The 113319-nt window shown below is 58.7% G+C and carries 113 protein-coding genes; 57 read left to right on the plus strand and 56 right to left on the minus strand.

Annotated features, from left to right (window positions below):
* Positions 1-483: 483 nt before the first annotated feature.
* The 3 genes from C8N31_RS13340 (at position 484) to C8N31_RS13350 (ending at position 3679) form a co-directional block, all read left to right on the plus strand.
* Positions 484-1236 (plus strand): sugar transferase, encoded by a 753-nt coding sequence (locus C8N31_RS13340; protein WP_025050031.1) that lies wholly within the window; start codon positions 484-486, stop codon positions 1234-1236.
* Positions 1237-1304: 68 nt separating this feature from the next.
* Positions 1305-2246, plus strand: coding sequence for a CpsD/CapB family tyrosine-protein kinase (locus tag C8N31_RS13345; protein ID WP_156026926.1), 942 nt, complete (start codon positions 1305-1307; stop codon positions 2244-2246).
* 167 nt (positions 2247-2413) lie between these two features.
* Positions 2414-3679 carry a GumC domain-containing protein gene (locus C8N31_RS13350; protein WP_231476919.1) on the plus strand — a complete coding sequence of 422 codons (1266 nt, stop codon included), beginning with the start codon at positions 2414-2416 and terminating at the stop codon, positions 3677-3679.
* On the opposite strand, the gene C8N31_RS13355 is transcribed toward C8N31_RS13350, so the two are convergent.
* A complete protein-coding gene (locus tag C8N31_RS13355) occupies positions 3670-4983 on the minus strand; it encodes an oligosaccharide flippase family protein (protein WP_051544670.1) in 1314 nt (437 codons plus the stop codon). The genes C8N31_RS13350 and C8N31_RS13355 overlap by 10 nt on opposite strands.
* 151 nt (positions 4984-5134) lie before the next feature.
* Between C8N31_RS13355 and C8N31_RS13360 the strand changes: the two genes are divergently transcribed.
* On the plus strand, positions 5135-6322 hold the full coding sequence (locus C8N31_RS13360; RefSeq protein ID WP_037919126.1) for a glycosyltransferase: 1188 nt from the start codon (positions 5135-5137) through the stop codon (positions 6320-6322).
* A 3-nt stretch (positions 6323-6325) separates the two neighbouring features.
* Here the strand turns inward: C8N31_RS13360 and C8N31_RS13365 are convergent, their stop codons facing one another.
* The 8 genes from C8N31_RS13365 to C8N31_RS13400 all read right to left on the minus strand — a co-directional run bounded on the left by C8N31_RS13365 (position 6326) and on the right by C8N31_RS13400 (position 25100).
* Positions 6326-7159 carry a glycosyltransferase family 2 protein gene (locus C8N31_RS13365; protein ID WP_025050035.1) on the minus strand — a complete coding sequence of 278 codons (834 nt, stop codon included), beginning with the start codon at positions 7157-7159 and terminating at the stop codon, positions 6326-6328.
* On the minus strand, positions 7156-9669 hold the full coding sequence (locus C8N31_RS13370; RefSeq protein WP_025050036.1) for a hypothetical protein: 2514 nt from the start codon (positions 9667-9669) through the stop codon (positions 7156-7158). Before C8N31_RS13370 ends, C8N31_RS13365 begins: the two co-directional genes overlap by 4 nt.
* On the minus strand, positions 9666-10601 hold the full coding sequence (locus C8N31_RS13375) for a hypothetical protein (RefSeq protein ID WP_025050037.1): 936 nt from the start codon (positions 10599-10601) through the stop codon (positions 9666-9668). Before C8N31_RS13375 ends, C8N31_RS13370 begins: the two co-directional genes overlap by 4 nt.
* Before the next feature lie 23 nt (positions 10602-10624).
* On the minus strand, positions 10625-11311 hold the full coding sequence (locus C8N31_RS13380) for a 4'-phosphopantetheinyl transferase family protein (RefSeq protein ID WP_025050038.1): 687 nt from the start codon (positions 11309-11311) through the stop codon (positions 10625-10627).
* Positions 11308-15891: a MupA/Atu3671 family FMN-dependent luciferase-like monooxygenase gene (locus C8N31_RS13385; RefSeq protein WP_025050039.1), complete on the minus strand. Its 4584-nt coding sequence runs from the start codon at positions 15889-15891 to the stop codon at positions 11308-11310. Before C8N31_RS13385 ends, C8N31_RS13380 begins: the two co-directional genes overlap by 4 nt.
* Positions 15888-16886 carry a glycosyltransferase family 2 protein gene (locus tag C8N31_RS13390; RefSeq protein WP_025050040.1) on the minus strand — a complete coding sequence of 333 codons (999 nt, stop codon included), beginning with the start codon at positions 16884-16886 and terminating at the stop codon, positions 15888-15890. The genes C8N31_RS13385 and C8N31_RS13390 overlap by 4 nt, the downstream gene beginning before the upstream one ends.
* Positions 16887-16891: 5 nt before the next feature.
* Positions 16892-23374, minus strand: a complete 6483-nt coding sequence (locus C8N31_RS13395; protein WP_025050041.1) for a type I polyketide synthase — start codon at positions 23372-23374, stop codon at positions 16892-16894.
* A 268-nt stretch (positions 23375-23642) separates the two neighbouring features.
* On the minus strand, positions 23643-25100 hold the full coding sequence (locus C8N31_RS13400) for a membrane protein (RefSeq protein WP_025050042.1): 1458 nt from the start codon (positions 25098-25100) through the stop codon (positions 23643-23645).
* 191 nt (positions 25101-25291) lie between these two features.
* Between C8N31_RS13400 and C8N31_RS13405 the strand changes: the two genes are divergently transcribed.
* Positions 25292-26038 (plus strand): WecB/TagA/CpsF family glycosyltransferase, encoded by a 747-nt coding sequence (locus C8N31_RS13405; protein WP_107992381.1) that lies wholly within the window; start codon positions 25292-25294, stop codon positions 26036-26038.
* Positions 26039-26041: 3 nt separating this feature from the next.
* On the opposite strand, the gene C8N31_RS13410 is transcribed toward C8N31_RS13405, so the two are convergent.
* The 9 genes from C8N31_RS13410 to C8N31_RS13450 all read right to left on the minus strand — a co-directional run bounded on the left by C8N31_RS13410 (position 26042) and on the right by C8N31_RS13450 (position 34978).
* A complete protein-coding gene (locus tag C8N31_RS13410; RefSeq protein ID WP_037918162.1) occupies positions 26042-26986 on the minus strand; it encodes a glycosyltransferase family 2 protein in 945 nt (314 codons plus the stop codon).
* Complete coding sequence (locus C8N31_RS13415) at positions 26983-28026, minus strand: glycosyltransferase family 2 protein (RefSeq protein WP_025047618.1); 1044 nt, start codon at positions 28024-28026, stop codon at positions 26983-26985. Before C8N31_RS13415 ends, C8N31_RS13410 begins: the two co-directional genes overlap by 4 nt.
* A gap of 35 nt (positions 28027-28061) precedes the next feature.
* Complete coding sequence (locus C8N31_RS13420) at positions 28062-29402, minus strand: NAD(P)/FAD-dependent oxidoreductase (protein ID WP_025047619.1); 1341 nt, start codon at positions 29400-29402, stop codon at positions 28062-28064.
* Positions 29399-30151 (minus strand): NAD(P)-binding domain-containing protein, encoded by a 753-nt coding sequence (locus tag C8N31_RS13425; RefSeq protein WP_107992382.1) that lies wholly within the window; start codon positions 30149-30151, stop codon positions 29399-29401. The genes C8N31_RS13420 and C8N31_RS13425 overlap by 4 nt, the downstream gene beginning before the upstream one ends.
* On the minus strand, positions 30151-31650 hold the full coding sequence (locus C8N31_RS13430) for an aldehyde dehydrogenase (RefSeq protein ID WP_025047621.1): 1500 nt from the start codon (positions 31648-31650) through the stop codon (positions 30151-30153). The genes C8N31_RS13425 and C8N31_RS13430 overlap by 1 nt, the downstream gene beginning before the upstream one ends.
* A gap of 4 nt (positions 31651-31654) precedes the next feature.
* Positions 31655-32569: a dihydrodipicolinate synthase family protein gene (locus tag C8N31_RS13435; protein WP_025047622.1), complete on the minus strand. Its 915-nt coding sequence runs from the start codon at positions 32567-32569 to the stop codon at positions 31655-31657.
* Between the two features lie 6 nt (positions 32570-32575).
* Entirely contained in the window at positions 32576-33280 is a 705-nt protein-coding gene (locus tag C8N31_RS13440) for a GntR family transcriptional regulator (protein WP_231476747.1), read from the minus strand.
* A gap of 79 nt (positions 33281-33359) precedes the next feature.
* Positions 33360-34391, minus strand: coding sequence for a GGDEF domain-containing protein (locus C8N31_RS13445; protein WP_025047624.1), 1032 nt, complete (start codon positions 34389-34391; stop codon positions 33360-33362).
* A complete protein-coding gene (locus tag C8N31_RS13450; RefSeq protein WP_025047625.1) occupies positions 34391-34978 on the minus strand; it encodes a heme NO-binding domain-containing protein in 588 nt (195 codons plus the stop codon). Before C8N31_RS13450 ends, C8N31_RS13445 begins: the two co-directional genes overlap by 1 nt.
* A 182-nt stretch (positions 34979-35160) precedes the next feature.
* On the opposite strand from C8N31_RS13450, the gene C8N31_RS13455 reads away from it, so the two are divergent.
* Positions 35161-35676 (plus strand): hypothetical protein, encoded by a 516-nt coding sequence (locus tag C8N31_RS13455; RefSeq protein ID WP_025047626.1) that lies wholly within the window; start codon positions 35161-35163, stop codon positions 35674-35676.
* A 14-nt stretch (positions 35677-35690) separates the two neighbouring features.
* Complete coding sequence (locus tag C8N31_RS13460) at positions 35691-36296, plus strand: hypothetical protein (RefSeq protein WP_107992383.1); 606 nt, start codon at positions 35691-35693, stop codon at positions 36294-36296.
* 54 nt (positions 36297-36350) lie between these two features.
* Here the strand turns inward: C8N31_RS13460 and C8N31_RS13465 are convergent, their stop codons facing one another.
* The 3 genes from C8N31_RS13465 to C8N31_RS13475 form a co-directional block, all read right to left on the minus strand.
* Entirely contained in the window at positions 36351-37910 is a 1560-nt protein-coding gene (locus tag C8N31_RS13465) for a trimethylamine methyltransferase family protein (protein ID WP_025047628.1), read from the minus strand.
* Between the two features lie 106 nt (positions 37911-38016).
* Positions 38017-38712 carry an HAD family hydrolase gene (locus C8N31_RS13470; protein WP_025047629.1) on the minus strand — a complete coding sequence of 232 codons (696 nt, stop codon included), beginning with the start codon at positions 38710-38712 and terminating at the stop codon, positions 38017-38019.
* Positions 38709-38993, minus strand: a complete 285-nt coding sequence (locus C8N31_RS13475; protein WP_025047630.1) for a DUF3572 domain-containing protein — start codon at positions 38991-38993, stop codon at positions 38709-38711. The genes C8N31_RS13470 and C8N31_RS13475 overlap by 4 nt, the downstream gene beginning before the upstream one ends.
* Positions 38994-39090: 97 nt before the next feature.
* Between C8N31_RS13475 and C8N31_RS13480 the strand changes: the two genes are divergently transcribed.
* Both C8N31_RS13480 and C8N31_RS13485 read left to right on the plus strand, forming a co-directional pair.
* Positions 39091-40494 (plus strand): diguanylate cyclase domain-containing protein, encoded by a 1404-nt coding sequence (locus C8N31_RS13480; RefSeq protein ID WP_025047631.1) that lies wholly within the window; start codon positions 39091-39093, stop codon positions 40492-40494.
* A gap of 87 nt (positions 40495-40581) precedes the next feature.
* Entirely contained in the window at positions 40582-41508 is a 927-nt protein-coding gene (locus tag C8N31_RS13485) for a DMT family transporter (protein ID WP_025047632.1), read from the plus strand.
* Here C8N31_RS13485 and C8N31_RS13490 read toward each other — a convergent pair.
* Positions 41441-42133, minus strand: coding sequence for a thiamine diphosphokinase (locus tag C8N31_RS13490; RefSeq protein WP_025047633.1), 693 nt, complete (start codon positions 42131-42133; stop codon positions 41441-41443). The two genes, C8N31_RS13485 and C8N31_RS13490, sit on opposite strands and share 68 nt — an antisense overlap.
* A 141-nt stretch (positions 42134-42274) precedes the next feature.
* Between C8N31_RS13490 and C8N31_RS13495 the strand changes: the two genes are divergently transcribed.
* Positions 42275-44323: a hypothetical protein gene (locus tag C8N31_RS13495; RefSeq protein WP_338063684.1), complete on the plus strand. Its 2049-nt coding sequence runs from the start codon at positions 42275-42277 to the stop codon at positions 44321-44323.
* A gap of 70 nt (positions 44324-44393) precedes the next feature.
* On the opposite strand, the gene C8N31_RS13500 is transcribed toward C8N31_RS13495, so the two are convergent.
* Both C8N31_RS13500 and C8N31_RS13505 read right to left on the minus strand, forming a co-directional pair.
* Complete coding sequence (locus C8N31_RS13500) at positions 44394-44615, minus strand: DUF2842 domain-containing protein (protein ID WP_025047635.1); 222 nt, start codon at positions 44613-44615, stop codon at positions 44394-44396.
* Positions 44616-44640: 25 nt separating this feature from the next.
* Complete coding sequence (locus tag C8N31_RS13505) at positions 44641-45936, minus strand: adenylosuccinate synthase (RefSeq protein ID WP_025047636.1); 1296 nt, start codon at positions 45934-45936, stop codon at positions 44641-44643.
* Between the two features lie 176 nt (positions 45937-46112).
* Here C8N31_RS13505 and C8N31_RS13510 point away from each other — a divergent pair, with 176 nt between their 5' ends.
* Together C8N31_RS13510 and C8N31_RS13515 are read left to right on the plus strand one after the other, a co-directional pair.
* Positions 46113-46508 carry a DUF6524 family protein gene (locus tag C8N31_RS13510; protein WP_025047637.1) on the plus strand — a complete coding sequence of 132 codons (396 nt, stop codon included), beginning with the start codon at positions 46113-46115 and terminating at the stop codon, positions 46506-46508.
* An 11-nt stretch (positions 46509-46519) separates the two neighbouring features.
* Positions 46520-46732 (plus strand): hypothetical protein, encoded by a 213-nt coding sequence (locus C8N31_RS13515; RefSeq protein ID WP_025047638.1) that lies wholly within the window; start codon positions 46520-46522, stop codon positions 46730-46732.
* A gap of 18 nt (positions 46733-46750) precedes the next feature.
* Here C8N31_RS13515 and C8N31_RS13520 read toward each other — a convergent pair whose 3' ends face one another.
* Genes C8N31_RS13520 through nthA form a run of 3 tightly spaced genes read right to left on the minus strand, consistent with a single transcriptional unit; the run spans position 46751 to position 48350 of the window.
* Positions 46751-47065 carry a nitrile hydratase accessory protein gene (locus C8N31_RS13520; protein WP_025047639.1) on the minus strand — a complete coding sequence of 105 codons (315 nt, stop codon included), beginning with the start codon at positions 47063-47065 and terminating at the stop codon, positions 46751-46753.
* A complete protein-coding gene (nthB, locus tag C8N31_RS13525; protein ID WP_025047640.1) occupies positions 47062-47739 on the minus strand; it encodes a nitrile hydratase subunit beta in 678 nt (225 codons plus the stop codon). The genes C8N31_RS13520 and nthB overlap by 4 nt, the downstream gene beginning before the upstream one ends.
* Positions 47736-48350: a nitrile hydratase subunit alpha gene (gene nthA / locus C8N31_RS13530; protein ID WP_025047641.1), complete on the minus strand. Its 615-nt coding sequence runs from the start codon at positions 48348-48350 to the stop codon at positions 47736-47738. The genes nthB and nthA overlap by 4 nt, the downstream gene beginning before the upstream one ends.
* Positions 48351-48689: 339 nt before the next feature.
* On the opposite strand from nthA, the gene secG reads away from it, so the two are divergent.
* The 17 genes from secG (at position 48690) to C8N31_RS13615 (ending at position 64028) form a co-directional block, all read left to right on the plus strand.
* Positions 48690-49049 carry a preprotein translocase subunit SecG gene (gene secG, locus C8N31_RS13535; RefSeq protein WP_025047642.1) on the plus strand — a complete coding sequence of 120 codons (360 nt, stop codon included), beginning with the start codon at positions 48690-48692 and terminating at the stop codon, positions 49047-49049.
* 178 nt (positions 49050-49227) lie between these two features.
* Positions 49228-50874: a CTP synthase gene (locus C8N31_RS13540; protein WP_025047643.1), complete on the plus strand. Its 1647-nt coding sequence runs from the start codon at positions 49228-49230 to the stop codon at positions 50872-50874.
* Between the two features lie 34 nt (positions 50875-50908).
* Positions 50909-51346 (plus strand): hypothetical protein, encoded by a 438-nt coding sequence (locus C8N31_RS13545; RefSeq protein WP_025047644.1) that lies wholly within the window; start codon positions 50909-50911, stop codon positions 51344-51346.
* Positions 51343-52035, plus strand: a complete 693-nt coding sequence (locus tag C8N31_RS13550; RefSeq protein WP_025047645.1) for an HTTM domain-containing protein — start codon at positions 51343-51345, stop codon at positions 52033-52035. The genes C8N31_RS13545 and C8N31_RS13550 overlap by 4 nt, the downstream gene beginning before the upstream one ends.
* A 46-nt stretch (positions 52036-52081) precedes the next feature.
* Entirely contained in the window at positions 52082-52858 is a 777-nt protein-coding gene (gene rlmJ, locus C8N31_RS13555; protein WP_025047646.1) for a 23S rRNA (adenine(2030)-N(6))-methyltransferase RlmJ, read from the plus strand.
* Positions 52859-52913: 55 nt separating this feature from the next.
* Positions 52914-53564: a hypothetical protein gene (locus C8N31_RS13560; RefSeq protein ID WP_025047647.1), complete on the plus strand. Its 651-nt coding sequence runs from the start codon at positions 52914-52916 to the stop codon at positions 53562-53564.
* Positions 53565-53573: 9 nt separating this feature from the next.
* Positions 53574-54011: a tellurite resistance TerB family protein gene (locus C8N31_RS13565; protein WP_025047648.1), complete on the plus strand. Its 438-nt coding sequence runs from the start codon at positions 53574-53576 to the stop codon at positions 54009-54011.
* 36 nt (positions 54012-54047) lie between these two features.
* Complete coding sequence (locus C8N31_RS13570; RefSeq protein WP_025047649.1) at positions 54048-54491, plus strand: tellurite resistance TerB family protein; 444 nt, start codon at positions 54048-54050, stop codon at positions 54489-54491.
* A 117-nt stretch (positions 54492-54608) separates the two neighbouring features.
* Positions 54609-55385, plus strand: a complete 777-nt coding sequence (locus C8N31_RS13575) for an ABC transporter ATP-binding protein (protein WP_025047650.1) — start codon at positions 54609-54611, stop codon at positions 55383-55385.
* 28 nt (positions 55386-55413) lie between these two features.
* Positions 55414-56142 carry a transporter substrate-binding domain-containing protein gene (locus C8N31_RS13580; protein ID WP_025047651.1) on the plus strand — a complete coding sequence of 243 codons (729 nt, stop codon included), beginning with the start codon at positions 55414-55416 and terminating at the stop codon, positions 56140-56142.
* Positions 56143-56221: 79 nt separating this feature from the next.
* Positions 56222-57103, plus strand: coding sequence for an ABC transporter permease (locus tag C8N31_RS13585; RefSeq protein WP_081785662.1), 882 nt, complete (start codon positions 56222-56224; stop codon positions 57101-57103).
* Positions 57100-57906 carry an ABC transporter permease gene (locus tag C8N31_RS13590; RefSeq protein WP_025047653.1) on the plus strand — a complete coding sequence of 269 codons (807 nt, stop codon included), beginning with the start codon at positions 57100-57102 and terminating at the stop codon, positions 57904-57906. The genes C8N31_RS13585 and C8N31_RS13590 overlap by 4 nt, the downstream gene beginning before the upstream one ends.
* Positions 57907-58022: 116 nt before the next feature.
* Complete coding sequence (locus tag C8N31_RS13595; RefSeq protein WP_025047654.1) at positions 58023-59357, plus strand: glutamine synthetase family protein; 1335 nt, start codon at positions 58023-58025, stop codon at positions 59355-59357.
* 9 nt (positions 59358-59366) lie between these two features.
* Positions 59367-60056 carry a type 1 glutamine amidotransferase gene (locus C8N31_RS13600; protein ID WP_025047655.1) on the plus strand — a complete coding sequence of 230 codons (690 nt, stop codon included), beginning with the start codon at positions 59367-59369 and terminating at the stop codon, positions 60054-60056.
* Complete coding sequence (locus C8N31_RS13605; RefSeq protein ID WP_025047656.1) at positions 60056-61414, plus strand: glutamine synthetase family protein; 1359 nt, start codon at positions 60056-60058, stop codon at positions 61412-61414. The genes C8N31_RS13600 and C8N31_RS13605 overlap by 1 nt, the downstream gene beginning before the upstream one ends.
* A 27-nt stretch (positions 61415-61441) precedes the next feature.
* Entirely contained in the window at positions 61442-62746 is a 1305-nt protein-coding gene (locus C8N31_RS13610; RefSeq protein ID WP_025047657.1) for an NAD(P)/FAD-dependent oxidoreductase, read from the plus strand.
* Positions 62747-62849: 103 nt separating this feature from the next.
* Positions 62850-64028 carry a DegT/DnrJ/EryC1/StrS family aminotransferase gene (locus C8N31_RS13615; RefSeq protein WP_025047658.1) on the plus strand — a complete coding sequence of 393 codons (1179 nt, stop codon included), beginning with the start codon at positions 62850-62852 and terminating at the stop codon, positions 64026-64028.
* Positions 64029-64156: 128 nt separating this feature from the next.
* On the opposite strand, the gene phaR is transcribed toward C8N31_RS13615, so the two are convergent.
* The 3 genes from phaR to C8N31_RS13630 all read right to left on the minus strand — a co-directional run bounded on the left by phaR (position 64157) and on the right by C8N31_RS13630 (position 67247).
* Entirely contained in the window at positions 64157-64717 is a 561-nt protein-coding gene (gene phaR, locus C8N31_RS13620) for a polyhydroxyalkanoate synthesis repressor PhaR (protein ID WP_025047659.1), read from the minus strand.
* A gap of 131 nt (positions 64718-64848) precedes the next feature.
* Positions 64849-65292, minus strand: coding sequence for a phasin family protein (locus tag C8N31_RS13625; protein WP_025047660.1), 444 nt, complete (start codon positions 65290-65292; stop codon positions 64849-64851).
* Positions 65293-65441: 149 nt separating this feature from the next.
* Positions 65442-67247: a PHA/PHB synthase family protein gene (locus C8N31_RS13630; protein WP_025047661.1), complete on the minus strand. Its 1806-nt coding sequence runs from the start codon at positions 67245-67247 to the stop codon at positions 65442-65444.
* Positions 67248-67352: 105 nt separating this feature from the next.
* Here C8N31_RS13630 and phaZ point away from each other — a divergent pair, with 105 nt between their 5' ends.
* Both phaZ and C8N31_RS13640 read left to right on the plus strand, forming a co-directional pair.
* The gene (gene phaZ, locus C8N31_RS13635) at positions 67353-68624 is read left to right on the plus strand and encodes a polyhydroxyalkanoate depolymerase (protein WP_025047662.1); all 1272 of its coding nucleotides are present in this window, start codon (positions 67353-67355) and stop codon (positions 68622-68624) included.
* Positions 68625-68628: 4 nt separating this feature from the next.
* Positions 68629-69198: a DUF6151 family protein gene (locus C8N31_RS13640; RefSeq protein WP_025047663.1), complete on the plus strand. Its 570-nt coding sequence runs from the start codon at positions 68629-68631 to the stop codon at positions 69196-69198.
* A 7-nt stretch (positions 69199-69205) separates the two neighbouring features.
* On the opposite strand, the gene C8N31_RS13645 is transcribed toward C8N31_RS13640, so the two are convergent.
* The 7 genes from C8N31_RS13645 to C8N31_RS13675 form a co-directional block, all read right to left on the minus strand.
* Positions 69206-69916 carry an alpha/beta fold hydrolase gene (locus tag C8N31_RS13645; protein ID WP_025047664.1) on the minus strand — a complete coding sequence of 237 codons (711 nt, stop codon included), beginning with the start codon at positions 69914-69916 and terminating at the stop codon, positions 69206-69208.
* Between the two features lie 98 nt (positions 69917-70014).
* Entirely contained in the window at positions 70015-70632 is a 618-nt protein-coding gene (locus tag C8N31_RS13650; protein ID WP_025047665.1) for a hypothetical protein, read from the minus strand.
* Between the two features lie 17 nt (positions 70633-70649).
* Positions 70650-71078, minus strand: coding sequence for a VOC family protein (locus tag C8N31_RS13655; RefSeq protein WP_025047666.1), 429 nt, complete (start codon positions 71076-71078; stop codon positions 70650-70652).
* A gap of 15 nt (positions 71079-71093) precedes the next feature.
* A complete protein-coding gene (locus C8N31_RS13660) occupies positions 71094-71846 on the minus strand; it encodes an alpha/beta hydrolase (protein WP_025047667.1) in 753 nt (250 codons plus the stop codon).
* Between the two features lie 70 nt (positions 71847-71916).
* Complete coding sequence (locus C8N31_RS13665; RefSeq protein WP_025047668.1) at positions 71917-72162, minus strand: hypothetical protein; 246 nt, start codon at positions 72160-72162, stop codon at positions 71917-71919.
* A gap of 117 nt (positions 72163-72279) precedes the next feature.
* On the minus strand, positions 72280-73539 hold the full coding sequence (locus C8N31_RS13670; RefSeq protein WP_025047669.1) for an MFS transporter: 1260 nt from the start codon (positions 73537-73539) through the stop codon (positions 72280-72282).
* Between the two features lie 59 nt (positions 73540-73598).
* Complete coding sequence (locus C8N31_RS13675) at positions 73599-74420, minus strand: creatininase family protein (protein WP_025047670.1); 822 nt, start codon at positions 74418-74420, stop codon at positions 73599-73601.
* A 239-nt stretch (positions 74421-74659) separates the two neighbouring features.
* On the opposite strand from C8N31_RS13675, the gene thrS reads away from it, so the two are divergent.
* The 5 genes from thrS to C8N31_RS13700 all read left to right on the plus strand — a co-directional run bounded on the left by thrS (position 74660) and on the right by C8N31_RS13700 (position 79342).
* A complete protein-coding gene (gene thrS / locus C8N31_RS13680) occupies positions 74660-76606 on the plus strand; it encodes a threonine--tRNA ligase (protein WP_025047671.1) in 1947 nt (648 codons plus the stop codon).
* Positions 76607-76834: 228 nt separating this feature from the next.
* Positions 76835-77137, plus strand: coding sequence for a BufA1 family periplasmic bufferin-type metallophore (locus C8N31_RS13685; protein WP_025047672.1), 303 nt, complete (start codon positions 76835-76837; stop codon positions 77135-77137).
* Positions 77138-77201: 64 nt separating this feature from the next.
* Entirely contained in the window at positions 77202-78050 is an 849-nt protein-coding gene (bufB, locus tag C8N31_RS13690; protein ID WP_025047673.1) for an MNIO family bufferin maturase, read from the plus strand.
* Positions 78047-78790: an HvfC/BufC N-terminal domain-containing protein gene (locus tag C8N31_RS13695; RefSeq protein WP_025047674.1), complete on the plus strand. Its 744-nt coding sequence runs from the start codon at positions 78047-78049 to the stop codon at positions 78788-78790. The genes bufB and C8N31_RS13695 overlap by 4 nt, the downstream gene beginning before the upstream one ends.
* Positions 78791-78799: 9 nt before the next feature.
* Positions 78800-79342, plus strand: a complete 543-nt coding sequence (locus C8N31_RS13700; protein ID WP_025047675.1) for a DoxX family protein — start codon at positions 78800-78802, stop codon at positions 79340-79342.
* Positions 79343-79388: 46 nt separating this feature from the next.
* Here the strand turns inward: C8N31_RS13700 and C8N31_RS13705 are convergent, their stop codons facing one another.
* Positions 79389-79709: an ArsC/Spx/MgsR family protein gene (locus tag C8N31_RS13705; RefSeq protein WP_025047676.1), complete on the minus strand. Its 321-nt coding sequence runs from the start codon at positions 79707-79709 to the stop codon at positions 79389-79391.
* Positions 79710-79885: 176 nt separating this feature from the next.
* On the opposite strand from C8N31_RS13705, the gene C8N31_RS13710 reads away from it, so the two are divergent.
* Entirely contained in the window at positions 79886-80092 is a 207-nt protein-coding gene (locus C8N31_RS13710; RefSeq protein ID WP_025047677.1) for a cold-shock protein, read from the plus strand.
* A 71-nt stretch (positions 80093-80163) separates the two neighbouring features.
* Here C8N31_RS13710 and C8N31_RS13715 read toward each other — a convergent pair whose 3' ends face one another.
* The 3 genes from C8N31_RS13715 to thyX all read right to left on the minus strand — a co-directional run bounded on the left by C8N31_RS13715 (position 80164) and on the right by thyX (position 82850).
* The gene (locus tag C8N31_RS13715; protein ID WP_025047678.1) at positions 80164-81348 is read right to left on the minus strand and encodes a cytochrome P450; all 1185 of its coding nucleotides are present in this window, start codon (positions 81346-81348) and stop codon (positions 80164-80166) included.
* A 43-nt stretch (positions 81349-81391) separates the two neighbouring features.
* Positions 81392-81715: a TraR/DksA family transcriptional regulator gene (locus C8N31_RS13720; protein WP_025047679.1), complete on the minus strand. Its 324-nt coding sequence runs from the start codon at positions 81713-81715 to the stop codon at positions 81392-81394.
* A gap of 220 nt (positions 81716-81935) precedes the next feature.
* Positions 81936-82850 carry an FAD-dependent thymidylate synthase gene (gene thyX, locus C8N31_RS13725; RefSeq protein WP_025047680.1) on the minus strand — a complete coding sequence of 305 codons (915 nt, stop codon included), beginning with the start codon at positions 82848-82850 and terminating at the stop codon, positions 81936-81938.
* Positions 82851-83063: 213 nt separating this feature from the next.
* Between thyX and C8N31_RS13735 the strand changes: the two genes are divergently transcribed.
* The 5 genes from C8N31_RS13735 to C8N31_RS13755 all read left to right on the plus strand — a co-directional run bounded on the left by C8N31_RS13735 (position 83064) and on the right by C8N31_RS13755 (position 87462).
* Positions 83064-84101: a hypothetical protein gene (locus tag C8N31_RS13735; protein WP_025047682.1), complete on the plus strand. Its 1038-nt coding sequence runs from the start codon at positions 83064-83066 to the stop codon at positions 84099-84101.
* Positions 84102-85496 carry a surface lipoprotein assembly modifier gene (locus tag C8N31_RS13740; RefSeq protein ID WP_025047683.1) on the plus strand — a complete coding sequence of 465 codons (1395 nt, stop codon included), beginning with the start codon at positions 84102-84104 and terminating at the stop codon, positions 85494-85496.
* Positions 85497-85592: 96 nt separating this feature from the next.
* Entirely contained in the window at positions 85593-86027 is a 435-nt protein-coding gene (locus tag C8N31_RS13745) for a VOC family protein (protein WP_025047684.1), read from the plus strand.
* Positions 85994-86737: a DUF1194 domain-containing protein gene (locus C8N31_RS13750; protein WP_420834945.1), complete on the plus strand. Its 744-nt coding sequence runs from the start codon at positions 85994-85996 to the stop codon at positions 86735-86737. The genes C8N31_RS13745 and C8N31_RS13750 overlap by 34 nt, the downstream gene beginning before the upstream one ends.
* A complete protein-coding gene (locus tag C8N31_RS13755; RefSeq protein ID WP_025047686.1) occupies positions 86734-87462 on the plus strand; it encodes a DUF1194 domain-containing protein in 729 nt (242 codons plus the stop codon). Before C8N31_RS13750 ends, C8N31_RS13755 begins: the two co-directional genes overlap by 4 nt.
* On the opposite strand, the gene C8N31_RS13760 is transcribed toward C8N31_RS13755, so the two are convergent.
* The 3 genes from C8N31_RS13760 to C8N31_RS13770 all read right to left on the minus strand — a co-directional run bounded on the left by C8N31_RS13760 (position 87459) and on the right by C8N31_RS13770 (position 88751).
* A complete protein-coding gene (locus C8N31_RS13760) occupies positions 87459-87959 on the minus strand; it encodes a MarR family winged helix-turn-helix transcriptional regulator (protein ID WP_025047687.1) in 501 nt (166 codons plus the stop codon). The genes C8N31_RS13755 and C8N31_RS13760 overlap by 4 nt on opposite strands.
* A gap of 122 nt (positions 87960-88081) precedes the next feature.
* Positions 88082-88360, minus strand: a complete 279-nt coding sequence (locus C8N31_RS13765; RefSeq protein WP_025047688.1) for a succinate dehydrogenase assembly factor 2 — start codon at positions 88358-88360, stop codon at positions 88082-88084.
* Entirely contained in the window at positions 88353-88751 is a 399-nt protein-coding gene (locus C8N31_RS13770; protein WP_025047689.1) for a helix-turn-helix domain-containing protein, read from the minus strand. Before C8N31_RS13770 ends, C8N31_RS13765 begins: the two co-directional genes overlap by 8 nt.
* 123 nt (positions 88752-88874) lie before the next feature.
* On the opposite strand from C8N31_RS13770, the gene C8N31_RS13775 reads away from it, so the two are divergent.
* The gene (locus tag C8N31_RS13775; protein WP_025047690.1) at positions 88875-90077 is read left to right on the plus strand and encodes a pyridoxal phosphate-dependent aminotransferase; all 1203 of its coding nucleotides are present in this window, start codon (positions 88875-88877) and stop codon (positions 90075-90077) included.
* A gap of 10 nt (positions 90078-90087) precedes the next feature.
* Positions 90088-90492: a hypothetical protein gene (locus C8N31_RS13780; RefSeq protein ID WP_025047691.1), complete on the plus strand. Its 405-nt coding sequence runs from the start codon at positions 90088-90090 to the stop codon at positions 90490-90492.
* Here C8N31_RS13780 and C8N31_RS13785 read toward each other — a convergent pair.
* Positions 90489-91355, minus strand: a complete 867-nt coding sequence (locus tag C8N31_RS13785) for a DMT family transporter (RefSeq protein WP_025047692.1) — start codon at positions 91353-91355, stop codon at positions 90489-90491. The two genes, C8N31_RS13780 and C8N31_RS13785, sit on opposite strands and share 4 nt — an antisense overlap.
* Before the next feature lie 102 nt (positions 91356-91457).
* Between C8N31_RS13785 and C8N31_RS13790 the strand changes: the two genes are divergently transcribed.
* Positions 91458-92141 carry a helix-turn-helix transcriptional regulator gene (locus C8N31_RS13790; protein WP_025047693.1) on the plus strand — a complete coding sequence of 228 codons (684 nt, stop codon included), beginning with the start codon at positions 91458-91460 and terminating at the stop codon, positions 92139-92141.
* Between the two features lie 2 nt (positions 92142-92143).
* Here C8N31_RS13790 and C8N31_RS13795 read toward each other — a convergent pair whose 3' ends face one another.
* Positions 92144-93511 (minus strand): MATE family efflux transporter, encoded by a 1368-nt coding sequence (locus C8N31_RS13795; RefSeq protein ID WP_025047694.1) that lies wholly within the window; start codon positions 93509-93511, stop codon positions 92144-92146.
* A 42-nt stretch (positions 93512-93553) separates the two neighbouring features.
* Positions 93554-93943, minus strand: coding sequence for a DUF4260 domain-containing protein (locus C8N31_RS13800; RefSeq protein ID WP_025047695.1), 390 nt, complete (start codon positions 93941-93943; stop codon positions 93554-93556).
* A 92-nt stretch (positions 93944-94035) separates the two neighbouring features.
* Between C8N31_RS13800 and C8N31_RS13805 the strand changes: the two genes are divergently transcribed.
* Positions 94036-94902, plus strand: coding sequence for a LysR family transcriptional regulator (locus tag C8N31_RS13805; protein ID WP_025047696.1), 867 nt, complete (start codon positions 94036-94038; stop codon positions 94900-94902).
* A gap of 77 nt (positions 94903-94979) precedes the next feature.
* The gene (locus tag C8N31_RS13810) at positions 94980-95846 is read left to right on the plus strand and encodes an alpha/beta fold hydrolase (protein ID WP_025047697.1); all 867 of its coding nucleotides are present in this window, start codon (positions 94980-94982) and stop codon (positions 95844-95846) included.
* A 3-nt stretch (positions 95847-95849) separates the two neighbouring features.
* On the opposite strand, the gene C8N31_RS13815 is transcribed toward C8N31_RS13810, so the two are convergent.
* Positions 95850-96458 carry a carboxymuconolactone decarboxylase family protein gene (locus tag C8N31_RS13815; RefSeq protein ID WP_025047698.1) on the minus strand — a complete coding sequence of 203 codons (609 nt, stop codon included), beginning with the start codon at positions 96456-96458 and terminating at the stop codon, positions 95850-95852.
* A 113-nt stretch (positions 96459-96571) separates the two neighbouring features.
* Between C8N31_RS13815 and C8N31_RS13820 the strand changes: the two genes are divergently transcribed.
* The 4 genes from C8N31_RS13820 (at position 96572) to C8N31_RS13835 (ending at position 99776) form a co-directional block, all read left to right on the plus strand.
* Positions 96572-96820: a hypothetical protein gene (locus tag C8N31_RS13820; RefSeq protein WP_025047699.1), complete on the plus strand. Its 249-nt coding sequence runs from the start codon at positions 96572-96574 to the stop codon at positions 96818-96820.
* Positions 96817-97197 (plus strand): type II toxin-antitoxin system death-on-curing family toxin, encoded by a 381-nt coding sequence (locus C8N31_RS13825; RefSeq protein WP_025047700.1) that lies wholly within the window; start codon positions 96817-96819, stop codon positions 97195-97197. The genes C8N31_RS13820 and C8N31_RS13825 overlap by 4 nt, the downstream gene beginning before the upstream one ends.
* Before the next feature lie 71 nt (positions 97198-97268).
* Positions 97269-99227, plus strand: a complete 1959-nt coding sequence (gene parE, locus C8N31_RS13830; RefSeq protein WP_025047701.1) for a DNA topoisomerase IV subunit B — start codon at positions 97269-97271, stop codon at positions 99225-99227.
* 12 nt (positions 99228-99239) lie between these two features.
* Positions 99240-99776 carry a hypothetical protein gene (locus C8N31_RS13835; protein ID WP_025047702.1) on the plus strand — a complete coding sequence of 179 codons (537 nt, stop codon included), beginning with the start codon at positions 99240-99242 and terminating at the stop codon, positions 99774-99776.
* A 170-nt stretch (positions 99777-99946) separates the two neighbouring features.
* Here C8N31_RS13835 and C8N31_RS13840 read toward each other — a convergent pair whose 3' ends face one another.
* Positions 99947-100348, minus strand: a complete 402-nt coding sequence (locus tag C8N31_RS13840) for a c-type cytochrome (RefSeq protein ID WP_025047703.1) — start codon at positions 100346-100348, stop codon at positions 99947-99949.
* Between the two features lie 131 nt (positions 100349-100479).
* Here C8N31_RS13840 and C8N31_RS13845 point away from each other — a divergent pair, with 131 nt between their 5' ends.
* Positions 100480-100881: a PaaI family thioesterase gene (locus tag C8N31_RS13845; protein WP_025047704.1), complete on the plus strand. Its 402-nt coding sequence runs from the start codon at positions 100480-100482 to the stop codon at positions 100879-100881.
* Complete coding sequence (locus tag C8N31_RS13850) at positions 100878-101555, plus strand: hypothetical protein (protein WP_025047705.1); 678 nt, start codon at positions 100878-100880, stop codon at positions 101553-101555. The genes C8N31_RS13845 and C8N31_RS13850 overlap by 4 nt, the downstream gene beginning before the upstream one ends.
* Here the strand turns inward: C8N31_RS13850 and C8N31_RS13855 are convergent.
* Positions 101552-101962, minus strand: coding sequence for a c-type cytochrome (locus C8N31_RS13855; protein ID WP_231476752.1), 411 nt, complete (start codon positions 101960-101962; stop codon positions 101552-101554). The genes C8N31_RS13850 and C8N31_RS13855 overlap by 4 nt on opposite strands.
* A 100-nt stretch (positions 101963-102062) precedes the next feature.
* On the opposite strand from C8N31_RS13855, the gene C8N31_RS13860 reads away from it, so the two are divergent.
* A complete protein-coding gene (locus tag C8N31_RS13860) occupies positions 102063-102497 on the plus strand; it encodes a DMT family transporter (protein WP_025047707.1) in 435 nt (144 codons plus the stop codon).
* Between the two features lies 1 nt (position 102498).
* On the opposite strand, the gene C8N31_RS13865 is transcribed toward C8N31_RS13860, so the two are convergent.
* From C8N31_RS13865 to pepT, 6 genes are all read right to left on the minus strand, one after another.
* Positions 102499-103479: an Ldh family oxidoreductase gene (locus tag C8N31_RS13865; RefSeq protein ID WP_025047708.1), complete on the minus strand. Its 981-nt coding sequence runs from the start codon at positions 103477-103479 to the stop codon at positions 102499-102501.
* 175 nt (positions 103480-103654) lie between these two features.
* On the minus strand, positions 103655-104338 hold the full coding sequence (locus C8N31_RS13870; RefSeq protein ID WP_025047709.1) for an ABC transporter ATP-binding protein: 684 nt from the start codon (positions 104336-104338) through the stop codon (positions 103655-103657).
* Positions 104331-105578, minus strand: a complete 1248-nt coding sequence (locus tag C8N31_RS13875; RefSeq protein ID WP_197021506.1) for a lipoprotein-releasing ABC transporter permease subunit — start codon at positions 105576-105578, stop codon at positions 104331-104333. The genes C8N31_RS13870 and C8N31_RS13875 overlap by 8 nt, the downstream gene beginning before the upstream one ends.
* Before the next feature lie 99 nt (positions 105579-105677).
* Positions 105678-106187, minus strand: coding sequence for a DUF2937 family protein (locus C8N31_RS13880; protein ID WP_025047711.1), 510 nt, complete (start codon positions 106185-106187; stop codon positions 105678-105680).
* Positions 106188-106267: 80 nt separating this feature from the next.
* A complete protein-coding gene (gene proS, locus C8N31_RS13885) occupies positions 106268-107608 on the minus strand; it encodes a proline--tRNA ligase (protein ID WP_025047712.1) in 1341 nt (446 codons plus the stop codon).
* A gap of 162 nt (positions 107609-107770) precedes the next feature.
* Entirely contained in the window at positions 107771-109015 is a 1245-nt protein-coding gene (gene pepT, locus C8N31_RS13890; protein WP_025047713.1) for a peptidase T, read from the minus strand.
* Positions 109016-109248: 233 nt separating this feature from the next.
* Here pepT and C8N31_RS13895 point away from each other — a divergent pair, with 233 nt between their 5' ends.
* From C8N31_RS13895 to C8N31_RS13905, 3 genes are all read left to right on the plus strand, one after another.
* Positions 109249-110328: an AI-2E family transporter gene (locus C8N31_RS13895; RefSeq protein WP_025047714.1), complete on the plus strand. Its 1080-nt coding sequence runs from the start codon at positions 109249-109251 to the stop codon at positions 110326-110328.
* Between the two features lies 1 nt (position 110329).
* Positions 110330-111010: a P-loop NTPase family protein gene (locus tag C8N31_RS13900; protein WP_025047715.1), complete on the plus strand. Its 681-nt coding sequence runs from the start codon at positions 110330-110332 to the stop codon at positions 111008-111010.
* 76 nt (positions 111011-111086) lie between these two features.
* Complete coding sequence (locus tag C8N31_RS13905) at positions 111087-113261, plus strand: RNA degradosome polyphosphate kinase (RefSeq protein ID WP_025047716.1); 2175 nt, start codon at positions 111087-111089, stop codon at positions 113259-113261.
* Positions 113262-113319 lie beyond the last annotated feature (58 nt).

Raw genomic sequence — 113319 nt, forward strand, 5'->3', positions numbered from 1 at the left:
CTTTCTCATCGTCCACTCCTCGGTGGTTACGATGAGCAACAAACCCTCTCTTAGCAAATGACACTATTTGGACCCATAAGCGCTGACTTCAGACAATTGGCCTTATTGCGACTTCTTGCAGCCCCCTACGGGCTGCCACTTACCCCCTTCATAATAATCAACAATCTGACGTAACGGAAAAACCGTTTCCTCCGTTTGGGAAACAGTTTGTTTCGCAGATTTCGCATCAAATGTGTCTAAAAGATGCTATAGATGGGCCAAGAATACTGCGCCTGTTGTCCAACCTACCTTTTTGCTGACGCAAATGCGGCGAGAAAAAGCCGCCAAGGGCCGGATGGACAGAATTGCCGCCCAAGCGAACCGGTGATGCCTGCTGCCGCTGCATCCCGAACCGCCCAAGCGCCAAGGAAAGGCCAGCCCCGTTTGGCGGATGCTCCGTCACTTGGACCTGAATGATTTGCAAATAACCCTGGGGGGTTTGGCATGAAGAAGTTTAACGCGGATGGGCCTGAGTTTGGCCTGTTTGACATTTCAGCGCCGCGCCGCACCTCCGCACCTGTTGCGGTGCGTGCCGCAGCGCGCAGTCAGGTCTGGGACGCCGCTGTTGCGCGCAAGACCGGACCTTTCTACATGTACCGCGATTTCGCTAAGCGGTTGATCGATATCGCTTTTGTGGCAATCACTCTGCCATTTTCGCTGCCCATTATCATGCTGTGTGCCTTGGCGCTTTGGATTGAAGGCGGCTCGCCCTTCTATACGCAGGACCGTCTGGGCCGCAAAGGCGCACGGTTCTCAATCCTCAAGCTGCGCACCATGGTGCGCAACGCCGACGAGGTTCTTGAGACCTATCTGGCCTCAGATGCCGAGATGCGCCGCGAATGGGATGAGCTGCAAAAGCTGCGCAATGATCCGCGCGTGACCCGCGTGGGTCAGTTTCTGCGTGCAACATCGCTTGATGAATTGCCACAGCTGTTCAACGTTCTGACCGGCGAGATGAGCATTGTTGGCCCGCGCCCAATGCTGCCCGAACAATTGATTATGTACGGTGATGCCTCCGCCTATGAGGCGCTGCGTCCGGGAATCACCGGTCTGTGGCAAATCTCATCGCGCAACGACAACGGCTTTAGCCATCGCAAGTCCATTGATGCAAATTATGAGCGTGACCTGACGCTGATGCTGGACCTGAAAATCCTATTTAAAACGGTTGGCGTAGTATTGCGCCGGACGGGCTGTTAGAAACAACCCGATCCCGGCAACCTTATAAAACGAAGTGGCACATGGCCAAGAAACCCAAAGGCAAGACAATGAAAGATAGCTATTTTTCAGAAGACATGTCCGATTTTGACATGGATGATGCTTTGATTGATGCCCCGTCTGATATGGGGCACAGCCTGCGTCCGCGCCGGGGGCTGGCAGAACAGGCCAAGCGCCGTTTGCTGGATCAATCCCTTGCCGCGCCAAATCTTGAGTTTGATCTGACCGAAGCGCAGGCCGAAGCGCCAGCACCGATGATCCTCGAAGAAGCCGCGCCAAGCCCCGCATTGGGTTGGAACGACATTCCGATGATCACCGAAGGGCTGGGCAATGCCATGGCCCCCGCGCCAAGCACCCTGCCCGCCGAGCGTGACGACGCATCTGCCCGCGCCTTCGATCTGCTGCGCACCCGGCTGCGCCAGACCACGCTGGAAAACGGTTGGGTCAACATTGGCATCACCGGCCCAACCGCCGGATGTGGCAGCACATTCACCGCAACCAACCTTGCACAAAGCCTGTCACGCGTCGCAGGCTCGCGCTGTGTTCTGATGGATTTCAACCTGCGTGATCCCGGCGTGGCGCAGGCATTTGACCTGCCGTCCGGCGGCATGATGGAAGACTACCTGTCCGGCACGGTTGCCGATCAAGATCATCTGCTGCGGGTGTCCGACACTTTGGCGCTTGGCCTCAACCAATCGCCTTCACGTAATGCCGCCGAGGTTATGCAAGATCCCAAGACCCACGCGACACTGGCACGGATGCAGCAGGATCTGAACCCTGATCTGGTGATCTACGACCTGCCGCCGATGTTGGCCTATGACGATGTTTCGGCCTTCCTGCCGCAGCTTGACGCTGTTCTGGTGGTGTCTGATGGCACCCAGACAATCAGCCGTGATTTGCTGGAATGTGAACGGATGCTGGACGGTCAGGTGCCATTGTTGGGTGTCGTGCTGAACCGCGCCCGCAAATCAAGCATCCGCCGGTTCCGCTGATCCACGGTCACAGAACGCTAACCTTCTACATTAAATTGCCCTATTCTAGCCTGAATTTTCTGGTTAGAACGACAGGCCCCTGATCGGAACGGCGATATGGGGTGAGGTTATTGGAATAGAGTAGAGCACGCATGGGTCCGATCTATACGTTGGCTGATTTTTTGGACATGCTCCGCCGTCGCGCGGGGCTGATCCTGTTTGTGTTTCTGCTCGGCTGCGTGGCGTCGGTGTTCTTTGCGCTCTCGCAACAGCATGTCTACAGCTCCTCCGAAGTCATCCAGATCGAACAACCCATCGTAAAGGACGATCTGGCGCCTTCGACGGTTGATGGCTCGTCGGCGCGGCGATTGCAGTTGATCGAACAACAGGTCATGGCCCGCAACAGCCTGCTTGAGATTATCGACAAATTTGGCCTGTATGAAAATATGCCCGGTCTGATGCAGATCGAAAAAGTTGGCCGCTTGCGCGGCGCCATTTCGATCACCGGAATGGCCGCGGTGCGCGAAGGGTTTGCCGATGACGGCGCCATTTCGGTCATCACCATCACCGCCAATATGGACAGCCCCGAAAACGCACAGGCTGTCGCCCATGAAATCGCCGATCGCACCCGCCTTTTGGCCGCGGAACAGCGCGAGGTCAGCACCCGTGAAACGCTGGATTTCTTTGAGCAACAAGAAGACAAATTGATCGTTGAGCTGGCCGCGCTTGAGGCCGAGCTGACTGCTTTTCGCAAGGCGAACGATCTGTCCATCGAGGGCAGCTTGGAGTTTCGCCGCGATGAAATTGGCAACCTCAATGCATCCCTGTTGGAACTGGACCGCGAGATTATCTCGACCCAGCTGGCCCGCACCCGCATCGACCGCACTGCCCGCGCCGAAACAGTCGCCCGTCAGGAACGCGAGATCGAAGCGCAACTCAGCAGCCTGACCACACAGCGGCGGCTGTTGGATCAACGGCGTACAGCGCTGAGCAAAAGCTTGGAAACCTCACCCGAGGTGGAGCTGGAGTTGGCGCAATACACCCGCCGGATTGCCCAGATCCAAGGCCAGTTGGATGTCGTCAGCACCCGCCGCAGCGAGGCCGAGGTCGGCTTTTCGCTTGAGGCTGGCGCGCGCAGCGAACGCATGATCACCCTCGAAGAGGCACAGGTGCCCGAGGCCGCCATCACCCGCAGCCGCAAGACCCTTGCGATGGTCGGTGCCGTGGCCTCTGTCATGGTTGCGGTTGGCATCGCCTTCCTGCTGGAACTGTTGAACCCTGTCGTGCGTTCGGCCCGCCAGATGGAGCGGGAAACCGGGTTGCGGCCCGTGGTCTCTATCCCGATGGTCGATAAAGATGGCCGTGGTGGTTTGAAAGGCAGGTGGCAAAGCCGCCGCGAAGCCGGACAGCGCGGCCGCGCCGCGCGGCAAGCCCGCAAATTGCGTCAGGGCTGACCAGACGCGGCCCAAAGCGTGGCAATTGCCCCCCAATGCATCCAGCAGGCCGCCACAGCCGTGGCCAGACCAACCACAGCAAACAGTGCATCATGCCGTGCGTCCCAAACCCCATGCGCCCGCGCCAACCAGATCAGCACCCCATGTGACACCACCATCGCCAGCCCCATACCGATAATTGCACCGATCAATCCGGCATAAAGGGCACCGATAAACAGCATGCCCACCTGCAAGCTCGACCGGATCGCAGAATACACAAAAAACCGCCGCGAATCCCCCGCTGCCAAGGCCGCCTGATCATATGTCATGCCAATCACTTGCGGGATCAGGGCCACCGCCAGCAAAACAATGATCGCCCCCGACAGCGCGTAGCGGGCATCATACAGCAGATCGACCAGCCACGGGCCGGACAGTGCCATCACCACCAAAAGCCCGATCACCCCCACCGACAGGCCATACCGCAGCCGGGCAATCCGTGCTGGTTCCGTCTGCTCGCGGTAGACCGGGATCATCACCCTTGCGGTCACGTTATGCCCTAGCAACAGCGGGAAACTGGCGAGGAAATAACCAATGTTGTAAATGCCCAGGGTCTCAAGGGTCAGAAACTTGCCCAGCACCGCCTTGTCCCCCTGACTGGCAAAGAACCAAAACACCGTGGACAGAAAAATCCATTTGCCAAAGGTGATCAATTCTTTGGCCGCCGCCCCTTCCCATTGGAACCGGTTGCGATCTCCGGGCAGATAGAAATGGGTCAGCGCCAGTTTAGCCGCCGCGCCGATCACCCCGCCAATCACCAGTGCCAGCACCGATTGCAAGATCAACGCCAGCGCGATCATGCTGATCAACCCGATCACCTGCGACAGAAGATCCAGAACAGTCAGCCGCCCCATCAGCAAATGCCGGTGCGCCGTTTCGATCCGTGTCGGGTTAAACCCGCTCACCAGCAGCGACAGCGCCGCAAGCGGCAGATAACTGGCCAAAGCTGGCTGGTCGTAAAACACCGACAGCGGATAGGCCAAAAGACAGGCCGCAACCCAGAGCAATCCGCCCCGCACCACCTGAATGCTCCATGCGGTGTTCAGGAACGCCCGATCATCGCCACGTTTACTTTGGGCTATGGAGGGCGCGATGCCTACATCGGAAAACAGGGTCAAGCCGACCGTCACCACCGAAATCAGCGCCATCAGGCCAAACGCCTCGGGAAACAACAGCCGCGTCAGGATCAGGTTCGACAACAGCCGCAACCCCTGCGACGCGCCGTAGCCAAGAATGATCAAAGACGCTGAGCGGAACACCCGCGCCATCAGCCGGTTGTCCCCCAGTTTTTCCCAAATACGCGCAAACACTCGAAAAATTGCCTCACTTCTGCCGTTTGCGCAGACTAAGCCCTGCAAGACCCGTGTACCAGCGCCAAGATTTGACGTTAGGATGGCACAAACCCAAAGGACAGCCCACTTGAAGATCGCCTATATCCTCAACACCTATCCGCAGCCCTCGCACAGCTTTATCCGCCGCGAGATCCACGCGCTTGAGGCGCAGGGCCATGACATCTATCGGATCGCCATGCGCCCTTCTGCCGCTGCGTTGGTTGATCCGCTTGATCAGGCCGAGGACGCCAAGACCGAACATGTGCTGGCCCAAGGGGCTGGTCAATTGGGCCGTGCGCTGTTTCGGGTTTTGAGATCGGATGCCGCCGCGTTTTTTGCTGCGGCGAAAGTGGCGTTGGATTTGGGGGCCGCTTCCGAAAGCAGCCGCACACGCCATCTGATTTATTTGGCCGAAGCTTGTTATGTGCTGGAGCGGTGCAATGCCGAAGGCATCACCCATATGCACGCCCATTTTGGCACCAATGCCGCCGCTGTGGCGATGCTGGCGCATCTGCTGGGCGGGCCGGAATACTCCTTCACGGTGCATGGCCCCGAAGAATTTGACGCGCCCCGCGCATTGTCCCTTGGCACCAAGATGCATCACGCCGCCTTTACCGTCGCGATCAGCAACTTTGGCCGCAGCCAGCTGTGCCGCTGGGCCGCCGCCGAAGACTGGGACCGCATCAAGGTGGTGCATTGCGGCATTGAACCGGCCCGTTTTGGTGATCCCGCCCCCCTGCCCAAAGGGCCCCGGCGGGTGGTCTCCATCGGGCGGTTTGTCGAACAAAAAGGCCAGCTGTTGTTGATCGACGCCCTGGCCAAAACCGAAGACCCTGATTTGCATCTTACCCTTCTGGGCGATGGCGAAATGCGCGGTATGATTGAGGCGCGGATTGCACAGCATGGTCTGCAATCGCGCGTGTCCTTGCCCGGTTGGGTGGATGAGGCGCGGGTGCGCTCTGAATTGGCCGCCGCCCATGGCTTTGTCATGCCCAGCTTTGCCGAAGGTCTGCCGATGGTGATTATGGAGGCGATGGCCGCTGCCCGCCCGGTGATCGCGACCTATATCGCAGGCACACCGGAACTGGTGCAGGATGGCAAAACCGGCTGGATGGTGCCCGCGGGGGATGCAGATGCATTGGCCGGAGCGTTGGATGAACTGGCCAAGGCGACGCCGCAAAAACTGACCAAAATGGGTGACGCAGGCCGCGTGCGCACCTTGGCACGGCATGACGTGGCGATTGAGGCGGCGAAACTGGCCTCACACATCATTTAGGCTTTAACGGCCCCGCACCCAGCGGTTTGACGATCGCAGGATCGGCAGCTTGATGGCAATCCGCACCGCGGCAAATGCGGCAAAGGCCACGGGGTCGCGCAGGGCCCGTTTCCAGACCGGTACGACATTGTCCTTGGGATCGTCATTGACCAAAAGCTCGGGATAGCGTTCTTCGATCTCCGCCACACCAATGTCCTGACGCCTACGCACCTGAACCAGACGCGCGAACCCTTCGATCATCGGCCAATCATATTCTGCGCTCACAGAAAGCCTTTCCTCGGGGCGGAAATTGAGCCGGGCAAAGGTGTCGTCTGAAATGATATCGGGCCAGTGGCCCCAACGCCTGCGCCCGGCACGGTTCATCGCAAACACCCCAAAGCCGGGCACGCCGTGGGTCATAAACGGTGTGGTCAGCCAGAACCGCGTGTAATGCCGCGTCAGCGCATCATCCTGCACCGTCACATTGGGCCGCCCGCTGGCGTAGCGCGGGGCATCGCCTTGCAACGCCTTGGCAATCTGCCCCACCAGCGGCGGCGAGATATTCACATCCGCATCCAGATAGATCAGCACATCCCCTTCCGCGGCAGCCTCTCCGGCGTTCCATGCATTCAGCTTGCCCCCCTCGGACAGGTCCAACACCTTGAGCCGCCATCCCTTGAGAAGGGTTTGTTCCTCGAACCCCTGTGCAATCGCGGCGGTGTTGTCCGTGCATCCATTGGCGATCACAATCACCTCGACCGGGCCTTGGGCGGGATCAGAGGCCAGCACCGCCTGCAAACAGGCCGGCAGGTATCCCGCCTCATTATGCGCGGGTATCAGGATCGAGGTGCCGGTCATAGTTTGCCTGTCAATGCGTTCCAACGTGGGTTTTGATCATCCAGATGGCGCAAGCCCCCCCATGATCCCCATTTGGTCGGGCTATACACGTCCGAGTAGGCGTTGAACAGTTTGCCGCCCACCGACTGCCAACCGGCCAGCAGGGTGCGGTAAAGGTCACCCATCTCTTGGGTGTAATTGAAATGGTGGAAAAACGCGGTCAGCTCGGCGTCTTCAATCTGCGGGCCAAGGCCCACGATATGGCTGCCCCCCTCGTACATGATCAGCTCCAGCCCATGATCCGCAGCGACCTGTGCGTGATAAGGCCAAACCCGCCCGATGAGATCAGCCAAAGTATCCTCAGGATTGCCGCTGACGGCCCCATCATGCAACTCGCGCCCCGCAAAAGCGCTGGCCAGATCATAGCGATGCGCCGCGATATATGCGATGGCCTCCTGCCCGTTCAAACCCTGCGCAGATGCGTCCGCCCGCGCTTTGGCAAGGCTGTCTGCAAGCCAGCCTTTGACCATGTCCTCGCGATCCTCCAACCCCAGAACGCCGCCGAAATACCCCGTCACGGCATAGGCATCAAAGGCGGTTTTGGGCGCGGATAGCCCTTCGGCCTGTGCCAAGGGCGCGTTTAAGGCCGCATCTTCCAGCCCAAGCCAGCCGGTCTGGCTGCAGATCACATTGACCAATTGATCCTTGGTCTCTGCGGCAAAGGCAGTCGACCAGATCTGCGCAACCTCTGCCGCCCGCAACCCGTAATACTGCATCCAGGTATTGTCCTCGCCCAAACGGTTCCGCGCCTGTTCATCTGCCCAGCGGGCCTGATCAAACTGCCAGTTCCAAACCTCGTTGGAATATTCGACATAGACCTTTCGCCCCGGATCGAGCTGGTCACTGGCCATGGCGGCAAAGCGTTGCACAAAGTTGTCTGTGGCCTGATGCGGAACGTTGACCCAAATGTCTTTGCCTATTTCATTGCCCAGACGGATCATCACCTCAATCGGAACGCCGCCCATATAGGTGGCATTGCCCGGTAACGGGCGGTGTTCCCATGCGGCTAGGTCTGAATTGTTGGTCTCCATCCAATCCATAAACCGCAGCACCTCGAACGAGGCCAGCCGCGCCGTCCAGTCGGGGTTGAACAGCGCCCCCTGATCCAACAGCGCCGCGCGGTCCTCTCGTACCAATGTGATCTCACCCAATGGCGCGGCGGTCCCGATGCGTAGCAGCCGGATATCCACGCTGCCTGGACCGGGCGTATAGTCAAAACGTACCTCCCCCGTGTCATAACGGATGTTTCTGGCCCGCCCTGCGACTTCAATCACCACATCCCCGTCAAAACGCAGCACATACCGCCCCGCAAGTGATGTGGCGGCCTCCGGCATGTCGGTCAGAACCACGGTGCCGATACTGCTAAGATCATCCGGCATCCGGATCGGCCAGCCCAACGCATCCAGATAGCCGCCATCGCGCAGCACCTCATGATCCACGCCGCCCCATCGTTTGGGCAAGTGGCCAAACCACGGACGGGCGGTTTTCATCACATCAAGGAACGGCTGTTGGCTTGACCAATCGGTGACAGGCGCAAGCCCGATCGCCCCAGCACCGCGCAGCGGCAGATCCGCTGCAACCAGTTGGGCAGGTTCGGGCAATGGCGGGCCTGTGGGCATGTTCGGCGCTTTCTCAGCCGATGCGTTGGTTGCCGGTGCGTTACCCACAGCCTCGCCCAGATAGCCCGCAACCGTATCCCAAGCGATCTGTTGCAACGCAGTCGCCAACGCAGGATCAACCGTTTGAACATCGCCGCCCCAGCGCCCCCTACCCGGCCCCGGCAGCCCTTCGGGAGATTGCCCGGTCAGCGCGGCAAATTGAACCTGTGAGACAAAGTAATGCCCCAGATCATTGAGGTGAATGTCATCAGAAAACAGCGCAGTGATCGACGTCACACCCGCAACCTCGCCAGCGTTGACCGCATCGTACAGTTGCGCCATCGCCTGACCCGCGGGAATAAGACGCGCAGCAGGCACACCCCTTGGCAGGCCTGCGTTGATCTCGTCAACGATCCCCTCCCAGACCGGCAGGTCCGCATCAATCCGGCTGCGCCACGGCACGTCGGCACCCTCGTCGTGGTCAACCGCTTCGCCCGTTCCGCTTTTGAGGCTGTGCCATGTCTCCATGACAAAGACCTGCGCCGCCGGATTGGCCGCAATCGCCAGTTCTGCGTAGGATCGCGCAAAGAAGCTGCTGTCAGACCATGTCACATGGTTGGCCAGCGGCAGGGCTTCGGTCAGGATCAGATGAGTGATCTCTCCCTCGGGCAAAACCTGACGGGCATTGACGCCCTCGGCCTCCGAACCATGGTCCCAATTGTAGCGCAAAGGCGCACCGTTGATGATCTGCGCCTGTACCTGCGCGCCGCCGGTGCCTGCGATCAAAGCGTTCCTCAACATGTCTGGGCCGTCCTGACCAAAAAGGCTGTGCCCGACCATCAGAACAGAAAAGACTGCGTCGATCAGGCTCATCCCGCCACTCCGCTATCGGGCATCGATCGCACCACATCCCAGACAACCTGCTGCATCAGCGCCGCCGCCTCGGCGCTGGGCGCATCGGCAGTGCTGCCATCGGCCCGCTGCAACCGATAGGGCAGCCCAGACGGATCGCGATGATACAGCACCGCATAATGGGTCAGCGCCACCAGATAGGCACCCAGATCATTGACATGGATCGTGTCGCGGCTGCCGTCATCAGAGATCGCAAACAGATCATCTACCCCGTTGATGCCTTCCACACCGCCGCGCGTTTCCACTGCACGCACAAAGGCCGCCATGACCTGCCCCGCCGGGATCAGATGGATCGGCGCGCCGCTTTGGGCCAATGCCGGATAGACCAACCTTTCACGCCAAAGAGCATCGAGATCGTCCCGAATTCGGTTCTGCCAGCCCTCGGGATCATTGATGTGATGCCATGTCTCATAGAGATAGATCCGCGCAGAGGGCTTGGCGGCATGGGCCAGCTTGGCCCACTCCCCCAAATAGCGGGCACTGTCGTGGTATTTGATCGCATCGCGCAGCTCGACCATCTCGGTCAACACCACCGCATCATAGGTGCCTGACGTGATCGCTTCGGTCGCGGGGCGGAAACGCGGATGGGCGTTTTCCTGATCAAAGCCATTGATCGGCAGGTCCGGCTCCCAATGTTCCTTAAGCGATGTGCCCCAGCCCAGCTGGCTATCATAGTGATGCCCCGCACTCGCCAGTTGTGCCAGCATCGCAGGCATGTCACGCCCCACCAGCGAATGACCCAGATGATAGATCCGCAGCGCCCCCTTCGGCGCGGGCAAGGGCGCGGCATAAAGCGCCTCGGCCTCGGCTTTGCCCGACTGCCGCCGCATCATCCAGAACGCCCCGCCTGCCGCAACAAGCGCAAGCCCGGTCAGGGTCAAACGTCGGCTCATACTGGCCATCACAAAACGCCTCTTTACTCTTTCATCGGGTCAATGGTGACCGCCGTAACAATCTGCCCCCGCACCATGGCAAAGCGGCCCTGCAGAACATCGCCAGCCGCAAATTGACCGGCAGGTTGCACAAACCGTGCCTGAAACTGGCCGGTTTGAGGTGCCAAAACAACGTCAAGATGATCAAATCCGAACAGGGTCTCTGTCAAAGGATACTGCGCCTTGTAGGCTGCTTCCTTGGCGGAAAAGACCACCTTGGCGAGCATGCCCTGATCGGCGCCTGCAATCCGCGCCACTTCGGCAGGACTGCAAATTGTGGACAGTAAATCGGGGTTCAACGGCGTTGCGGCCTCAATATCCACCCCCAAATGCGCCGCCCCGCGCGTGACCGCCGCCAGACACCACCGATCATTGTGGGTGATGCTGCCATGCCAGCCTGCGGGCCAGCTTGGTGCGCGGTCCGCGCTTGCCGGAATGGCGATGTCTGGGCCGCCCAACATGCGCATGGCCGCCCGCGCCGCGCTGCGACCGGCGGCAAATTCGGCCCGCCGTTTGGGAACCGCCTGCGCCACAAATTGCGCCTCTTCCGGCCAGATCGCTGGCTGCACCAGATGTGGATCTGCAACTGCCACAGCAACGGCCCCGTCAAACAGGGCCGCAACTGCCGCTTGGATCAACGCAGCATCGTCATCGGCGCAGGCCTCGATCATGCGCCAGCCTTGGTCCGGCCTGCCCGCATCATCCGGCGTTTGGACATGGTTTCCGACTTGGCCGGATCAGGCGCCGCAACAGCAGGTTCTGCGGCAGGCTCTGCCGCTGTGCCGGGAGCCTTATCAAGATGCGCCGCCAACCCTTCCAACGTAGGAAAACGGAAGATGTCCGTGATTGACAATTGATCCGCGCCCAGCGCCGCCTTGATATCGCGGTGCGCTTGTACGGCCAGCAAGGAATGCCCGCCCAAACCAAAAAAATTGTCTTCGGCACGGATATTTCCAACACCCAACACCTTGGACCAAACCTCGGCAATGGCGGCCTGCGTCGCGCTGGCAGGCGCGGCTTTGGTGGCGGCATTACCCGGCCGCGCCGTTTTCCGGCGGTCCGGGCGTGGCAGCGCCTTGCGGTCGATCTTTTTGTTCGGGGTCAGGGGCATCGCGTCAAGTTGCGCAAAATACCCCGGCACCATGATCGCCGGCAGATCGCGCGACAGATGCGCCGTCAGCTCAGCATCGGCAATCGTCCGGCTGGCGGTGAAATAGCCCACCAGTTGCGGCCCGCCCGGCACGTCATCGCGCGGCACAACAACCGATTGCGTGACCCCGTCCATTGCCGCAAGGCAGGCTTCGATCTCGCCCAGTTCAATCCGATGCCCGCGAATTTTCACCTGTGCATCGGCGCGGCCCATAAAGTGCAGCACGCCGTCAGCATCCCAAGCCGCCAGATCGCCAGTGCGGTACAAACGGCCCGCACCAAACGGGCTTTTGACAAACCGCTCTGCGGTGAGGTCCGGCTGGTTCCAATAGCCATCCGTCACCCCACCGCCGCCAATCCAAAGCTCGCCCGCAGCGCCCGCAGGTTGCGGCGCCAAATCTGCATCCAGAACATAGACTTGCGTGTTGGCAATCGGTGTGCCGATGGGCGCGGTGGCCTCAGCCCCATTTGCGACCATAGTTGTGGTTGACCAAATGGTGGTCTCGGTCGGGCCATACATGTTTTGCACGCTGGCCCCGGTGCAGGATTTCAGCGCGGTGACCAATGATCCCGGCAAAGCTTCGCCGCCAACCATCAGATGTTTGACCCGCGACAGCGCCGCCTGTGCCTCGTGGTTGGTCACCAGCATCTGCGCCATTGACGGCGTGCATTGCAGATGCGTCACGCTGTGGCGCACAATCTGCGTGGCAAGCGAGAAATCATCTTCGCGCAGCACGGTTTCCTTGTTGGATTGCGCCAAAACATCGGCCAGCGGTTTGAGGCCTTCCATAACCTTGGGTGTCGAAATGCCATAATCGATCAGACATGCAATCTCATCCACGCCAATCCGCTTGAGCTGTTCTGTACGTGCCAGACCATCGGCCACGGTGCCAAACATGCCGCTGTCATTGAAATAACGCTGGAATGCAAATTCCAGAATGCCTTCCATTTCGTCGGGCGACAGATCCTCAAGATTGACCTCAAAGGGGTTGGTCACGCCTTTGGGCTTCTTGAACGCCGGGAATGCCCAGGCATATTGCTTGATCAGACCCGCGGCAGAGCGCAGGTAGTCTTTCATCGGTTCACGCGCGACCTCTTCGGCCTCGGCGCGGGTGGATGCCAAATAGGTGTGCAACATCACCGTGACCTTAAAGTCAACCGGATCATGCCCTGCTCCGCGCAAGGCGTCGTGGTAGATCTTGATCTTATCCGCGACCTCATCCACCGACTGGCCCAACAGGTGGGTCAACACATTTGCGCCAATCTCGCCCGCCTCGCGCCATGTGGCGGGGTTGCCCGCCGTGGTCACCCAAACGGGCAGTTCCTTGGACACTGGGCGCGGCTGCGTGACAACGGCATGAGGCGTGCCATCCTGTTTGGGAAACTCCACCGGTTCACCGCGCCACAGGCGGCGCAGCTGGTCAATGGTTTCGAACATCGCCGGTTTGTTGTTTGGCGGTGTGTTTTCCGGGCGCAGCACAAAGTCATCGGGCTGCCAGCCGCTGGCCACACCAATGCCCACGCGGCCATTGGTCAGGTTGTCGATCACCGCCCATTCTTCGGCAATACGGGCCGGATGGTGCAAAGGCGCCACGCAAGACCCCGCGCGGATTTCGAGGTTCTGGGTGACAGCCGCCGCCGCCGCGCCGGTGACAGACGGGTTCGGGTAAGGGCCGCCAAAGGCGTGAAAGTGCCGCTCTGGCGTCCAGATCGCGTTGAAGCCATGGGCATCGGCAAACTTTGCCCCTTCCAGCAGCAATTCGTATTTCTTGGGGCCGACGCCGCCGTCATTGCCCCAATAAAACAGGTTAAAGTCGATCTTGCGATCTGACAGACCAATGGGCCCGTCCGACACCTGTGTGCGGCTTTCATCGCCAGCCAACACCAGCTTGAACCCCCGCGACAGGGTCCAGAACAGCTCAAGCACCGAAATATCAAACGACAGGCTGGTCACGGCCAGCCAGACCGCGCCCGCCTCGTGGTCGATCCGGTCATCCATGCCGACAAAGAAGTTGGCGACATTGCCGTGGTTGACCATCACGCCCTTGGGCGTGCCGGTAGAGCCGGAGGTATAGATCAGATAGGCCAGATCTTGCGCGGTTGCCGCGCACGCCGGATCGGCGGCAGAGGCTGCTGCGATACGCGCATCGCTGTCCAATTGCACCACCTGTGCGTTATGCGCGGGCAGCTGCCCGGCCAGCGCCGATTGGGTCACGATAATTGGTGCGGCGCTGTCCGTGATGTAATGGGCAATCCGGTCGGCGGGATAAGCCGGATCAAGTGGCACATAAGCGCCACCAGATTTCAGGATGGCCAAAGCGCCCACGATCAAATCAACGCCCCGCGCGGCATAAAGACCGATGGGCGTTCCGGGGGCCGCGCCCATATCGCGCAGAACATGCGCCAGCTTGTTGGCCCGGTTGTTCAGATCGCCGTAGCTCAGCACCTCCCCCTCAAACACCAATGCCTCAGCATCCGGTGTGCGGGCCACTTGAGCCTCAAATGCCGCGTGAACGGTGGTTCGGTCATAGCTGCGGCCTGTTGCGTTCCATCCCAAAAGCAATTGATCACGCTCAGACGCGGGCAAGGCCCACAGATCAGCGCAAGTTTGCGCTGTCCCGATCTGCGCAAGCGCCGCTTCGAAACGGGCCACCAACAGGGCCAAAGCGGCCTCTCCGATACGGGCAGGGTCATAGATGATGCTGCACCCTTCATCGGTCACAGCAAGGGTCAGCGCGGCACCCGGCACGGCATCAGCGGTGAAACTAAGGCCAACCTCGGTACGCTCACTATGGTCGATGGCCGGATCGCGCAGCGCCAAATCGGTGGCAAAACCCGCACTGTTCGACGCCCGCTCAAGATCTTTCTCGAACTGCGCCACGACGTCTGCAACCGTTGTCACCGCCGTTGCAATGAGTGTCAGCGGCACATGGTCCACCAGCAACGGATGCGCCGTGTCTTGGCGCAGGGCAAGCGTGCCGGTGTCCTGCCCCGAGGAATTCAGTGCCGTCAGAGCCAATGCTGCCGCCTGTTGGGTGCGGTCTTGTCCTTTTGGTGCGGCCAGTGACCGCGATTGCAGATCTGCGCCATCCTCAGCAGACGCCGGGCCTGCAAGGGGGCAAGACATCCAATCAGCACCCGCAAGGGTCCCTCGCCAAAAGGCTTCATCCTTGACCGGCAGGGGCGCAAGCGCAGGAGGGACGATTTTGTCCCCTGCCGAGAACAAACGAGAGAGGTCAACAGCAGCACCATCAATTGTGGTGATGCCTGAAAGCTCAACCGCCGCAGATGCGGTGCCAATGGTGATCCGGTCCGCAGACACGGTCAGAACCACGCCGCAATCGGCTGTTTGATCGGTGCCGGACAGGCCGCCAATCACAAGCGCCTGATCCCCCGCCATCAGTTTGGGCGTGGTCAGCGGGTTCCAATAGCCGCCAAAATCGAGGCCGCGCATCAGGCGCGACAGGCTGGCGGCATCTTGGGTGAAATCCAAAACACCCATATTGGCGGGGCGGTCGTCACGGGCAAAATAGCTGCGCTGTGTCAGGTCTTGGGCCGTGCGCTGCAGCAACCCGCTTTCCAGTTGTGCAACGACGTCGGCAAAACTTTCCATACCAGCGGCATAACACTTGGAGTTGAGACTAAAGGCGGTTTCATCCTCGGCAATCTGCACCATCCGTTGGGCCAGAATATCGCCCTCGTCCACGCCGCCTTCGATGACATGCCAGGTGATGCCGTGGCTGTCTTCCCCATTGATGATGGCCCAGGCGGGGGTGTTCAAACCGGCATATCGCGGCAGCGGTCCATCGTGAAAGTTGATTGCGCCCTTGGCGGGCAATGCCAGCACATCGGACGGGATCATCCGCAGGTTTGCAATGCTCAGCAACCAATCGGCAGTGATGCCAGCCGCGATCAAATCGCGGGGCTGCTCAACCACCTTGAGGCCCTTGCCCTCAGCCCAAGTCCGGACAGCCGGATCGCGCGTCACAACGGCAGGCAGGCGATGCCCGCCCGTCAACAACATGTCGCCACAAGCAATCGTGAGGGATTCATCCCCCATCAAAATGGCGTCAAAACCGGCGGGAATAAAAGCTGCGGTCATGGTCTGTCCTCCGTTGCGGGGCGTCGTGATGTTGCGGGTTGCCGGTCAAGCGACAGGCCAAAGCCATGCCGCGCCAGATCACGCAGAAAATAGGCAGGATCCTGGCTGTTTTTCCCCGAAATGGCACAGCGCAGGTGATGAATGGCCCCGCCTGCCAACCGCGCCACAAGGGCCGCGGCAGCATAGACAGAACCGTGATTTTTCACAAAGTAATGGCGGCGACTGTCGAACCAGTAAGACGGCATGCGTTGCCATTCCTTCATCCCGGTCGACACCGACCCGATATGCACAACCCGGCTTTGAGGCAGATACCAACAGCTCCACCCGGCGCGGGCGGCGCGTTTGCACAGATCGGTTTCCTCAAAGTAGAGAAAGAAGGTTTCGTCAAACAGCCCGATTTCATCCAGCATCTTGGCCCGGACCAGCACACTGGCCCCGGCCACCCAATCGACACGGGCGGTGTGGTCCGGCAGTGGCGGCGCCACGATGGCGTTCTTGAGCATCCGCGAGAAAACACCCGTGCGGGCCGCCCCTTCGAATTCACCCGCAATGGAGGGGAACCGGAAGGCAGTGCAATGGGTCACGTCATCCTCGCCGCGCACATGGCTGCCTGCAAAACCGGCCTTGGGGTGGCTTTCCAGATGGGTGATCAATAGTGGCAGACATCCCGCATCGGGAAAGGCATCGGAGTTCAGCACATAAAAGTAATCCGGCGCACTGCCATCGGACATCCGCGAGGTGAGGCCAAGGTTGTTGCCCGCGCCAAAACCGCCGTTCACATCCGACAAGATCAACCGCACCAGGCCGTTTTCATCCCAGCCCCTTTCGGTGATGGCCCTTTGCAACACCCCCGCCGATCCGTCGCCAGAGGCGTTGTCGATCAAGATCATCTCGGCCCCGACCGGCATATCGGCTAAGGCCGCCTCTGCCGCCCGCAGGGTCATCTCAGCTGTGCGGTAGTTGAGAATAAGAACCAGAACTTTTGCTGCTGCCATATCTCTCACTCCGCCGCCGTGGCACGGGGCCAGTTGCTGTCTTCTGGATCGGGCTCAAGGGCGCCGCTGATCACTTCTCGCAGCTCTTGCGCCAACACGGTCACAAAGGGCGCAAGCACCATGGATTCGTGATCGCCGGGCACTTCGATCACCTCAAGGTTTGGCACATAGCCGCGCCAATCGTTGTCCTCGAACACATATTCGCGTTCCGCGCTGACGAACCGGCCCTTGGTCACCCGCCAATGCAAATCGAGCGGTGGCCGAAACAGGGTCATCGGGCCATCCCATTTGGGTGTGTCATAAGCCCCGACAGCGGTCAGGAAGGCCTGCTGTATCTTGAGGTTGTTGAACTCGGACCCGTTGCCATCGCCCGCATCTGCTTGCGCACCCGCGCGGCGGGTCTTTTCCCAGGCCAGACGGTTTTGCGCCCATTCTACAAGGTATTGCGGACCTTTGCGGCGCAGCTCTGCCAATTTGATCAGTGCCTTATCAGGACGCGACAGCGATGGCCGCACCGGCAATGGCGTATCAAGCATCGCCAAAACAGCAACCTCCTCGCCCGCGCTGCGCAATTGTTGCGCCATTTCATAGGCGGTGATCCCGCCGCCGGAGTACCCCGCCAGCAAGTACGGCCCATGCGGCTGCACGCGGCGCACCTCGGCCAGATAGTCTCGCGCCGCCTCGCCCACATCGGTGTGGGGCGGCGTGTCGCCAATCAATCCACGTGCCTGAATGCCCATCACCCGGCGTTCCTTGCTGAATGGCAAGGCCAGATGGCGCAGGTTCAACACATTGCCAAACATCCCCGCCACCACAAACAGAGGCGCGGCATCCTTTTGGTCGCATTGGTTCAGTGGCACGAGATAGTCAAAGGTGTCGACCACCGGTGCAGCGCCGATATCCGCAGCGCCCGAAACATCGCCCGCATCACAGGTTTGCACCGCAATCAGCGCCGCACATTTGGCGATGGTCGGGGCCTCAAACAGAACCGAAATCGGGAACTCGACCGCAAACTCGCGTTTAACACTGGCAAACAGGCGCACAGCGATCAACGAATGCCCGCCCAGATCAAAGAAGCTGTCTTCGACCCCTACCGGGCTGACGCCCAGCAGATTTTCCCAGATCGCAGCAAGCCGTTCTTCGATGCCATTGCGCGGCGCGACAAAAGAACCGTCCAGATCAGGGCGTTCAAAGCTTTGCCCGCTCGTGCTGGTCCCCTGTGGCGGCTGATCCACTTGCGCGATCAGACCATCCAGCGGCAGTGAGGATACAATCACCTGCGACCGGCCCAGCGCAATTGCTCGGCGCAATGCCTCTGGCCCCTCAGCGGCGCGAATGCCTTGGGAGACCATATAGGCCAGACGTTCTTCTGCCGGTGTCAGGCTGTCTTGATCCGCATCAGCATCATCAAAACGCACCTCGCTCGGGTCCAGCGGCGCAGCGGCAAAGCCGCCCTCAAGCCGTTTCATCGCGAAATTCTCGACCCTGACCAAAACCCGGCCATCCGCATCACAGATCGTCACATCAAAGCTGGCAAAGCCATCACCCGCCGCCGTTTTCGACAGTGTAATATGGGAATAAATCTCTGCGGGCAGCGGCCCATGGACAGTGATCGCACCATAGGACACCGGCACCCAAAGGTGGCTGGCATCATAGCTTGGCACCAGATCAATCGCCCAGCCGGTGGCAAGGTCCAACAAACCGGCGTGCAACAGGTGGCCCTCAGCCAGATCATCACGGCAGGCATCTGGCAAGGCCAATTTGGCGATCCCTTCATCCGTGCCAACCGCGGTTTCGCGCAGCACATGCCAGCGCGGCCCAAAGTCAAGATGCCCCTCTTGCGGTGAAATCAAACGCCCGCCCTCTGGCGCAGCATTGATCTGGGCACAGCGGCCAATTGCCGCCTCAAGATCGAAGGCTTCTGGCTGTGGACCGCTGACCGCCGCAATTTGCGCCTGCGCATGAAGCTGCCAGCCGGATTTGTCGTTCAAGGTGCAATCGCTGCGCAGTTCGGCGGCAAAGCCTGCCCCATCTGCGCTTAGGTTGATCTGCAAGTCGCGCGGCGTTTCGTCCTCGACCGGCATCGCCCGCAGGAAATAGAGATCCCGAATTTCAAAGCCTTGGGTCAACCCCTTGGCTGTGGCAGCTTCGGCCAAAAGCTCAATATAGCCGGTGCCTGGCATGATCGCCTGACCATCCTTGGTGCGGTGTTGATCCAGCAGCCAATGTGCGCTGCTGATCTGCGCGGACAAAACCGGATCACCCGCCACGTCGGACCCCATGGTCTGCAACAGCGCCGCATTGATCGGGCGGGCGGGCAGCACATCACTGGCGCCGCCGCTCAGGCTGTTGGTGGCCATGCCGACATCGGCCCAGATGCCCCAGTTGATCGCCATCACGCGGGTCGCGCCGCCACTGCGGGCGGCGGCATAGGCGTTGAGCCAGGCATTCGCTGCGACATAATCCACCTGACCGGCAGACCGGGTCGCCGTGCTGGTGGAAGAAAACAGGATCAGGCAATCCAGATCGCCATCAGGCAACAGCTGATCAATAACCCGCAAGCCCTGCACCTTGGGCGACAGAACCGCATCCATCTGCGCGTCCGTTTTACCCAACATCGGCCCATCGTCGAGCGCACCAGCCGCATGAACAACGCCGTTGATCCGGCCATGGCGGTTTTGCAAATCTTCAATCACCCGGCGCATCTGCGCCAGATTGGCCACGTCGGCCCCGGCGACCTCGACCAGCCCGCCTTTGGCGGCGGCGAGTGTCTCAAGTTCAATCACACTGCGCATCCGCCGTGCGGTGCGGTCTGCCGTGCCGTGACGGGCAAGGTAGCCATTCCACGCCTGACGATCCGGCAAGGGGTCGCGGCCCAGCAGAACCACTGTCGCAGACTGCCGCGACAAGATATCTGCGGCCAGCGTCTGGCCAATACCGCCAAACCCGCCTGTGATCAGATAGACACCGCCCTCCTCAAAGACGACATCATCGGTGGCGTTCAATGGCGCGGGTTTGAAGCCTTGTTCAAACCGTTTTGCACCGCGATAGGCAGCCACCACATTTGCAGGCACGGCCATCAAGTCTTCCAGCAGGCGATCCGTCAGATCATCCGCAATATCGGGTTCGGATGGCGCAGCTGGCGCAAACCAACCCCGCTTTGCCGGCGCAGGCGCCGCATGTTCTTCGATATCGATCTGGGCACAGGTCACACCCGGCATTTCACGGGGGAACACACCGACAGGACCGGCAATCAGCGCCTTTTCAGGATGGGCCAATGCCTCATCCTTCAGCTGCGCCGCACCTGTGGTAAAGACACTCAGATGCAGCGGCGCATCGTGGCCCGCTTCGGTCAGAGATTGGGCAAGCCATGTCAGGCTCCAGAAGCCTTGTTCAAGATTGCGGTCAAAGGTGCTGCTGCCGGGGCGCGGCGCGACGTGATCATCGGTCAACCAGAAATGTGCGATCCGGTCCGGCATCAGCCCGCGCTCGGCAAGATCGGCAATCAACAGGTCATATTCCCGGCGTCCCTGCTCTGCCGCCAGCGTATAGGTGTTCTCATCCTGACGGGCGAAGGCATCCCCTGCCCGCACGGCGATCACCCTGTGACCTGCATCGCGAAGGCGCGTCATCACCGGCGCGGCCAGCCCATCACCATCCGCAAAGATCAGCCAGGACAGCGGTGTCGCGGCCAGATCGGTGATCGCGTCAATGTCGGCATTGGCAAAACGCGGCCGCCATGTGGGCACAGCGCCCCAAGTGGCCATATCATCCTGCCGCACCAAGGCGCTGGCGGGCGCGGCAACGGCCGCAGTGCCCGGCTCGATAAAGTATCGGCTGCGCTGGAAAGCATAGGTCGGCAGCACCACACGGTTGCGCCGCGCCTCACCCCAGATTTGCGCCCAATCGGCCTCAACGCCGCAAGCCCAAAGCCGTCCGATAACGGACATGAAATACATATCATCCGCGATATCCTGATCGGGATGGCGCAGGGTTGAGAACGCCTGTGCGGGTTTGACCCCATCGCTCATCTGCGCCAGCGCGGACAAAGCCTTGCCCGGTCCGACCTCAAGGTACACACGATCGCGCGGGGCGCTCAGTGTGGCAATGCAGTCGGCAAAGTTCACCGTGTTGCGCAGCTGCCCAACCCAATAATCGGGGTTGGTCGCCTCATCCACCGTGATCTCTTGGCCCGTGCGGTTGGACATAAACGGCATCTGCGGCGCTTGCAGCTCAAGCCCGGCAAGGAATGCACGATAACGGTCCAGAATAGGTTCCAACATGCGGCTGTGCGCTGCGATGTCGATGGCGATCCGCTGGTATTCCAGCCCTGCGTCGGCCAGACGGACCTGCATCGCGTCCAGCGCGGATTGCGGGCCAGACACGGCAATCAGTTCAGGCGCATTGACCGAAGCGATATCCAGATCGCCCCCCAAAAGCGGTTCAATCGCGCTGAGCGGTGCGGAGATGCTGATCATGCCACCTGCGGGCACCTCATCAAACAACTGGCCCCGCAAAAGCACCAGATCAATCAGGTTTTCAAAGCTCATCACACCGGCAAGGCAGGCGGCGACGTTTTCACCCATCGAATGGCCCACCATCGCAGCGGGCGTCACACCCCAGCTGATCCAAAGCTGTGCCAGCGCATATTCGGTGATCGCAATCAGCGGCAGTTGCACGGAGGGCTGCTTGAGCCGTTCTGCGGCTGCGTCCATCTGATCAGCTTCGGGCAACCAAAGCGCCCGGATGTCATAGGCCAGCTGCGGCTGAAGATGGGCCAAGCCGCGATCCATCCAATCGGCAAAGACCGGCTCTGTTTCATAGAGATCGCGCGCCATGCCCGGATACTGCGCCCCGCCGCCGGGGAACATGAACACAACCTCGGGCGCATCGCCCAGCAGATCATGAGTGAATACACGGCGGGTATCGCCGCCCTCAAGCAAGGCCGCGGCCTCCTCATGGGTTTCGGCCACCACAACGCGCCGCTTTTCAAAGCCGCGCCGCCCGTTTTTGAGGGTAAAGGCCACATCGGCCAAAGGTTGTTCGGGATGCGCCCGCATATGTGCGGCCAGCGCGGCGGTGTTTGCATCCAGCGCGGATTTGCTGCGCCCGGACACGCACAGCACGTGGAACGGCCAATCGCTTTCCTCAGACGGGGCGCGTGCGGGGGCTTCTTCGACGATCGCATGGGCATTGGTGCCGCCCACGCCCAGCGCATTGATCGCCGCACGGCGCGGCGCGATGCCTTGGGGCCAGTCGCGCAATGTGTCGTTCACCGAAAACGGACTGCCCTCAAACGGGATCGCCGGATTGGGCGCCTCATAGCCGAGCGATGGCGGCATCTGTTTGTGGTGCAAGGCAAGTGTAGATTTCACAAACCCCGCGACGCCCGCCGCTGTATCCAGATGGCCAATGTTGGTTTTCACAGATCCGATCCGGCAGAAATCCGTATCGGTGGTCGTCTTGCGATAGGCTTCGGTCAGCGCAGCAACCTCAATCGGATCGCCCAAATAGGTGCCAGTGCCATGACATTCGACCATGCCAATGCTTTGCGCCGCAACGCCTGCATCATCCAAGGCCTTGACGATGGCGTCGGTTTGCCCGTCGACAGATGGGGCCAAGTAGCCCGCTTTGGCCGCGCCATCGTTGTTGACCGCAGATCCTTTGATCACACCCCAGATATGATCGCCATCGGCAATCGCGTCCGAGAGGCGCCGCAAGGCCACGGCCCCTGCACCAGAACCAAACACGGTGCCCTGCGCCCGGTGATCAAAAGCATGGCAATGCCCGTCCGGTGACAGGATTTCATTTTCCTTGAACTCATAGCCACGCCCCTGCGGCAGTTCGATGGTCACACCGCCCGCCAGCGCCATGTCAATTTCGCCCGCTCTGAGCGCCTGACAGGCATAGTGGATCGCCACAAGGGAGGTCGAACAGGCCGTTTGCATGTTGATCGACGGCCCCTTCAGGTCAAACACATGGCTGACACGGGTCGACAGGAAATCTTTGTCATTGCCGGTATGGCGCAGCAGGAACATGCCCACGTCATCCACCAGATCCGGGTTGGAACAGATGTTGAAATAGAAATAGCTGCCCATCCCGCAGCCTGCATAAACACCAATGGGGCCCGCCATGGTTTCGGGCGGATGACCGGCCTGTTCCATCGACTGCCAGGCCACTTCAAGGAATTTGCGATGTTGCGGATCAAGGATCGCGGCATCTTTGGGGGAAAAGCCAAAGAACTCCGCATCAAATGTATCAAACCCCTCCAGCACAGCGGCGGCGGGCACGTAATTCTTGCGGGCGATGTTTTCGGGGCTTTCGCCAGCGTCCAGCAGATCTTGCTCGCTCAACCGGCGAATGGATTCAACGCCATCGCGCAGATTTGCCCAATAGGCATCCACACCTTCTGCACCCGGCACGTTCACAGCCATGCCAACAATTGCAATATCTTCGCCTGAAATCGAGCGGCCCTTGGTGGTATCCATTCGTTCAATATTCCCGTTGCCTGCCCCAGGACGGACTTCACCCGTCTGAGTAATTAAGGAATATATGCCTGTGGAACTTGGAGAAATTGGGAAGATTTCAGGGCTTTTCCCCGAATATCCGTGGTTTTCAACAGGTTTCCCTTAATAACAAGGCGTTGCCCACCTAAAGCTACCATAATAAAGGCAAAAAGGGGCGGTCATTATTGACGCAGGCGAAACAATTTTGGCCAAATGTGCCGGATCAAATCGCCAAATAAGGCCAATTTGCTCATAAAACGGTGCGTTTGCCTTGATTTTGCCTTGTTTTGTCAAAGACCGTGTCGCGCATCTGATAGCGCGGCGGATGTGAGACCCCGGCAAACAGCTTTTCGGCGTGTCCCATGATCGCGCCAGCGGTCAGCCAGGTGAGCGGTGTCAGGGTCGCGTTGAGCAGCATGTCCATCAACGTAACCCCCAAGATCAGGCAAAGCGGCGCCACAAATAGAGAGATCGTTTGCGGGCGCCGCCTTGAAACATAGAGCCCCATCATCAACAACGGCAGCGCCAAAAGACCAAATTCACAGATGTATCCGACCCAGCCAAAAGTGCCGAAAACAATGATCCAGCGACCATCAGGAACGGTCAGAATATCGCCTGTCTCGCTGTGGCGGACCAAGGAACGGCCCCAACCGCCCCAACCAAAAGCCGGTTTTTCCGCCGCCCGAACAAGCAGTTGGTCCTCGTTGTTAAACCTGTAAGCCAGAGATTGCGCGCGCTCATCACTGATCTCGGCAGCTTGGGCCAGAATGGCCTCTGTCGGAACAACATCCAGGTTGCGCAGCATCGGATAGCCCACAGCCACAACAGCAAAAAACACCGCCAGCCGGATCTGCCAACGGCTTGGTATGAACAGCGCAACAGGGGTCAGCGCCACGCCATAGGCAAAGGACGCAAGGCTTTTGCACAGCACCAGCAGAACCGCCAGATAGCCAACAATCAGATAGCCCTTGAACCGCTTTTCTGCCGGGCCGTTGCGCACCAAAGCAGCAGCCGCAATCAGACTGGTCACCACAAATATCGCCAGCCACAGGCCATGGGGCAAAAATACGATCGGCCGATACCCCCCATCGCGGATCATCTGTTCAAAGGAATGCTGAAAAAACCCGTAAATCCAGATGTTTGTCACCGGGCTGAACTGAATTTCAAACAGTGACGGGATCGAATAAATCAGACCGCCCACCATAAAGGCCAGCAACACCTCATGCAGCCCCTTTTCATCCGCAAGATATTGCCGCGCCAGCAGGAACGGCACCAGCGTGAGTACCTGCGAGAGCACCACAGCCCCGACGTCGCGCACCGACTGTCCGGGCAGTTGATCCACCAGGAAAATGATCGGATCGGCATCGCGCAGCACTTCGAACAAGATCGGATCACGGTTGGTCATCACTGTCGGAATGGCCGACAGGACCAGCCCCGCCACCAACACCCGCCCGATCCAGCCCTGCGGCCAGATATGCAGCTTTTCCTTGAGGGAAAACATCAAGATCAAGACAACGCTGAGGTTCGGAATAGACACTTTGTCCATCGAGGGCACCAGCGGCAGGTTGAATTCCGCCAGCGGTGGCAAGAACAGATAGCCGCCCAGAATGGACCAGATCAACGCCCGTTGCAGCGGCATCTTTCGGAACAGCCACAGACAGACCAGCGGCCAGATCAACAGCATCAGATATGCAAAACCGTTTGGCATGTTGGTCCTATGGCGTGGTGGCTTTGGGGGAAATTATCATCTGGCCTGACGCCTGTCATCCCGATAGATTCTTTTCACGGTGGCGCAATGCGTCACCACAATACAGGTAACCGCATGATTAAATTATTTAAATTCACCACATCCGCGCCACATCACGTTTCGTTTGCAGACCGTCCCGAGGGCCGCGCCACATGAAATTTGGCAAAGATCCCCATCAGATTGAGGTCAATGTGCCGACGCGCCCCGCATTGTTTCAGACTGTGCGCAGTCACCTAAAAGAAAAAACCGGATTCGCGCTGGCCACGTTGAACCTCGATCACCTCACCAAACTGCCGGAGGAACCTGCGTTTCTCGCCGCCTACCGCGCACATGATCTGGTGGTCGCCGATGGCCGGCCCGTGGTCTGGATGTCCAAATTGGCGCAGCAACCGGTTGAGCTGATGCCGGGGTCCGACATGATCCTGCCGCTTTGTGCGCTTTGTGTAGAAACGGGCCGGTCCATCGCCCTTGTCGGCAGCAGCGATGAAGCGCTGTCGGGCGCGGCGGAGGCGCTCAAGTCCCGTGTGCCGGGCCTTGAAGTGTCCTTCATCCATGCTCCGCCCTATGGGTTTGACCCCCAAGGCGCCGCTGCTGATGCAATTCTCCGGGATTTGGCTAGCAGTGGCGCAGGCTTATGTTTTATCGCCCTTGGCGCCCCCAAGCAGGAGATTTTTGCCGCACGGGGCCGCGAGATCGCGCCCGATGTCGGTTTTGCCTCTATCGGTGCGGGGCTGGATTTTTTCTCAGGCCATCAGGTGCGTGCGCCCAAGATTATGCGCATGGTTGCGATGGAATGGCTTTGGCGGGCATTGCAAAGCCCGCGACGGATGATCCCGCGCTATGCCAAGTGTTTTGCGATTCTGCCGGGGCTGATGATCGACGCGCTGCGCCAGCGCTAGTAGTTACTTGTATTCAATGATCTCAGACTTGCGCCCGGACATCCGGCGCAGGTGATATTGTACCACGCCCAAACCTTCGGCAAATTTTGAGAAGGTCGTCAGAGCCGCCCATGCCAGCCCGCCGTGCCGGGACAGTCGCAGGATTTGCAAAGGGTAGATCCCCAGCAACAAAAGCGCCCAGGGGCTGATCAACAAAGCCAAAAGCAAGATCGACAGGGGCAACACGGCGCCCCAGATCAACGCGCGGCGGCTCTCAGCGACCCAATGCCGTTCCGGTGGCGCACCGTGCAATGCCGCCCCCTCGGCAAAGGCATGGCCCGCCCGCTGGCTGCGTTTCCACCATTGGCTGAGGCGTGTGATCTCGGCGTCATGCCATGTCATCTCTGCATCAAGCCGCCAGATCTGCCAGCCCGCTTGGCGCAGACGCACACAAAGCTCTGGCTCCTCCCCCGCGATCAGGCTGTCACGATAGCCGCCCAGATCCCGCAGCGGCGCAACCCGCATCAAGGCATCCCCGCCGCAGGCCAAGGCCTGCCCCACGGGCGTGTCCCATTCGCGGTCAATCAACCGGTTGTAGACAGAAGCGTCCGGAAACCGTTCGCGCCGCCGCCCGCAGACAACGGCCACATCGGGATGGCCCTCCAAAAAGCTGCGGGCGGTGTCGATCCAACCTTTTCGCAGGGCGCAATCCCCGTCAAGGAACTGAACAAATTCAACGCCCTCCGCGACCTTTTCCAATCCGGCGTTTCGCGCACGGGCTGCGGTGAATGGCTGCGTCATATCCAATGCAACCACCAGCGCGCCCCGGCTTTGCGCCGCCTCAGCAGACCCATCGGTCGACCCGGAATCCACATAGATCACCTGATCCACCTGCCCCTCAAGCGCCGCAAGGCAGGCAATCAGCCGCGCCCCTTCATTGCGCCCGATGACAACCGCCGCGACCGTCATCGCGTGGCCTTTGACAGATATTCCGAGAACGCCTTGGAGCCGACCACGAACCCTGCCCGGATCAACAATTCAACCCGGTTCCAGGGCCGCGCATCAAGTGAAAACAACGTCACATCCGGCACATTGCGCATCACTGCGGCGCGGCGGGCGTCTTCTCCGTGCGCCACATCCCCAGCGCCCAACGATGCCACATCCCGCGCACCGGGATCGTTGGCAAATTTGTAGTGTTTGATCACCCCGGTGATGTCGGCGCAGGTCACTCCCATCGACAAATGTGGATGCGGTGCGGGCGTTACATCCGGGCCGTTAAAGATCAGCGGATGTTTGGTCAGACAACAGGCCTCGCCAAAGACCTTGCCGCGCACCCCACCAAAACAGAACTGAATATCTCGGTTCGGGTTTGTGTTGTCCTTGAGCAGCTCTGAAAACGGGATATCGGTGCTGTGGTAATCATATTTGTCCACAGTGCTGATATCGAAATAGCTAAACTCCTCAAGCACTTGCGCGTAAGGCAAATGCGCCACCTCGCGCAGCGGCGCTTTGGGAAACATCTCAAGCATCTGTGCCACCATTGCGGTGGCCCCCTGCCCGTTGAGATAGGCAATCAGCCCGTCCATGCCCAAGCTTTCGCGCCCCTCAAAATCAAAAATCTCGTCCATATCCACATAAAGACACCAACGGTTTTGCCCATAGGTGTTGGCAGGATATTGGCGGATCAGGTCTTCGAAACCGGCCAGAGGCAAGGCGCTTTGGTCAATAATCGTGCCCGGTTCGGCGGCGATCCGGGTCAGCGTGTCGTCGGTTGATCCATTGTCGATAAACACAAAATGCCGGATGCCCATGGCGCGGTAATGGGCAAAGAACGCGTCCAGATAATAGCTGCCGTTGCGCACAAGCGCGATCAGCACCACCTCATCGGCACCGGCGTTCAATTGTGCAGGCCCATGCAGATGCCGCAGGGAGCGTGCAAATTGCTGGCGGCGGCGGCGTTCGCGCATTTTGTGCAGGGCGCGGCGCATCAGGTGGATCGGGCTTTTCATAGGCGCGTGATACGCCAGCGGCAGCGCCGGGTCTACTATTCTGCGCCCGCGCGATGTTCTTTCCAGCGCAGGTATGCATTTGCGCCCCAGGTGGCAAAAGGTTGTGGTGGCAAGGGCTTGGGTGCAGCTTCGGCTTTGAAATGGGCGGTGATCTCCGATGACTGCCCCAGCGCAGCCTCGGCGGCGGCGATCCCCGTCAAGGTACCACGCGCCGTGCCAAGCCCGTTTTGGGCACAGGCGGCATAGACCCCAGTCTCAATCTCGTCTGTTAAGCTAACCCCGTTGAGCGTCAGGCACAGATGCCCAGCCCAAGCGTATTGCATCGGTAAACCGGCCAACTGGGCAAACCGGCTGTCGAATTTTTCGCGGTGGACTTGCGCGGCTCGCGCCACATCGCGGGGCGTTGCCATCATACCGGGGCGCAAGGTTGCGCAGGTCCGCGTGATGATCCGATTGCCCCCCTGCGCAGTATCGATCCGCCGCATGGTTGTGCCCATTGGATCGGACGGCGTGATGCCCCAACGCGGCGCACCGCCCAAGCGGGCCAGCGCTTCTGCATCCAGATCGGGCGTCATGGAGGCGTATAGAAACAACTGCATCAACTGCCCCTTGGCGATGCCAAAGCTTTCCAGATGGCCGTTGTTGGCCAGAATGATGCGCGGTGTGGTGATCTGGCCCTGCGCGGTGGTCACGGACCAGTCACTGCCCTGACGGGCAAACCCTGTCACGGCGGAGCCTTCGTAAATCTGCACATCCTCGCGGCGCAAACCCTGCGCCAGGCCACGAATATAGCCCGCAGGTTGGAGGGTCATGGTACCGGGCGTGAACAAACCCGACCTGTAGTGGGTGCTGCCCGTGAGCTCTTGCATGTGCTGGGCGTCCAATGCCTCGCTCGCCTCGCCCAAGGACGACAGATGCTGTGCATAGCTGGTATTATGTGCCTCGCCCTTGGCGGTGGCGGCACCGTTTACCTTGCCCGCTGGATCGGCATAGGCCGGATTGATCCCATAATGCGCCACCGCATCGGCGGCAAAGGCAATCGCCTGCCGATTGAGCGCGATCAAAGCCGCATCATCCCCCGCCCCTGCATAATCGTCCGAGGCCAGATCATGCGGCAGGTCAATCATAAAGCCAGAATTGCGCCCTGCACTGCCTTCGGCAATCCGCAACCCATCCAGCACAACAATACTCAGCTCTTTATCCAACTGCCGCAATCGCCGTGCCGCCGACAGGCCCGCAAAGCCTGCGCCGATCACCACCACGTCTGCGGTTTCGGTCCCCACAAATGGCGCAGTTTCGGGGTATGGACCAAGAATTTCCGCCCAAGCCGCAGGTGTATCAAACTGCGGCGCGCGTTTGGCGCGGTAGGCGGTCACAGACCGAGCCGCGGCTTGAGGGCCTCCAACCCGGACAGCAATGCATCATGCGCTCCGGCGTTCTGCACATGCGCCTTGAGGCTGGCATTCAGCCCACCTTCGGTGGCAAGCCCTTTTAACAACACATCAAAATCCGCACCACTTGTCGCCATTTGCCGCAGGAACCCAGCAAAGACACCCGCGACATAATCCTCAGCCGCCTTTTGATCACCCGTCTGATTGCCCAGCCATTGCGCCCCGGTTTGCATCAGCGCGATCAACGGCGCAGACAGCGCACTGCCCGCAAAATGCGCGTTCAACGCGGCCTCGCTGGCGACCTCAAACACACGGTCGCTGTCCCCAAAGAGCGCGGTCAATGCAACGGAGGCCGGATAGACCGGCAACATCGAACCGCCCGTGCTGATCGCCGACAGGGGAATGGTCATCGCGATGTCGGTCGCTGGCGCGCACAGCTTTTGCAGGGCGTCATGGCTGACATCCACCATCACCGAAATCACCGCTTGTTCGGCCCGAAACGGCAGGTCTGGCAAAATCTGCCGCGCCACATCCGCCATCAGGCACAGAAACACTACGTCCGACCCCGCCACCACATCGACATTGGCGGCAACGGATACCCCCTCAACCTCAGCGGCCAATTGCGCCGCAACCTGCGCATTACGCTCTGACACCATAATCTGATGCCCGCGCCCCGCAAGGCCGCGCACCATAGCGGCGGTGATCTCACCTGTTCCGATAAACCCAACCCGCATCAGGACACCTCGGCGTCGCTGTCATCGGACAGATCAATCCAGATTGTTTTGAGCTGGGTATATTGATCATGGGCATGCACGGAATTGTCCCGCCCGCCAAAACCCGATTGTTTGAACCCGCCAAAGGGGGTGGAAATGTCCCCTTCGCCATAGCTGTTGACCGTGACAGTGCCAGCCCGCAGCATCCGTGCGCCGCGCAACGCACGTTTGCCATTGGCGGTGAAGATCGACGCGCAGAGGCCATAGTCGGTGTCATTGGCCGCCGCGATGGCCTCTTCAAAGCTGCTGACCGCAATCACGCTCAGGACCGGGCCAAAGATTTCATCCCGCGCAAGGGTATGGGTGTTGCTTGGCACCTCAAGAACCGTTGCCTCGACAAAAGCACCGCCCTGCGTACCGCCGCCGATCACTGCTTTAGGAGCCCCATCCAAATAGCCGGAAACCTTATCAAAATGTGCCTTGGAGACCATCGACCCGAGCCGCGTTTCAGGATCAAGCGGATCGCCCAAAGGCCATTCCCGCGCATGGGCTTCGATCCGGTCCAGAAGCGCCTCTTTGACATCGCGGTGCACAATCAGACGGCTGATGGCGGAACAGTTTTCACCCATATTCCAGAACGCGCCGTTGACGATATGCGCGGCCACGGCATCAAGATTTTCGGCATCCTCCATCACCACACAGGGGTTCTTGCCGCCCATCTCAAGCACCACTTCCTTGGCGTTGCTTTCGGCGGCATAGCTCAGGAACTTTTTGCCTGTGACAGTCGAGCCGGTGAAGCTGACCATGTCCACATCTATGTGGCGGCCCAAGGGTTCGCCCACCTCTGCGCCGCCGCCCGGCAAGATGTTGAGCACGCCGCGCGGCACGCCCGCCTCATGCGCCATTTCCGCCACCCGCAATGCCGTGAGCGATGTCTCCTCTGCCGGTTTCACCACCACCGAACAACCCGCCGCAAGCGCCGGGCCAATTTTCCATGCCAGCATCAACAAGGGGAAGTTCCACGGCAACACCAGCCCCACCACGCCGATGGGTTCACGCACCACCATGGCGATGTGATCGTCACTGGCCGGAGCGACCTGATCATACATCTTATCAATGGCTTCCGCGTGCCACTTGATGCAGGTGATGGTCTCTGGCAGGTCTGCAGTTTCGCAATCAAAGATGGTCTTGCCGCTGTCGATGCTTTCCATCACAGCCAATTCGCGGGCGTTGCGGGTCAGCAGCTTGGCAAAACGGATCAAGACATCCTTACGCTCTGACGGATGCAAGCGTGACCAGCGGCCATCTTCAAACGCCTCGCGGGCCTTGGACACGGCAAAATCAACATCTTCTGCACCACAGGCGGCAATCTCGGCCAAGGGCTCTCCCGTGGCCGGGTTCACCGTTGTAAAGGTCTCGCCCGACGCTGCCGGACGATAGCTGCCATCCACAAATGCCGCCGCCGGAAGGGCGAGATTGGCGGCGATCGCGCGGTATTCTTCTTTTGTAAGCAATCCCATGATCTTAACCTTTCTGAATGTCGGCAATAGTGGATTTCAACACGCGGATCACCTGATCCAATTCGCGTTTATCGTCTTTGTTCAATGGCTTGAGAGGCGGCATCACCCCGCCCGTGTTCACCCCGGCCATCGTGGTGCCATGCTTCACACACTGCACAAATTTGCCGCCCTGTTCGAGAACCCGCATCAGGGGCATCATCGCTGACATGATCCGCCGTCCCTTGGCAAAATCGCCCTCAACAGCGCAGGCCTGATAAAGCGCTACATGTTCCTCCGGCAGGAAGTTTGACCCCGCACAGACCCAGGACCGCGCGCCCCATGCAAAAAACTCCAGCGCCTGATCATCCATGCCGCAAGACATCTGGATATGCGGATAATCCCGCGCCAGAAGGTGTACGCGGTTGATATCACCCGAACTTTCCTTGATCGCACAGATATTTCGGGACCGGCCAACCCGGTCCAGAAATTCCTCGCCCATGTTCACACCCATCCGGCCTGGATAGTTATACAGCATCACCGGCAGGTTCGCAGCGCGATCAATCGCCAGAGCGTTCAAGGCATTTTCCCGCTCTGTCGGAACGGCATAGGGTGGCGTTGCTAGCAATATCGCATCCGCGCCCATCTCCCGCGCACCATTGGCCAGCGCGATAGAATCCTCAGTGCGCATTGTGCCTGTGCCCACGATCAGGGGCAGACGCCCTTTGATCCGGTCCTTTGTAAACTGCGCCAGATCCAGCCGTTGTTCGACGGTTTGGGCATAGTTTTCCCCCGTCGATCCACCCGAGATAATGCCATGCACCCCTGCCCCGATCAAATGCTCCACCTGATCGGCAAGGCCGTCCCGGTTAAAGCTGCCATCGGGCAATAGCGGCGTGACGATGGGCGTATAAATGCCCTCAAACTGAAAAATCGGTGTCATTATCCCTCACTCCGGCGCGGTGCCGGTTCCCAGTTGCAGGTCAAGCCCGGCGGGCATGACAAATTGTTCGATACGGTCCCGTGACAGGTTCCAATGTGCGATGGCCAGATCAGCGGCGGCATCATCATTGCCCGCCTCGATCGCGGCGATGATGGCATCGTGTTGATCGCTGGCCGCGTTCAAATTCTCCGCCATCTCGGCGTCTTGCGGGCGGAAGAACGTCATCGAGATCCGGGCATGATCAATCAGCAGGCGCTGAAAGCTGGGCAGCAGATACACATTGCCTGCCATCCGTCCGGTCACGTCATGAAAGTGGTTGTTCGCCAAGGCCCGCGCCGCAATATCGCCGCCCCGCAACGCCGTTTTGAAGGCGGTTTGCGCCGCCTTGAGATCCGCGATTTGCGGCGCGGTTGCATTCTGCGCCGCCAATCTAAGGATCGCGCCGTAAATCATCGGTGCAGCTAGAAAAAAATCGCGAAGGGTCTTGTGGCTCATCTCCGCCACTCGGGCGCCCCGGTTGGCGCGGATTTCAACAAACCCTTCGCCCGCCAATTGGCGCAGCACCTCTCGAAGCGGTGTACGCGACAGATGCCATTCCTCCGACAGTCGCGCCTCATCCAGATCTGCGCCCGGCTGCAATTCCTGTGTCAGGATTGCGTGGCGCAGATGATGCAACACATCTTCTTTTGAATGTTTCTTGGCCAATGCCACGGTGTCCCCCGCTGCCTCAGAATGAGGTGAGTCGGGGCATATCTATCATTGCATACAATTTGTGTACAATGAAATCTACCTACTGAGCGTCCGGACCTTGCCGTCGCTCTGCCCTGGCCATATTGGGTGCCCGTTTTCGCAGCGCGGGCGTATAGACCGTTTGCCGCGACCGCCCCGCATGTTTGGAGGCATAAAGCGCAACATCAGCGTTGGACAAAACGTCCTCCATGCTGGATTGATCCTCTTCCCCGATCCAGACCGTGCCAATACTGGCCGATATCCGGCAGTCCTGACCATTGAAGGCGATCGGCTCTTCCAGACGGTCGATGATCCGCCGTCCCACCCGGCGCATCAGGTTGCCATTGCGCACTTCGGGCAGGACGATTGTGAATTCATCCCCGCCAACACGGGCAACGGTATCGGTCTTGCGGGTTTCACTGACCATGATCTGCGCGACGATCTGCAACACATGATCCCCCGCCGCATGGCCCAGCGTGTCATTCACCTCTTTGAAATAGTCCAGATCAATATTCATCACCCCAAAACAGGCCGTGCCTTTGACCATCCGTTTGAGCACTGTATCCAGCGCCCTGCGGTTCTTGAGCCCGGTCAAAGTGTCGGTAAAGGCCTGTTCCTCCGCCGCGATTTTGGCCCCTTGCAGGCGCAGGTTCAACTTGCGTGATGCCTCCATCGCGGCGGTTTTGGCCTCCACCAGATAGAGCATTTCGATTGCCAGATCGGTCGCCGCAAAATCGGCGTTGGACAGGGAAAAATCGCGCACTCCATCCACGATGGATATGCCAAAGCTGAGGTTCACGACCGTATGATTGCCCGCATCCCCCACCGGCACCATGATGCCTTTGAACGCCGTGCGCGGCGGGTCTCGCAGTTCCAGATGTAGTTTGAGATCACGGGTTTTGTGCAGGTCGGCCATAGAGACGATGGCACGGGGACGTTTGATATCAAACACTTCCAAGAAACGCTGCCCAAGAAGATCGGCGTTCAAGCAGAGTTTTTGCGCGGTTGGCCCGGCGTGAATGATATGCCCCGTCGCACTGAGAACCAGATGCATCGGGCATAAGACATCCAAGACCGGGGCAGAAACCAACATCACGAGGCCCGTGCACCGAGGTCGAAACGCCGCCCTTCGGAAAAGTCGGTCTTGACCAATGTGACTGACACCGTCTCAATCCCTTGTCCGCCGCCAGTATGTTCCAGCAGCGCCAGCGCCCCGTAGTCATCCGCCATGACCCGCAGAACACCCATCATAACATGACCATAGCCCGCCACGGGGGCCTCGCAGATCAGTGAAAAATGTCCATCTACGTGGTCGCGCAGTTCAATGCGGGGCAAGTGCAGGTCCGACAAGGCCAACCTCGCACGATCCGCCAGATCGTCCAGAGAATGCAGAAAATCCTCAAAATTCACGCCGCCAAAACGTAGCAACCGCCGGGTGCCCTCGAACCGCGGATGCGAGACCAGATAGGTGCCGATGTCTTCCATCACGTCAACACGGGGGCGCTCTACGGTTTTGGACACCGCATCGAGGATTGCGGGCGTGATGGCGTCATCATATTCCAGCATGGCTTCAAATTCGATAAAATCGAGGTTGGCATGGCGGGCGCTGGCCTCCCACACGGCAGAGCCGTAGGTGTCACAGACAAAATTCTGGATGCTGCGGTTGAACAACCCATGCATTGGCGGCCTCATTCCCATACGTCCCAAGACAGCCTTACCCAAACCCCTTAATATCTACCCAACAGACACAGTTTTACACATTTTGAAGCACGACATGCGGGCATGTAATTATCTAATTGCAACCATTTGTGGAAAAGTTAATCTGCGCACAGCATTCCCAATTCCTAAAGAAAGACCTCACTATGCCGTTCCTCCTCTTGATCCTCAGCGCCCTTGGCGGCGCGATTTGGTGGTGGGTGCGCAACAACCCGCGCGACGCGCTGCATGTGGCCAGCGATGTTGCCACGACGGTCAAGAACGCGCCGCGCAAACTGGCCTTCCGGCGGCAGACCGGCGCGCATCCCGTCGAAGGGATCGACGATCACCGCATCGCAATCTGTGCCATTGCACAGGCCTTTATCGAGCTTGACGACCTGCCCACCCGCGAACAGCGTGACCAATTGCATGTCCTGCTACGCAGCCGAATGCGGACGTCCGAAGAAGAAGCGCAAGAAATGGAAATGCTTGGACGTTGGTTGATCACCCAATGTGACGGCGCGAAGCCCGCCATCACCCGACTTGGCCGCAGACTGCACAAGATCGACGGCAATGCCTCATGGGGCATTTTGCAAGAGATTTTGATGGATCTGGTGGGCGGCACATTGTCTTACGGTCAGATCGGCGCGATTGAAGACCTCAAGCTGGCCTTGCGGAAATGAGGGCGATCAGGGATATGACCGTTCTTCACAAGCGGATTCAGCGGCGGCGCGCCCTTTCACTGTTTCAGATCGCAACGATCTTCGGTTTAGCGTTTGGCGCAGGTGCAATGGCCGACATCACCAATTTTGAAACACCCGGCAACCTCAAACCCACCCATAAGATCGGTTGCGCGGCTTTGGCTGACATTGGCAATGAAATTACGCCAGCCGACCTTGTTCTGGGGTTTGAAACCTGCATCCACAAAGAAGAACACGCCGCAGCAGTAACCCTCTTGGCTATCATGCGGCTGCGTGCCCATTTTGACACCAAACGTGTCACCGACAAAACAGCGCATGGTGCCGGGCAGGTTCTGACCCTCAACGCACTCAGCCAAATAAGCGAACGTAAGAAGAAGTTTCTTTCCATGATCTTTGAACGGTCTATGGCGCCGGGGGCGCAGCCCCATACAGCAATCTGTGAACATGCGCGAAGCAACGGCCCGCCAAGCTATATCCCTCATTACATGATCCAACACGGATTGGCCGCATTCAAAGACAAAGCCGGACCGGCATTGGTCGACCCTTTTGATGCCAAACGTGCGTGGCGCAACAGCCTGGAAGAATACTTCAAATGTACCTAGCCGCCCTACAGATCCAAGCCTATAGGACGGCTGTATCACGCCAATCCCACGGGATCAGAAATCCGTCGGTGCACCGCCTTCGGCCTTCCGGCGGGCTACGAAATCAGCCAGTTCATCGCGGATCGCAATGTCCATTTCCGGCTCTTCAAAGCTGGTGATGATTTCCTTGAACATGTGGTGCGCTCGTTCCGGCGTCCAGATGCCGCCCGCCGCTTCCCAGCCTTCGTAGTTTTTCCAGTCACTGAGGAATGGCTGATAAAACGCGGTCGTATAACGATCCTGTGTGTGCTGGATGCCAAAGAAATGGCCAGCGTTGCCCACGGATTTGATTGCGTCCAGCGCGATCTCATCCGGTCCGGTGGCGCAAATCTCGGGCTGCATATAGCGCTGGATCTGCTGCAACACTTCGCAATCCATGATGAACTTCTCCGGCGAAGCGATCAGCCCCCCTTCGAGCCAACCTGCCGCGTGGTAGACCATATTTGTGCCCGACTGCACAGACGCCCAAAGGCTGTTGGAAGTTTCCCACATCGCCTGTCCGTCCGGCACGTTCGCCGCGCAAACCCCGGAAGAGCGCATCGGCAGCCCGTAAAACCGCGCCAATTGCCCTGTCATCTGGGTCGCACGCATATACTCAGGCGTACCAAAGGCTGGTGCGCCGGATTTCATATCCACGTTAGACGTGAATGTACCGATTGCCACGGGGCAGCCGGGGTTGATGATCTGGGCCAGCACAATCGCACAAAGACCCTCGGCCAGCGATTGCGCCACGGCGCCCGACATTGTCACCGGGGCCATCGCCCCAGCCAAGGTGAAGGGTGTCACAACAAGCCCCTGGCCGCGCCGCGCCAAACGCATCCAGCCATCCATCATTGGGAAATCGTGTTTCAACGGCGAGGTGGAGTTGATGTTGGTGTACATGCGCGGGGTCGCGTCAAACTCATCGTGGGTCAGCCCGCCCGCGATGCGCACCATCTCCATCACATCCTCGACACGTTCTGCGCCCAGCGAATAGGCGTGCATGACTTTGTCCGTCAGCGTCAGCTTGTCAAAAAGCACATCAAGGTGGCGCACGGAAGCATGCACATCCACCGGCTCAACGGGATAGCCACCGGCAAAGTGGATACAGTTGAAGTATTGCGTCAGCTTGAGCAGGTTGCGGCACATTTCACGGGTGCCGGGCACCTTTTTGCCAATTGACATATCCCAATAGTTTGGCGGCGAAGACACGTTGCCAAACAACAGGTTGTTGCCGCCGACGGTGATTTTCCGTTTTTCGTTTCGCGGTGTCAGCGTGAACTCGGACGGCGCCTTGCCGATCCACTCCATGACAAAGTCGCGGCCCATGCGAACATTTTCGCCATCGATCGTACAGCCCGCCTTACGCAGAATCTCAAGCGCCTCGGGGTTCAGAAACTCAATCCCGATCTCTTCGAGAATGCGCATTGCGCCGTCATGGATCGCTTCGACCCCTTCGGGGCTCAAAGGTTCGGTGGGACGGTCGATATTCACCGGCGGATTCCACGGCATTTGTTCGATCACCGCGCTGCCGCGCCGGTCTTGTGCCCCTGCGCGGCCGCCGCCGCGGGTTCTGCGTTTGGGTGGCTGTGTCATATCGTTGTCTCCTGAGTTGATCTCAGAAGGCACCATCGCCTTGCACCCGGCCTTTCCATTCACGACGGCAAATGTCGTTTTTCATCTCCGGTCCAAAAATGCCAGATTATTGGGCGTCCAGCCATTCCGGCAAATACCCGATGTCGGGGAGGACAACATCGGCGTGCGGCGCGAGATCGGCGCGGCTTGCCGGACCTGTCAAAACCCCGACACAGATCATGCCAGCCGCCCGTCCTGCATCCAGATCATGGGTGCTGTCGCCTACCATTGCAATCTGCGCAGCGGGCAAGCCGCATTGCGCGGCAAATGCATGCATCTGCCCCGGCGCAGGCTTGCCGCCATGACCGCTGTCGAATCCGGCCACAAAATCGAACATCTCAAGGATACCGGCCTGCAACAGATGTGCACGCGCCGGCATTTCCGCATCATTGGTGGCCACCCCAAGCGCCAGACCGCGGCGATGGAATTCGGTCAAAAGCGGGATCAGCGGCACCGCCTGTTGCTGCTGGGTGTTGGCCGCCTCTTCGTTCAGCATATCCTCAAGCGCCGCAAACGACATCTGCGGAAAATGCGGATGCAAGGCTTCTGTGACCTCCCCAGCGGTGCTGGCAATCACAAGGCTGTCGGGGGCAAAGTTACGCTCTTGCATGTCAAATCCGATGGCGGCGCCAACGCGCCCGGCCTTGGCATGATCGCCCTCACAGGCCCGCAACAAGAACGCATGTGCCCAGCTTTCCCATGTGGCGGCGAAATCGAACAAGGTGCCGTCCTTGTCGAACAAAAGGCCTTTGATATCAGTCATGTCCAGTTCACCTGTTCTCCGCCGGGCAGGGCCATGCGGGCTTGCATCAGTTGATCGTAGGGAATCGCGGCGCTGTCACAAAAGCTGATCACCCAGGCATCATCCATCATCAGAAAATCCAAAACCGCCCCCAGAAAGGCCGGATCGCCGGCCCGTTCACGCAGATCAGATTCCGATGCGCCCGTGCTGCCCAGAAAGGTCGGCATAAGGTCGTCATTGGCCGCCAGCCAGGCCAAAGCCCGCAGCGCCAGAGTTTCAGCAGCATCAACAGAGAGTGTCATAACGTGATCCGGTTTTCAGGGCATCGCAACGGTTTGTTAACCATTAGGGCCAAATACAGGGACATGGAAATGCAAATCATGTCGGAAAGGACGCCGCGTGCAGGGTAAGATCCTCATCGTGGATTCAATTGCCACCAACCGGATCGTGCTGAAGGTCAAGCTGGCCGCGGCATGCTATACGGTTGTGCAGGCGTCCTGCGTGAAAAACGCGCTGACGATGGCCGAAATCCACATGCCGGATCTGGTGATCTGTGCAATGACCCTGTCTGACGGAGAGGCCGCTGACCTTTGCCGGGCGATGCGCCGCAACCCGGTGACCCGGCCGATCTGCGTTTTGGCCTTGCAAGGCACAGGTGATGCTGCATCGCGGGTGGCTCTGCTTAAGGCCGGTGCGCAGGATGTTCTGCCCAAACCATTGGACGACACGCTGCTGCTCGGGCGGGTGCGCAGCCTGCTTCGGGCGCAAAACGCCGATGCCGAATGGCAATTGCGCGAAGACACCAGCCGCGCGCTGGGTTTGGCAGAGCATGACACTCCCTACGCGGAACAGGGCCGCACGATGTTTGTCTGCGCAAGCCCCGGCACCGCGCACAGTTGGGCCATCCAGATGCGCCCTCACCTCAATCAACAGATCACACAGACCGCACCTGACACCTTGATGCAGACCCTGCAAAAGGGCGCCCTGCCCGATACGTTTGTGCTGATCCTGCCCGGGGAACGGGACGCGGCGCAATCCATGCTCAGGTGCATCGCCGCCTTGCGGGCCAATGCCCAGACCCGCCACGCCGGTGTTTTGGTTTTGCAAACCAAACCCGACGCCGAGATTGGCGCCTCGGCGCTGGATCTGGGGGCCGATGACCTGATGACAGCCGGGTTCAATCCGGCCGAACTGTCATTGCGGCTCAAGGCCCTGCTGCGCCGCAAACGCATCGGTGAACAAATGCGCGCCACGGTGCGCACAGGGCTGAAAGCCGCAGTCAACGATCCGCTGACCGGCCTCTATAACCGGCGTTATGCCATGCCCTATCTGGCGCAGATGGCCGTGCGGGCACGGGACAATGGCACATCCTTTGCTGTGATGATTGCAGATCTGGACCATTTCAAACGGATCAACGATCAATTTGGCCATGCCTCGGGGGATGCGGTTCTGGTCGCGGTTGCGCACCGGCTGCGCGGATGTCTGCGCAAGACGGATATGGTGGCCCGGATCGGCGGTGAGGAATTTCTGATCGTCACCCCTGCCCCGACACTGGCCCAAGCACAAACCGCCGCGCTGCGGGTGTGCGATGCGATCTCTTCCAGCGCGATCAACCTGCCGCCCCCACACGCCCCCGTCACCATCACGGCCAGCATTGGCATGGCGCTTTGTGATCTTGACCGGCACCCGGCCAAAGACTGCGACGACATTGGCGAGGCATTGCTCGCGCAGGCCGACAAGGCGCTATATGCCGCAAAGGGGCGCGGACGCAATCAGGTGAAACTGGGGCGTCCTGCCGCATAAGATGAGTGCACAACCGTAAGGCGAGAGGTCAAAAGAAATTCAACTTTAACGATTGCTATCCGTAAGGCGCCATCTTAGTCTGCCCTGATGACCCAGGACAAACCGCTCATCGGAATTGCGCTCATGCTCGGATTTTGCGCGGTCGCCCCTTTTGGCGATGCCGTGGCCAAGATCCTTGGCACGTCAGTACCACTGGCGGAGGTGGTTTTGATCCGATTTGCGGTACAAACACTGATCCTGTTCCCGCTGGTCTGGAGCACGGGCCGCATCTGGCGAATGCGCGGCCGTATCCTTTGGCTCACGGCGTTTCGCACGGTTCTTCATATCATCGGTATCGCCGCAATGTTCACCGCTTTGCAATATCTGCCATTGGCCGACGCAGTGGCGATTGTCTTTGTCATGCCGTTCTTCATGTTGTTGCTCGGCAAATTTATCTTGAACGAAGAGGTCGGCAGCCGCCGCCTGATGGCCTGTATCATCGGCTTTATCGGCACGCTTTTTGTGGTGCAGCCCAGTTTCGTCAATGTCGGCTGGCCCGCGCTTTTGCCGGTTTTTGTCGCCGCCAACTTTTCCGTCTTTATGCTTGTCACCCGCCAGATCGCCAAGGAGACCGACCCGATCGGATCACAAGCGGTCAGCGGTCTGATTGCCGTTGCGATTATGGTGCCGGTGATCTGGGCCGGATCCGGGCATGGGCTGAACCCGCTCGACATGATCAAACCCAGCGCTGAGGAATGGGGGCTGCTGATCGCCATTGGCGTATTGGGTACCGGCGCACATTTGCTCATGTGCTGGTCACTACGCTATGCGCCATCGGCCACTCTTGCCCCGATGCAATACCTCGAAATCCCGGTCGCGACCTTGCTTGGCTTTATATTCTTCAAAGACCTGCCAAATCAGCTCGCCAGCCTCGGCATCGTGATCACCATGGCGTCGGGTCTCTATATTATCTACCGCGAGCAGGCCACCGCGCGGCGTCTGGCTGGCAAAGCGCCGCAACCACATCAGGCATAAGCCGCCGCGGCACGATCAGTGCCAGACCGGGCTGTTCCATCTGCAAAGACATTGGCCCGGTTGCGGCATTGGACGTGCCGATCTTTTCCCCCAGGGCAAAGTTCAGCCCTTCGATGGGCCATTGCAAACCTGTAGATCGCCCCGTTGCGTCCGCCAGCGGAAAAAGCGATACGACCTCTCCTGCCCGTGTAGGCAATGCAATTTTGGGCGGTGCCAGCAAGATCACCTCATCCCCCGCCAATAGAACACAAGGCCGGTCAGCAAACGCCAACAGCCCGTGCAGCGCGGCAAGCTGATGGTCAATCCGCCCCCCCATGAAGCCAACACCAACAATCACAGGGGCATCGATCCGCGCCAATGCCTTTTCAAAATCTGTGGTGTCTTGTTCGTCAATCCGGTGCAGGCGCGACTGCGGGATTTGGTCCAGTACTGCGGCGGGCGCACTGTCAAAATCGCCCAAAACCGCTTTGGGCATCACACCGGCCTGCAAGGCCAAGACCACACCGCCATCCGCAGCCACGCAAATCGGTGCCAGACTTAATACATCATTAAGATCATCTGTGGTCGCCTCTCCACCACCTATGAGGGTGATTGCGGCAGAACTGTGTATAATGGGGTCAATCATGGCAGATTAACTTGCTTTTCGGAAACTGGTCACAATCTCGCCTTGAAATGATACGGTGGTTGGCACAGATTCGGGCCGCTTTGGTCTTGGATATCGTGGTAAACGGTAACCTGCAAAACCGCAGAGGACGAGCATCCGATGATGAGTAATAACAAAATTCTAACGGTTTCCTACGGCACTTTCTCGTGCACGTTGGAAGGTTTCGAAGATTCTTTTGGCACCATGAAGGCCATTGCGGAGTATTTCCGCGATCTTGCCTCTGATGACCGATACTTTGGTGCCGAACCGCCGCAGCCCGATGCAGAGATGCTGGCGCGGATCGCCCAAAAGGAAATGACCCGCCGGGTTGAGGCCCGCGAGCAGGACGGCAAGATCGTGCTGAGCGCCCATGAGCAAAACGAGGCTGTTCCGGCGCCTGCCGCAGCAGCGATTGCAGCCCCAGCCGCCGCTGTTGTTGCCGCAGCCCCTGCCGTGCAACTGCCGCAAGAGGATGTCGCCGTTGCCGAGGCACCGGTTGTGATCTCGACCGCTGCACCGGCAGACATCGCTGATGTGCAACCCGCCGCAGAAGAGCCAGCCCCCGCCGCCCAAGACACGGCAGTGGACACACCCGACATCGTGCCCGGCCAGCCGGACGCCGAGGTCGAGGCCTTCTTTGCCGAAGCGGACCACGCGGATGCAAACGACACATTCGAAGATCAAGACACACTTTCCCCATCTGCCCCTGTGGCGGCTTCTGCTCGGGTTGCCACGGTCGCGGCGGCGGTATCGGAGGACGCAGAAGCGTCTGACGTACTGCCCACAGAAGAGATTTCCTCTGCCTCTGTGACACCCAAGGAAGACAGTATTGCCGCAAAACTACAGCGCATCCGCGCCGTTGTTGCACAGAACGAAGTGGCCGAAGAGGAAGCCGACTTCCTTGAGGACGAACACGCTGATGCCGCGCAAGCCGATGAGCCTGTTGCAGATGTACAAGACGACGATGAGGTGGATTCCATCCTCAGCGCCTTGAGCAACACAGACATCGACGACGATGACAGCTTTGAGGACGACGCAGCCGAGGTGGAAACCGCACAAGACACAGCGGAAGATGACGCCGACGATGACGAACTTGCCTCAAGCCTGAGCAACCTCTTTGACGAAGAAGACGTCAAGCCAGCCGATGCTGACGCATTGGCCGACCTTGCAGCGCTGGCTGATGCAGATGACGCAGACACCGCAGATGAGGCAAAAGCCCCAGCTGCACGGGTGATCAAGGTCAACCGCGCCGAGCTGGAAGCCGCATTGAAAGACGATGGTCAGGACACCGGTGAAACGCCTGCCGAGGATGTCTCAGCGCTGGACCAGATTGCGCCATCCAAGACCGATGAAACTGCGCTGACCCAAGAAGACGAAGAAGATCTGGTTGCAGAGCTGTCTTCGCTTGAGGCGGAGTTGGAAGAAGACACAGCCACAGCCGCGCCCGAGATTGCGGAAGAGGCACCTGCCCCAGCCGCCGCCCGCCGCGTGCTGCCATCCATTGACGAGGATGACCAAAGCTCTGACGTCAATCGTTTGTTGGCCGAAACCGATCAGCAAATGGACGAGCCTGAAAGCGCAACGCGCCGCGATGCCTTTGCCCATTTGCGTGCCGCAGTGGCCGCGAAAAAGGCCGATGTCGCGATGGGTCAGCCAGAGACCGAGGACGGTGATGACGACGCCTATCGCAGTGATCTGGCCGAAGTGGTGCGTCCGCGCCGCCCAAGCTCGGAAGGCCGCACCAAGCGTCCCGGCGACAACCGCCCGGCGCCACTGAAACTGGTCGCGGAGCAGCGCATTGATGTGGCCCGCCCCGCCGCCGAAGGTCCGGTGCGCCCGCGCCGTGTCGCGGCTGTGGCTGATCCTGTCGAAACGCCGGATGGTGAAAGCTTTGCCGATTATGCTGCTGAAATGGGCGCGACCAAGCTGCCCGAACTTCTCGAAGCGGCAGCGGCCTATATGTCCTTTGTTGAGGGTCGCAAGCAATTCTCGCGTCCACAACTGATGACCAAAGTGCGTCAGGTCAGCGCCGAAGACGGGTTCAGCCGCGAAGACGGTCTGCGCTCCTTTGGGCAGCTGCTGCGCTCTGGCAAGATCGAAAAGATCAAAGGTGGCCGGTTCACCGTATCTGACGACATCGGTTATCGCCCCGGCGAACGCGCAGCGGGCTAACCCCCTGATATCAAAAATACAAAAGGCGGCCCTTCGTGGCCGCCTTTTTCGTTTTCGAGAAGAACGAGAACTATTTGTCCTGATCCGGATCGGCCTGACCGATCCCCATAAACACAAACTTGAAGGGCAAGATCCAGACAATGCCAAGCCCGACATAGATGCCCAGCTCCAGCAGGATCGACGGGCGTTCAAACTGGTTCACCGCCCAGACCGCGCAAGCGATATAGACCGGCAACCCCACCAGCAGGATCACCAATGACCAACGTCTGCGTGCCTTGTAGCTAAGTGCCATATGTCGCCCCTTCGTGACGCTGCGATCAATCTGCAAATGGATCGGTGACCAAAATCGTGTCTTCCCGCTCCGGTGAGGTGGAGACTAGAGCGACCGGGCAATCAATCAACTCTTCCACCCGGCGCACATATTTGATCGCCTCCGCCGGAAGATCGGCCCAGGACCGCGCCCCTTCGGTGGATTGCGACCAGCCCGGCATTTCCTCATAGATCGGCACGCAGCGGGCCTGCTCTTCGGCGGCCGTGGGCAGATAGTCGAGCCGCCGCCCGTCCAGATCATAGCCCACGCAGATTTTCAGGGTCTCAAATCCGTCCAGCACGTCCAGTTTGGTCAGGCAGATGCCGGTGATGCCGGACGTGGCGCAAGTCTGGCGCAGCAGTGCCGCATCGAACCAACCACAACGGCGCTGACGCCCTGTGGTGGTGCCAAATTCATGACCGCGCTCGCCCAGACGCTGACCGTCGTCGTCCGTCAGTTCGGTCGGAAACGGGCCCTCGCCCACGCGTGTTGTATAGGCCTTCACGATGCCCAGCACATAATCAATCGCCGTCGGGCCAAGACCCACGCCGGTGGCGGCTTGGCCTGCAATCACATTTGAGGACGTCACAAAAGGATATGTACCAAAATCAATATCAAGCAAGGCACCTTGCGCCCCTTCAAACAATATCCGCTTGCCCGCTTTGCGTTTCTCGGCCAGCACTTTCCAGACCGGGGCCGCAAAAGGCAGGATTTTGGGCGCAATTTCATCCAGTTGCGCAATCAGGGCGTCGCGGTCGATGGCATCGATCCCCAGCCCTTTGCGCAGCGGGTCATGATGCTGCAACGCGCGATCCACGCGGGCCTCAAGCGTGGCGGCATCCGCCAGATCGGCCACACGGATGGCACGGCGGCCAACCTTATCCTCATAGCAGGGGCCAATGCCCCGGCCAGTGGTTCCGATCTTGGTGCCCTTGCTAGAGGCCTCTTCGCGGGCGCGGTCCAGTTCACCGTGAAACGGCAGGATCAGCGGCGTGTTTTCCGCAATCATCAGGCTTTGAGGGTCAATGGTTACGCCCTGCGCTTCGATGGTTTTGATCTCGTTCAGCAAGTGCCATGGGTCCAGCACCACACCATTGCCGATCACCGACAATTTGCCACCGCGCACCACACCAGATGGCAGCGCGTGGAGTTTGTAGACCTCGCCATCAATCACCAAGGTATGGCCCGCATTATGCCCGCCCTGAAACCGGGCGATGACATCGGCACGTTCAGACAGCCAATCGACAATCTTGCCTTTTCCTTCGTCACCCCATTGGGCACCGACAACAACTACGTTGGCCATGATGATCTTCCTTTTAGACAACCCGCGCCCGTATAGCGGCAGCAGGCGGGGGGTGAAACTGTAAAATCCGCCATGCTGCGTTTTGCCTCAAATGAATGCCGTTTGCCGGGTTTTCCACCACTGGACTTTGACACCGCCCCGGCGGTAGTTTTGGGGAAAACAAAGAGGGACGTAATATGGGCTTTGTCCTGCGCTGGATCTGTGCATTTGGTTTGCTCACCGCGACCTTTAATCCGACCGAGTATAATTACGCCACTTGGGTGCGCGATTTTGGGCGGGAAAATCTGTCTGTTGCCGTGCTTTTGGGGCTGCTGTTGATGATTGGCTACATCATCTATCTGCGCGCCACTTTGCGGTCCATCGGCGGGTTTGGCATGATGCTTGTGTTGGCCGTTGTGTCAGCATCGCTTTGGGTGCTTTATGATTTCAAGGTGCTGCGCCTCGACAATGCCAGCGCAAATGTCTGGCTGGCACTGGCCGCACTGAGCCTTGTTCTGGGCATAGGGCTGAGTTGGAGCCATGTGCGGCGCAACCTGTCGGGACAGGCAGACATGGATGATGTGGACGACTGAAAGGATAGGCGATGCGCAAGACGGCACAGACCAGCGAAAGCTTTGAAAAGTCCTATTACAAACAGGTTGCCACCGGCGAGGGCTGCGGCTGCGCGGAACGGATCATTGACGTGCATGAGTTTAACCGGCTGGCCGGATCGTCCAAACGGATTGGCAGTCTGCTGCCGAAAAAGGGCGCATGGCGGCGATTTCTGCGCAAAGCGGGCCTCTATAGCCGCGATTGATGTGATGGATCTGGCCCATCAGTCGGCCAGATGCACCGGCGACCCGTGCGGCGTTGACAAATAGGCCGCCTCCCATGCGGTGCGCAGGTCGGCCACGTCGGCGGGGGCGGCCATGCCGATTTCGGCCAGATAGCTTTCAAGTGTTTCCAGCCAAGCGGTAAAGTAATCCTCACCGCCGTTCAGCTCTTTGTCCAAGCCATGCCGCGCCAGCGTTGCGCCAAACCGTTCCGCCCAATCGGCCCAGACGAAATGCCCCGCCTCGTTCAAATGCACGGTCAGTGCAAAGACCTGCGCATGCCAAGGCGCGTCAAAGGCCGGTTCAGGTGCGCTCATGCCTCCGGCTCCAGATAGCTTTGCCACAGATCCAGCACCACGTCATCGCGCGGATGTTCGGGGTGCGACCACAGCTCGGACGCCGGAAAGACCACCGCATAAAGCGGCTCTGCCGCATCGCCCAGCCGGTGAGCCGAACTGTCCGGCAAAACATGTGTGCCATGCAGGCGCAAAACCCGGCCCCGCGCCCCCGCGGCATAGACTGGCAGGCGCGTATGCCCCCCATCGACCAGCCTATTGGCGGCGATTTTGCGTGTGACAACCACGTCGCCCACTTCGAACTGCGGCGCGGTGTTGCTGGGCCGGTCGGCGGGGCCACCCTTGGCCAGAACCCCCGCCACCTGATCAGCGGTCATCTTTTTATCGGCCAGCGGGCTGGGTGCAGGATCGCCCTGCCCGGCCAGTTCTTCGCGGGTCAAGACGCCGGTTTCGACCAGAAGGTTGGCCAACCCCGAAATCCATTTTTCATAGTAGGAAAACCGCGCATAGTCCGTCGGTGCGAGGCATTCCCGCGCATGGCGCGAGACATCAATGTTCCACTTGCCCAGCGATCCTGCCGCCAGCGTCACGGCCAACGCTCGCGCATGCCAATCGGTGTGAAACACTCCGTCTTCCGGCTCTGGCGTGATGGTGCCATCGCCGTAGCGCCCGCCCATGTCATGCACGCGGGTCATGGGGCGCTCGCCAATGCTGTGCCGATCATGCTGTCGCGGCTGATAAGGGCCATCAACGCCTCTTCGTCTAGGCCATCAGTGCCAGCAGGCCGTTGCGGGATCACCAGATAACGGACCTCGGCGGTGGAATCCCAGACGCGCACCGCGGTCTCGCTGGGCAAGGTCACGCCGAAATCAGCCAAAACCTTGCGCGGCTCGCGCACCACGCGGGCACGGTAGGCATCTGATTTGTACCACCCCGGCGGAATGCCCAAAAGCGGCCAAGGATAGCAACTGCACAGGGTGCAAACGACCATATTATGCTGCGCCTCGGTGTTTTCCACCGCGACCATATGTTCGCCCTGCCGCCCGTAGAACCCGAGATCCGAAACCACTGCGGTTGCATCCTCCAAAAGGGCGGCACGGAATGCCGGATCAAGCCAGGCACGGGCCACCACGCGGGCACCGTTGCGCGGGCCAATGCGGTTTTCATAGGTGTCGATGATTTCATCCAGCGCGGCGGGATCAATCAATCCCTTGCGGGTCAGAAGGGTTTCCAGTGCCTTGACCCTGAGGGCAGGATCGGACGGCAAAAGCGCATGCGGGTCGTCGTGAGAATGATCATGAGGCATGGCGCGAGACTGCAACAGTGCAGTGACCTTGTCCATGACCGGCGAAGCATTTTGACTCGTTTACAATTCAACCCGCGAAATCAGCCGTTTTTTGTGGTATGGTTGTCCTACGAAGCGAGTCTGATCCACCTCAATTCCAGGATAACCCTTCTAACAAGGCGTGGTAGAGCACCGCTTCAACAGACCGCCGCCCCCATGCGGCGGTCTTTGTTATGCGGCACAGGCGCGACACCCCCGCAGATTGACCGCAAAGAATGGCGCACAAAGCCGATCCCGACTTGCCCCGCGCCGCAAAGACGCCTAGATACCCGCAAACGAAATTCGAAAGCGCCCGTCTCCATGGAAAATGTCGTTCTGATCGTTCACCTGCTTTTGGCCTTTGGCCTGATTGCTGTTGTGTTGCTGCAACGCTCCGAAGGGGGCGGTCTTGGCATGGGTGGCGGCGGCGGCGCGGTATCGGGCCGGGCGGCGGCCACCGCGCTTGGCAAATTGACCTGGCTTTTGGGCGCGGGTTTCATCGTCACTTCGATTTCTTTGACCGTGATCGTGGCGCAAAAATCCTCCGGTGCATCGGTTCTGGACCGCCTTAGCGCAACGCCGCCAGCCGTGACCGACACCGAAACGGGCCTGCCCGCCGGTGACAGCCTGCTGCCACCAACCGCCGAAGACAATGCACCCTTGGTGCCAGCGGCGGACTGAACAAAAAACACTAAACATTGAGGCAATGCCGTTTTTCGCAACATCATGTTGCGGCTTAGCCTTGCCTTGAGCATCCGAATCCTGTTAGGCTTAAATCCCGTGGTGCTGCGTTATTTCGCAGCGCAGTTTGGTGTTTTTGGTCAAACACAAATACGAATTCACGGGGGTCTCAGGACATATGGCGCGATATATCTTCATCACCGGCGGTGTGGTTTCCAGCCTTGGCAAAGGTTTGGCATCGGCGGCTTTGGGGGCGCTGTTGCAAGCGCGGGGATTTTCGGTCCGGCTGCGCAAACTTGATCCCTACCTTAATGTCGATCCCGGCACGATGTCGCCCTTTGAACATGGCGAAGTGTTTGTCACCGATGATGGCGCCGAGACCGATCTTGATCTTGGCCATTACGAACGGTTCACCGGCGTACCTGCCCGCAAAACCGATTCCGTATCCTCGGGCCGCATCTATTCCAACGTGCTGGAAAAGGAACGCCGCGGTGATTATCTTGGCAAGACCATTCAGGTGGTGCCGCATGTGACCAATGAAATCAAAGAGTTCCTTGCCATTGGCGAAGACGAAGTTGATTTCATGCTTTGCGAGATTGGCGGCACCGTCGGCGACATCGAAGGTCTGCCGTTTTTTGAAGCGATCCGCCAGTTTTCCCATGACAAGCCGCGCGGGCAATGCATCTTTATGCATCTGACCTTGCTGCCCTATCTGGCCGCCAGTGGTGAGCTGAAGACCAAACCGACCCAACACAGCGTCAAGGAACTGCAATCCATCGGCATCGCGCCCGATATTCTGGTGTGCCGCTCCGAACAGCCGATCCCGCAGAAAGAGCGCGAGAAAATTGCGCTGTTCTGTAACGTCCGCCGCGAGGCCGTTGTGGCGGCCTATGATCTCAAATCTATCTATGAGGCACCGCTGGCCTATCACGCGCAAGGCCTCGATCAGGCGGTTCTGGATGCATTTGACATCTCCCCTGCGCCGCGCCCCGATCTGGCCGTGTGGCATGACGTTTACGACCGCATACAAAACCCCGAAGGCGACGTGCGCGTGGCAATTGTGGGCAAATACACCCAGCTTGAAGACGCCTATAAGTCTATCGCGGAGGCCCTGACCCACGGCGGCATGGCCAACCGTGTCAAGGTCAAGGTGGAATGGGTCGATGCCGAGGTCTTTGACAGCGCCGAAGATGTCAGCGCCCATCTCGAAGGGTTCCACGCGATCCTGGTGCCCGGCGGATTTGGCGAGCGCGGCACCGAAGGCAAAATCAAAGCGGCGCAATATGCCCGCGAACATAAGGTGCCCTATCTGGGCATTTGTCTGGGCATGCAAATGGCCGTAATCGAAGCGGCGCGGAATGTGGCGGGCGTCAGTGCCGCGGGTTCCGAAGAATTTGACCATGAGGCGGGCAAGAAACGGTTTGAGCCGGTGGTCTACCACCTCAAGGAATGGGTGCAGGGCAATCACAAGGTCGAGCGCAAAGTGGGCGACGACAAAGGCGGCACCATGCGTCTGGGCGCTTATGATGCGACCCTCACAGAGGGATCTAAAGTGGCGCAGGCCTATGGCACCACCGCCATTGATGAGCGTCACCGCCACCGCTATGAGGTTGATATCGCTTACAAAGACAAGCTCGAAGAGGCAGGTTTGAAGTTTTCCGGCATGTCCCCCGATGGCAAATTGCCCGAGATTGTCGAATGGCAGGATCACCCGTGGTTCATTGGCGTGCAGTTCCATCCGGAACTGAAATCTAAACCCTTTGATCCACATCCCCTGTTCAAAGATTTTGTTCGCGCGGCCAAGGAAATGTCACGGCTGGTTTAACCCTGCTGAAAATCGCAGGTGTTAAGGTATCGTTATGGTGCGTCTTTTCTTCCTGCTGTTGCCGGGGCTGATACCGTCTTGGGAATTTTTCAAAGCGATTGAACCGTCGCCGCGGGTCCAGTGGCGGCTGTTCTCTATCCCGCTGGAAGATGGCGAAGGCTGGAACGAATTTCGGCCTCGACCACAACGCCTGTCCCTGCTGACCATTCTGCGGCGCTTGTTCTGGAACCCGCGTTGGAACGATTCCCTCTATCTTGTGAGCCTGTCAGAGCGGCTGATGCTGAACCCGACCCAGCACAGCGTGGATGAGATTTTTGACAGGTTGAACTTCTATGTCTCGGCGCCCGACCCCGTTGAAGAAGGCCCGCTAAACCTGCAATTCCGTCTGATCTTTGTGCGCCGCGAAGGCGAGCAGATCACGGAAAGCATCACCTATATATCCGAGCCGCGCAGCTTTCGAGGCCGCACATGACGCTCGACGCCGCCTTTCGCGCCACCGAAGTGCTGATCGCGCTGGCTTTCCTTCAACAAAGCGCCGAATTCATGCTGCGCAGCGGGGTGGAACGGGCGATCTTTGCTGTCCGTATCATGGCCTGCCTTGCCCTGCTCTTTGGCGCTCAAACCGAACTGGCATTGCTGGTTCTTGTGGTGATCAGCCTATGGATGCTGCACCGGTTTCAAGGCCCCTACAATGGCGGCAGCGACCGGATGAGCTTGCTGATCCTGTGGTGTCTGACCCTTGCGCAATGGATGCCAACGCTGTTCTGGCAAGAGGTGATCTTTGGCTATCTCGCCTTTCAGCTGACGCTGTCTTATTTCATTTCGGGGCGGGTCAAGATCGTGAATCCTGAATGGCGGTCCGGACGTGCGCTGCGAGATGTGTTTGCCTTTTCCGCCTATCCGGTCAGTGAAAACCTACGCCAATTGTCCACACGCCCCCGTCTGCTTTGGGCTGCCACATGGGCGGTGATCCTGTTCGAGGTGGTGTTCCCGCTGGCATTGCTCAATCAAACCCTGCTGATTGCCGCGCTGTGCATCGGGGCGAGCTTTCATCTGTCCAATGCGATTTTCTTTGGGCTGAACCGATTTGTCTGGATCTGGATGGCGGCTTATCCCTCCCTTCTTTGGTTTCAGGGCCGTGTCTTTGGGGATGTTTTCTGATCCGCACACCATTGCGCCGCTGCCACAAAACGCTACACGGGGTCACATGCTGAGTTATCAACACATTTATCACGCAGGCAATCTGGCGGATGTTCAGAAACACGCGCTGCTGGCTTGGATGCTGTCCTATCTGACCCGCAAGGACAAACCCCTTACCTATATGGAAACCCATTCCGGCAGGGCGCTTTATGATCTGACGGATGATGCCGCCCTCAAGACCGGAGAGGCAGCGCAGGGTGTTGAAAAGGTTCAGGGCTGGTTTGCTGCCGATCATCCCTACTCAGAAGTTTTGGCGCAAACGCGTGGCACCCACGGGCCAAACGCCTACCCCGGATCACCGATGATCGCGGCACAGCTTTTGCGGGCGCAGGACCGGATTCATCTGGCCGAACTGCACCCCCAAGAACACAGCGGGCTTGATCTGGCCATGTCGCCTTATCCGGCGAAATGTTACTTGCAGGACGGGTTCGAGATGGCCTTTGCCCTGACCCCGCCAACGCCGCGCCGCGGGATGTTGTTGATTGATCCCAGCTATGAGATCAAAACTGACTATCAAGACATTCCCAAACAGATCGGCAAACTGGCCCGCGCTTGGAACGTCGGGATTATCGGGCTGTGGTATCCGATCCTGACCAACAAGGCGCATCTGCCGATGCTGCAAATGCTGGGCCAAACGCACCCCGACGCCCTGCGCTCCGAGGTCCGGTTTCCACCCGCGCGTCCCGGCCACGGGATGGTGGGTTCGGGCCTGTTTGTGATCAACCCGCCCTATGGTCTGGCCGATGAGGCCAAGCGTCTGGCCGCTCTCTTCGCCAAGTTGTGAGACCTGCGGACAACTAAAACGATACGCATCTCGAAAAATATGCTAGGCTTTCGGGATGACACGTCTCGGCGCAATTTTTCTGGCCTTGATGCCCCATGCCGCATTGGCCTGCGGTGCGCCGGTTTGTCTGGTTGATCCGGACGGGCTGGTCCTGCCGCAAATTATCACCTTTGATGACATTCAGGCGGGCGGCGGACCGGGCTTTCGGGTCGATGATATTTTGCCCCTGCCCGGCGCCACCTTTGGCGAACGTTTTGCCGGCCAGATCGTTGAGGATGTCGGCACACATGACCAGATCGCCGGCACCGCCTTTGCCCCCTTGACGATGATGCCGGGCGATGCGGGGCAGAATCTGTCGGTGGTGCGGTTCGGCGGCACAACCGTGCTGAACGGCTATGGCGCAGCAGGCTATCCCAAGCGCGAGGCGCAGGGCGAAGGGGCTATTGCGGTGCTGTTTGATGAGGACCAATCCGCCTTTGCTTTTGATCTGCGCGGCGGTGAGGCTGGCGTGGCATTGGTCACTTTCCACCGGCGAGACGGCACGTTGATTGGCACAGTTCCCATTGACCCAACCGGCGAATTCTCTGTCGGGTTTATCCGCAACCGCGGGCCTGACGACATCGCGGGCTTTATTGTGACAAATACTGACCCTCAGGGGCTTGCGATTGACACTTTACGCTTTGGAAAACCACCCAACCTCAGCTAATAACGGCTTATGTTTGAACGTCTCTTCCCGCGCCGCGCGCCTGAACCAAAGCCCCTGCCCCAACCCAATGCCCAGCTCGCGCTTGGCGCATTGCTCGTGCGTGTGGCCTTTGCTGACAAGGACTACAAAGCCGCCGAAATTGGCCAGATTGATCGTATCCTTGCACAATCCTTTGACCTGAACCCGATTGAGGCAGCCAAACTGCGCGCCACATGCGAGGCGCTGGAACGTGATGCCCCCGGCACACCCGAATTTGCCGCGATCCTGCGCGAAGAGGTGGATTACGCTGATCGCAAGGCGCTGGGTGATGCGATGTGGTCCGTGGCGCTGGCCGATGGCGACCGCGATGATGCCGAGGAAGAGCAGTTGTCGCAGATCGAGGCGGCCCTTGGCCTGACCGATATCGACATTCAGGCAGCCCGCGAAAACGCTCTGCGCTCTATCTGACTTGGCCTGCGCGGCTGCGCACCCTATATCGCTCTTATGTTTGCAGATTTTATCAAACGGCTGACCCAGCCTGATCCCGCCCCGCTGCCTGATGATGACGCCCGGCTTGCGCTGACCGCCCTACTGGTGCGAATCGCCCGGTCCGATAACGACTATGCCGCCAGCGAATCCCGCCTGATCGACCAGATCGTGATGCAGCGCTATGGGCTGGATGCTGATGCGGCCCGCGCCCTGCGCAGCGATGCCGAAACCCTTGAGACCGAAGCGCCGGACACCGTCCGCTTTACCCGCGCCATCAAGGATGCGGTTGCCTATGAGAACCGTCTGGCGGTGATTGAAGCACTTTGGCAGGTGGTTTTGGCCGATGGCAGCCGTTCTGACGAGGAAAACGCACTGCTGCGTCTGGTGGCGAGCCTACTGGGAATCACGGATACAGACAGCGCAATGGCCCGAAAACGCATCGAAAACGCGCCAAACTGACCAGTTTCGGGGCGGAATGTGATCGAAACGGCCCGCAGGCAAAGCTCTGCGTTGCATTTGTTTTGGTTTTGGCTCTTTATGACCTACCGAAACGCCTAAAAAAGAGACACGTCACACGTGAACACACAAACGCCGGTCATCCAAATCAATAACCTCCACAAAGCCTATGGCGCACTGGAGGTTCTCAAAGGGGTGAGTATCACCGCCGAGCGCGGCCATGTGATTTCATTGATCGGATCGTCCGGTTCGGGCAAATCAACCCTGCTGCGGTGCTGTAACCTGCTTGAGGACAGCCAACAGGGCGAGGTGATTTTCAAGGGCGAGCCTGTCGCGTGGAAAGGCACCGGCCATGGCCGCCGCCCTGCCGATGCCAAACAGGTGCTCCGCATCCGCACCAACCTGTCGATGGTGTTTCAGCAGTTTAACCTCTGGGCGCATATGTCGATCCTCCAAAACGTGATGGAAGCGCCGCTGACGGTGCTGGGCCGCGACCGCGCCGAGGTGGAAAAATCCGCCCGCGCCTATCTCGACAAGGTTGGCATCGGCGACAAATGTGATGTCTATCCGGCGCAGTTGTCGGGCGGCCAGCAACAACGCGCGGCAATTGCACGAGCTCTCTGCATGGAGCCTGAGGCGCTGCTCTTTGATGAACCAACCTCGGCGCTTGACCCCGAGTTGGAACAGGAAGTTGTCAAAGTGATCAAGGATCTGGCCGCCGAAGGCCGTACCATGATGATTGTGACCCATGATATGAAACTGGCCGCGGATGTGTCGGACACGGTGGTGTTCCTGCATCAGGGCCTGATCGAAGAACAAGGGGCGCCGGAGGCTGTTTTTGGCGCACCCAAATCCGAACGACTGCGCGGGTTCCTTTCGGCGACCCAACCTTCGTAAACTAAAAAAACCAAACGGGAGACTACTCATGAAGAAGATTATCCTCGCTACGGCAGCGCTGGCGCTGACTGGCACGATGGCTTTCGCAGAAGGCAAAACCATCCGCATGGGCACTGAAGGTGCCTACCCTCCGTACAACTATCTCAATGATGACGGCAAAATTGACGGCTTTGAAATCGAGCTGGGCAATGAGCTGTGCAAACGCGCTGAGCTGAAGTGCGAATGGGTCACAAACGAGTGGGACAGCATCATCCCCAACCTCGTCTCAAGCAACTATGACACCATCATGGCCGGCATGAGCATCACCGATGAGCGCGACGAAGTCATTGATTTCACTCAGGACTACTTCCCGCCCACCGCCTCTGCCTATGTTGCTGCCTCCGAAGGTGCGGATCTGGAATCCGGTGTGGTTGCCGCACAGACATCCACCATTCAGGCCGGTCACATCGCGGCGAGCGGCGCACAGCTGGTTGAATTTGCAACGCCCGAAGAAACTGTCGCAGCCGTGCGCAAGGGCGAAGCAGACGCAGTGTTCGCGGACAAAGATTACCTCGCGCCACTGGTCGAAGCCTCCGGCGGTGAGTTGATGTTTGTTGGGCCAGACGTTCCATTGGGCGGCGGCATCGGCATGGGCCTGCGCGAAAGCGACGCCGAGCTGAAAACAAAGTTCGACGCAGCCATCACCGCGATGAAAGCGGACGGCACGCTCAACACCATGTTGAAAAAGTGGTTCGGCGACGAAACCGCAACTTACTAAACCAATCAGGGGGAGGGCATCGCGTCCTCCCCTTACCTTTTGATAAGACACAGTTTCTACAGCATCCACAGGTGCCGCCATTTTCGAATATTGCGCAGACCCCAGCCAGCTTGAAGGCTTTCGCTGGCTCAGTTGCTACCTGACCACGGGCAAGCATATGTCACTGTACTGGTCGGTCGTGACCGTGCTGACGCTCTTGGCAATCACCGCACCTGTTGCGCTTGCCTTTGGATTTGCCGGGGCATCCGCCGCGCGGTCGTCATTTTTCCCGCTGCGCTGGTTCGGCAAGGCCTATATCGCACTGGTGCGCGGCGTGCCGGATATCGCGTTTTTCCTGTTCTTTGTGATCGCGCTGGACCAAGCAATCGAATTTCTGCGCCACAAGGTGCTCTGCCCCGATTGGGAAGAGCCCATTCGGCAGGGCAATGATTTTGTTGTCTGTCAGGCCGCCAAAATGCCGCTCAGCAGTGCACCGCAATGGGTGCATGAAAGCTATGGTTTCGGCATTGCCGTTGTGACCTTTGCCATTGTGTTTGGCGCCTTCGCCGCCAACGTTCTGTTCGGTGCCATGAGGGCCGTGCCCCGCGCCCAGCTTGAAACCGCCGAAGCCTACGGGATGTCACAGCGCCAGACCTTCTGGCGTGTATTGGTGCCGCAAATGTGGGTCTTTGCCCTGCCCGGCCTCAGCAACCTCTGGATGGTTTTGATCAAAGCCACACCGCTGCTGTTCCTGCTAGGGGTCGAAGACATCGTCTATTGGGCCCGTGAACTGGGCGGGTCCAAAACACCCCGCTTTACCGACTATCCTCATGGCGACTGGCGCATGTGGTACTTCCTCGGTCTATTGGTTTTTTATCTGCTGTTCACACGGTTCTCCGAAGTGGTGCTTGACCGGATCATGGCGCGGCTCACCCATGGGCAGGCCACCACCGGCGGCGAAGCACAAAGGAAAGCGGCATGAGCTGTTGGCAAACCATTCAGGACTACGGCCTGCGTTCCCTCGGCTGGGGCGAACGCCTGCTGCCGCGTGAAAATTTCACCTTGTGTGATCAGTTTACCCTGATCGGATCAGGTATGATCTGGAACGTCTACTTTGGCATTTTTGCCCTCGTCAGCGGTTTTTTCTTTGCCACGCTGGTGGCCCTTGGCAAGGCCAGTCCAAACCCCTGGCTGCGCAAACCGTCCGAGTGGTTTATCTTCCTGTTTCGCGGCTCACCGTTGTTTATCCAGTTCTTTTTTGGGTATTTTTTCTTTCTCACGCTGAAAAGCCACTTTGCATTTTTCAGCCCCTTCACTGCCGCATGGCTGGGCGCGTTGATTGTACTTTTCCTCAACACCGCCGCCTATTCGGGTGAGATTTTTTATGGCGCGTTGCAGTCCATCCCCAAAGGCGATGTAGAGGCGGCGGATGCTTACGGTCTGTCAGGCTGGAACCGGTTCCGCCGGGTGATCTGGCCGACGATGCTACGCCTTGCATGGCCGGCCTATACCAACGAGGCGATCTTTCTGTTCCACGCTACAACTCTGGTGTTTTTCAGTGGTTTCCCCGCATGGCAGCAGCGCGGTGATGCGCTCTATTATGCCAGCTATTTTGCGGACAAAACCTTTAACCCCTTTGTCCCCTATCCGATCCTTGCGGGCTATTTCATCTTGCTGACGATCATCGTGATTTCGGTCTTTGGGCTGATCAATGCGCGGCTGAACCGGCATTTGCCGCAGGCAGCAAAACGCAAAATTCGCTTGCGTCCCAATCTGATCCGGTAGTATCCAGAATTTGATCAAATTATCCGGCGCGTGGGCGGCGGGTGCCTTTTGGACCGTGATGTAGCCCATCACGCCCGAACAGAGCGGCGTATGCCCACCGCCTTTTCAGGTGTGTTATGAACAATTGGCTCCGCAAACATCCTCAAGTCCGCACAATCCGTGTGGCCGCCGCTGATCTCAATGGCCAGCCGCGCGGCAAACGCATTCCCACCCGCTTTGCCGATAAGGTCACAACCGACGGCACCCGCTTTCCTTTCTCGGTGCTTAGCCTTGATATCTGGGGCGAAGACATCGACGACAGCCCGCTGGTGTTTGAAACCGGCGACCGCGACGGCGTTCTGAAACCAACCGAGCGTGGCTTTATGCCGATGCCATGGCTCGATGCGCCCTCCGCCCTGCTGCCGATCTGGATGTTCCATGAGGATGGCCGCCCCTATGGCGGTGATCCGCGCCATGCCTTGCGCGCGGTGCTGGACCGGTTCAAGGCGCGCGGCCTGACGCCTGTCTGTGCGGTCGAGCTTGAGTTTTTCCTGATCGACGATTCGGGTCGCAACCTGCAAATCCCGATCTCGCCACGCTCTGGCAAGCGGCGCAAAGCGGCTGAAACTCTGTCGATCCGCGCATTGGACCAGTTCGATGCCTTCTTTACCGATCTTTATGACGCCTGTGAGGAAATGGATATTCCCGCCGACACCGCGATCAGCGAGGCAGGTTTGGGCCAGTTTGAGATCAACCTGATGCATTGCGACGATGCCTTGCGGGCGGCGGATGATGCATGGTTATTCAAAATGCTGGTCAAGGGACTGGCCCGCCGCCATGGGTTTGCAGCCTCGTTCATGGCCAAACCCTATGAGGATTATCCCGGCTCCGGCTTGCACACCCACTTTTCCGTGCTGGATCAGGACGGCAACAACGTCTTTGACAATGGCGGCGAAGAGGGCACCGATACAATGCGCCACGCGGTTGCGGGCTGTTTGCAGGCGATGCCCGGCTCCGCGCTGGTTTTTGCGCCCCATGCCAACAGCTTTGACCGGATGGTGCCGGGCAGTCACGCGCCCACCGGCGTCAGCTGGGCCTATGAAAACCGCACCTCATCCATCCGTATCCCATCGGGCAGTCACAAGGCCCGCCGGATTGAACACCGCGTGTCGGGCGGCGATGTGAACCCCTATCTGATGTTGGCCGCCGTTCTTGGCGCCGCGATCAACGGGATCGAAGACGGGATTGAGCCACCTGCCCCGATCACCGGCAACGCCTATGCCGCCGATCTGCCGCAAATTCCCGGCGATTGGCCCTCGGCGATTGATATGTTTGAAAAAGACCCTGCCGTCGCGCGGATCTTTGCGCCCGAGCTGATCCGCAACTTCGTGCTGACCAAACGGCAGGAGGTCCATTATATGGCCGAGCTGACCCCGCAAGAGCAGGTCGAAATTTACCTCGATACCGTGTAAGGCAAGAACATGAAGATTGGCATTCTCCAAACCGGTCATTCCCCCGATGAGCTTAAGGACGAGTTGGGCAACTACGGCGAAATGTTTCCCAAGCTGCTGGACGGCCACGGGTTTGATTTCGAAGTCTGGTCTGTGGTGGACGGTGTGTTCCCCGATCGCATGGATCAGGCAGATGGCTGGCTGATCACCGGATCAAAACACGGCGCCTATGAGGATCACGACTGGATACCACCGCTCGAAGAGTTCATCCGCAATAGCTATGCCGCGCATCGCCCGATGGTTGGCATCTGCTTTGGTCATCAGGTCATTGCCCAAGCGCTTGGCGGCACTGTCGAGAAATTTGATGGCGGCTGGTCCGTTGGCCGCACCGAATATGACATCGACGGGCGCAAACTGGCGCTCAATGCGTGGCATCAGGATCAAGTCACTGCCCTGCCCGAAGGCGCAAAGGTGATCGGCTCCACTGATTTTTGCAAGAACGCGGCGCTGGTCTACGATGACCGGATCTGGACCATCCAACCGCACCCCGAATTTGGTCATGCCTTCATTGACGGGCTGATCAAAACACGCGGCAAAGGCGTTGTCCCGGATGACCAACTGGCCGCCGCCGCAAAAGAACTGGGCGCCCCTCTACACAATCAGGACATCGCCAATCAAATAGCAACATTCTTCAAGACAAAGCTGAAAGAGAGGGCCTAATGGCCGACTGGACCCAAAACCTGCCAAAACCCGCACAGGACTACCTCACGGGCCGGCGTCTTGACGAAGTGGAATGTGTCATCCCCGACCTGCCCGGCATCGCCCGCGGCAAGGCGGTTCCGGCCAGCAAATTTGCCCGGCAGGATTACTTTCATCTGCCCGACAGCATCTTTTACCAAACCATCACCGGCAATTGGGGCGAGGCCGCAGGCGATGAAGGGTTCATCGAAAAGGACATGATCCTTAAACCCGACATGGACACCGCAACCGCCGCCCCCTGGACCGGGGACTGGACGCTGCAAGTGATCCACGACGCCTATGACCGCGACGATCAGCCGGTGCCTTTCTCGCCGCGCAACGTCCTCAAACGGGTGGTGCAGCTTTACCGCGACAAAGGCTGGGAGCCGGTCGTGGCCCCCGAGATGGAGTTTTTTCTGGTCGCCCGCAACCTGGACCCCGCCCACGAGATTGAGCCGATGATCGGCCGCTCTGGCCGCCCCGCCGCCGCGCGGCAGGCCTATTCCATGACTGCCGTGGATGAATTTGGCCCCGTCATCGACGACATCTACGATTTCGCCGAGGCGCAGGGGTTTGAGATCGACGGCATCACCCAGGAAGGCGGCGCAGGCCAGCTTGAGATCAACCTGCTGCACGGTGATCCGGTCAAACTGGCCGACGAGGTGTTTTACTTTAAACGGCTGATCCGCGAGGCGGCCCTGCGCCACGATTGTTATGCCACCTTTATGGCCAAACCCATCGAGGATGAGCCGGGATCGGCCATGCATATCCACCATTCGGTATTGGACAGCAAAACCGGCAAAAACATCTTCTCTGCTGAAGACGGCACTGAAACCCCTGCTTTCATGCATTTCATTGCCGGCCTGCAAAACCACATGCCAGACGCGCTTGCGGTGATTGCGCCCTACGTGAACAGCTACCGCCGCTATGTCAAAGACCACGCCGCACCGATCAACCTCGAATGGGGCCGCGACAACCGCACCACGGGCATCCGTGTACCGCTTTCCGGCCCTGCCGCGCGGCGCGTCGAAAACCGCCTCGCTGGTATGGACTGCAACCCCTATCTGGGCATCGCCGCATCGCTGGCCTGCGGGTATCTGGGACTGACCGAGGGCAAAACCCCTGCCGAGGAATTCAAAGGCGACGCCTATGACGGCGACGGCGATATCCCTCAGGTTCTCGGCTCTGCCCTTGATTTGTTTGATGAGGCATCGGCCCTACACAGCGTTCTCGGCACCGAATTTGCCCGCGTCTATTCGATCGTGAAACGCGCCGAATATGACGAGTTTTTGCAGGTGATCTCCCCGTGGGAACGTGAACATTTGTTGATGAACGTCTGATCCCCGGACCACCAAGAGGTGACCCAAGTGAACCTGCTTTATGCCAATGACCGGCGCGGCCAGTATCCAGACAGCTGGTACGCCGCAACCGCCACGCCAATAGACCGTTTCCCAACTCTGAAAGGGGCGCAAAGGGCCGACGTTTGTGTGGTCGGCGGCGGCTATACTGGCCTTTCAGCGGCGCTACATCTGGCGGAGGCCGGTCGCGACGTGATCTTGATCGACGCGCAGCGTGTCGGCTTTGGCGCATCGGGACGCAATGGCGGGCAATTGGGCAGCGGACAGCGGGTCGAGCAAGATGCGCTGGAAAAGATGCTGGGCGATCCGAACGCCGCCACCCTGTGGCAGATGGGCGAAGAGGCAAAGAAGTTGGTCAAGTCCCTGATCAAAGAGCATAATATCGACTGTCACCTTAAACCCGGCGTGGCCTGGACTGCTTCAGACAAGGGCGATCTGAACCATCTGCACGCCTATGCCGACCATCTGCAAACCCGCTATGGCTATGACCAGATCGAAACACTGGACCACGCGGCACTGCAATCGGTCTGCCCTTCACCGGACTACGTGGGCGGCGTGCTCGACATGGGCGCGGCGCATCTGCACCCCCTCAATTATGCGCTGGGTCTGGCCAAGGCCGCCGCCGCTGCGGGTGTGCGTATCTTTGAAACCAGCCCCGCCCACCACATCAGCGAAGGTTCCAAAACCACCGTGCAAACCGACGCGGGCCGGATCGAGGCCGACCACGTGATCCTTGCCTGCAACGGCTATCTTGGCGGGCTGAACCGCAAAGTGGCGGCGCGGGTGATGCCGATCAACAATTTCATCGCCGCGACTGCCCCCTTGGGGGAGGGCATCAAAGACGTGCTGCCCCGCGATGTCGCCGTGGCCGACAGCCGCTTTGTGGTCAACTATTTCCGTCTGTCCCACGATGGCAGATTGCTGTTTGGCGGCGGCGAAAGCTACGGCTACCGTTTCCCCACCGATATCGCCGCCAAAGTCCGCAAACCCATGACCGAGATATTTCCACATCTCAAGGACGTCCCCATCGACTACGCTTGGGGCGGCACACTTGGTATCACCATGAAACGCCTGCCCTATGTGGCGCGTGTGGCCTCGAACATTCTCTCTGCCTCTGGCTATTCCGGCCACGGCGTCGGCACCGCAACCCACGCCGGCGCATTGATGGCCCGCGCGGTTCAAGGGGACAGCGACGGTTTTGACACAATGGCCGCGATCCCGACCCGCCCCTTCCCCGGTGGCGCGGCCCTGCGCAACCCGCTACTGGTCCTCGCGATGAGCTGGTATTCCCTGCGCGACCGGCTGGGCATCTGAGCAACCCGTTACAAGAGTTTCACACCGCCACTATTGCTTGGCTCTTGGTCTGTTCTAGCATTTGTTTTACAAATTCGAAAACAACAATTCGGATTCTTGAAATATGCCATTGCCCGACCTGCACCAAGCCGAAGCCATCCCAACAGCCGCTCAAGACGATCTGAACCGGATTTTGCAAAACGGCGACCTGTTCCGCTATACCGCCGCTTCGGACGCGCCGGTCACCCTGTTGGAACAGGAATTTGCCCGGATGATGGGCAGCGCCTACGCACTTGCAGTCTCCTCCTGCTCTGCGGCGCTGTTTTTGTCGCTTAAGGCACTGAACCTGCCTGCACAGGCCCGCGTCTTGATCCCCAGCTTTACCTTCGCTGCCGTCCCCTCCGCAGTGCTGCACGCGGGGTGCCGCCCGGTGCTATGCGAGGTCGCGAATAATTACCGTATCAACATCAATGACTTTGCCGAAAAACTGCCCTCCGTTCAGGCGGTGATCATCAGCCACATGCGCGGTCACACATCGGATATGGATGCCATCCTGCGCCTGTGCGCTGCTGCGGATATCCCCGTGATCGAAGACGCCGCACATTCCCTTGGCACGCTCTGGAACGGTCAGAAAATCGGCACTTTGGGCAAAATCGGCTGCTTTTCCTTCCAGTCTTACAAAATGATCAACGCAGGCGAAGGCGGCATCCTGATCACCGATGATGCAGATCTGGTCGCGCAGGCCATCATCATGTCCGGTGCTTATGAACACAATTGGAAGAAACACACCGCGCTGCAATCCAGCTTTGCCCGCTGGCAAAACAAACTGCCGCTCTACAATCTGCGCATGTCGAACCTCGCCGCGACCGTCATCCGCCCGCAGCTGGCCGAATTGCCCCGCCGCACCGCAAATGGTCTGCGCAACCACGATCATGTCGCCGAACACCTGTCCCGCGCGCCCCAGATCGAAGTGCCCGCGCCACTGCCCCCCGAAACACGGGCGCCCGATTCCATTCAGTTTAATCTCACCGGAATGACAGACAATGAAGTTGCGCGGTTCGCCCAAACCGCCGCCGATATGGGCGTCAAGGTTCAGGTCTTCGGCATGTCAGACGACAATGCCCGCGCGTTCTGGAACTGGCAGTTCATCCCCGATCTGCCCGACCTGCCGCAAACCCGCGACATGCTGATGCGCGCCTGTGACGTCCGCCTGCCCGTGCAACTAAGCTTGGATCAACTGGATGCGGTCTGTGCGGTGCTGCTCAAGGCGCTGGATCTCGCAACCCAAGAGGCGGCCGCCTGACCCCTGCTTCATTTGGCAAGAAAAACTCAATCCCGCAGCCGCAGACTGCGCCGCCGGTGAAAAGGCGGGCTCAGATCAAGGCATATTCCAAAAATCAAGCCGCGCGGCACCGCCGCGCGACCTTTGGATCACTTCAACTTTGACAATTTGTCCTGAAGTTCGGCCAGCTGCTTTTTGATCGCATCCAGATCTTCACCCTGATCCGGTGCATCCGCCTTGGCCGCCGGTGCCGCATCCGGCGCGGTGCTGCCACCCCAACCACCGGTCATGGCTTTCATAAAAGCCTGCTGCTGCGCTTGCATAACTTCGAGGCCGGGCATTTTTGCCATCGGGTTCATCGACGACATATTTTCCATCACCCGCGCCTGCCCGTCGCGCAGCATATCAAAAGACGTCTGCAAGAACTGCGGCACCACCGACACATCGCCGGACATATAGCTGCGCACCAGATCATTGAGCACCTCTACCGGCAAAACAGATTCGCCCCGGCTTTCGTGTTCTGCAATGATTTGAAGCAGATACTGCCGCGTCAGGTCATCGCCCGACTTCAAATCGACGATCTGCACCTCGCGCCCATCACGGATAAATCCCGCAATATCTTCAAGCGTCACATAGTCGCTGGTTTCGGTATTATAAAGCCGCCGAGACGCATAGCGCTTGATAAGCAATGGCTTGGGTTTATCCGCCACGGTTGGTCCTCCCCGTTTACGTGCTGCATTGCAGCTTATGGGAGTGCTGCACAAAAAGAAAGGGCGGGCTCAATGAGCCCGCCCTGCCCTCACACCCTATGGGGAGGAAGTGATGTGAGGTCTAGTCCGTCTTACTTCGCTGTTGCTTTTTTCGCCGCGGCCTGAACGTCGTTGGACGCTTTTTTAACGGCTGCTGTGGCGTCTTCCTGCATGTCTTTGCCGGCGGCCATCATCAGCTCAACTGTGTCCATCTGGACTTTCTTGGCGATCTCGGCGAAGGCTGCCATGTGCTCGGCCGCTGTTTCAGCAGAAGCAGACGCGAAATCGGTCATGGCTTTTGCGTAGTCGGCTGGCTCTGCTTTGGCTTTGGACATATCGGCCATTTTTGCCAGTGTGTCTTTTGTCCACTTGCTGGAAATCTCGGAGGATTTCTCAACAGCTGTCAGGGCAACGCCGGACAGTTTTTCATTCAGTGTCGCAGATGTTTTGAATGCGTCTTCCATCGCGGCTGTATCCACTGGGAAAGAACCCATTACGTCTTTGAACATTGCGGTCATGTCTGGTGTCTTAGTCATTTCAAGTATCCTTAAGCTCTGGTTTGTGCTTGGCGGATGCCCCGCCTTTCTGCGTCTGCTAAAGGATATAGATGCTGCAGCGCGGCATTTCAAGTATTTTTTCTGCACTGCAGCATAAATTCAGATGCAACTCAAAAGATTCATCGAAATCAAAGCTTTGCCTTTTTCGCGACGTATTCACCGGGCGCGTCTGAGACAATGACATGCCCGTCATCACCGGGAAAACGGGCGGGAATCATCTTGCCCGACCGCTTTTTCAGCCACTTTTCCCAACGGGGCCACCAAGATCCCTCATGGAATTTCGCGCCTTCAAGCCAATCGGTATGATCCAGACCCAGATCATCATTGGTATAGTGACCATACTTCTTTTTGGATGGCGGGTTTACGATCCCGGCGATGTGTCCGGACTGCGTCATGATAAAGGTCTTGTTGTCCGACCCCATCTTTTGCACGCCGCGATAGCTGTCTTTCCACGGCGCGATATGATCGGTCTCGCAGGCAATTGCGCACAGCGGCACGTCAATATCGCCAAGCTCCAGATGGTGACCCATCAGATCAAAGCCACCATCGGCCAGCTCATTGCGCTGGCACAAACCCCGCAGATATTGCATCGCCATCTTGGCCGGCAGATTTGCGCCATCCCCGTTCCAATAGAGCAGATCAAAGGCGGGTGGCGTTTCCCCCATCATATAGCTTTTGACCGCTGGCCCGTAGACCAGATCATTGGACCGCAGGAACGAAAACGTCCGCGCCATGATCACAGAGGGCAGCACACCTTTGTCCGCTGTCTCGGCCTCGATCCCGTCAATAAAATCATCCGTCAGAAACGGTTGAAACTCGCCCTGATCGGAAAAATCGGTCAGCGCAGTAAAGAAAGTCGCAGACTTGATCGAAGTATCACCGCGCTGTTTCAGGAGAGACATCGTCAAAGACAACGTGGTGCCTGCAATACAGTAACCAACGGCATTGACCTGTTTTTGCCCGGAGATCTTCTTGGCCTCGGCAATCGCGGCCAGATAGCCATCCTCGACATAATCTTCCATGCCGATATCGCGGTAGGCCGCATCGGGGTTGACCCAAGACACCATAAACAGCGTGTAGCCTTGATCGACGACCCATTTCACCAATGAGTTCTGCGCCTTGAGGTCCAGAATATAGAATTTGTTGATCCATGGCGGGAACACGACCAGCGGCGTGGCATGGACCTCTTCGGTGCTGGGGGTGTATTGGATCAACTCAAACATCTTGTTGCGGAACACAACCTTGCCCGGCGTGGTCGCAATGTTTCGGCCCAACTCAAACGCCTTTTCATCTGCAAGGCGCACGATCAGTTCCCCGTCATTGGCCTCCAGATCCGAGATCAGGTTTTCCAGGCCCTTGATCAGGCTCTCACCCTCGGTCTCGACCGCGCGTTCCAATGCGTCTGGGTTGGTCGCCAAAAAATTGGTCGGGCTCATCATGTCGATGATCTGGCGGCTGAAATAGGACAGCCGCTGTTTCTCGCGCGGCTCCATGTCGCTCATATCTTCGACGGCCTGCGACAAAGCTTCGGAATTGATCAGGTACTGTTGTTTGACGAAATTGAAGTAAGGATGTGTCTCCCACAGCGGATTGGCAAAGCGCCGGTCGCTTCCTGTCTTGTCTTCAGGTGCGACAAATGAGCCCTTCGCCAGCGCCTGTTGCGCCTCCATGAAGTGGGTCACGGTCTTGGCCCAATAGCCCATCTGATGTTCCATCAGTTTGGCTGGGTTTTGCACCGCTTCGGCCATATATGACTGCGCAGCCTTGGAAAAAAGCTCTTGATTCGGGCCATCGAGAGATTGTTGATGGGTTTTGCGATGGGTCATGACCTCGGTCAAACGCCCCGTCAGCTCCTCAACTTTCTTTAAATTCTCGGCCATCCGCGACAACGAAGCCTCAGTTGGCGTGCCCTCTTCCGTGGTTTCAGTTGTCATCTTAACCTTTTGCTCCTATCTTCGCACCTGCAGCATAACATCACGCCTCGCTTTGAGGACTGTGACAAAATAACTGGCACCGGGCTTACAACGAGGACACCCTTCATGCGTTACATGGCTACTTACGACCTGATGGAAACCTTTCGGAACACCAATCAATGGCTCGGCGCCTCTGCACTTGCTATGGCATCCTACCCTGCTTTTTCGATGTTTCCAAACCCTACGCTTGAATGGATGGCCGCCTGGGGCGAAGTGACGGAACGTACGTTCTCGCGCATGGTCATGAAACCCGATTGGAACATTCCTCCCTTTGTTGGCGTCAATGGCCAAGACCGGCTGGTGACAACCGAAACTGTGGTTGAGGGCGACTTTGGCGATCTCATCCACTTCCGCGTTCAGGGCCGCACTGACAAAAAGCGCCGCGTTCTGCTGGTCGCACCGATGTCTGGCCACTACGCCACTTTGCTGCGCTCCACCGTGATCAGCTTGCTGCCTGATTGTGACGTCTACATTACAGATTGGCACAACGCGCGTGACATTCCTGTCAGCGCCGGCAAGTTCGATATCGAAGATTACACATTGTATCTGGTCGACTACCTGCGCGAGCTGGGCCCGGAAACCCATGTGATCGCCGTGTGCCAGCCTGCCCCCTTGGCATTGGCAGCAACCGCCTATCTGGCCGAAGAAGACCCCGATGCACAGCCGCGTTCGTTGACGTTGATCGGCGGGCCGATCGACCCCAATGCCGCTGCAACGGACGTGACCGACTTTGGCCGCCGGGTCACGATGGGCCAGCTTGAGGAATCGATGATCCAGCGGGTTGGGTTTAAATACAAAGGTGTAGGCCGGATGGTTTACCCCGGCTTGCTACAACTGGCCTCGTTCATCTCGATGAACGGCGAGACCCATATGGACGCCTTCAAAAACCAGATTTCGCGGGTGATGCGCGACGAGGCGCATGAGCACGACAAGCACAACAAGTTCTACGACGAATACCTCGCCGTGATGGACATGACCGCAGAGTTCTATCTTTCTACGGTTGAGCGGATCTTCAAAGCCGGCGAGATTGCCAGCAACAACTTCACCGTTGCAGGCAAGAAGGTCGACATTGGCAAAATCACCACCGTCGCTGTGAAAACCGTTGAAGGGTCCGAGGATGACATTTCCGCACCCGGGCAATGTGTTGCCGCGCTGGACCTGTTGACCGGCCTGCCAGACAGCAAAAAAGCCAACCACGTCGAAGAAGGCGCGGGCCACTACGGCATCTTTGCAGGCAAAAGCTGGCGCAATAACATCCGGCCATTGGTGTTGAACTTCATCGACGCCAACGAAGGCAAACCAGCCGCAAAGCCCGCCAAGAAAACCAAGGCGGCCTGATCCATTGACCGATCTGCCTTTCTCCTGCCGATGCGGTCAGGTGAAAGGCACTCTGCATGATGCTCGTCCCAACACCGGAACTCACGTCCGCTGTTTTTGCAGCTCGTGCCGGGCGGCGATGATCCACACAGGCGATCCTGATCCCGGCGATCAAGGCGTGACGCTGTTTCAGACAACACCGGACAAAATCAGCTTTCAGCAAGGGCAAGATCGGCTGGCGGTGTTCTCTTTTGGACCCAAAAACATCCTGCGCTGGCAGGCGTCATGCTGCAACGCGGCGCTATTCACCACACTTCGCAGCCCCAAGATACCATTGGCCGCACTCATCATCCGGCGCTTGGCAGACGCCACCGCCATCGGTCCGGTGAAAGCGCAAGCCTTTGTCCCTCAGCCCGATGGCACCCGCCAACATCAGGGAAAAATGGCATTGTTTGGGGGCGTTCTACGGCGCGGTTTGATCGCTCGGCTGACCGGCCGTTGGAAAAACACGCCCTTTTTTGATATCAAAACCCGAATGCCTACGGCCCCCGTAAAGGTTCTGCCTCAAGAAACCCGCACAAACCTAATTGACTAGCGTCACCTCAGCGCAGGATCACCGGCAGCCCCATCCATTCGCGCAGCGCCGCGGTGGTTTCCATCGGCTGTTCCAACATCGGATAATGGCCGGAGTTTTCTAACACCGTCAGCTTGGCCGACGGGATCAGCTCCGCCATAAAACTGTGCCGTTTGACCGGGCACAACGCATCATGCACCCCGCAGAGCACCAGCGCAGGCACTTTGCATTTGCGCAAGACCGCCTGTTGATCCCGCCGCCGCTGCATTGCACGCGATTGCCGAATGAACACATCCGCACCCAGCACCTCGGCCATATCCGCCACCAATGCCATCACTTCCATCCGCTGTGGACCCGGAGCCAGATGATCAGGCGACAGCGCGGTGCTCATCACTTCGGCCATGCGACCAGACCGTGCCTTCACGATCTCGGGCTCGCGATTGGCCGCCATCACCGGCGTTTCCGCCAACGGATTGGCCCCCATGAGCGCAATCCGCGAGACACGGTTTTCGGCGCGGCGCAGGATTTCCATCGCAACAACCGCCCCCAGGTCGCTGCCCAGCAAGGCAAACCGTTGCGGGAGCATCTCAAGCAAGCTTGAGGCAATTTCCTCCACCCGTTCGCCTTGGGTGACCGGAGCGACCATGATCGGCATTTCCGATGACAATTCAGCGATCTGCGGGCCAAACAAACGTGCATCGCACATCATTCCCGGCAGCAGAACCAACGGTTCAACCATAGATCACCATGCAATCACTTGAATATTGGGTCATTTTGCCCTGCCTGCCTGTTTTCCTAGCTATAGCACGCGCGGGCCGTCCCGCAATGCGGCGCGTGTCAAAGTGGCAAAGCAATGCCCTTGAACGGTGGAAAATCAGCATAGGCTTTTTGCCGCTCTGCCAAAGTGACCTTTGGCGTGTCTCCGGCCCGCAAAAGCGTGCCACGCGGCGCGATATAGCTCGAGATTGTGCGCAGCGGTTTGGGCCGCCAGACAAGGTTGAACGCCGCCAGCTTGGGGAAGAACCACATCTCTGAATAGGGCAGATGGTCATGTACCCACCACGCCAGATCACGCCAGTCGCGCCCATCGGCATAGCGGTCCGCAAACCACGGGATCACCACCGAGGCACCGGCAATGGCCGCATCGCCAACACCGCGATCCCAGATATGGCACTCCAGCGGGTTGTCGTTGCGGGCGCAATTCAGCCGGTTTTCATTGCCGTACCGGTTCAAGTCCGGCGACCGATAGCCCGACCGCACAGCCACCCGGCCAAAGGTCTGTTCCAACGGGTCAAGGAGAGACCTGCAAAACGCTTTGCCATTCTCAATCACCAGGTCGGGGTTTTCCGGCACATTCGGCACCCCGTGAAACCCCGAGATTTCCGAATACATAAAATCCCGCATGTAGAAATATTTGGACAGGCGCACCCGGCCAAAGGTCTCAAGGCTCCACATGCTGGCCGGTTTGCGCATCAGCCGTATCCGTTCCAGCGAAATTCGCCCTTTGGCCCCAGCGCAGAGAACGGGTTATGCGCGACCTCCCAGATGTGCCCTTCGGGGTCGGCAAAGTATCCGATGTGACCGCCCCAGAAAATATCATGTGCCGGTTTCAAGATACGCCCGCCCGCAGCCTCTGCCGCGGCCAAAAGTGGTGCGACGTCTTCCTTGTTCGGCACGTTGTAGGAAAAGGTTGATGCGCCGCGCCCCAATTCTTCGGGCAGCAGACCAATGTCATCGGCAAGTTTTTCCAGCGGGTAAATTCCCAAGGTCTGACCAATCAGATCATAGGCAATGACCCCATCGGGGCTGTCCTCACGCGACCATCCGAGGGCATCATAAAACGCCGCCAATGCGGTGGGGTCTTTGGCGCCCAGAGTGATCAGGGAAATACGTTGATCCAATTTACTTATTCCTTTTCAAATATTTGCCGCCAAAACCTCTTCAATGGCACCAAGAATAAGATCAAGGCACGGCCCGTCCGAAAACCGGTGGTCGGCGTCCTTGACCAGTTTCAGCTGCATATCCGGCCCTGTGGCATGTTCAAGCAGCCGCACCGCCGTTTCGACACTGACAGCGGTGTCAGCCGTGCCTTGAAGGAACCGTACCGGAAACGGCAGATCCAGATCATCGCGCAACACCAATTGCTTGCGCCCGTCCTCAATCATCCGGCCCGTGATGATGTAAGGTTCCATATAATCGGACGGCAGTTCGACCTGCCCGGTCTCCGCCAATTGTTGTTTCTGCGCGTCGGTGAAATTGGCCCAATAGCCGTCTTCGGTGAAATCCGGCGCGGCGGCGATGGTCACCAAACCTGCCAAACGCTTTGGCATGGCACGCGCCAGCAAAAGCGCCTGCCAGCCGCCCATGGAAGACCCCACGGGCAAGATTGGCCCTTCGGTCAACTCGGCCACCACCTCTGCCGTGTCTTCGGCCCAATCCCCGATGCAGCCATCCGTGAAACTTCCCGAAGATTCGCCATGACCGGAGTAGTCAAAACGCAAAAAGGCGCGGCCCTGCGCCTGCGCCCATTCTTCAAGAAACACCGCCTTGGTGCCCATCATGTCGGATTTGAGACCGCCCAGAAATACCACACAGGGGCCGCGCCCTTGGGTCAGGTGATAGGCCAATTTGCGGCCCTGTCTGGTGATCAAAAAAGAAGTGTCGCCCATCTGCGTCCCCGGTGTTTTGCGCCATCATGCGCCGCACCGGGGCGGAGGGCAACCACCTCAGAACATTGGTTCAGCCGCCGATATAGGTGGCTGTCTTGGGGCGATAAAAAACCTTTTGATCGTGCATGCGGCCCAACAGTTCTTCGCCTGCGCGTTGATCAGCTTCGATCACCCGGATCGATTCTATATCCGCCGGATCCTGATTGCCCAACGCCAGCCGCATCTTGCTCAGCTCACGGCCCCGCGCCCGCAGCGCCTCTTCGATCAATTCAACGTCACTAACCGACAGGTCAAAGTTGCGATTATAGCTTGCCATTCTGCTCATCCCCCAAGGAAAGGTCGGGGCTGCGTTGCACGGCCCCTATGTCGTAAATATAGCCTGATACGTCGTAGTCAATCCATACCTGTGGATCATTTGACGCAGGCACCGTGGCTATTCGACCTCAGGCAGCCCTTTTGCCACAGCTGCCGCAGCCACGGCCATGGCCGCAAAAACCACCAAGGTCGCCTGCGGTCCGATCATCGCCGCGCCGCCGCCGATCACCCCGGCCAATAACAACAGACCGCCGATCACCGTATTGCTCACTGCGGCAAAGGCCGCCCTTTGATCTGCGGGTGCGAGGTCGACCAAATAGGTGGAGCGCCCCTGCCGCACCCCGTGATAGGCAATCATCAACACAAAAAGCACAACCGGCATCGCCCAGAATGCTGTCGCCAACCCGGCAAGCCACAGGCCCACGGCGGCACACATTGCAGCCGCGCCCGTGCCGCCTGCCAGCATCAGAACCTTGCGGCTGGACCTGTCAGACAAACGGCCCCAGACATAAGAACTGATCAAGGAGGCCAGCGCCGAGGCCAGAACCAATGCGCCAAGCCGTCCAAGGCCGCTGCCCTGTGATTGTCCAGCAAGGATCACCAAATAGGGCGGCGCCAACGCGGTCGAGACCAAAAGCCCCCGCACCAAAACAAACCGGCGCAGATCGGCGTTGTCCCGCAACACTGCAAATCCGGCTGATCGTGCAGCGGTCGCCTCGCTTGGCGCTTCTTCAAGGCTTGAAAATAACAGCGCCGCGGCCAGCCAAAGGCCCGCCGCCAGCGCGATGGCCAAGATGATCGCCGCGCGGTTTTGCGCAAGCCCCGACAACAGGAGCCCCGCAAAAACCAACACCGCGACTGAGGCGAAAGATCCGGCAAGCCCGGTCACCGCCCCGCGCCGGGTTTTGGCGACAGTTTTCCCCAGAATATCCTTGTAGGACACCGAACAGGCCGCGCGGCACAACGCCAGCGCGGCAAGTGCCGCACAGATGGCAATGCCCGCCGCGGTGCCTTCGAGAAACAATGCGGCCAGCACGATCAAACCGGCCGCGATCCCCTGCCCGGCGCTGCCAATCACCCAGGCCCATTTGCGCCGTGCCATACCCTGCACCCAAGCCGCCAGCGGCATTTGCGGCAACAGCGCCCCGGCCTCCCGGATCGGGACAAGCGCACCGGCATAGACCGCAGGTGCGCCGAGTGCCGTGAGAAGCCACGCCAACACCAGCTTTGGGTCAATCAGCCCATCCGCAACCTTGGTCATCGACAAAGACATCACATGCCGCAGCCCATTGCGGGCCTCGGCTTGATCAATGTCTTGCACGGCGCCTTCTGCCCCGGTGATCGCGGCAAAGGTCTGCTGGCTGGTCGGATGGGTCATGGGCGGTCCGTTTTGGCTGGCATGTGAGGCTCAACCAGCTAGGGCAACGCCCCGCATCCTCAAGTGCCGGGCCGGAATGCCACACCGCCAGCGCCATCGGCACGCAGATCTTCGGGCGCCGCCCATGTGTCTGGATCAGTGATCATCGCCGCAAGGGCATCCGCGCTCACTTCGATCAGCCGCTCACCCTTATAGGCAGTGGCCCGCGCCGGATTGCCAGCCACGCCATTGCCCGTCAAATGGGTGAAGGGCCGCCAACGATAGGACGCCTTGCCCGCCCTGAGAAAGCTTGGCCCATCAACGGCTTTGCTGGCCAATGCTGCCAGATCGCTGCTGTCCACCAGATCCCCCTCTAGCGCCATCATCATCGCGGTTTCCGCCTCGCAGGCGTGTTGCATACCGTCCTGATCCTCAAGAATACCGCGCAATTCTTCTGCCGCCTCAGCCGGATAGGTAGTGGCAACCAATGTTGCGTCCACAACCGGTGCCAGTTCGTCACAGATCTGATGCATGGCAATGATATTGCCGCCGTGAGAGTTGGAGATCAGGATATCGCGAAATCCGTGCCGGGTGATCGACACAATCAAATCCTTAACCAAGGCGCGAAACGTTGCATGGCTGATGGTGAGTGTTCCGCCAAAAGGCATGTGATGCTCTGACAGCCCCGACCAGACCACGGGGGTGACAACCACCGGACGGGTGTCACTGGCCTTGCGGGCCGCGCGAATTGCCACTTCATGGCCGAGCCGCGTGTCAGTCATCGTAGGCAGATGTGGGCCATGCTGTTCGATGGAGGCCACGGGCAGGATCACCACCGCATTTTCATCGGCCAAACGGCGCAGATCCTGCGCCTTGAGATTTTGCCATTCCACTTCGATCATCTTGTTCTCCTCTGCCGTCTGGGAATTGCCGGCGCTGCGACAGTCTTGCATGGCCAACTAGACCTGTTCGCCCCATGGGATGCAATCCATCGCCCAGCTGCATCTGTGGCTTTCTGTCCGCTATCCAGCGCAACGTTAACCCAGCACTTGACCTTACCAGCCTGCCACGCCAAACAGCGCCCACACATAACCCGCAACCGGGCGTCTCGTGGGCGCCAAACTGACGAGGAGCGCCCCTGATGGCTCAAATCTCTCTCACCCTTCCCGATGGCAATGCACGCAGCTACGACGCAGGTATCACTGCGGGCGAAGTCGCGGCCGATATCTCCAAATCCCTTGGCAAAAAGGCGATCAGCGCCACCGTGAACGGTGCGCATTTTGATCTGGCATGGCCGATTGAAACAGACGCCGATATCGCCATCCACACCATGGCCGACGAAGACCAAGCCAACGAACTGGTCCGTCACGATCTGGCACATATTATGGCCCGCGCCGTGCAAGAAATCTGGCCAGACACCAAAGTGACCATCGGTCCGGTGATCAAGGACGGCTGGTACTACGACTTTGACCGCAAAGACCCGTTTACCCCCGAAGATCTTGGCCTCATCGAGAAAAAGATGAAGGAAATCATCAACAAGCGTGACCCCGTGCGCACCGAAGTTTGGGACCGCGCCCGCGCGATCAAGCATTACGAGGACAATGGCGAGCCCTATAAGGTTGAACTGATCGACGCGATCCCCGGTGATGAGCCGCTGCGCATGTACTGGCATGGCGACTGGCAGGATCTGTGCCGCGGCCCGCATTTGCAACACACCGGCCAAGTGCCGGGCGATGCCTTCAAACTGATGTCCATCGCTGGCGCCTATTGGCGGGGCGACAGCGACCGCGCCATGCTGCAACGGATCTACGGCGTGGCCTTCACCGGCAAGGAAAAGCTGCGTGCGCATCTGAACATGCTCGAAGAAGCCGCCAAACGCGACCACCGCAAGTTGGGCCGCGAGATGGATCTGTTCCACATGCAGGAAGAGGCCCCCGGACAGGTGTTCTGGCACGCCAATGGCTGGCAAATCTACACCGAGTTGCAAGACTACATGCGCCGCCAGCAACGCAAGGGCGGCTACGTGGAGGTCAACACCCCGCAGGTTGTAGACCGCAAGTTGTGGGAAGCCTCGGGCCACTGGGAAAAATATCAAGAAAACATGTTTATCGTCGAAGTGGACGAAGAGCATGCCCGCGAGAAAGCCGTCAACGCGCTCAAGCCGATGAACTGCCCCTGCCACGTACAGATCTTTAACCAAGGTCTGAAATCCTATCGCGATCTGCCGCTGCGGATGGCGGAATTTGGCTCGTGCAACCGGTATGAGCCATCGGGCGCTTTGCATGGCATCATGCGCGTGCGCGGCTTTACCCAGGACGACGGGCATATTTTCTGCCGTGAGGACCAGATTGAGGCGGAAACCGCCGAATTCATCACCTTCCTCAGCAATATCTACAAAGATCTGGGCTTTGAGAACTTCAGCGTGAAATTCTCGGACCGTCCTGAAACACGCTCTGGCTCGGACGAGGTTTGGGACAAAGCCGAAGAGGCGCTTTTGTCTGCAACCCGCGCCGCCGGGATCGAACCGGAACTGAACCCCGGCGAAGGCGCATTTTATGGCCCGAAGCTGGAGTTTGTCCTGACCGACGCCATTGGCCGTGATTGGCAATGCGGCACCCATCAGGTGGATTTTGTCCTGCCCGAACGGCTTGACGCGACCTATGTCGGTGCAGATGGCGCAAAGCATCACCCCGTGATGCTTCACCGCGCGACATTGGGCAGCTTTGAGCGGTTCATCGGCATCCTGATCGAAGAACACGCCGGCAAACTGCCCTTCTGGCTGGCCCCGCGTCAGGTTGTTGTGGCCTCGATCACATCCGAGGCTGACGATTATGTGGTTGAAGTTGTTGAGACTCTCAAGGCCGCCGGTGTGCGGGCCGAGGCCGACATGCGCAACGAAAAGATCAACTACAAGGTTCGTGAACATTCGGTTGGCAAGGTGCCAGTGATCCTTGCCGTGGGTGGCCGTGAGGTTGAGGAAAAGACCGTATCTGTACGCCGTTTGGGCGAAAAACAGACTTCGGTGCAGGCATTGGCCGATGTCGCTGCGGCGCTTGGCGTTGAGGCCACGCCGCCCGATCTGCGCTGATCGAAGCCTTTGTAACATTCCTCACACGGGGCCGTTTGCGCGGCCCCGTTTTTTGTGGGCCTGTAACATTTCACACGGGCCAAACGCCAAAATCGCAACAAATCCCCCGAATTTTCCGGCAAATCCTGACAGGATCGTGACACACTCCCTCGTGAGTGGTGTTAGCTTGGGTTGAATGCTTTACTATTCCCATCACCCGTTGATTTGACCACTAAAGGAAGTTTTTACATGTCCAACACACTCAAATCCGTCGCGCTTGCAGGCGCCGTTGCCGCAGCAATGACCGCCCAAACCACCACAGCTGAGGCGGCCTCAAAAGAGAAATGCTATGGTGTCTCTCTGGCCGGTGAAAACGACTGTGCCGCAGGTCCAGGCACAACATGCGCGGGTACATCCGTCACCGATTATCAGGGCAACGCCTGGACCTTGGTCGACGCCGGCACATGCGACAGCATTGACCTGCCCGCCATGGCAGACGGTTCCGCGCGCAAAGGCTCGCTCGAAGCACTCGACCGCGACCTGCCTGCATAAGACATTTGTTCCGGGCGGCCCCTGCGGCGGCCCGGAACACCTTTGCTCCACCGGAGGGCGCATCATGCTCGACACGCGGCCCCGATTTGACCAGCTGCCAAATGCAGCCGGAATCGGATACAAACCCCAACATTTTCAAGAGCTTCTGGATGATCCCGGCGCTGTTGAATGGGTTGAGGTTCATGCCGAAAACTACATGGGTGACGGCGGACGCCCCTTGGCCCAGTTGCAGGCTTTGTCAGAAACCTTTGCGATCTCCATTCATGGCGTAGGCCTGTCCATCGGCGGCCAGCAACCGCTTGATAAGGCACATCTAAATCGGCTCAAACGCCTGTGCGACCGCATCAAACCCGCCAGCTTCTCAGAACATCTTGCTTGGTCCACTCATGGCGCGGAATTCATGAATGATCTGCTACCCCTGCCCTATACAGCAGAAACACTGACCCTCGTGAGCGACCATATCAATCAGGTACAGGACACATTGGGCCGTCAAATGCTGCTCGAAAACCCGTCCAGCTATCTGGCTTTTGTCGAGTCCACCTTTTCAGAAGCAGACTTTTTATCAGAAGTTACCCACAAGACCGCCTGCGGTCTCTTGCTGGATGTGAATAATGTCTTCATTTCATCCACAAATCTGGATCTCAGCCCGCAATCCTATATTGATGCCTATCCTACCGACTGTGTTGGCGAGATCCATGTGGGCGGCCATGACGAAGACGAGGATGATTTTGGCGCGCCTCTGTTAATTGACAGCCACGCCAAGCCCGTAGTTGATCCGGTTTGGTCTTTGCTGACCTACGCACTTGCACAAACCGGACCGAAACCGGTTTTGGTGGAGTGGGACAACGATATTCCGCCTTGGCCCACCCTCAGGGACGAAGCCAAACGCGCCGCGATGGCCCTTGCAGGATGACCAAAGCAGAACAATTTCGCGCAGGCTTGCTGGACCCGGCACTGGCGGTCCCAGACGGCCTGATCGACGGCAAAAGCCAACCGGCGGGCCGCAGATATGACGTCTATCGCAACAATGTCACCACCTCGCTTTGTGAGGCGCTCTCAACTGCATTCCCATTGGTCCGCAAGCTGATTGGTCCACAGAATTTCGACAATCTTGCGCCGCTTTTCGTTCGAAACCACCCCCCCAAGTCACCACTCATGATGCACTATGGCATTGATTTTCCAGTATTTATAAAGAACTTCGCACCCCTTGCGCATATTGGATACTTGGCTGACGCTGCGCGGCTTGATCAGGCGCTACGCCGCTCATATCACGCCGCAGATGCCCCAGCCTTTGACCCAAGCGGACTGCAAACCATGGCCCCTGATGCGTTGTCGGAAATGCAAATTCAGCTTGCTCCATCCAGCCTGATATTGCGATCTGAATGGCCTCTCTACGACATCTGGCGGTTCAATAATGAAGATGGCGCTCCCAAACCGCAGGCTGTTGCACAGGATATCCTGATCACTCGGCCAGAATTTGATCCACAGCCATGGTTGCTGCCCTCGGGGGCGGCGATTTGGCTGGAGGCCATGGCCCAAGGCCAGACTTTTGGTGCGGCGCATGACCTCACCTTAGCACAGATGCCTGATTTTGATCTCACCGCCGCTCTTACAACGGCCCTCACATCCCAGGCCTTTAAAGAAACCCCGTAAGGAACTGATATGAAACCTCTTATCTCTCTGCATGACGCAGTCTTTTCCAAACTTGAACAGGCCAATTGGCTGCTTCCAACCCTCGCAAGGTTCCTTTTTGCAGCTGTCCTGCTGGTCTATTTCCTCAACTCCGGCCTCACCAAAATCGGAGATGGGGTGTCTGGTCTGTGGACACCTTCCGTAGGGGCCTACGCCCAAATCTTCCCGCGCGTTCTCGAAGAGGCCGGCTATGACACGGACGCACTTGGACTTTTCCACCGGTTGATCGTGCTGGCAGGAACATGGGCGGAGTTCATTTTGCCTGCATTGATTGTCGTTGGCTTGCTCACCCGCCTTGCAGCCCTCGGAATGATCGGCTTTATCGCGGTGCAATCGCTCACCGACATCTATGGCCACGGTCAGGGCGGCGTATTAGGCGCATGGTTCGACCGTTTTCCAGACGCGGTCATCATGGACCAGAGGGCCTTGTGGGTGCTTTTGTTGTTGGTTCTGGTCGTCAAAGGCGCGGGGCCTTTGTCCTTCGACCGGGCCTTGAAGCGCGGCAGCATCTGACGTTTTAGACAACGCTGGCGCGTCTGTGTCGCGCCAGCCGCCCCCCCTAACTCAATGCTTGAACTTCCTGCTCTATCTCTTTGTTCCAAGACAGGAAAAGTGCGTTATCCACAACAATCAATGGCCGCTTCATCAGGGCCGGATGGGTTTTGATCAACGTCAACGGATCGCCTTGACGCTCTTCCTCGCTCAGCCCTCTCCAAGTCGTGGAACGCGTGTTCAAAAGCGCCGCACCAAATTTCTGATGGGCCGCAGACAACACCGCATCAGGAACGCCATCAACACGTACATCAACAAGTGTAGCTTCGGGCAATGCCTTCATCGCCTTTCGGCATGTATCGCAGTTCTTCAGGCCATATATTTGCATCATTTTCTCTCTTCTTTTGGCGCTCTCTGTGAAATTTGAACAAAATTTTTCGCGATTTACTTGATTTTTCTCCCGATTGCGCAATCCTTTCTACTGTAGGGCGCGCCGGAATGGTTTGGCATAGGCCCTATCCTGTTTCGGCAGGCCTATGAAAGACTAAAGGAGGCGCGGATATTATGCCGAATGGCACCGTGAAATGGTTTAACACCACCAAAGGTTACGGATTTATCGCACCAGAAGGTGGCGGCAATGACGTTTTTGTACATATCTCAGCGGTCGAACGCTCTGGCCTGACTGGCCTTGCTGACGATCAGAAGGTCAGTTTCGAACTATCCGAAGGCCGCGACGGCCGTCAAATGGCCTCCGATATAACCCTGTTGTAGCAGCAGATTTGAGCTGTCTGCCTGGCGATTTGGCGCCGCGTTCCGGCGCCAAGCGATTGCTTTTGACGTGCTCATGAAACTGCGCAGGGTAGCGATTGATACCCGTGAAATCTGATGCGTCCGCCACCCACCCGTCCGGAGGCTAGGGCATAATCTGGATAGCGGCGCAAAAAGCGTTCGATCGCAATCCGGCCCTCCATCCGCGCCAGCGTCAGCCCCACGCATACATGTGGCCCTCCGGCAAAGGCAAGGTGCCGGTTTGGCTGCCGCGCTATGTCAAATTCGGCCGGATTATCAAACACATCCGGATCGCGGTTGGCCGCGCCAATGCACAGATGCAGGTTCGTCCCCGGTTGAATTGTTATGCCGCCAATCGTCACCTCTGCGGTCGTCTCGCGATTGCCAAACTGATTTGGTGACCGAAGACGCAGCATCTCTTCCACGGCGGTGTTGATCAGCGATGGATCATCAATCAGCCGCGCCTTTTGCGCTGGATGATCGTTAAGCAAGGCCAGCCCATTGCCAATCAGGTTTGTCGTGGTCTCATGGCCCGCGTTCAGGATAAAAATACAATTCTGGATCAACTCAATCTCGGTCAACTGGCCCGTGTCGTCCCCATTGATCAACCGCGTCAGCACGTCGGTTTCCGGATCACCCGGCTTTGCCGTTCGCCGGGCGATGAGATCCGTGAGGTAAGCTTTGAAATCGCGCACCGCTTGATGGCCGGTCTCAAGCTGTTCCGGGCTCAACACCGGCTCCAACGCACCTAGGATCGACAGGGACCAATCCCGCAGGGGGCCGCGTTCCTCCATCGGGACATCCAGCAGATTACCGATGATTTGAATGGGGATCGTAGAGGCAAAATCTTCAATAAGGTCAGCGTGTTGCGGCATGACATTCAACAAGTGATCGACCGTTTCGATTAACCCCGGCTCCATCCGTGCCAAGGCTTTGGGCGTCAGGGCCGATGTCATGATCCGCCGCACCCGCGTGTGCAGAGGCGGGTCGTTGAACACCAGCGACGTGGTGTGATGTTCGAATAATGGGGTATCCAGCCCGAATTTGGGGGTAAATGCCGCCTTTTTGTCCGAAATATACGTGGTGGTGTCGCGGTAGATCGCGTTCAAATCGGCATGTTTGCAGATCAGTACAGAGCCGTCGGGCTGCGTCAGAACCGGGCTTTCTGCGAGCAGGCGGTCATAATGAGGAAACGGATTGTCAGTGAAATCGGCGGGGGGATTGGCAAGGTCAAACATGGCGGCAGTCTGGCTTTTGCCGCGCCGGTGTCAATGTGGCGCGTTACCCTCCGCGCATGCAATCGCGGCATTTCGGGATCGACGGATCCGCAGCAAGGCGGGCATCCTCGACCGCCTCGCCGCAATCGGTGCAAAAGCCGTATTCCCCCTCTTCCAACCTGTGCAGCGCCGCATTGATACGCAGTCGTTCTGCGCCACGCCGCCGCGCATGTGCCTGTGCCATCGCCTGATTTTGCAGGGCATCCATCCGCGAAAGCCGGCCAACCGCCTGTTGATCCAGCTCAACGGTCTTTTGTCCGTCAAGGCCAGCGGCATCTTCGGCATCAAGCGCCTCAAGCCGGGCATGCAGAGCGGTTTTTGGATCCATGCAATTTGGTAGGGCGGGGTTCACCCTGCCGTCAAGGGCATGGTGCAGGCATCGCCGGGCAGCGAACGACCTGGAGGGCGCCTCCCCCCTCCACGCGGCAACGGGGCCGCGCAAAATGCACAGCTTTCATGAGGTGTGATCCGGTGCAAAAGCGCCCTCTTGGGGGAGGTCGGGCGCTGCCCGGCGGTGCCGGGCGGGGTGGGTGGTGACGGTGAGCCGCTCAAGCAGGAGCGTTCAAAACCCCCTCAAACTCCCGCCATTCGCCTTTGCTCATGCCGGAGTTCTCCTGCGTGACCGCCTCGCCCTTGAGCATCCGGCGCAGGCAATCCAGCGCCTTGCCAGACAGTGTCGCGCCGCCCAGACGATAGTCCTCAAACGCGCCGTAAGCCGCTGGCACCCAGTCGGCCACCACCTTGCAGATCGCATCGGCATAAACCCGGATCTCATATTGCGCATGTGCATCTGCCCGCAGGCGTAAGAAGTGGAAAAGATTGTGCAAATCCACCTTCCAGTACCATTGTGTATAGATGTTTGCCGGCAGGTTCATCCGCGCCAATTCGCGGGCCAGACCGTCCTGACCCTCGTCCGAGATCATCTCTTGGTAATGGTCATAAGCACGGCTGCTGTCGGCCTTGAGGATCTCCAGCACACGGGCCGCTTCTTCGCCTTCAAGCAGGCCGCCCCGGCCCTGATTGTTCACCGTGCTTTGTGCGTTGATATGCTCGGGCGCGGGGATGTAAAATTCGCGGTCAAGAATGGAATAACGGGCGGAATACTCATTCACATTGGCGGTGCGGTGGCGGATCCATTGCCGCGCCACAAACACCGGCAGTTTCACATGCAGCTTGATCTCGCACATCTCGAACGGGGTCGAATGCCAATGCCGCATCAGATAGCGGATCAACCCTTCGTCGTTTTGCACCGATTTGGTGCCCTTGCCATAGCTGACACGCGCCGCCTGACAGATCGCGGCGTCATCGCCCATATAGTCGATCACCCGGATAAATCCGTGATCCAGCACCTCATGCGCCTTGTACAGATGCGCCTCCATCCCCGGCACGGTGGCCCGCAAAGTAGGCTGGCTTTCGCTGCGCAGGGCGTCGATCTCGGCTTGTTGGTCGGGGGACAGGGGCATGACGGGCGGTCCTTTTGAGGCACTCATGGGTGGAATGGATTCGCAGATCACTATATCTGCGCAAATCCACCTGAGGAACCGCCATATGCGGTATTGTTTTTTGACCACCCTTGGAAAGTTATTCAACCATGAGGGATGCAGCAGCGTTGACAAAACCGCCCCCGGTTTGAGACTGTTGGCCAAAATAAAACACAGAGCTGAAGGCAGGCTATCATGAAAATCAATGCAGCGGGGCTCTTGCTCTGTACCTTTCTTGTTGGATGTGGCGGCACGCCCCCTTTCAATGCCGATGAACCTGATGAGACGGAAGAGCCAACGACAGGCGGCACGATCGACAGCGATCGCACCCTGCCGCCCGGCACTACATCGCCGCAGCCCTCCAACACGATTTTCCGCAAAGAGGCGGTGAATGAGACCGGCAATGGCTTTGCCGAAGGCGTGGCCTACAACTCTACCGATGACACATTCACGGTCGACAACCTGCCCTTCGATGGTGGTTCCGATACGCCCTATGTGCGCGGCGAAGCTGTCAGCAGCCTTGGGCCATATGCCGTCTATGAGGCGGTGCAGCAGTACCCGGACACACAAACCAACGCCTCCATCAACCAATTCCGCCATCGGGCGATTTATGGGGTGAGCAACAGCGGTAACACCGAATTTGCCATCGTGCGCACCGGCGCCTACGTTGGCTACGGATTTGGCGGTTTTGTCTACGAACGCAACGGATCAGTTGTGCTGCCCACCACCGGTCAGGCACTGTACAACGGTCAAGGCGCGGGCCTGCGCGACTACAACGGGCGCGGCGGGCTGGAATACACCACATCCGACGTGCAGATCGCCATCGACTTTGATGATTTTAACCAAACAACCGGCCGCTACGAAGGCGCAGTGGATGGATTTGTATTCAACCGCAAGGTCTACAACCTCGCTGGCGAAGACATCACCAGCGATATCTACGGCCGCGTTGCTGCGGCAAGCGATGCCACACTGACGGCGATCCCGACGGCTGTTTTCACCGTTTCAACCAATGCACTTGATGCCAACGGCGAGATCACCGGCGCGCTCACGTCCCGCTTTGGCAACAACAGCGGCCAGGCTGTCGACTATGAGAATGGCCAATACTATGGCATCATCTCTGGTGACGATGCCGAGGAAATTGTTGGCATCATTGTCTTGGAATCAGGCGAAGATCCAACCGCTGACGGTGTCCGCGAAACCCTTGGTTTCACGATCTATCGCGGAAGTCAGTAAATGCCCAAGCGGCGCCCCTTTTACAGGAGCGCGGCCATCATCGGGATCTTGGCCTGTCTGACGGGCCTGCCTGCGGCTGCGCAAGTCACGTTGGATGCCCCTGCCCTGCGGCAGGCGGCGACCTTGGCCTTGCGTGCAGGCGATGCGCAGCGGGCCAAGGTCTATGCCGAGGCGTTGCTCACCCGCGATGCCAATGATCTGAACGCCCACCTGATCCACGCGCGGGCTCTGCGTGATCTGGGGCAAGTCGCCCCTGCACGCACAGCGGCAAAACGGGCGTGGCGGCTGGCAAAAACCGACGCTGAAAAATACTCAGCCGCGCTGATCACCGCTCAGGTGTTGTCAACAGCCGGCAAACGCACCCGTGCCCAGCTTTGGCTGCGCCGCGCGGCGGAACATGCCCCCAATGATTTGCTGCGGGCACGGGCAGAGCGAGACTTCAAATACGTCAAGAAACGCAATCCCTGGCACACCAGCCTGACGTTCACACTGGCCCCCAACTCGAACATAAACAACGGAAGCGCCCAGGACCGATCCGAGCTGAACTATGCCATCAGCGAGATTCTTTTTGGCCAGCCCATCGAATACAATCTGACCGGCAGCGCCCTCGCGCTCAGCGGGCTGGAGATCGGCGGCAGCCTGCGCACCCGCTATCGGTTTCACCAAACCCCAGTGACCGCCCATGATGTGAAACTTGGCCTATCCTATCGCACCTTTGCCCTCTCGGGCAGCGCCAAAAACACCGCGCCAAACGCATCCGGCTCGGACTTTGCCTTTGGAACGGCGACGCTTGGTTACGGCTTTCGGCGCATCAACTATGACCGCAAGGGCGAGTTTTCCTTTGACGGCGAGTTGGGTCAATCGTGGTATGGCGGATCACAATATGCCAGTTATCTGCGCGGTGCCGCCTTTCAAAGCTTTAGCCCTAGTCGCACCCAGAGATACCGCTTTGGCATTGATATCGAACGGCAATTTGGTCAGGCCACACCAGATCTCGACAGCGTCGCTCTGCGCGGCAGCCTGACCCAGCGCCTCAAATCCGGCGATACGCTTTATCTTGGGCTGAGCGGGGAAACCACGCATTCCGCCGAAAAGGACGCCGAATATAACGAGGTCGAGTTGCGCACAGGCTATGTCTTGCACAGGCCAATCATGGGGGCGGATGTACAATTTGGCCTTGGCGCGGCCTACCGCGATTATGACGTGTCCCGCCACGCAGCAGATGGCAGGCAGGACCACAAGATTTTTGCAGATGTCACCGCCACCTTCCGCCAGATCGATTATTACGGGTTTAACCCTTCCGTGACCCTCAGTGCGTCCAAAACCGACAGCAATATCGGCCTTTATGATGTGAACCGCATCGGGCTGAGCATCGGGATCAAATCGGCCTTCTGAGGGGCGCCGCTTGACGCTCAAAATCCCGCGAGGCGCTGGAATGCGCCGCGGGCTGTGCTAGGTTGTCGCCAACGCAGTGCAACAAAGGACCACAGCATGCCAATCAAATACCTGCACACCATGGTGCGCGTGAAGGATCTGGATAAATCCATCGCATTTTACGAACTTCTCGGGCTTGTTGAGCGCCGCCGCATTGAAAATGAGGGCGGGCGGTTCACGCTGGTGTTCCTCTGCCCTCCCGGTCAGGCCGATGGTCATGCGGACGTGGAATTGACCTACAATTGGGATGGCGACGACGAACTGCCATCCGACAGCCGCCATTTTGGCCATTTGGCCTATACGGTGGATGATATCTATGCAACCTGCCGCCACCTGCAGGAAAACGGCATCACCATCAACCGCCCGCCCCGTGATGGTCGCATGGCTTTTGTCCGCTCGCCCGACAATATCTCGGTCGAATTGTTGCAAGAAGGCGATGCGCAAGAACCCGCAGAACCTTGGGCCAGCATGGAAAACACGGGCCATTGGTGAAATGGCTGACCTCTGTCGCGGCGCTGGCCTTGGCCGCAGCCGCCCCGGCGGAGGCTTCGAACTGCCGTCTGGCGCTTTTGCTGGCGCTGGATGTGTCCAGTTCTGTCGATCCGGTTGAGGATCGTTTGCAGCGCGGCGGCTTGGTTGCCGCGCTCACGTCGCCCGAGGTACAGCGGGCTTTTTTCGCCGCAGATCAAAAGGTTGCACTGTCTGTCTACGAATGGTCGGGACGGTACAATCAAGAAGTGTTGCTGGATTGGACCCTGATCGACGATCTCGAAACCCTTGTGAACACCGCCGAGATCATCGCCAACAGCACCCGAAGCCACAACGAGTTTCCAACCGCGATGGGCTATGCATTGGGTCACGGTGCCAAGTTGTTGCAATCTGCCCCCGAATGCCTGCGCAAGACCCTTGATATGGCCGGTGACGGGCAAAACAACGAAGGGTTCGGGCCGCAAACCGCCTATCGGGAGTTTCCTTTTGACGAGGTGACAGTCAACGGACTGGTGGTGAATGCCGCCGATTTTGAAGGCGAGGTTGGGTTGATCGCCTTCTACCGCGCCGAGGTTTTGCATGGGCCGGGGGCATTTCTGGTGATTGCCGACGGTTTTGAAGATTACGAACGCGCCATGCGGCAAAAGCTGGAGCGGGAACTGACCCCGCCTGCCATTGGCGCCCTGCCGCGGCCCGATGGATCGGCGGGATGATCCGCGCCGGGCTGATCGCGCTGGCACTTGCGCTCGCGGCGACCAGTGCAACAGCTGGCTGCCGGCAGGCTTTGGCGCTTGGGTTGGATGTCTCCGGATCGGTGGATGCCAAGGAATACCGCGCGCAACTGGACGGGCTTACATCAGCGCTGAATGATGCAGAAGTGCGCAACAAGATCCTCGAAATGCCCTCAGCGCCGGTGCGCCTGCTGGTCTATGAATGGAGTGGTCCGAGCGATCAGCATGTCTTGCTGCCTTGGACAGCGATTGATCAGTCTGCCGCGCTGGATATCGCGATCGAGACCCTGCGCCAGACCCGCCGCCGCGATTCCACACCCGGTACGGCTCTTGGCGTGGCGATGACATATGGCGCGCGGCAATTGGCGCAACAATCCGATTGCTGGAAACGCACGTTGGATATTTCCGGCGATGGCAAATCCAACCTCGGCCCCCGCCCCCGTGATGTCAAACACCGGATTGAGCGCAGCGGCATCACCATCAACGGGCTGGTGATTGGCGCCGATGCGCCCAATATCGGTGATCTCAGGCAGGCAGAAATATCAGAGCTGTCAGCCTATTACAGTGCAGAAGTGATCCTCGGCCAAGAGGCCTTTGTTCAGGCGGCGCTGGGGTATGACAGTTACGCGGACGCGATGAAACGCAAATTGCTGCGCGAGTTGGAAGGTCTGATCCTGTCCTACCTGCCGCCCCTGCCTGACCGCTAGTAGATATAGCGGATCTGGTCCGTCCAATACCGTTCCATCCGTTTGAGGGAGACCGTGATCTCTGAGACACCCGCAGGGCCAAGCACGCCCTTGTCCTCAAGCCCGTCCGCATGGCGCGCAAACAGCTCTGACACGACGTCGCGAATGTGGCGGCCCTTTTCCGTCAGACGCACCCGCACGGACCGGCGGTCAATCTCACAGCGTTGATGGTGCATGAACCCCATCTCAACCAGCTTTTTCAGGTTATAGCTGACGTTGCTGCCTTGATAATATCCGCGACTTTTCAATTCCCCTGCGGTCACTTCGTTGTCGCCAATGTTAAACAGCAACAGCGCCTGCACTGCGTTGATTTCCAGAACGCCGACCCGCTCAAACTCGTCCTTGATCACGTCAAGCAGCAGCCTGTGAAGCCGCTCAACCAAAGACAGGGCCTCTAGATAGCCCACCATAAAGCCTGAATCATTGGCAGCGCCGGTAACTGATTGTTGAATGCTCATTTGTTTCTCCGACTCAATGTGTTGCCACAGAAAATGGGGAAAAAAGCAGAATAATTCGTTAAACCCTGAAACAGCTTCGGAGGGCGGCCAGAACAGCGGCCCTCCAATGGGGTCAGTTTTGATCAGACCTGACCGACGGGTTGGTCTGCGATGCGGCTTTGGATGCGGGCGATCAAATCGGAATATTCATCCGGAACAGCAACTTGCCCTGTGACCCATTGATAAAGATCATGATCATTCTCGTTCAGCATATTGTCATAAAGCGTCAGCCCGGCATCATCCATTGTCTCCAGATGATCTGCCGCGTAGGCCGAGAGTATCAAATCCATTTCCTTGATCCCCCGGCGCATCGACCGCATATGCAGGCGCTTGACCTTATGCGCCCGAAGCTCTTCAGGCATAGGTGGCATCCTCAAGCATTTTGCGCACCCGTTTCTCAAGGCGGCCCATCGCCTCGGCCCGTTTTTGCATCTCGATGCGCATGCCACGGATCTCTGTCAGGATCTCGCTCAGGTCGCTATTGTGCGGGGTGATGATGTCCGGATTGTCCAGCCCCTCACCTTCGCCGTTGATCAGCCACATCATCGAAACATTCAGCAGCCCCGCCAACATCGACAGCCGGTTCGCGCGTGGCTCGGACACGTCGTCTTCCCAACTGCGCAGTGTAGATTGCTTGACCCCCAGCCGCTTGGCCAAAACCGCCTGTGTCATGCCCGCGATTTCACGCGCCGCCGCCACACGATCCCCAAAGGTTGCGGCGTCCGGTCCGTACCAGTCTGCTGTCTCTGGCATCATTTCAGCTTGGTCTGTCATCGTTACTGTCTCCTCGATCTTTGCATTCTCACCAATGTCGCTTGATCGGTGCGGGGGTGGCCCCTATGAGTATGCTGCACACTTAGACAAATTGAGGCCAAAATGGAACTGCTCTCTCAATCACTCGCCCGCGTCAAACCGTCTCCGACCATCGCGGTGACGACGAAAGCCGCCGAACTCAAGGCTGCGGGGCGCGACGTGATCGGCCTTGGCGCCGGGGAGCCGGACTTTGACACCCCGCAAAACATCAAGGATGCCGCCATCGCGGCGATCAATGACGGCAAAACCAAATACACCGCCGTCGACGGGATCATCGAGCTGAAGCAGGCGATCTGCGACAAGTTCAAGCGTGACAACGGGCTGGACTACACGCCTTCTCAGGTCAGTGTGGGCACGGGTGGTAAACAAATCCTTTACAACGCACTAATGGCCACGATGAACCCCGGCGAAGAAGTGGTGATCCCTGCCCCCTATTGGGTCAGCTATCCCGATATGGTCCTGCTTGCAGGCGGGGAACCGGTGATTGCCGAGGCGTCTTTGCAGACCAACTTCAAACTGACGGCTGATCAGCTTGAGGCCGCGATCACGCCCAAGACCAAATGGTTCATCTTCAACAGCCCCTCCAACCCCACCGGGGCGGGCTACACCCGCGCTGAGCTGAAGGAGCTGACCGATGTTCTGATGCGCCATCCCCATGTCTGGGTGATGACGGACGATATGTATGAACATCTGGCCTATGACGATTTCGAATTCTGCACCCCTGCAGAGGTAGAACCGGCCCTTTATGACCGCACATTGACAATCAATGGCGTATCCAAGGCCTATGCCATGACAGGCTGGCGCATCGGCTACGCTGCCGGGCCCGAAAAACTGATCGCGGCCATGCGCAAGGTGCAATCACAATCGACCTCGAACCCTTGCAGCGTCAGCCAATGGGCCGCAGTGGAGGCGTTGAACGGCTCGCAGGATTTCCTGCCAACCAACAACGAGATCTTCGTGCGCCGCCGCAATCTGGTGGTTTCCATGCTCAACGAGATCGAAGGCATGGCCTGCCCGACCCCTGAAGGCGCGTTTTATGTCTATCCTTCCATCGCGGGGTTGATCGGCAAAACATCTGCGGCCGGAACCAAAATCATCAACGACGAGGTTTTTGCCACTGCGCTGCTCGAAGAAACCGGCGTGGCCGTTGTCTTTGGCGCGGCTTTCGGGCTGTCACCAAACTTCCGGGTCAGCTACGCTACGTCTGACGAGGCCCTGAAAGAGGCCTGCACCCGCATCCAGACCTTCTGCGCGGGACTGACCTGAAAGGGGCAACATGGCGGCAGAGTTACCTGAGTATTACTTCCGGGTCCGCGAGAATGGCGCGGCGGTTTTTCGTGTCGACACGGAGAACCGCCACCGCCGCATCGAGATGGATCAGATCGCCGTGGTGAACATTCGCAACGGGGCCATCAAACCCCATGGTGAATATGTCCTGACCGACGCGGATCTGGCCCAAATCCAAAGCTGGATGGAAGACCGCAATCAAGTTCTGGCCCACCGCGACATCGACGATATTCATCGTGCCGTGGATTACATGAACCTGACCACGCAATGGGTGCAATCCAAAGCCACCGACGAACAGTTGGATGCGGTCACAGACGGCTTGCTTTTGGCAATGCACGATCTGCGCAGCACATTGGTGCGCAAAAAGGCGGATCGCCTGATCAACAAGGACTAGCCCTGCACGACCGGCGCGGCACTGCGCCGTTGCGACCAGATTACCGCTGCAAATATCACCACTCCGCCCAGCAGAACCTGCGGCTTTGGCACTTCTGACAGCAGTGCAAAGGCCAAAACAGGTGCCAGCGGCATCTCCAACGTCGATAGCAATGCGGTTTCGGCTGATGGCAATCGCCGCGCCCCTTCCGACAGTGTCACGGAGGCCACAGCAAAGACCAACCCAAAGGCAATGAGCACAGGCATCTCAGCGGCAGGGGTCGCCATCGGATCGCCAAAGGTTAGGGCCAATGGCAACAACACCACAGAAGACAGCGCCGCTGGCAAGGCTGCCGTTGCCTCCGGATACATCCGGTAGGCCACCATCACCCCCGCCATCATCAAGGTCATGAACAGCGCCAGAAAATCCCCCTTGAGCGCGCCACCGCCAACCGATCCCGACAGGATAACCAAGACCCCGCCAAAGGCCGCGCCAGAGGCCAGCATGACCCGCCTGCCGGGCGCTTCTTTGATGCATATCCATGACAGCCCTGCCGCAATAAAAGGCGCCGCGGCATAGATCAGCGCGACATTGGCAACGCTGCTGTGTTTGAAGGCCGGAATAAACGCCGCCGTGCCCGCTGCCATCATTGCGGTGATCCAAAAAGCGGGCCAGCCGAAGGCCCGAGCCTCTGATCGCAACTGCCCGCGCATCACCAGATAGGCCAGCGTGAACCCCGCCGCCGCCACCCCGCGCCAAAAGATCACGCCCCAGGCCGCCGTTGTCACCGATTTGGTAAAGATACCTGCCGTGGAAAACACCACTGCCGACACCACGACAAGGAGGACGCCTGTGGTGCGGGTTGTTTGCTCAGCTCTGTGCATGGGTCGGCCTTTCTACTGGATTGGCCAACCCCATAGCGTATCACTGCTGCCATCTATGTGTCAGGAGTGTTAGGTTAAGGTGCAGATAATCGGAGGCGCCTCATGTCAAAATCAACGCGGTTCTTTGAAGTCATCCAACTGCTGCGCAGTGCGACCAAACCGATCCTCGCCCGCGAGATCGCCGCCGCGCTCGAAGTGTCGGTGCGTACTGTTTATCGGGACATTGCCAGCCTTCAGGCCATGCAAACCCCCATTCTTGGCGAGCCGGGCGTGGGCTATGTGATGCGCAAAGGCTATGACCTGCCGCCGATCAATCTGGATGTGGATGAGGCCGAGGCCATCGCTGTGGGGCTTAGCCTGATTGCCCGCACCGGTGATGCGGGGCTGTGGCGGGCCGCCGGCCGCGCGGCACGCAAGCTTCAAGAGGCCGCGCCGGGCACCCGCAAGCTGGTGACGTCTTCATGGGGGGTTGGCAACACCGCCAGCGTGGATATATCGCAGATCCGGCTGGCCATCCGCCGTGAATGCAAGCTGAACATCCGCTACCGCGATGCTGAGGGCCGCGAGACCGCCCGTATCGTCTGGCCACTTGTCATGATCTATTACGTCGACAATGCGATGATTGTTGCATGGTGCGAAAAACGCCAAGACCTGCGGCACTTCCGGCTTGACCGGATGGCGCATTGCGCCTTCCTTTCGGAGGATTTCAAGGGCCAGGGTGATGCCCTGATCGCGCAATGGGAACAGACCCAAAAGCACGACACCGTGTCCACCAAAGACCTTTGAGATCAGCCCGCGACGGGTTGCCCGACCTGTTTGATCGTCACCCGCCAGAACCGCAGGTTCAGCAATATCGCCGCGACACCAAGACCAAGAACCAGACCGGCCCAAACGCCAATCCCCTCTAACCCGAAGGTGAAGCCAAGCAAATAGGAGGCCGGAATCCCCACCACCCAATAGCTGAACGCGGCCATCCACATCGGCACACTGGTGTCTTGCACCCCGCGCAGCAGGCCAAGCGCGACCGCCTGTGCCCCATCGACCAATTGAAACAGCGCCGCCATCGCCAATAGGCCCACACCCACAGCGAGGATCTCAACCCGCGCCGGTTCGCCCTTTTGCATGAACGCCGAGATCAGCGACTCTGGCCAGCCGACAAAGCCGATGATCGTCAGCGCGGCAAACCCAATCGACAACGCCAGCACGATCACCGCACCGCGCCCCATGTGACCGGCATCGCGCCGCCCATAGGCATTGCCCGCCCGGATCGTCGCCACATTGCTGAGGCCCAGATGTACCATGAAGGTGATCGAGGCCAGCTGCACCGCAATCCCATGCGCCGCCAGCGGGATTGTCCCCAGCCAGCCCATCATCATCGCAGAAGCGGCAAAGAGACCCACCTCGCTGAGCGCAGTGAGGCCGATGGGCAGGCCCAATTTGAACACCCGTACAAACATCGACGGATCAAGCCGCCACAGGCGCACAAACAACTGATGCTGCGGCACCACAACCAGAATGTAGATAAGAATACCGATCAGCGAGACCATCTGGGTAGAAAGCGATGCAATGGCCGCGCCCACCACGCCCAGTTCCGGCGCCCCCCAATTGCCAAAGATCAACGCGTAATTCGCAATCGCGTTAAAGACTGCAGCGACGACAGTGATCCACAACACCACCTGCGTGCGTTCCAATGCGGCCAGGTAGGACTTTAGCACCATCACAAACAGCGCCGGAATGATGCCCCAACCCGCGACCTTGAGGTATTGCCCCGCCACAAAAGCCAGATCATCGCCCTGCCCCAACAGGCGCAGCACAGGTTCGGCCCAAACCAGAATAGGCATCGCGATCATGGCAAACATCAACGACAGCCAGATCCCCATGCGCGTGGCGCGGCGAATGCCGACCTCGTCCTCTTCGGCGGCAAAGGAGGCCACAAGCGGCATCACCGCCCAGGCAAAGCCCGAGCCAAAGATGAACAGCACGAAAAAGAACGTGCTGCCCAAGGTCACCGCCGCCAAAGCCTCAACCGAGAACCAGCCAAGCATGACCGTATCGGTCACGCCAATGGCAATTTGCCCCAAGTGCCCGCCGATCAACGGCAGGCCCAAGGTGAGAATCGCGCGGACATGGCCGCCATATGTCATAGGTTGTGTCATGGCCCCGAATTAGGCGCGAAATTTTCAAAGGTGAAGAGCCGGTTATACACGGCCCAAATGCGTGTCTTTGAAGTGACCATTGTACTTAAGTCCATAGCCGATGGCCCGGTCCAGCCCGATATGCGCACCCCAGATCAGCGCCAGCTCTGCCGCCAGCGATAATCCAAACCACACGCCTGCCGCAGCCAGCAAGAGCGGCGTCAGATAACTGTGGCCGATATTGTAGCACAAAGCCCCAATCCGGTAGCCCGTGAGATAGCCCAACATGAACAGATCCGGCAGCAGAAAAGCCAGAAAATACAGCCACCAGTCGCCACTTAGATGGCTGAAATACAATGTGCATAGCACCGCAATGGCCGCACCCTCGCTGCGCAGAACAACGGCAAGGTTCTGGCGGGATCGGGCCTGCGCGGGGAAGTGTGCGTCTGTCATGTCAATCTCCTCAATTGGGTTGGATGGCAGCATCGCCTGACGCCCGCCTGAAAGAAATTGTTCAAATGCGTTCATTCAGATATCATCTTTTGATGAGTACAATTTTCCCCTCGCTCGATCACATCCCGGCCTTTCACGCCGTTATGACCACCGGCAGCCTCAGTGCCGCCGCCCGCGATCTGCGATTGGCACAGCCCACCGTGCGCCGCCACATCGAAGCGCTGGAGCAGGAGTTGAACACCCAATTGTTCACCCGCGCCGCCAATGGTCTGACCCCCACAACCATGGCCGAAACACTGTTGCCGCTGGCCCGCGCCGTGCTGGAAGAGGCCGCCGCGATGCACCGCGCTGCCTCTGCACAAAAGGACGCGCTGGCCGGTGTTGTGCGCATCACCTCAAGCCGCGTTGCAGCCGCCCATGTTCTGCCGCCGCTGCTTTCCCAGCTGGCCAAAGAAGCCCCCGGCCTGCGCTTTGAACTGGCCGCCACGGATCACGCCGAAGATCTGACCCGCCGCGCCGCCGACATCGCCTTGCGATTTACCTCGCCCAAGCAGCAATCCCTGATCGCGGCCCCCCTCGGTGCGGTTGAGGTGGGTCTTTTTGCCCATCCCAACCTTGATCTGCCCGAGCCGCTGGACAACCTTCAAGGCATCCCGTTCATATCGGATGATCGCGAGGGGATCATCCTGCCCGCGATCCAGAACGCAGGGATACCCCTGCCCGACCACATCGTCCTGCGCTGCGATGATCCCTTGTCGCAGATTGCCCATATCCAATCGGGGCTGGGCGTTGGGTTTTGTCAGGCCAAACTGGCGACACGTCTGGGGTTGCGCCGCATCTTGCCGGACTGGACCTATGAGATGCCCGCATGGCTGGTCCTGCACGAAGATCAATCACGCATCGCCCGCATTCGTTTCGTTTTTGATTATCTCAAGGCCCAATTGCGCCATTGGATGTGAGCGGCTTGCACCTCTGATCTGCCCGCGCCACAGTTGCCACAGCCAAAGGCGGCAGAGCAAAAAAAGGGAACAGGCCCATGCGTACCGAAACCGTAACCTTAAACGGCCAGCCTTTTTTCCTGCGCCGTTGGGGGGACGAAACCCTACCCAAACTTTTGATGCTGCATGGTTTTCCGGAATATGGCGGATCATGGTCCGATCTGGCGACACGTCTGGAACACCGCTTTCACATCATCGCCCCCGACCAACGCGGCTATGGTCAAAGCTGGGCACCTGCGGATGTGTCTGCCTATACAACTTCGGAGCTGGTCAAGGATATGGCCGCCCTAATCGGAGATGATCCCCTGATCGTTCTTGGCCATGATTGGGGTGCAGCGGTGGCCTATGGCCTTGCGATGTTCCGCCCAGAATTGGTGCAAAAGCTGATCATCATGAACGGCGTGCATCCAGCCCCCTTTCAACGGGCCATGGCGGCAGGCGGGCCACAAACAGAGGCTTCGCAATACATCCATTACCTGCGCAAGGATGGGTCCGAAGATCATCTTGCCGCCGACAATTACGCCAAATTGCAGGCGCTCTTTTCTGCAAAAATGGATATGTCATGGCTCAAGGGGGCCACCCTTGATGCCTATCTCGCGGAATGGTCGCGCCCTGGCCGGTTGCGCGGCATGGTCAATTGGTATCGCGCCTCGCCTCTGCAAGTGCCTCTAACGGGCCAGTCGCTTCCTGATCTGCCCGCGTTCGATCCGGCCCGCCTTCAGGTCCGCTGCCCACATCTGTTGATCTGGGGCAGCGATGATACCGCGCTGTTGCCCGAAGCCACCGAAAGGTTGGAGGACTTTGCCCCCGATCTGACACGGGTAGAGATTGCAGGGGCAGATCATTGGATGCATCACCAAAAACCCGATGAAGTGGCGCAGGCAATTCTGGATTGGCTGGATTGACCCCTATTTGTGGCCCCAATCGTCCGGGTCGTCCGAATTGCCGGGGCTGAGGCCGATCACATCGCCATCTGTAGAACACCCAAGCCCCAAAACCGTGCGGTTGGCATAGGAGAAATAGGCGCTGACCTGATTGATCTCCAGAATCTCGCCATCGTCCCACCCCGCATCGCGCAGGGCCTGCACATCCGCCTGCACCATCTGCCCCGCCGCTTGCGTGAGCTTTTGCGCGTAGACCATCGCGGCCTTCTGCGCATCATCCAGCGGTGCCCCCGCCACGTCACGCGCGGTGATCGCCGTGCGGATCGCATCGGCCCGCGCGTCATCGCGCAACAGACGTTTCATCCCGGCAAAATGATGTTCCACGCAATAGGTGCAGTCATTCAGCGAGGAGACCCAAACGCCCAGCACTTCCAAAAACCATTTGGGGATCTCGTTGTCCTTGTGATGCAGCACATATTTGTAGATCGCCATGTGCCCTTCCATCGTGTGAGGGCGCAGCGAATGCATCATCATGATGTTGTCGACGTTGTTGCCCGGCCCTGTAACCCGTTGATAAAGCTGCTTGAGCTTGCCGGTCGCCGCGTCAAAGGGAATGGTCGTGATCCAAGGCATTGGTGCCTCCTTTATGATTTTTCCCTACACTGCGTCCATGGCTGGACTACTGCAAGACCCCTTGCAAAAGCGCCACTATAATGTATATTTAGATATGTATTTTGGAGCATGTTATGACCCGTATCCTGACCAACCACATCGCCACCATGACCGAAATGCGCGAGCCGCACAAAGTGCTGGAACGCTCGGGCGGTAAACCTGTGGCGATCATGAAGAACTCCAAATGCGTAGGCTATTTTGTACCCGCAGAGGCGACGTTGCAAGAAGAGCCACGCTACGCCACGCTGGATGAAGTGATGCAGAGTATTGCCCGTAGGAAAAGCGTCAATCAGCCTGTCCTCGACTACCTTAAAGACAAATGAGTTTTGTCCTTATCGATGCGGATCTGGTGGTTGCCATTCACGATGCGGTTCTCAACCCCGGCGAGTTGCAAGGCTTGGCTGGAGACAAATCCATCGGCGGCGCACTGGCGCGCGTCGACAATCGTCTGGTCTACGGTTTGATTAACGACGTTTTTGATCTGGCTGCAGCCTATTGTGTCGCAATCGCGACCGGCCATGTATTTAACGATGCCAACAAGCGAACCGCCCATCAAACAATGGATGTCTGTTTGGATCTCAACGGCGTGCAATTGGCCCATGAAACCATCGAAGCGGGTGATCTGATCCGCAATGTGGCGCAGCGGCGGTTGGATGAGGACGATCTGGCCGCATGGCTGCGCAAGAAGGCTGTGGATTAACCGCGCAAACGCATTGCCGGAAGCCCTTCGGCCTGTCAAAATAGCGGCCACATATAAGAAAGAGCAGCCACATGTCCGATCTTCTCACCGGAACACAGCCCAGCAAAGAATACGATGCCTCCTCCATTCAGGTGCTTGAGGATATGGAGCACGTGCGCCTGCGCCCCGGCATGTACATTGGCGGCAAGGATGATCGCGCCTTGCACCACATGGTGGCCGAAATTGTCGACAACTCCATGGATGAGGCGGTCGCGGGCCATGCCACCTGGATCGAGCTGGAATTGCATGAAAACGGCCATGTCACCGTGCGCGACAACGGCCGCGGCATTCCCACCGATCCGCACCCCAAAGACCCCAGCAAATCGGCGCTTGAGATCATTTTCTGCACGCTGAACGCAGGCGGCAAATTCTCCGGTGACAGTTACGAGACATCGGGCGGCTTGCACGGCGTTGGCTCTTCGGTTGTGAACGCCTTGTCGGATCATTTGCGCGTCGAAGTGGCCCGCAATCGAGAGCTTTTCGCGATGGAGTTTTCGCGCGGCATTCCACAAAGCAAACTGGAGAAGATCGGCGCGGCCCCCAACCGGCGCGGCACAGCGGTAACATTTCATCCCGATCCAGAGATCTTTGGCTCTCTCAAGCTCAAACCTGCCCGGCTTTTTGCCATGGCGCGGTCCAAGGCCTATCTGTTTTCGGGCGTCGAAATCCGCTGGAAATGCGGGCAGGACGACGGCACCACTCCGCAAGAGGCCAGCTTTCATTTTCCTGGAGGCCTGTCAGATTATCTGAATGAAACTCTAGGCGGGTCAACCACTTACGCAGACGCGCCATTTGGCGGCATGGTGGATTTCAAGGAAAAGTTCAACACGCCGGGAAAGGTCGAATGGGCCATCAACTGGACCCCCTCACGCGACGGTTTCATCCAGTCTTATTGTAACACCATCCCAACCCCCGAAGGCGGCACCCACGAGGCCGGGTTTTGGGCCGCGATCCTCAAGGGGATCAAGGCTTACGGTGAATTGGCGGGCAACCGCAAGGCGGGCACGATCACCCGCGAGGATCTGATCACCGGCGGCTGTGCGCTGGTCTCCTGCTTTATCCGCGAGCCTGAATTTGTCGGCCAGACCAAGGACCGGCTGGCCACCACCGAGGCACAGCGCATGGTCGAAAACGCCGTGCGAGACCATTTTGACAACTGGCTCGCCGCCGACACCAAATCTGCCGGTGCGATCCTCGATTTTCTGGTGCTGCGGGCGGAGGAACGCCTGCGCCGCCGTCAGGAAAAAGAAACCGCCCGCAAGACCGCCACAAAAAAGCTGCGCCTGCCCGGCAAGCTGACCGATTGCACCAGCAAGACCCGCGAAGGCACCGAATTATTCATCGTGGAGGGCGACAGCGCGGGTGGCTCTGGCAAGGGCGCGCGCAACCGCAACATTCAGGCACTTTTGCCGCTCAAGGGCAAGATCCTCAACGTGTTGGGCGCGGCCTCCAACAAGTTGACCACCAATGCGGAGATCAGCGACCTGTGCGAGGCTTTGGGCGTCGGCATGGGCACCAAGTTCAATCTGGATGATCTGCGCTATGACAAGATCATCATCATGACCGATGCGGATGTCGATGGCGCCCATATCGCGGCGCTGTTGATGACGTTTTTCTTTACCCAGATGCGGCCGCTGATTGATGACGGGCATCTGTATCTTGCCTGCCCGCCGCTTTATCGCCTGACCCAAGGGGCCAAGCGCATCTATGTCGCGGATGACACCGAAAAGAACTACTGGATGGAGAAAGGTCTGGGCGGCAAGGGCAAGATTGACGTGCAGCGGTTCAAAGGTCTGGGGGAGATGGACGCCAAAGACCTCAAGGAAACCACGATGGACCCCGGCACCCGCAAGCTGATCCAGGTCACGGTGGACGAGGATGAGCCGGGCGAAACCGGTGATCTGGTGGAACGTTTGATGGGCAAAAAGCCCGAGCTGCGGTTCCAGTACATTCAGGAAAACGCACGGTTTGTGGAGGAATTGGATGTTTGAGAGTAATGCGCTTTGATTTGGGAACACCTTACTCCTGAAGATTCGAACAAGGCCAAGAAATCTTTGATCGTTGTGGCCTGCTGCACTTTGATTTTCGCAACATTTGAATTCAACGAGAACGTACTTCGGTTCTTGAATCTTGAACTCGTGGTTTCTCAAGAAAAGATTGTCCGCCTTGGTCAATATTCTTGCCTCGTACTTCTAGCAATTTTTGTTCTGCGAGAACTTCCAAACTATATTTCCAAATTGGGCACGCTATCTTTCGAACGTGAAGAAAAATTACAGGACAAAGAAACCAAAGATTATCACTTTGATTATTATGGCCATACCCAACCCGAAACGAGCCAAGAGGCTATCTTAGAAGAATTGAAGGACCAGCAGCGGATTCGAACAAATCGCTTAAAAAGCAAGTATCAGCGACTGTATTTTCTGTTTGCTGTCATTAACGTAGGAGTTGTCGACCTTCTGTTCCCAATTTCGATGGGACTTCTTGTGTTTTTTGATCCGTATTTCTTAGACTTCAAAGTTTCCGACCAACCACTCCAATAGGTAGTTGGACCTTTGGTTTTGATCACACATTGAAATAACTGAGTGATCCAAGCAAACCTGTAGCTGAATAACCAGCTACCAAAAACGCGCCCCTATCCGCCATAAGCGCATAGCCCCTTCCCTTCCCCCCATGGGGAAGGGGCTTCATCGCTCCGTCACAAGGCAACGGTTCACGGCTGTTCCTGAATAACCCCGAGATAGGCCACCAGATCTACAATCGCGCGGCTGGTCATAATCGGCTGACCGGTCTCCGCCTTCAGCGGCGTGTCATCCCCCTCAAAGAACGGTCCATAAACCGGCATCGGTGATCCGTGACTCACGAGCGGATCACGCCCGTCAATGCGCGTCACCACTCGCGTCACCGGGAATTGCCCGTGCCGCACTGTCAGATCGTTCAGCGGCGGCGGTTGCAACATCAAGGCCGGTGCCATCGGGCCATTGCCGCGCCCCTCCAGCCCATGACAGGTCGCGCAATGCGCATCATAAAGCGCGGCACCTGCCCCTACATCCTGCGCCTGCGCCGCCCCCTGCATCATGCCAAAAGCCACCGCCGCGATCACAAGTCTTTGCATCCTATCCTCCATCATTGTTTTCCCAATGATACTGCACCCGTTGCCGGCCTGCCCTGCGCTGGATCAAATTTTGCAACTTGCGCCTGTGGAATGCCTCGCTAGGCTGCTGCCATTGCACCAGCGAGGCCGCTATGACCCCAGAAATTGTCGAAAAGTTTCTTTATGACCACTTTGCCCCATGGGTGCTGGCGCTGGAGCCTAAAGTGACCTTGGCAGAGGCGCAAAAGACCGTTCTGGAAATCCCTGTCACCGATGCATTGAACCGCACTGGCGGCATCGTTTGTGGGCAGGCGTTATCCGCTCTGGCAGATACGGCAATGGTACTGGCCTGCGGTGCCCATGAGGGGCAGATGATCCCTGTTGGTACAGTCACATTGGACACGCAATTCATGCGCCCGGCCAGCGGCAACAGCATCCGTGCAGAGGCGGAAATCACCCGCGCTGGCAAAAGCATGATCTTTGCCCGTTGCACCCTTTTTGCCGAACCCTCGGGCAAGGCCGTTGCCACAGCCACGGCCACTTTCGCACGATGATCCGTATCCTGCTTGTTCTGGTGCTTTTGGCCGGCTGTGGAAGGCCGCTGACCGACAACGAACGCGCCTATTTGACCACGATCCACGGTGCATCGCTCGATATGGACAAGGTCCGCCTGCATGACGGTGCCCCCACCCGCGCTGTCACATTTCGCCGCAAACCACGCCCGCGCACCACTTGCAGAGAGCTCATCCTGCCCCCCGCGACCGAAGCCATCGTGACATCGAAACCTGCGGCTGTGGCGCTGTATAACACCGTGCTGTTCGACAAGGACTGGTACATTGACGATTACCTGCCCGACTACCCCGACCGGATCAATCTGATCGCAGCGATGCTGCTGGCCCATGAGATCACCCATATCTGGCAGTGGCAGAACCGCGCCACCACGGGATATTCACCGCTGCGGGCCGCGTCGGAACACGGCAACAAGGCCGACCCCTATCTATTTGATATAAAAGCAAACCCCAAGTTCGGAGAGTTTGGTTTTGAACAACAAGGCTCCATCGTCGAGGAATTTGTCTGCTGCCGCGCCCTTGCCCCGCAGGCGCCGCGTACCAAACGATTGCATGCGCTGATCAGGCAGGTGATGCCTGTGGCCCCGCTGCCGCAAAGCCGCCAACATGATGTCAGCTTGCCGTGGAAGGGCGTCAAGATCGACGGGATCTGCGGTTAACGCTGGATCGCTTCGAGATAGGCAAGCAAACCCGCCAACGCCCGCGGCGTGGGTGTCATCACCCCGTCCACATCAACCGGCACCAGATCATCCGCCATCGCGCCGCCGAACTGTGGCATCACCCGCGCAAGGTGGCCCTGTTCAGGATCGCCATAAATGTAGCTAAGGGCGCGGGCTGTCGGGAAACTGCCGCCATTCGCACGGGCCAGCAATGTTAGATCGGTTGGCTTGCGGTCAAGCCCTGCGGCCAGTGGCCCATCTCCCTGTCCGCTGGTGCCATGACAAGACACACAGTTTTCCGCAAAGAACGCCGCGCCATCGCCCGCTTCGGGCATGGCATTGGGCGCGCAGGCCAGCAAAAGAGCACACCCGCCTGAAAGCGCGAGAGAAAACACAAAAGGCCGCATAAGAAAACTCCTGATCCAGAGGCGTTGCCATCTATCCTTGTGTCTTTGCCTACAGCTGGCCATGATCCAGATCAAGTCACACAGGAAGGCAGAAAACATCATGGCCCACTACGCGCTGATCATGCTCGTTGCCGGGATCGGCATTCCGGTTCTTGCCGCCCTCAACGCAGCGCTTGGCGCTTGGGTCGGATCCCCTGCCGCGGCGGCTATGGTGCTGTTTGTCGTGGCCTTCATCAGCTGTCTGGTGGTGGTTCTTGTAACCGGCCCCCATGCACTGGACCGGTTCATGACCGCGCCCAAACATTTGTTTTTGGGCGGTGTTTTGGTGGCGTTTTATGTACTGACCATCACCTTTATCGCCCCGCACTTTGGTGTCGGGAACGCGGTGTTCTTTGTGCTTTTGGGGCAGTTGATTTCGGCCGCCGCTATTGATCACTTTGGCCTCTTCGGGGCGCAGGTCTCATCGCTGGGTCTGGCCCGCACAGGCGGGATCGTGCTGATGGCGGCCGGTGTCTGGCTGACCCAGCAGGTCTAGACTAGGCCTTCGCGAACCCTTCGATCATCGCCCAAACCGCATCATCAACTTCGACCGGATCATTTTGCTGTTTGTTCTGGCCGGGCATCCGCGCGCCCTCATCGGTGGCGGCGGCAGCGGCCAATGCCTCAAGCCGTGCACCAAATTCCGGCGATGAAGACGGATCAATAATGATGTAATACTGCCCCAGATCATGCGGCGCCCCTTCAGGCGCTTTAAGAGGTTTGACATCCTTGGACAGAATGCCGCCCGTCATGCCAGCCGCCAGAATTTCAGCCATCAAGCCAAAGCCCCAGCCTTTGTAGCCACCCATCGACACCAACGACCCCGCCAGCGCCGCCTCGGGATCTGTAGTGGGGTTGCCATCGGCGTCCACGGCCCAGCCTTCGGGGATCTGCCGTCCGGCGGCCTTGGCCATAGTGATCTTGCCCAAAGCCACGGTTGTGGTGGATTGATCAAACTGCATGGCAATGCCGCCCGCGCCATCGGGCACGGAAAAGGCAATGGGATTGGTGCCGATCACACGCGTCTTGCCGCCCGGAGCAGCCACGATGGGTGAGGCATTGGTGAACCCGATGCCGATTAAGCCCGCATGGGCAATCTGCTCTGTAAAATATCCCAATGATGTACAGGTGTGGGCATGGCCAACCGCCATCGTGGCCACGCCAGCCTCCCGCGCGGCATCCAGCGCCACCGGCAGACCATAGGCAAAGGCAGGCTGTGCAAAGCCAAATCCCGCGTCCACATGGATGGCCGCACTGCGCCGCGCATTCACAACCGGCACCGCCTTGCCCTTAACCCGGCCAGAGGCCAATTGCTGGCAATAACTTTCGACATAGTACAAACCACAGATCTTGTTGCCGACCGCTTCGGCCTTGGCCACGGCCCGCGCAACCTCTGCTGCGGGAAATGCGTCGGCCCCATGGGCGATCAATGCCGCCTGCGTGGTTTCCTCGATGGTTTTGAGCGAAATATGCGCCATGCGTCTTCCTTCTTGGCCCCTCCCCTTGGGGGCGAAGATCAGTCTGACCTTAGGTCAATTCTCACGTCAAGCGTTTGAAACCTGCGGAACGCCAATATTTTGCACAGGGCACGCATTTTACGGGAAATCAGCCAAAAGCCACACGCAAACCGAGAAGATCAAAGGTTTTCAGCGCCTAATCAGCCACCAGTTGCCCTGCATCCAGCCGGATCTGCCGATCCATTCGCGCCGCCAGGTCAAGGTTATGGGTGGCGATCACCGCCGATAGGCCAGTGCCGCGCACCAGATCCATCAACGCCGCAAACACCTGATCCGACGTGCCCGGATCAAGGTTTCCGGTTGGCTCATCCGCGAGAAGCAACTTTGGCCCATTGGCCAACGCCCGGCAAAACGCGACCCGTTGCTGTTCGCCGCCCGACAAGGCCGCCGGACGGTGATCTGCACGTTCTGCAATCCCGACGCGGTCCAACAGTTCTTGCGCCCGCGCCTCGGCCGCCGCTTTGCTCACACCATTGGCCAGCTGCGGCAAAACGATATTCTCAAGGGCCGAAAACTCAGGCAACAGATGATGAAACTGGTAAATAAATCCCACATCGCTGCGCCGCACTTTGGTGCGTTGCCGATCACCACGCCCGGTCATGTCCTGCCCGGTGATTTCAACCTTGCCCGCATCCGGCGTGTCGAGCAGCCCGGCAATATGCAGCAAGGTCGATTTGCCCGCCCCTGACGGCGCGACAAGGGCCACAACCTCGCCCGTACCCACCTCCAGATCAATGCCGCGCAACACGTTCACCTCATTGGGCGCCGCGCGATTATAGGCCTTGGTGATCCCGGACAGCCGCAGCACAATCTCACTCATAGCGCAGCGCCTCCACCGGATTCATCCGCGCCGCCCGCCGCGCCGGAAAGATTGTCACAACAAACGACAGCCCCAATGACAAAGCCACCGCAGACAACACATCGGCCAATTGCAACTTGGCCGGCAGGAAATAAATCCCGCGGATCGATGCATCCCACGCCGTGCCACCCGAAAGGTAGTTCACAAAACCAAAGATTTGATCGACATAAAGCGCAAAAAGGCATCCCAAAATGACGCCCAGTGCGGTGCCGATGATCCCGGTAAACGCGCCGCAAATGAAAAACACCCGCAGTACCGACCCTTCGGTCAGCCCCATGGTCCGCAAAATCCCGATATCGCGGCCCTTGTTTTTGACCAGCATGATCAGCCCCGAAACGATGTTCATCGCGGCGATCAAGACCAGCACGGACAGGATCACAAACATCACCCGATCCTCGATATCCAGCGCATTGAGAAACGCCCCAGATGCATCTCGCCATGTCCAAACCTGCGCCCTTGGTCCAGTTGCGGCCAGAATAGGCAAGGCATATTTATCCACAGCTTCGGGATCTTCCACCATCACTTCAAGTTCGTCCGCCACCCCTTCGCGGTTAAAGAAGATTTGCGCGTCGCCTATGGGCAAATAGGCGCGCGTGCGGTCGATGTCATAGCGCCCCGCCGAAAAGATATACACAACCTCATAAGCGTTCACCCGCGGGCTGGTGCCGAAAGCGGTCTTGACCCCATTGGGCGAAATCAGCTTGACCCGATCCCCCACCCCAACGCCCAGCGTATTGGCCACACCGATGCCCAGCGCGATGCCCTCTTCGAAACGGCTTATGTCGCCCTGTGCACGGGTCTGATCAGCGATCCGGGGGATTGTTTTCAAATCCTTTGACGCAATGCCAAACACCTCGACACCCGCATTGGATTGGCGATGGTTTGCCATGACCTGCTGCCGGATCAGCGGCGCAACTCGCGTCACCCCCGGCACCGTTGCGACGGTTTGGGCCAAGGCCTCATAATCGGCAATGCTGCGATCAATCCGCCCGGCGGCGTTGACCTCGCCCAACTGATAGACCGTCACATGGGCATTTGCGCCAAGGATCGTATCGACAAATTCCGCCCGAAATCCCGAGCGCACCGAAAGCGTTGCAATCAAAGCAAAAACTGCCAGCGTGATACCGATCAAGCTGATCCATGTCATCACCGACACGCCGCCCTCGGCCCGCCGCGCCCGCAAATAGCGCCAGGCAATCATCCATTCAAAAGGCGCAAAAGGCGCAGTGCTCATCTTGATGTCCATCCTAAGGAGGGTTTTGACAATTTCGCCGCAACCTGAGGCTTTGCCCTCATAGGGTCAAGCGCCCATCGCGGGATCGGCGGGGCGGCGTCGAAACGGCCAGGACAGAACGCGCAAAACGATCCCAAGCACTGCCAGCCCCATAACAAAACCCACAGCCGCAAACACCGCCCCCGCAAAATTGAGCGGCACCGCAGGTTGATACTCCGCCCAAGCAGCCCGTGCGATCTCGGGGTCCGTCAGGTTTGGCATGTGATAGGCCCGCATGAACGGGCCCTGGCTTTTCAACAGGTCCAAATCGGACCGCAACCGTGCATAGCGGTCAAAAGTTACGGTCATATCCTTGCGCCGCCGCTCCAGAAAGTCTGTGCCTTGCATCTGTGCCAGCGCATCATCTCGGCTCAACCCAACTGCCGCCGCCGAGGCATCAAAATCCGCCACCACCCCGGACAACGCATCAACCGCACCGCCCAGTCTTTGGATATATTGCTGAGAAAACTCAGGGAATTGCGAACTCGCAGTGGCCCCTGCCAACCCGCCCGCAAGGGTCAAGGCCCGCAGGATCATTGTTCTTGCTCCACAATGGGTGCCATGCTCTGCCTCCCGTTTGAAACGCAGGCTAACATACGTCAGCCTGCGATCAAGGATCAGGCGATGCCAGCGTAGATCTGCGCGATCTTCTCGACCGCCGCTTCCGGTGGCATCTCTTCGCTCTCGCCTGTGCGCCGGGAGGTCAGTTCAACCACTCCGTTCTTAAGTCCGCGCGGCCCGACAGTGATCCGCCATGGCAGGCCCAGCAGATCCATCGTGGCAAACTTGCCCCCCGCCCGCTCGTTGCGATCATCATAAAGCGGATCAAGACCCAAAGCCTTGAGCGAGGCATAAAGCGCATCACAAGCGGCGTCCGCTTCTTCATCGCCCTGCTTGAGGTTCACAATCCCCGCATGGAACGGCGTTACACCTTCGGGCCAGATGATGCCCTTGTCATCATGGCTGGCCTCAATGATCGCGCCCAAAAGCCGGCTCACACCAATCCCGTGACTGCCCATATGCACCGGCACGGTCTTGCCATCCGGCCCCTGCACCTTGGCGCCCATAGCCTCGGAATACTTGGTCCCAAAGTAAAAAATCTGCCCAACCTCAATGCCTCGCGCCGTGCGCTGACGCGCCTCGGGCACCTCTGCAAACAAGGCCTCATCATGGGTCTCATCCGTGCGGGCATACTTCGACGTGAACTCCTCCAGAACAGCAGCACATTGATCGACGCTGTCATAATCAATCGCGCGATCGCCAAAGGTCAGATCGGTCACCGCGCTGTCATAAAACACCTCGGATTCGCCCGTTTCGGCCAAAACCAGAAACTCATGGGTGTAATCACCGCCAATCGGCCCGCCATCTGCCCGCATCGGAATCGCTTGCAAGCCCATCCGCTCATAGGTCCGCAGATAGCTGACCAAATGGCGATTATACGCATGCAGCGCATCCTCCTTGGTCAGATCAAAGTTATAGCCGTCCTTCATAAAAAACTCACGGCCCCGCATCACACCAAAACGCGGACGGATCTCATCGCGGAACTTCCACTGAATATGATAAAGCGTCAAAGGCAGATCTTTGTAAGACCCGACATGGCTGCGGAAAATATCGGTGATCAGCTCTTCGTTGGTCGGACCATAAAGCATATCACGCCCATGCCGGTCCTTGATGCGCAGCATCTCTTCGCCGTAATCATCATAACGCCCGCTTTCGCGCCACAGATCCGCCGATTGCAGCGTCGGCATCAGCATCGGAATATGCCCGGCCCGCTGCTGCTCTTCATGTACGATATTCTCAATCTTGCGCAGCACCTTAAAGCCAAGCGGCAACCACGAATAAATCCCGGCACTGGCCTGCTTGATCATCCCCGCCCGCAACATCAGACGGTGGCTCACAATCTGCGCCTCAGAAGGGTTCTCTTTCAGCACAGGCAAAAAATAGCGGCTCAGACGCATCACGCGCTCCTCGGCAAAGTCAAAATTCCCTGCCTTGCCTAATTCAAAGCCCGCGCAGGCACAATCACCATCCCCGGCCCTACGCCTTTTTGGCTCTAAATATTCCGGGGGTTTGGGGGCAGCGCCCCCATTCCATTGATAATTCAAATGCGGCGCAGCCGCTCATTCTGATCCGGCGGCCAATTGCGCAAGCTCCAACGCCACCTGCGTGGCCTGCGCCATATCCTGCACCGATATCCATTCAAGCGGCCCGTGGATCTCCTGCATGCCGGTAAAGATATTCGGGCATGGCACCCCCATCTCGGTCAGGCGCGATCCATCCGTGCCGCCGCGGATCGGAATGGAAACCGGCTCAAGCCCCGCTTTGCGCACCGCCGCATGGGCCAGATGCACCGGCGTCATGTCTTCCTCCAGCCAATAGCGCATATTGCGATATTGCGGGCGGATCTCGCAGGTGATCTCGGCGCGCGGCTCGGTCGCGGCAACTGTCTGGCAAATCTGGCGCAGCAGATCGCCCTTGGCCGCCAATCCCTCGCGCTCAAAATCACGCAGGATCAGCACAATCTCCGCTTCGGTCGATCCGCCATTCACCTCGGAGACATGAATAAACCCTTCCGTGCCTTCCGTAGTGTCCGGCGTCATTCTGACCTGCGGCAAAGTCATGATGATCTTGGACACCAGATGCAGCGCATTGACCATCTTGTCCTTGGCAAAACCGGGATGCGCCGACACGCCCGCGACCTTGATCAAGGCCCCATCCGCCGAAAAGGTCTCAAACTCGACCTCGCCGGGCTTGCCCCCATCAAAGGTATAGGCAAAATCAGCCGCCAGATCGGCCGGCAATCGCGCATCCACACCGCGCCCGATTTCCTCGTCGGGCGTAAAGGCCAACCGGATCTTGCCATGGGGGATCTTCGGATTGCCCAGCAAATGCCGCGCCGCCGTCATCGCAATTGCAACCCCGGCCTTGTCATCGCCGCCCAGCAGAGTTGTGCCACTGGCTGTGATGATATCCTCGCCCATCTTCTCGCCAAGATAGGGCGAGTTCTCGGGCGACAACTTCAACTCCGGCGCATCGGCAAAGGTGATATCTCCACCATTGTAGCCGCGATGCACCACCGGTTTCACGCCGCTGGCATGGAACTGCGGCGCGGTATCCACATGGGCCAGCCACCCCATCACCGGGGCATCCTCAACGGTGGCCGGGATCGTCGCCAACACAACACCATAATCCGTCAAGGTGACATCCCCAGCGCCCATTTCCAGCAGTTCCTCGACCAGAAGCTGCGACATCTGCAACTGGATTTCGGTGCTGGGTGATGTAGGCGATGTCGCATCGCTTTGGCTGTCGATGGCGGCATAGCGGACCAGCCGCGCTTCGAGTTCGTCGTCAAATGCACTGCGCATGGCGTTCTCCCTATTATTGGCCGATAGAGCCGCCTCTTCAGGCCCGGTGTCAAGGCGCCGTAAAAATTGCATCCAACACCCCAATGTCGCAGACATCGTGCAGCATCCGCCACTCATCAGCGCCGTGCAAACCACCCTGACAAAAGAAGGCGTGCGTGTTTTCTAACACCCCCGCCCCTTGAAACAGCGGTCCGCATGGGCGATGTGATAGGAAGCCCAAACCGGAGACATTCATGGCCCTGCCCGTACGAGATCAGCTGAAATACTGGGGCGCCGCAACAGCGGTGTTCCTGATTGTGCTGTGGTTTCTGGGTGATGTGTTGCTGCCGTTTATCTTGGGTGGGGCGATTGCCTATTTCCTTGATCCGGTCGCCGACCGACTTGAGAAAATGGGGCTCACCCGCGCCCTGGCAACCGCTTGTATCACTGTGGTGGCCTTGCTGATCTTTGTGGTTATGGCGCTTTTGGTGGTGCCGACGTTGGTCAACCAAACTGTCAGCCTGATCGAAATCGCGCCGCAACTGACCCGTGATTTCACCAATTTCCTGACTGAACGGTTTCCGTCCCTGCTGGATCAGGATTCGACCCTGCGCAGCTCGCTCAATTCCATCGGGGCCACCATTCAGGAACGCGGCGGACAGGTGTTGCAAACGGCACTGGCCTCCTTTGCCTCAATTATCAACATCATCCTGCTCTTTGTGATCGTGCCTGTGGTCGCGGTATACCTCTTGCTGGATTGGGACCGGATGGTCGCAGGCATTGACGCATTGCTGCCCCGAGACCACCAGCCGGTGATCCGCAGGCTGGCCAAAGACATCGATAAAACGCTGGCGTCATTCATTCGCGGCATGGGCACGGTTTGCCTGATCCTTGGCACCTACTATGCCATCGCACTAATGGTTGTGGGGCTGCAATTCGGCCTTGTCGTTGGATTTATCGCGGGTCTGGTGACCTTCATCCCCTACCTTGGCGCGATCCTCGGCGGCGCTTTGGCCATCGGTCTGGCGCTGTTCCAGTTCTGGGGGGACTGGCTATCCATCGGGCTGGTCGCCGGGATCTTTGCCCTTGGACAGGTGATCGAAGGCAATGTGTTGACCCCCAAACTGGTGGGCAATTCTGTGGGCCTGCACCCGGTGTGGCTGATCCTGTCGCTGTCGGTCTTCGGCACACTCTTTGGATTTGTCGGGATGCTGGTTGCGGTGCCTGTGGCAGCCGCCCTTGGCGTGGTGGCGCGATTTGCCGTTGATCAATATCAGCAAAGCTTGCTGTACAAAGGCACCAGCCAGAACGCCAAATCATCGGGCGACAGCTGACATGCACAGACAACTGGGACTGGACCTGCCCAGCCGCACGGCGCTGGAACGGGATGCATTCTTCGTAGCGCCCTCCAACGCAATGGCGCTGGCGATGATTGATGGCTGGCAGCATTGGGCCGGCGGCAAACTGGTGCTGACCGGACCCGCCGGATCGGGCAAAACCCACCTCGCCCATGTCTGGGCAGAGATGTCCGGCGCCGCCATCGTGCAGGCCAGCAGCCTGCCGGAGGCAGACATTCCCGCCCTCGCCCAAGCCAATATCGCCGTCGAAGACATTCCGGCCATTGCAGAAAACCCCGAGGCGCAGACGGCCCTGTTCCACCTGCACAATCTGGTGCTGGCCGAAGGGCACGCCCTGCTGCTGACCGGCACGCCGCCGGTGCAACATTGGGGTCTGACCCTGCCCGATCTGGTCAGCCGTCTGCGCGGGGCAACCGCCGTGGCGCTGGAGGCACCAGATGATGCGCTCCTGTCGGCCTTGCTGGTCAAACTGCTGGCCGACCGGCAGTTGACGCCAAAGCCCGATCTGATCCCCTATCTGCTGACCCGGATGGACCGTTCCTTTGCCGCCGCGATTGACCTAATTACCCGGCTGGACGCCGCCAGTATTGCGCTCAAACGTCCCATCACGCGCCATCTGGCGATGCAGGTGCTGGACAAAGACCACCCTGCCGCGTGATACTGCATTGAAATACGGCTAGAAAACCGCTCTGGCCTGCCGCAATTCCGTTACACACCAACGCCATAAGGCGCCCATGACCCACGCAGATTTTCTCGAAAGCCCCTTCCCCGACGCGACCGACCTGCCAGAGCTGGATATCTCGGGAACGGGCCGGTTCTTTAATCGCGAACTGAGCTGGCTGGCCTTCAACTGGCGGGTTCTGGAAGAGGCCGAGAACCCGCGTGTACCGCTGCTTGAGCGGCTGCGGTTCCTGTCGATCTCTGCCGACAACCTTGATGAATTCTATACCGTGCGCGTGGCCGGCCTGCGCGAACTGGCTCAGGCGGGCAACACCACTCCGGCTGCTGACGGGCTGACGCCTGCCGAACAACTGGTGCTGATCAACGAAAACGCCCGCAATCTGATGATGAACCAACAGCGGGTGCTGGTCTCTCTGATGGCCGAGATGGACGCGCAGAACATCATGTTGGAACGGATCGCGGACCTGACCGATGATGATCGCGTGTACCTCAAGGAAGTCTTTCTAAATCAGGTGTTTGCGGTTCTGTCTCCACTTGCGATTGACCCTGCGCATCCCTTCCCGTTTATACCCAACACCGGCTATGCGCTGGCCCTGCAACTGGAGCGCAGCGCCGACAAACGCCCCTTGCAGGCGCTCTTGCCGATCCCCGCACAGATCGACCGTTTTGTCTCCCTGCCCGCCCCCGACGGCGGCATCAGGTATCTGCCGCTCGAAGACCTGCTCGTTGTGCATATTCCGGACCTGTTTCCCGGTTACAAACTCAAGGCGCATTTTGAGTTTCGCGTCCTGCGTGACAGCGACCTCGAAGTCGAAGACGAAGCCGAAGATCTGGTGCGCGAATTCGAGGTGGCCCTCAAACGCCGCCGCCGCGGCGAGGTGGTGCGCCTGACCCATTCCGCCGGTGCGCCGGAAAAGCTGAAATCCGTGATCATGGCGGAGCTGGGCGTGCACGAACGCGACGTGATCGAGATTGACGGCATGATTGGCGTGGATGACCTCAGCGAGCTTGTCACTGACAGCCGCCCGGATCTGCTTTGGCCGCAATTCACCCCGCGCGTGCCGGAACGGGTGTCGGATCATGATGGCGACATGTTCGCTGCGATCCGGCAGAAAGACATGCTGTTGCATCACCCCTATGAGACCTTTGACATGGTGGTGCGGTTTCTGGCGCAGGCGGCCCGCGATCCCAATGTCGTCGCGATCAAGCAGACGCTGTACCGCACCTCGCGCGATAGCCCGATCGTTGAGGCGCTGTGCGAGGCCGCCGAAGATGGCAAATCCGTCACCGCCTTGGTTGAGCTGAAGGCCCGCTTTGACGAGGCCGCCAACATCCGCCAGTCCCGGCGGCTGGAACGGGCGGGCGCCCATGTGGTGTACGGGTTTATTGACCTGAAAACACACGCAAAAATATCGACCGTGGTGCGCCGAGAAGGCAATCAGCTGGTCACCTATACCCATTATGGCACCGGCAATTATCACCCCATCACCGCCCGCGTTTACACCGATCTGTCGCTCTTTACCTGCGATCAACGGCTGGGCCGAGACGCCACCAAAGTGTTCAACTATCTGTCCGGTTACGCCCAGCCCGATAGCCTTGATAACCTTGCCATCTCGCCCACCACTCTCAAACCGCGCTTGCTTGAGATGATCGCAGCCGAGGCTGAACATGCCGCCAAGGGCAAACCGGCCGAGATTTGGGCCAAGATGAATTCCATCATCGATTCCGAAGTGATTGACGCGCTTTATGCTGCCTCACAGGCCGGGGTGAAGATCAGCCTCGTGATCCGCGGCATCTGCGGGTTGCGCCCCGGCGTAAAGGGGCTCAGCGAGAACATCCGTGTCAAATCCATTGTCGGACGATTTCTGGAACACTCCCGCATCGTCTGTTTTGGCAACGGCCATGGGTTGCCCCATAAAAAGGCGCGGGTCTTTATGTCCTCCGCTGATTGGATGGGCCGCAACCTGAACCGCCGTGTTGAAACGCTGGTTGAGATCGAAAACCCAACGGTCAAGGCACAGATCACCAGCCAGGTGATGGCCGCAAATCTGGCTGACGTGGCGCAAAGCTGGGTGATGGCACCGGACGGCACCTTCAACCGCCCGCCAATCCCCGAAGGCCAGTTTGCCTTCAACTGCCACCGGTTCTTCATGGAAAATCCCTCGCTGTCCGGGCGCGGCTCTGCCGGGGCATCGGACGTGCCAAAACTGACCCATACCGAAGACTGATTTCGCCTGCTATACCGCCGGTTTTGCCCTGATTAACGATTGACCTAAGAACGGCGCT

Source organism: Sulfitobacter mediterraneus, from assembly GCF_003054325.1.
GTDB classification, from domain to species: Bacteria; Pseudomonadota; Alphaproteobacteria; order Rhodobacterales; family Rhodobacteraceae; genus Sulfitobacter; species Sulfitobacter mediterraneus.

Bases quoted from the DNA above. Each gene is read 5' to 3' on its own strand.
- C8N31_RS13645 (WP_025047664.1), bottom strand. From the start codon at position 69,916: ATGGTTGAACCGTTGGTTCTGCTGCCGGGAATGATGTGCGATGCACGT.
- C8N31_RS13570 (WP_025047649.1), top strand. From the start codon at position 54,048: ATGTTTGCAGATTTTATCAAACGGCTGACCCAGCCTGATCCCGCCCCG.
- nthA (WP_025047641.1), bottom strand. From the start codon at position 48,350: ATGCCTCATGATCATTCTCACGACGACCCGCATGCGCTTTTGCCGTCC.
- C8N31_RS13735 (WP_025047682.1), top strand. From the start codon at position 83,064: ATGAAAATCAATGCAGCGGGGCTCTTGCTCTGTACCTTTCTTGTTGGA.
- C8N31_RS13810 (WP_025047697.1), top strand. From the start codon at position 94,980: ATGCGTACCGAAACCGTAACCTTAAACGGCCAGCCTTTTTTCCTGCGC.
- C8N31_RS13795 (WP_025047694.1), bottom strand. From the start codon at position 93,511: ATGACACAACCTATGACATATGGCGGCCATGTCCGCGCGATTCTCACC.
- C8N31_RS13880 (WP_025047711.1), bottom strand. From the start codon at position 106,187: ATGATCCTGCGGGCCTTGACCCTTGCGGGCGGGTTGGCAGGGGCCACT.
- C8N31_RS13820 (WP_025047699.1), top strand. From the start codon at position 96,572: ATGACCCGTATCCTGACCAACCACATCGCCACCATGACCGAAATGCGC.
- C8N31_RS13685 (WP_025047672.1), top strand. From the start codon at position 76,835: ATGTCCAACACACTCAAATCCGTCGCGCTTGCAGGCGCCGTTGCCGCA.
- C8N31_RS13665 (WP_025047668.1), bottom strand. From the start codon at position 72,162: ATGGCAAGCTATAATCGCAACTTTGACCTGTCGGTTAGTGACGTTGAA.
- C8N31_RS13845 (WP_025047704.1), top strand. From the start codon at position 100,480: ATGACCCCAGAAATTGTCGAAAAGTTTCTTTATGACCACTTTGCCCCA.
- C8N31_RS13430 (WP_025047621.1), bottom strand. From the start codon at position 31,650: ATGGGATTGCTTACAAAAGAAGAATACCGCGCGATCGCCGCCAATCTC.
- C8N31_RS13630 (WP_025047661.1), bottom strand. From the start codon at position 67,247: ATGACAACTGAAACCACGGAAGAGGGCACGCCAACTGAGGCTTCGTTG.
- C8N31_RS13445 (WP_025047624.1), bottom strand. From the start codon at position 34,391: ATGTTGGTTTCTGCCCCGGTCTTGGATGTCTTATGCCCGATGCATCTG.
- C8N31_RS13790 (WP_025047693.1), top strand. From the start codon at position 91,458: ATGTCAAAATCAACGCGGTTCTTTGAAGTCATCCAACTGCTGCGCAGT.
- C8N31_RS13765 (WP_025047688.1), bottom strand. From the start codon at position 88,360: ATGCCTGAAGAGCTTCGGGCGCATAAGGTCAAGCGCCTGCATATGCGG.
- C8N31_RS13490 (WP_025047633.1), bottom strand. From the start codon at position 42,133: ATGATTGACCCCATTATACACAGTTCTGCCGCAATCACCCTCATAGGT.
- C8N31_RS13625 (WP_025047660.1), bottom strand. From the start codon at position 65,292: ATGACTAAGACACCAGACATGACCGCAATGTTCAAAGACGTAATGGGT.
- C8N31_RS13470 (WP_025047629.1), bottom strand. From the start codon at position 38,712: ATGACTGATATCAAAGGCCTTTTGTTCGACAAGGACGGCACCTTGTTC.
- C8N31_RS13595 (WP_025047654.1), top strand. From the start codon at position 58,023: ATGAACAATTGGCTCCGCAAACATCCTCAAGTCCGCACAATCCGTGTG.
- C8N31_RS13740 (WP_025047683.1), top strand. From the start codon at position 84,102: ATGCCCAAGCGGCGCCCCTTTTACAGGAGCGCGGCCATCATCGGGATC.
- C8N31_RS13410 (WP_037918162.1), bottom strand. From the start codon at position 26,986: ATGACGGTCGCGGCGGTTGTCATCGGGCGCAATGAAGGGGCGCGGCTG.
- pepT (WP_025047713.1), bottom strand. From the start codon at position 109,015: ATGCGCAGTGCATTTGACGACGAACTCGAAGCGCGGCTGGTCCGCTAT.
- C8N31_RS13660 (WP_025047667.1), bottom strand. From the start codon at position 71,846: ATGGGCGACACTTCTTTTTTGATCACCAGACAGGGCCGCAAATTGGCC.
- C8N31_RS13485 (WP_025047632.1), top strand. From the start codon at position 40,582: ATGACCCAGGACAAACCGCTCATCGGAATTGCGCTCATGCTCGGATTT.
- C8N31_RS13395 (WP_025050041.1), bottom strand. From the start codon at position 23,374: ATGGATACCACCAAGGGCCGCTCGATTTCAGGCGAAGATATTGCAATT.
- C8N31_RS13745 (WP_025047684.1), top strand. From the start codon at position 85,593: ATGCCAATCAAATACCTGCACACCATGGTGCGCGTGAAGGATCTGGAT.
- C8N31_RS13405 (WP_107992381.1), top strand. From the start codon at position 25,292: ATGAAATTTGGCAAAGATCCCCATCAGATTGAGGTCAATGTGCCGACG.
- C8N31_RS13560 (WP_025047647.1), top strand. From the start codon at position 52,914: ATGACACGTCTCGGCGCAATTTTTCTGGCCTTGATGCCCCATGCCGCA.
- C8N31_RS13710 (WP_025047677.1), top strand. From the start codon at position 79,886: ATGCCGAATGGCACCGTGAAATGGTTTAACACCACCAAAGGTTACGGA.
- rlmJ (WP_025047646.1), top strand. From the start codon at position 52,082: ATGCTGAGTTATCAACACATTTATCACGCAGGCAATCTGGCGGATGTT.
- C8N31_RS13805 (WP_025047696.1), top strand. From the start codon at position 94,036: ATGAGTACAATTTTCCCCTCGCTCGATCACATCCCGGCCTTTCACGCC.
- C8N31_RS13385 (WP_025050039.1), bottom strand. From the start codon at position 15,891: ATGACCGCAGCTTTTATTCCCGCCGGTTTTGACGCCATTTTGATGGGG.
- C8N31_RS13415 (WP_025047618.1), bottom strand. From the start codon at position 28,026: ATGAAAAGCCCGATCCACCTGATGCGCCGCGCCCTGCACAAAATGCGC.
- C8N31_RS13545 (WP_025047644.1), top strand. From the start codon at position 50,909: ATGGTGCGTCTTTTCTTCCTGCTGTTGCCGGGGCTGATACCGTCTTGG.
- C8N31_RS13705 (WP_025047676.1), bottom strand. From the start codon at position 79,709: ATGCAAATATATGGCCTGAAGAACTGCGATACATGCCGAAAGGCGATG.
- C8N31_RS13670 (WP_025047669.1), bottom strand. From the start codon at position 73,539: ATGACCCATCCGACCAGCCAGCAGACCTTTGCCGCGATCACCGGGGCA.
- C8N31_RS13905 (WP_025047716.1), top strand. From the start codon at position 111,087: ATGACCCACGCAGATTTTCTCGAAAGCCCCTTCCCCGACGCGACCGAC.
- C8N31_RS13370 (WP_025050036.1), bottom strand. From the start codon at position 9,669: ATGAGCCTGATCGACGCAGTCTTTTCTGTTCTGATGGTCGGGCACAGC.
- C8N31_RS13870 (WP_025047709.1), bottom strand. From the start codon at position 104,338: ATGAGTGAGATTGTGCTGCGGCTGTCCGGGATCACCAAGGCCTATAAT.
- C8N31_RS13840 (WP_025047703.1), bottom strand. From the start codon at position 100,348: ATGCAAAGACTTGTGATCGCGGCGGTGGCTTTTGGCATGATGCAGGGG.
- C8N31_RS13355 (WP_051544670.1), bottom strand. From the start codon at position 4,983: ATGGCGCGGGTGTTCCGCTCAGCGTCTTTGATCATTCTTGGCTACGGC.
- phaZ (WP_025047662.1), top strand. From the start codon at position 67,353: ATGCGTTACATGGCTACTTACGACCTGATGGAAACCTTTCGGAACACC.
- C8N31_RS13850 (WP_025047705.1), top strand. From the start codon at position 100,878: ATGATCCGTATCCTGCTTGTTCTGGTGCTTTTGGCCGGCTGTGGAAGG.
- C8N31_RS13695 (WP_025047674.1), top strand. From the start codon at position 78,047: ATGACCAAAGCAGAACAATTTCGCGCAGGCTTGCTGGACCCGGCACTG.
- C8N31_RS13365 (WP_025050035.1), bottom strand. From the start codon at position 7,159: ATGACCGGCACCTCGATCCTGATACCCGCGCATAATGAGGCGGGATAC.
- C8N31_RS13615 (WP_025047658.1), top strand. From the start codon at position 62,850: ATGCCATTGCCCGACCTGCACCAAGCCGAAGCCATCCCAACAGCCGCT.
- C8N31_RS13800 (WP_025047695.1), bottom strand. From the start codon at position 93,943: ATGACAGACGCACACTTCCCCGCGCAGGCCCGATCCCGCCAGAACCTT.
- C8N31_RS13350 (WP_231476919.1), top strand. From the start codon at position 2,414: ATGCTCCGCCGTCGCGCGGGGCTGATCCTGTTTGTGTTTCTGCTCGGC.
- C8N31_RS13515 (WP_025047638.1), top strand. From the start codon at position 46,520: ATGCGCAAGACGGCACAGACCAGCGAAAGCTTTGAAAAGTCCTATTAC.
- C8N31_RS13550 (WP_025047645.1), top strand. From the start codon at position 51,343: ATGACGCTCGACGCCGCCTTTCGCGCCACCGAAGTGCTGATCGCGCTG.
- C8N31_RS13600 (WP_025047655.1), top strand. From the start codon at position 59,367: ATGAAGATTGGCATTCTCCAAACCGGTCATTCCCCCGATGAGCTTAAG.
- nthB (WP_025047640.1), bottom strand. From the start codon at position 47,739: ATGACCCGCGTGCATGACATGGGCGGGCGCTACGGCGATGGCACCATC.
- C8N31_RS13465 (WP_025047628.1), bottom strand. From the start codon at position 37,910: ATGACACAGCCACCCAAACGCAGAACCCGCGGCGGCGGCCGCGCAGGG.
- C8N31_RS13650 (WP_025047665.1), bottom strand. From the start codon at position 70,632: ATGTGGAGCCTTGAGACCTTTGGCCGGGTGCGCCTGTCCAAATATTTC.
- C8N31_RS13900 (WP_025047715.1), top strand. From the start codon at position 110,330: ATGCACAGACAACTGGGACTGGACCTGCCCAGCCGCACGGCGCTGGAA.
- C8N31_RS13450 (WP_025047625.1), bottom strand. From the start codon at position 34,978: ATGCATGGGTTGTTCAACCGCAGCATCCAGAATTTTGTCTGTGACACC.
- proS (WP_025047712.1), bottom strand. From the start codon at position 107,608: ATGCGTCTGAGCCGCTATTTTTTGCCTGTGCTGAAAGAGAACCCTTCT.
- C8N31_RS13590 (WP_025047653.1), top strand. From the start codon at position 57,100: ATGAGCTGTTGGCAAACCATTCAGGACTACGGCCTGCGTTCCCTCGGC.
- C8N31_RS13875 (WP_197021506.1), bottom strand. From the start codon at position 105,578: ATGATTGCCTGGCGCTATTTGCGGGCGCGGCGGGCCGAGGGCGGCGTG.
- C8N31_RS13345 (WP_156026926.1), top strand. From the start codon at position 1,305: ATGAAAGATAGCTATTTTTCAGAAGACATGTCCGATTTTGACATGGAT.
- C8N31_RS13380 (WP_025050038.1), bottom strand. From the start codon at position 11,311: ATGATCGAGGCCTGCGCCGATGACGATGCTGCGTTGATCCAAGCGGCA.
- C8N31_RS13605 (WP_025047656.1), top strand. From the start codon at position 60,056: ATGGCCGACTGGACCCAAAACCTGCCAAAACCCGCACAGGACTACCTC.
- C8N31_RS13400 (WP_025050042.1), bottom strand. From the start codon at position 25,100: ATGCCAAACGGTTTTGCATATCTGATGCTGTTGATCTGGCCGCTGGTC.
- C8N31_RS13505 (WP_025047636.1), bottom strand. From the start codon at position 45,936: ATGGCCAACGTAGTTGTTGTCGGTGCCCAATGGGGTGACGAAGGAAAA.
- C8N31_RS13715 (WP_025047678.1), bottom strand. From the start codon at position 81,348: ATGTTTGACCTTGCCAATCCCCCCGCCGATTTCACTGACAATCCGTTT.
- C8N31_RS13390 (WP_025050040.1), bottom strand. From the start codon at position 16,886: ATGGCAGCAGCAAAAGTTCTGGTTCTTATTCTCAACTACCGCACAGCT.
- C8N31_RS13500 (WP_025047635.1), bottom strand. From the start codon at position 44,615: ATGGCACTTAGCTACAAGGCACGCAGACGTTGGTCATTGGTGATCCTG.
- C8N31_RS13340 (WP_025050031.1), top strand. From the start codon at position 484: ATGAAGAAGTTTAACGCGGATGGGCCTGAGTTTGGCCTGTTTGACATT.
- thrS (WP_025047671.1), top strand. From the start codon at position 74,660: ATGGCTCAAATCTCTCTCACCCTTCCCGATGGCAATGCACGCAGCTAC.
- C8N31_RS13780 (WP_025047691.1), top strand. From the start codon at position 90,088: ATGGCGGCAGAGTTACCTGAGTATTACTTCCGGGTCCGCGAGAATGGC.
- C8N31_RS13755 (WP_025047686.1), top strand. From the start codon at position 86,734: ATGATCCGCGCCGGGCTGATCGCGCTGGCACTTGCGCTCGCGGCGACC.
- C8N31_RS13475 (WP_025047630.1), bottom strand. From the start codon at position 38,993: ATGACACTCTCTGTTGATGCTGCTGAAACTCTGGCGCTGCGGGCTTTG.
- C8N31_RS13435 (WP_025047622.1), bottom strand. From the start codon at position 32,569: ATGACACCGATTTTTCAGTTTGAGGGCATTTATACGCCCATCGTCACG.
- C8N31_RS13785 (WP_025047692.1), bottom strand. From the start codon at position 91,355: ATGCACAGAGCTGAGCAAACAACCCGCACCACAGGCGTCCTCCTTGTC.
- C8N31_RS13775 (WP_025047690.1), top strand. From the start codon at position 88,875: ATGGAACTGCTCTCTCAATCACTCGCCCGCGTCAAACCGTCTCCGACC.
- C8N31_RS13895 (WP_025047714.1), top strand. From the start codon at position 109,249: ATGGCCCTGCCCGTACGAGATCAGCTGAAATACTGGGGCGCCGCAACA.
- bufB (WP_025047673.1), top strand. From the start codon at position 77,202: ATGCTCGACACGCGGCCCCGATTTGACCAGCTGCCAAATGCAGCCGGA.
- C8N31_RS13700 (WP_025047675.1), top strand. From the start codon at position 78,800: ATGAAACCTCTTATCTCTCTGCATGACGCAGTCTTTTCCAAACTTGAA.
- C8N31_RS13495 (WP_338063684.1), top strand. From the start codon at position 42,275: ATGAGTAATAACAAAATTCTAACGGTTTCCTACGGCACTTTCTCGTGC.
- C8N31_RS13865 (WP_025047708.1), bottom strand. From the start codon at position 103,479: ATGGCGCATATTTCGCTCAAAACCATCGAGGAAACCACGCAGGCGGCA.
- C8N31_RS13675 (WP_025047670.1), bottom strand. From the start codon at position 74,420: ATGATCGAAGTGGAATGGCAAAATCTCAAGGCGCAGGATCTGCGCCGT.
- C8N31_RS13720 (WP_025047679.1), bottom strand. From the start codon at position 81,715: ATGGATCCAAAAACCGCTCTGCATGCCCGGCTTGAGGCGCTTGATGCC.
- C8N31_RS13770 (WP_025047689.1), bottom strand. From the start codon at position 88,751: ATGCCAGAGACAGCAGACTGGTACGGACCGGACGCCGCAACCTTTGGG.
- C8N31_RS13855 (WP_231476752.1), bottom strand. From the start codon at position 101,962: ATGCGGCCTTTTGTGTTTTCTCTCGCGCTTTCAGGCGGGTGTGCTCTT.
- C8N31_RS13520 (WP_025047639.1), bottom strand. From the start codon at position 47,065: ATGAGCGCACCTGAACCGGCCTTTGACGCGCCTTGGCATGCGCAGGTC.
- C8N31_RS13540 (WP_025047643.1), top strand. From the start codon at position 49,228: ATGGCGCGATATATCTTCATCACCGGCGGTGTGGTTTCCAGCCTTGGC.
- C8N31_RS13565 (WP_025047648.1), top strand. From the start codon at position 53,574: ATGTTTGAACGTCTCTTCCCGCGCCGCGCGCCTGAACCAAAGCCCCTG.
- C8N31_RS13455 (WP_025047626.1), top strand. From the start codon at position 35,161: ATGCCGTTCCTCCTCTTGATCCTCAGCGCCCTTGGCGGCGCGATTTGG.
- C8N31_RS13760 (WP_025047687.1), bottom strand. From the start codon at position 87,959: ATGAGCATTCAACAATCAGTTACCGGCGCTGCCAATGATTCAGGCTTT.
- C8N31_RS13375 (WP_025050037.1), bottom strand. From the start codon at position 10,601: ATGAGCCGACGTTTGACCCTGACCGGGCTTGCGCTTGTTGCGGCAGGC.
- C8N31_RS13460 (WP_107992383.1), top strand. From the start codon at position 35,691: ATGACCGTTCTTCACAAGCGGATTCAGCGGCGGCGCGCCCTTTCACTG.
- C8N31_RS13510 (WP_025047637.1), top strand. From the start codon at position 46,113: ATGGGCTTTGTCCTGCGCTGGATCTGTGCATTTGGTTTGCTCACCGCG.
- C8N31_RS13425 (WP_107992382.1), bottom strand. From the start codon at position 30,151: ATGCGGGTTGGGTTTATCGGAACAGGTGAGATCACCGCCGCTATGGTG.
- C8N31_RS13815 (WP_025047698.1), bottom strand. From the start codon at position 96,458: ATGCCTTGGATCACGACCATTCCCTTTGACGCGGCGACCGGCAAGCTC.
- secG (WP_025047642.1), top strand. From the start codon at position 48,690: ATGGAAAATGTCGTTCTGATCGTTCACCTGCTTTTGGCCTTTGGCCTG.
- thyX (WP_025047680.1), bottom strand. From the start codon at position 82,850: ATGCCCCTGTCCCCCGACCAACAAGCCGAGATCGACGCCCTGCGCAGC.
- C8N31_RS13580 (WP_025047651.1), top strand. From the start codon at position 55,414: ATGAAGAAGATTATCCTCGCTACGGCAGCGCTGGCGCTGACTGGCACG.
- C8N31_RS13860 (WP_025047707.1), top strand. From the start codon at position 102,063: ATGGCCCACTACGCGCTGATCATGCTCGTTGCCGGGATCGGCATTCCG.
- parE (WP_025047701.1), top strand. From the start codon at position 97,269: ATGTCCGATCTTCTCACCGGAACACAGCCCAGCAAAGAATACGATGCC.
- C8N31_RS13825 (WP_025047700.1), top strand. From the start codon at position 96,817: ATGAGTTTTGTCCTTATCGATGCGGATCTGGTGGTTGCCATTCACGAT.